Genomic DNA, 114,683 nt, shown 5'->3' with positions numbered 1-114,683 from the left:
ATCGAAATTATCCGCGGCACCCCTATCGTGGTGCAGGTGATGTTTATTTACTTTGCGCTGCCGATGGCATTCCCTGACCTGCGTATTGATCCTTTCACCGCCGCAGTGGTGACCATCATGATTAACTCCGGCGCGTATATTGCCGAGATCACCCGTGGTGCCGTGCTGTCGATCAACAAAGGATTCCGTGAAGCCGGACTGGCCCTTGGCCTGTCAAGCCGCGAAACGCTGCGCTACGTGATTATGCCGCTGGCACTGCGTCGTATGCTGCCGCCGCTGGGTAATCAGTGGATTGTCAGCATCAAAGATACCTCACTGTTTATCGTTATCGGCGTGGCCGAACTGACACGTCAGGGTCAGGAGATTATTGCCGGTAACTTCCGCGCTCTGGAAATCTGGAGCGCCGTCGCGATCATCTATCTGGTGATTACGCTGGTGTTGAGCTTTGTGCTGCGCCGCATTGAGAAAAGGGTGAAAATCCTGTGATTGAATTTAAAGATGTCTCCAAGCATTTTGGCCAGACCCAGGTGCTGCATAATATCGATCTGAAGATTAACCAGGGCGAAGTGGTGGTGATTATCGGCCCATCCGGTTCCGGTAAGTCGACGCTGCTGCGCTGCATTAACAAGCTGGAAGAGATCACCAGCGGCGAGCTGATTGTTGATGGCCTGCGCGTTAACGACCCGAAAGTCGATGATCGGCTGATCCGTCAGGAAGCGGGCATGGTGTTTCAGCAGTTTCATCTTTTCCCACAGATGAGTGCGCTGGACAACGTCGCCTTTGGTCCCATCCGGGTGCGCGGTGCCAGCAAAGAGGCAGCACGCCAGCTGGCGCGGGAGCTGCTGGGCAAAGTAGGCCTGGCAGAGCGTGCACATCACTTCCCATCCGAGCTGTCCGGCGGCCAGCAGCAGCGTGTGGCGATTGCCCGTGCGCTGGCGGTGAAGCCGAAGATGATGCTGTTTGATGAGCCAACCTCAGCGCTGGACCCGGAGCTGCGTCACGAAGTATTAAAAGTGATGCAGGATCTGGCGGAAGAAGGCATGACGATGGTGATTGTGACGCACGAAGTGGGCTTCGCACAGAAGGTCGCCTCGCGTCTGATCTTTATCGACAAAGGCCGGATTGCGGAAGATGGCGATCCCGACAGTCTGATCAGCAATCCCCCCAGCGAACGTCTGCGCGAATTCCTGCAGCACGTCTCCTGATCAAAACGGGCCGCTTAGCGGCCCGTTAAGCCTGATGACAACCCAAACCAGGATAAATCTGGCAGCAACGAACAAACCCGAAGCAAAGGGAACACGGTCAGAAGAGGAAAGCGTCCCGCGCCAGGGACGGCGCGGGCCGAGTTTGTCATGGATGACAGCCTTTGCGTCTTTCCGATCCGACCGTGTTCCCTGTGCCAGCTCGGTCTTACCGCCACCGAGTTGGACGTTGTCAACAATCAAAACGGGCCGCTTAGCGGCCCGTTTTTTTATGCCCCGAGCCGCAGTAATACCGTGCCTGCACTGGGAACACCTCAGCTTCCCAGGCGACTCAGCAGCTTGCTGCGCTGGGCGGCAGGTATAAAACTCCACGCCAGGAAGCGGCTCTGCTTCTGACCCTGCGCCATATTCACCACCCGCACCTCTTCGACCTCGAGCGCCTTCAGCTGTTTTTCCAGCGCCGGTAAATTCTCTTTGCGTGACACCAGCGAGGTAAACCAGCCAATCTGGCGACCAAATGCCACGCTCTCGTCGATCATCTTGCCGATAAACGCCTTTTCGCCACCGGGATACCACAGCTCATTATGCTGTCCGCCAAAGTTAAGCGGCGCACTCTTATTCAGCCCGAGATTGCGCACTTTACGCTGCGCTCCCGAGAACGCCTCTTCCGCCGACGCGTGAAACGGCGGATTACACATCACCGCGCTGAAAAATTCATTTTTGCTGACCACACCCGCCAGCACCGCATCGCTGTTTTTCTGACGACGCAGACGGATCTGACGCGTCAGGCGCGGATTGGCTGCGACAATGCGGTTAGCGGCTTTGATGGCGGCTTCATCTATCTCGGTACCGGTGAAGCGCCAGCCATATTCCGCCGCACCAATCAGCGGATAGATACAGTTTGCGCCGCAGCCGATATCGAGCACGTCCGCTGCCGGGATCGTACCGTTGTTGTCCAGCGCCAGCAGATCGGCCAGGTAATGCAGATAATCGGCACGTCCCGGCACAGGCGGGCAGAGTGAGCCGGGCGCCAGCTGCCAGTCGATGTCATAAAACAGTTTGATGAGCGCCTGGTTCAGCAGCATCACCGCCTCCGGGTCCGCGAAATTCACGGACTGCACGCCATAACCGTTAGGCCGGACTTTCGCCGCCAGCGACGGATGGGCAGCGGTTAGCGCGGCAAAATCGTATTCGCCCTGATGGCGATTGCGGGCGTGAAAGGGCGACGTGCTGGCTGACTTTTTCATACATTCTCTCAATTATTCAGGCGCGCGTACAATACGCTGTAGGCGGCGGAAAATAAACCCGCACCATCCGCTTACCGCTTTCCGATTCCGTCGGGTGATGCTGTCGGGCTAAGATATATAAAATCATCTGCTGGAGACGTTATGACCCGGAAACGCTATTCCTGGCAACCCCGTGCTGGTCACGGACTGCCGCACGATCCGCTGAACGCTATCATCGGGCCGCGCCCGATTGGCTGGATTAGCTCTGTCAGCGCTAGCGGACAGCGCAATCTTGCCCCTTACAGCTTCTTTAACTGCTTCAACTATAATCCGCCGATTATCGGTTTCGCCAGCAGCGGCTGGAAAGACAGCGTACGAAATATCGCAGAGACCAAAGAGTTTGTCTGGAACCTGGCGACCCGTCCGCTGGCCGAAGCGATGAATGAAAGTTCAGCCTCGCTGCCTGCCGATCAGGATGAGTTCGCCTTTGCCGGGCTAACGCCGCTGGCCGCTTCACAGGTCAGCGCCAGTCTGGTGGCGGAAAGCCCGGTCAACTTCGAGTGCCGCCTGACACAACTAATTCAGCTGCAGGATGCCAGCGGTAACCTGCTCGACAGCTGGCTGGTGATGGGCGAAGCAGTGGCGATCCACATCGATGAATCGCTGCTTGAAGAGGGCATCTATCAGACCGCCAAAGCCGAGCCGATTCTGCGCGCGGGCGGACCCAGTGCCTATTACGGGATCAGTGAAGCGCAGCGCTTTGATTTAGTCCGCCCGGACGCACGCCGCAGGTAATCTTATTCCACAAGCGCATCGGCCCGGTGCGCTTTAATCTGCACCACCGCGCGGGCAATGTCGGGAGCCAGCCAGCGATCCTGCTGCCAGCGATCAACCACCTGCCGCAACAGCTGCCAGGCGCGCCGCGTGCCTGCTGCCAGCTGTGATTCACCGTGAAACTCCAGCGCCTGCGCCGCCAGCAGATACTCAATCGCGATAATGTGATCGACATTGCTGACCAGCTTCAGCAGCTTCAGCGCCGACCCGGTGCCGAGACTCAGATGATCCTCCTGTAATCCCGAGGTGACATAGTTGTCGAGTACCGCAGGCTGTGCCAGCTGACGGTTTTCCGCGCAAAGCGAGGCCGCCACATATTGCGCAATCATCATGCCGGAATTGACGCCCGGCTCAGCCACCAGAAACGGCGGCAGACCGCTGACCAGCGGATTGACCAGCCGATCCAGCCGTCGCTCGGCAATACTGCCCAGCTCCGCCAGCGCAATCGCCAGCAGGTCGCAGGCCATCGCCACCGACTCACCGTGCGGATGTGACTGCGACACCACGCGCCAGGCCTGTGGGGTGCCCAGAATCAGGGGATTGTCGGTACAGGCGTTGAGTTCGGTCTCCACCTGACGGGCGGCGTGCTCGAACTGATCGCGGCAGGCACCGTGTACCTGCGGCATCGACCGCAGACTCAGTGCATCCTGAGTCCGGATGCCGACGCTCGCATTCAGCAGCGGACTGTCACGTAACAACTGACGCAGGCGCTCGCCGCTGCGCTGAATCCCCGGACTGGCCTTGAGCGCCAGCACCTCAGGATCAAACGCCACCAGCTGTCCGCGCAATGCTTCAAAGCTCATCGCGCCGGTCACATCCGCCCAGTCCAGCAGACGTTCAGCATCGTCCAGTGCCAGACAGGCTAAGCCGGTCATGCAGGGCGTGCCGTTAACCAGACTCAGCCCCTCTTTTGCGCCAGGCCGGTATGGCACTAACCCCGCCTGTTCCAGCGCCTGCTGCGCGGGGATGATTTCGCCACGCCACTCCACCTCGCCAATACCAATCAGTGTCAGGCCGATATGCGCCATGTGGGTCAGATAGCCTACCGATCCCTGCGACGGCACCTGTGGCGTAATCTGCAGATTCAGCAGCGCCAGCAGCTGCTGCACCAGCGCCACTGACACACCCGATTTGCCGTGGCTGTAATTGGCAATGGCGGCGCAGATAATCGCGCGCACCTCTGCTTTTCCCAGCACTGGCCCGACGCCACAGGCATGGCTCATCAGGGTATTGCGCGACAGCTGGCCCAGCTCATCTTCAGACAGTGTGATGTTGCAGAGCGCTCCCAGCCCGGTATTGATGCCGTACGCCACCTGCCCCGCCGCCACGATGTTGCCGACAATTTCACGGCTCTGCGCGATGCACTGCCAGGCGCAGTCGCTCAGCGTCAGGGTGGCATCGTGCCGGGCCACCTCCACCAGTTCCTGCCATTTGAGCGGACCGTCGCCCCAGACCCGCGTCTGCTTTGTCACGTCACTCATACCACCGGCTCCACCTGATGATGACTGGAGATAAACTGCTTAAAGCGCGTCGATCCCGCCTTGCCGAACATCGCCTCTGGCGTGCCCTGGCAGTCAATCGTGCCCTGATGCATAAACACCACCCGGTTTGAGACGTTGCGGGCAAAGCCCATCTCGTGAGTGACTACCAGCATGGTGCGCCCCTCTTCCGCCAGGCTGCGCATGACCTTCAGTACCTCGCCCACCAGTTCCGGGTCCAGTGCTGACGTCGGCTCATCAAACAGCATCACCTCCGGGTCCATTGCCAGCGCGCGGGCAATCGCCACCCGCTGCTGCTGACCGCCTGAAAGCTGGGCGGGATAGAAGTCTTTGCGATTCAGCAGGCCGACCCGATCCAGCAACTGTTCCGCCTGGGCGATACAGGCTTTTTTATCGCGCTTCAGCACGTAGTGCGGCCCTTCAATGACATTCTGCAGCACGGTGAGATGTGACCAGAGGTTAAAGCTCTGAAACACCATCCCCAGCCGTGATCGCAGCCGTTCAATCTGACGCGGATTAGCCGCCAGCTGATGCCCGCGTGCATGGCGCTTCATCTCGATGGTTTCGCCGCCGACGCTGACCACGCCGGAGTCGGGCGTCTCCAGCAGGTTAATGCAGCGCAGCAGCGTACTTTTGCCCGAGCCGCTGGCACCGAGAATAGAGATGACATCGCCCTTGTGCGCCTGCAGCGAGATACCTTTCAGCACCTCCATGGCACCAAAAGATTTATGGATATCGCTGGCCGACAGCGTGACGGGTTGCAGTTCAGACATTTTTCTCTCCTCCGGTAATCGGCTTAGCGGTCAGTAACGGCTTTTTTTCCGGTTTATGTACCGGCGTCAGACGCCGCTCCAGCAGGGCATAGAGTTGAACAATAATGAAGTTCAGGATCAGGTAGATCGCCGCCGCACAGAGAAACACCTCCATGGTGCGGTAGGTGCGCTGAATGATCTGCTGCGCCACGCCGGTAACATCCCAGACCGTCACCAGGCTGGCCAGCGCGGTCGATTTCACCAGCAGGATCGCTTCGGTGGAGTACGCGGGCAGCGCGTAACGCAGCATCACCGGCGCGATAATCCGTCGCAGCAGCAGCCCGCGCGACATACCGCAGGCCATTCCCGCTTCCACCTGACCGGGCGGCACCGCCAGCAGCGCGCCACGCAGAATCTCCGCGGTGTAGGCAGCGGTACAGAGCGACAGTGCCAGCACCGCACAGGTAAAGGGCTCTCGCAGGAACGGCCAGAAGAGACTGTGACGGATCACGCCAAACTGCCCCAGGCCGTAGTAGATCAGGAACAGCTGAATCATCAGCGGCGAGCCGCGAAATACCAGAATGTAACCACGGGCAAATGCGCTCAGCACTCGCCAGCGGCTCATGCGCAGCGCCAGAATACCCACCGCCAGCACGCCTCCGCAGAGAAACGCACTGATAAACAGGCCCAGCGTGACCGGCAGTGCGGCGCTGAGTTTAAGGAAGGTGTCAGTGAGGAACGCAAAATCGATCATAAGTCTCCTTAATGCTGCGCAGCAGTGCGGCTTTGCCAGGCGCGACCAAGCCGGGATTCGGCGCGCAGAAAGGCGCGGTTCGACAGCAGCGTCAGCAGCAGGTAACAGGCTCCGCCTACCAGGTAAAAGAAGAAGTAGTCACGGGTCGAACCGGCCGCAATCTGGCTGGCCCGCATCAGCTCGACAATACCGGTCACCGACACCAGCGCCGAATCTTTCAGGCTCATCTGCCAGACGTTTGACAGGCCGGGCAGCGCATAGCGCGCCACCTGCGGCAGCAGAATGCGTTGCCGGATGCGCCAGCGCGGCATGCCAATCGCGACAGCGGCTTCAATCTCCCCTTTCGCCAGTGCCAGCCGTGCGGCGCGGTAGGCTTCCGCCTGGTAAGAGCCGGAGATCAGCCCGATAGCCAGCGCACCGATCAGAAACGGTGGTGCTTCGATAAAGCCGTCCGCGCCAAACAGCTGTCCGATCTGCGTGATCAACCCCGATCCGCCGAAGTAGAACAGGTAGATCACCAGCAGTTCAGGAATGCCACGGAAGATCACCGAGTAACCTTCCCCCAGCCAGCGCACCGCCCGGTGCGGCGATAACTTTGCGGCAGCAACGCCCGACCCCACCAGCGCGCCAACCAGCAGCGCGGCAAACGACAGCAGCAGCGTGGTCAGCGTGGCACTCAGAATCAACCGTCCCCAGCCGTCCGGGCCAAAACTCAGCAGGCTTATCATCCGTTACCTCTCTCAGGGTGTGACGTCAGTTTTGAACCACTTCTCGCTCAGCTTTTTCACTGTGCCGTCGGCCAGCGCGGCTTTGATCGCCTGATCCAGTCGGCCTTTCAGATCGTTGTCTGCCATGCGCACGCCCAACGCCTCGCCCTCACCCCAGATCGGGCCGCCCAGCTGCGGACCGCTGAAGCTGAGGTTACGGTTATCCGGTCGCGCCAGCATCGACTGGGCAAAGGTCACATCATCAAACACCGCATCAATACGTCCGGCCTGCAAATCGAGGATCGCATCAGCTGAGCTGGTGTATTCACGCACATCCGCCACATCTTTAAAGTATTTGTCGATAAACGGCGTATAGACCGTGCCGGAGGCGATACCGATCGTTTTGCCCTTCAGCCCGGCTTTCAGGGGTGCAATGGCAGGCTCTATAGTTTTTTCATCGTCGGTAAGTTTGATGATCTTGCTGTCGGCGGGCAGCAGTGAACCTTTCACGGTGATAAAGGTGGCGGGCGTGGAGGCATAGGGCACGGTGAAATTCACCACTTTCCTGCGATCGGGCGTAATCACAATCGCATCCATGATCACGTCATATTTCCCGGCATTCAGTCCGGCGATCATGCCATCCCAGTTCTGCACCACCAGCTTGCACTGAATTGCCATGCGCTGACAGAGATCCGCCATCAGCTCCGGCTCAAAACCGCCCAGCTTGCCGCCCGGCAGGGTGAGGTTCCAGGGTTCATAACTGCCTTCAGTGGCAATGGTGATCGACTTCCACTCTTTAGCCTGGGCGCTGACGCCACAGAGCAGCAGACTGGAAACCAGCGTAGTGAGACATAAACGACGAAGGGTCAGAGGGTGCGTCATACGGTTCTCCTGAAAGTAGCGGCCTGGTGATCGCCCTGCGAGATTTAACATAAATTTCACAGGATGATATGTCATGTATATACAAGTTAACGTTGTGCAGTTCATTGCTGGCTTTATCAATTTGTGAGCCAGACGGGATTTATTCAGATTGAGCACGCGCTGCAGCACTTGTACATACAACTAAGCAAAGGTTATGCCAGCTCTGCAAAAGTGACGAATGGAGGCGGAAGTAAGGGAGCAGCCAGACAGGCTGCTCTCACCTGCCCCCGATTAGCGCAGCGCTGCACCAGGGCGGCGCATCGTAGATTTATTGCGGTCTGGCCTGCGCCAGCATGGCGTGGATCATCGCCTTTAACACTTTTTGTAACTCTGCGGCACGCGCCTGTTGCCAGGCATAAGGCGGGGTTTCATCCATGTAGTTCAGCTGCGCCAGCTCCAGCTGAACTGCCTCAATCTGCTGCTGTGGCTGGCCATAGGCGCGGGTGATATAACCGCCTTTAAAGCGGCCGTTGAGCACCCAGCTGTAGTCGTGCTGTGCGGCGCACACCGCCTCTATGGCTGCGCTCATCTCAGGCGTGCAGCTCGCGCCGTCGTTGGTGCCGACGTTGATATCGGGCAGACGGCCCTCAAACAAACGGGGAATTTCACTGGCAATGGAATGCGCGTCAAACAGCAGCGCATAGCCGTGCTGCGCTTTGAGCCGCGCCAGCTCCTGCTGAATCTGCTGATGGTAAGGTTGCCAGATTTGATCGACGTAGCCCTGACGCGCCGTGGCATCGGGCGTTTTGCCTGGTGCAAAGGTCGGCGTGCCGTCGAACAGGGTTTCCGGGAACAGGCCGGTGGTGGCGGTGGTGTAGAGCGGCTGATTATCGGGTGGACGATTAAGATCGACCACAAAACGGGAATAGCGGCCAATTAACACACTGGCCCCGAGGTCACGCACAAAATCATACAGCAGTGGGATGTGCCAGTCGGTGTCAGGCAGGCCGCGCGCGGCCTCGCTCAATCCGGCATCCACCTCAGGCGTCAGTTCAGTACCGGCGTGGGGAATGCTGACCAGCAGCGGCAGGCTGCCCTGGGAAAAATAGAAAGGGTTCATTGCGGTTCTCCACGATAGATAACGGTACAGGGCAGTTCACCACCCAGCCAGTAAACCAGTTCTGCCGGTCGTGCCAGCGGCCAGTGGACAAAGTTTGCCACTTTACCCGCCTCCAGCGAGCCGTGACTCTCCGCCAGCCCCAGCGCTTTTGCCCCCCACAGGGTGACGCCCGCCAGCGCCTCTTCCGGCGTCATGCCAAACAGCGTACAGCCCATATTCAGCATCAGACGCAGCGACAGCGCGGGCGAGGTGCCGGGATTGGCATCGCTGGCCAGCGCCATCGGCACGCCGTGGCGGCGGAAGAGATCCACTGGCGGACGCTGGGTTTCGCGCAGCAGATAAAACGCACCGGGCAGCAGCACCGCCACGGTGCCATGCTGCGCCATCGCCCTGGCATCCTCTTCGGTGGCATATTCAAGATGATCAGCAGAAAGCGCACCATAGCGGGCCGCCAGTGTGGCACCGCCCAGCGCTGAAAGCTGTTCCGCATGCAGCTTTACCGGCATACCCAGCGCTACCGCCCGGTCAAACACCCGCGCCACCTGCTCCGGGGAAAAGGCGAGATGCTCGCAGAAAGCATCCACCGCATCCGCCAGCCCCAGCGCCTGCACCTGCGGCAGCAGACGGTCGCAGATGATGTCGACCCAGCCATTCGGGTCGTGCTTAAACTCCGGCGGAAAGGCGTGCGCGGCCAGGCATGTGGCATGGACATCAGCGGCAACGCGCTCTCCCAGCTGACGAATCGCCCGTAGCATTCGCAGTTCGCTCTCTTCATCCAGACCATAGCCGGACTTGATCTCCACGGTGGTCACACCCTCAGCCAGCAGGTGGTCGAGTCGCCAGCGGGCCGAGGCCACCAGCTCCTCTTCAGTCGCCGCGCGGGTGGCGCGCACGGTGGAGAGAATGCCTCCGCCCTGCGCGGCAATCTCTGCGTAGCTGACGCCATTCAGACGCTGTTCAAACTCCTGGCTGCGGTCGCCGCCAAACACCAGATGAGTATGACAATCCACCAGCCCCGGCGTCACGATACCGCCTGGCAGACGATGATGCCGATCGGCGACGAAGGCGGGCATCTCCGCTTCAGGCCCGACCCACACCAGCCTGCCCGCCCGCACCACCAGTGCGCCCTGTGGGATCAGATGGTACTTTCCGTCACGCATGGTGACCAGGTCGGCCCCCGTCCACACCGCCTCTACGCGCATCTCTTCTGTCATCGCCGCCTCAAGCCTCCGCCGTTTACACTGTGCCTCAAAGTATGTATATGTATATACAACCACATCCGGTGAGGATCAACCATGGCGACTTTTTTTGCCCCGCGCGCACTGCTGGCGGAGGGCTGGCAGCAGCAGGTACGTATTACGGTCAATCAGACCGGTTTTATCGACTCCCTTACCCCGGACAGCCACGCAGATCAGGCTATCCGCCTCAACGGCGAGGTGATCCCGGCGATCGCTAACCTGCACTCGCACGCTTTCCAGCGGGCGATGGCGGGTCTGGCGGAAGTGGCGGGCGATCCACAGGACAGCTTCTGGACCTGGCGGGACCTCATGTACCGCATGGTGCAGCGCCTGACGCCAGAGCAGGTGGGTGATATTGCCGCCCTGCTCTATATCGAAATGCTGAAAGGCGGCTACACCCAGGTGGCAGAGTTTCACTATCTCCATCACGATCCCAGCGGCGCGCCCTACAGCGATGACGCGATGCTGCAACAGCTGATTGAAGCAGCAGAGATTGCCGGTATCGGTCAGACAATGTTGCCGGTGCTCTACAGCTACAGCGGCTTTGGCAGTCAGCCTGCGGCGGCCGGTCAGAAACGTTTTATCCAGCAGAGCGAACACTACCTGCAACAGCAGGCGCGGCTGGATACGTGGCAGCAGCAGCGGCCCCTGCTGAACCGTGGCCTCTGTTTCCATTCGCTGCGGGCAGTAAGCGAAAGCCAGATGCACGAGGTGCTGGCGGCCAGCGATCCGGCGCTGCCGGTGCATATTCATGTGGCTGAACAGCAGAAAGAGGTCAATGACTCGCTGGCGTGGAGCGGCGAGCGTCCGGTGGCCTGGCTGCTGAACCGCTTTGGGGTGGATGCACGCTGGTGCCTGATCCACGCCACCCATCTGGATGAAGATGAACTGTCGCGTCTCGCGCATAGTGGCGCGGTAGCAGGTCTCTGTCCGACCACCGAAGCCAACCTCGGTGACGGCATCTTTCCGGCGGTGGAGTATATCGCGCAGGGCGGACGCTGGGGCATTGGCTCCGACAGTCACGTCTCGCTGAGCGCCCAGGAGGAGCTGCGCTGGCTGGAGTATGCGCAGCGGCTGCGCGACCAGCGTCGCAACCGGATTACCCTGCCCGGCCAGCCGTCGGTGGGCGATTTGCTGTGGCAGCAGGCCGCGGCGGGCGGAGCCCAGGCGTGCGGCATTCAGCAGGGCGCGCTGGCGGTGGGACAACGTGCCGACTGGCTGGTGCTGCGCGATGATGCATGGCTCGGCAGCGTGGATTCACATACGGTGCTGAACCGCTGGCTGTTTGCCGGACAGCGCGATCAGATTCGGGACGTTTATGTGGCGGGTAAGGCCGTGGTTGAAGATGGGGTGCATCCGCAGCAGGCGGCGTGTGCTGCACGCTTTGCTCAGGCGATGGCGGCGCTGCGATGATCGCCCGGTTCAGGTACGAAGATCTGCCGGTCAGCCGCTGGCGCAACGGCGGCGGCGAAACCCGCGAGATCATCAGCTTCCCGCCCGGCGCAGATCGCTTCGGCTGGCGCGCCAGTATTGCTACGCTGGCGCAGGATGGTCCCTTCTCCGCCTTTCCGGACATCGATCGGGTGATTACCCTGCTGCATGGCGATGCGGTGTTGTTAACCGCGCCCGGCGTTCAGCATCTGCTGACACCGCAAAAGCCGTGGGCGTTTGCCGGTGAGCTCGCCTTAACGGCGCAGCTGCAGGGTAGCGTCAGCGAAGATTTTAATATCATGGCCCGGCGCGGTGAATGGCAGGCCACAGCTGAGATAGTTACCGCGCAGGTCAGTAGTCTGCACGGCGTCGCCTGGGTGCTGGCGGGTGCGTGGCAGACCGCTGACGGGGAAAGGCTGACCGCGCAACAGGGCGCGTGGTGGGTCGATGAAGAAACACAACTCAGCCCGTGCGAGCCGGATGCCCGGCTGCTGTTTACCCGACTTAGAGCCTATCCCACCAGGCGTAATTGTTGCAGGTAGTCTGGACACGGACAGCGCGGAACAAGCAGGCGTACACGTAGTACGTGAGGATTACTCGCTGTGCTCGCCCCTTCAGGGCCGCACTTCAGGGCGTTCAGGTTGCTAAAGCAGCCTGTGTGAGCACTGCCCAGGTCCACACTGACAAATAAAATAACCTGATGGGCTCGGCTCTTAACCGTGTCCCCTGAAGCGCCCCAGTAGTTTGTAACGTGAGCCGGGATAAAGCAGTCGCGCATAGGTGACGATTTTCGTGTCGCTCCAGGTCTGACGGCGAATCAGCAGGCAGGGTTCGTGTTCATCCAGCGACAGATGTTTACGCTGACGCGCATCGGGCAGTACCGCTTCAACAATATGCTCACCTGCCGTCAGCGGCGCGACCCGCATCAGATAGGTATAGGGCGTCATCTGCTGATAATCCTGCGTCAGGTAGTCTGGCGCGACCAGCGGATTGACCAGACGGTCCTCAAGCTGCACCGGCAGATCATTTTCGTAATGCACAATCAGCGAATGGTAGAGCGTTTGTCCAGTGGTGAGCCCCAGCACGGCGGCCTGCTCAGGATCGGCTTTGTTCTGGCCGATGGCGAGAATTTTACAGCTGTGCTGATGACCGCGCTGAGCGATCTCATCGGCGATGTTATGCACCTCCAGCATAGCGGTATAGCCTTTCATCTCCGCCACAAAGGTGCCGACGCCCTGCATCCGCACCAGAAAACCTTCGCTGGTCAGTTCGCGCAGCGCCCGGTTAATAGTCATGCGGCTGACGCCCAGCTCATTCACCAGTTCACTTTCTGATGGCACACGCTGATTCGCTTTCCACAACCCTTCACGGATCTGGCTGACGATGGCCTGCTTCACCCGCTGATAAATCGGGGCGGGTTCATCGCTCATTGCCGCCGCCAGTTGTGCCAGTGCCGTATGCTCGACCATTTGCTGTTCCTTATGCTGAAAGTCCCTTAAGTTTACTGTCTCACTGCGTGAATGTATATACATCCAGTAACGCGCGCCGTGCCCCACTGGTGCAGTCTGCGCATCCTGATGGTGCACTCTCTCCGTCGCGTATAACCCGCGACCCGCGCCGGTTAGACATTCATTTTTTGTGATCGGTCTGGCACGGCACTTGCTTAGTCTGTTTGATTGTATAGACAAGCATAGACAAGAATTAACGCTTATGTTTCACTCACATTATTCCGCTGGTTCAGGGCATGGAAAGCAGCTTAGCCTTGCCAGCACACTTGTATAGACAGGAGTAGACTATGTCAGGTTCGTTTCAGGCATTGCGCCTGGTGCCCGGCGAGGTGGACCTCGCCACATTACGCGCTATCTATCAGGGTAACGTCACGCTGAGTCTTGACGACAGTGCGCGTCAGGCGATTGCGGCGGCGCAGCAGACCGTGGAGATGATTGTCGCCTCCGGCAACGTGGTGTATGGCATTAATACCGGCTTTGGCAAGCTGGCACAGACGCAAATCCCGGCCAGCCGGCTGGCGGATTTGCAGCGCAATCTGGTGCTGTCACACAGCGTGGGTCTGGGCGATCTGCTGCCCGACAATGTCACCCGTCTGGTGGTCGCCACCAAAATCATCAGCCTGGCGCGCGGTCACTCTGGCGTGCGTATCGAACTGGTTGAGGCGCTGCTGGCGCTGTTCAACGCGGGCGTAATGCCCTGCATTCCGGAAAAAGGCTCGGTCGGTGCCTCCGGCGATCTGGCACCGCTGGCGCACATGTCGCTGATGCTGCTGGGCGAAGGTCAGGTGCAGGTCAATGGCACGCTGATCCCGGCAACAGAGGGACTGGCAAGCGTGGGCCTGTCACCGTTTGTGCTCGGTCCGAAAGAGGGCCTGGCGCTGCTCAACGGCACCCAGGTTTCGACCGCGCTGGCGCTACGCGGCCTGTTCGAAGGTGAGAACCTGTTTGCCGCCGGTCTGATGGCCGGTGCACTGTCGCTGGAGGCGATCAAAGGCTCGCTGAAACCGTTCGATGCCCGCATCCACAAGGCGCGCGGCCAGCAGGGCCAGATTGCGGTCGCGGCAGCCGTCAGCACCCTGATTGAAGGCAGCGAAATTCTGCAGTCGCATACGAATTGCGGCCGCGTTCAGGATCCCTACTCCATCCGCTGCGTGCCCCAGGTGATGGGTGCCTGCCTGGACAATGTCAGCCACGCGGCGCGGATTCTGGAAATCGAAGCGAACGCCGCCTCGGACAATCCACTGGTGTTCAGCGACAGCGGCGATGTGATCTCCGGCGGCAACTTCCACGCTGAGCCGGTGGCTTTTGCTGCTGACATCCTGGCGCTGGCGATTGCCGAAGTCGGCGCCATCTCTGAACGGCGACTGGCGCTGCTGCTGGACAGCGGCTTATCCGGTCTGCCGCCCTTCCTGGTACGTGACGGCGGCGTGAACTCCGGCTTTATGATCGCCCAGGTCACCGCCGCCGCGCTGGCTTCTGAGAACAAATCGCTGGCCCATCCGGGCAGCGTCGACAGTCTGCCAACCTCTGCGAATCAGGAAGATCACGTCTCCATGGCGACTTACGCCGCCCGGCGTCTCGGCAGCATGTGCTTCAACAGCGCCGCCGTAGTGGGCATTGAGGCGATGGCTGCTGCGCAGGGCATTGAATTTAACCGGCCACTCAAAAGCTCCACGCTGATTGAGCAGGCCATCGACACCATTCGCGAGCAGGTCGCCTTCCTTGAGGAAGATCGTCTGCTGGCGCCCGATATCGAGGCAATGCGTCAGTGGGCAAGTCGCGCTGACTGGCCTCAGGCATTGACCGCGCTGCTGCCGAGCATGCGCCCAACTTCTTGAATTAAGGATTCCTTCATGAGCGAAACTCTTTCTCAGGCTCTGGCACGTGAGATTCGTGCACCACAGGGTACTACGCTGCACTGCGCCAACTGGCTGATTGAAGCGGCTTACCGCATGATTCAGAACAACCTCGATCCCGATGTCGCTGAACGTCCGGAAGATCTGGTGGTGTACGGCGGCATCGGTAAGGCGGCACGCAACTGGAAATGCTTCGAACAGATCCTGCGTTCGCTGCGGGCGCTGCAGCCGGATGAGACGCTGCTGATCCAGAGCGGCAAGCCGGTCGGCATCTTCCGCACCCACGCAGATGCACCGCGCGTGCTGCTGGCGAACTCCAACCTGGTGCCGCACTGGGCGACCTGGGATCACTTCCATGAGCTGGATAAAGCGGGTCTGATGATGTACGGCCAGATGACCGCCGGTTCCTGGATTTATATTGGTGCGCAGGGCATCGTGCAGGGCACTTATGAAACCTTCGTGGAAGCGGGTCGTCAGCACTACAACAACGACCTCAGCGGACGCTGGATCCTCACCGCCGGGCTGGGCGGTATGGGCGGCGCACAACCGCTGGCGGGTGTACTGGCCGGGGCCTGTGTACTGGCGATTGAGTGCCAGGAGTCGCGCATCGATTTCCGTCTGCGTACCCGTTACGTGGACTACAAAGCCACCACGCTGGATGAAGCGCTGGCGTTAATCAGCGAAGCCACCGCCGCCAGGAAAGCGATTTCGGTCGGCCTGCTGGGCAATGCCGCTGAGCTCCTGCCGGAGCTGGTGAAACGCGCCCAGGCGGGCGGGCCGAAGCCGGACATCGTGACCGATCAGACATCGGCGCACGACCCGATTAATGGCTATCTGCCGATTGGCTGGGATCTGACGCGCTGGCAGCAGGAGCGCGTCTCACAGCCGAAAGCCGTAGAGAAAGCAGCCCGTGCTTCTATGGCGGTTCATGTCCAGGCGATGCTCGACTTCTGCCATATGGGCATCCCAACCGTCGATTACGGCAACAACATTCGTCAGGTGGCGCTGGATGAGGGTGTCAGCAACGCGTTCGATTTCCCTGGCTTTGTGCCAGCCTATATTCGTCCGCTGTTCTGCGAAGGCAAAGGCCCGTTCCGCTGGGTCGCGCTCTCGGGCGATCCGGAAGATATCTACAAGACCGACGCGAAACTCAAAGAGCTGTTCCCGCACCAGCAAACGCTGCATCGCTGGCTGGATATGGCGCAGGAGCGCATCGCCTTCCAGGGCCTGCCTGCCCGTATCTGCTGGCTGGGACTGGGTGAACGGCATCTTGCCGGTCTGGCGTTTAACGAAATGGTCCGCAACGGCGAGCTGAAAGCGCCGGTCGTAATTGGCCGCGACCATCTCGACTGCGGCTCAGTCGCCTCTCCTAACCGTGAGACCGAAGCGATGAAAGATGGCTCGGATGCGGTCTCTGACTGGCCGCTGCTCAACGCCCTGCTGAATACCGCAGGCGGCGCAACCTGGGTCAGTCTGCATCATGGCGGCGGTGTCGGCATGGGCTTCTCACAGCACTCCGGTGTGGTGATTGTCTGTGACGGCAGCAAAGAAGCTGATGCGCGTCTGGGTCGCGTATTGTGGAACGACCCGGCCACCGGTGTGATGCGTCATGCCGACGCAGGCTATGAGCTGGCGCAGCAGTGCGCGGCTGAACATGGCCTGAATCTGCCTATGCAGAAGTAATCCTTTGACTGGGGCGAGCAGCAGCTTGCCCCGTTTTCCCCCGCTATTCCATTCTTACCCCCTGGCGTAAACATCACTTCCTTATTACTTATTCCATTTTGATTTAGCCTATAGCCAGATTTAGTCCTGACGGCGATAGACGCCGCATCACCCGACCACTAAAGTGAAATCTTCTCATTCTGTATGGAGCGCGACTCTGCATGACCCTTTCCCCTGCCCTGCTTGAAGATGCCCTGCGCTGGCGCCGTGAGTTTCATCGCCATCCCGAATTAGGTTACCAGGAACAGCAAACCAGCCAGTTTATTGCGGAAGAGTTAGCGCAGGCGGAATTGCAGGTGTTCCGTGGCCTGGCGGGCACCGGCGTCATCGGCACACTGGAAAACGGTCCCGGCCCGGTTATCGGGCTGCGTGCAGATATGGATGCGCTGCCGATTACTGAAAAAGGGGACGCTGAGTGGCGTTCTGCGACGCCCGGCGTGATGCACGCCTGTGGACACGACGGTCACAGCGCTATCCTGCTGGCTGCCGCCCGCCAGCTGGCTGCCACACGTCAGTTCAGCGGCACGGTGCATTTCATCTTTCAGCCTGCCGAAGAGAATCTGGGCGGGGCACGCAAAATGGTGGAAGAGGGGCTGTTCCAGCGCTTTCCGATGGATGCAATCTACGCCATGCACAACTGGCCGGGATTGCCGCTGGGCTCCCTGGCGGTCAACCCTGGCGCGATGATGGCGTCGCTGGATTCGTTTGAAATTACGCTGCACGGCAAAAGCTGCCACGCGGCGATGCCGGAAAGCGGTGCCGACCCGATGGTGGTGGCGGCCGAGCTGATTCTGGCACTGCAGACCATTCCGTCACGCCGGCTCTCGCCGCTGGCGTCAGCCGTGGTCAGCGTGACGCAGATTCACGGTGGTGAAGCGATTAACGTCATCCCGGAGCAGATTGTCTTACGCGGCACGGTGCGCTGCCTGCAGACCAGCGTGCGCGAAAAAGTGCGCGGGCTGATTGATGAGTTTGTCGCGACGCTGCCGCGTCCGTTTGGCGTGAGCGGTGAGATTGACTGGCTGCCGGGCTATCCGGTCACCGCCAATCATTTGGCACCGGCTGAGCAGGTGCGCGAGGTTGCACGCTCAACACTGGGAGCTGAACAGGTTCACTGGCAGGTTAATCCGTCGATGGCGTCAGAAGATTTTGCCTGCATGATGGAAGCCTGTCCCGGCGCTTACTTCTGGCTGGGCGCGGACGGCGAAACGCCTTCCGCGCCGCTGCACAACGCCCGCTATGACTTCAACGACGCGCTGCTGCCGATTGGCATCCGTTTCTGGCAGAACCTGGTTGAACAGGCGCTGCCGGTAGCCTGAATCAGTAACCGGCGGCGAGAATCTGCTGCTCTGCCGCCGCCAGCGATTCGCACTGGCCGCTGGCGCGCAGGCAGCAGGCGAGCTGCAGTCGCAGTGACGCAGGCACCGGGCGCTGCTGATTCAGTACCTCTTCGATCCAGCGCGCAGTGACTTCTGCCGTTTTGTCTGCCGGCAGTTCAACGGCCACTTCCGGCTGACGCTCCACCCACACTTCCGCTTCCGCGCCTGCGCCCTGAATCATACTGATCGCCGGACAGCGCTGGGGATTCGCATAGACTTCCCCTTCGGTGCCATTGAGCAATATCGCAGGCGCATCGATGTCGCTGAAGAATTTCGCTACACGCGGTACATACTCAGGATGCGAGACGCTCGACAGCCGCAGCGCTGCCCGCTCCGCAAACGGCGTAGCCAGTTTTGCCAGCGTGTGGGCGCTGTTACGCACCCCCATCCGCCAGCGCAGCGACAGCTGTTTCGCCATTGGCGGGCAGAGATGATCGATGGTGATAAACGCCAGGCCCTGATCGAGTTTTGCCTGCGCCGCCTCAGCGGTAATCACAGGCGTAATGCCCAGCGCGGCAAACACCGCTTCACTGGTGATGCGTGTTGCGTCGTCGCTGACGCCGTGTACCAGCACCGGGAAGCCAAGTTTCACCAGCAGCAGCGCCAGCAACGGTGTCAGATTTCCCTGGCGGCGTGCGCCGTTGTAGCTGGGGATCACTACCGGCATCGGGCGGTTTTCCGGCGCATGCAGCTGCATCATCTGCGCCTGCATCGCCTGATAAAAGCCGCGCATTTCCGCTTCGCCTTCGCCTTTAATGCGCAGCGCAATCAGAATAGCGCCCAGCTCAAGATCCGGCACGTCGCCCGCCAGCATCGCGCCATAGAGCGCCACGGCAGTATCAAAGTCGATATCGCGGGCATGATTTTTACCGCGACCCACCTCTTTAATGATTTTATTCAGTTCCATCGCTCGCTTCCGGTTAAGTGCGCTTAGCGCCGCGTGGGGCGGCGTTTACGCACGGTGTGCTTTGGCACCACGGTGGCCGGTATCGCTGCCGGCTCTGGCGTTTCCGGCTGCTCAATCGGGAAGATTGGCAGCGCCGCTAACAACCGGCTGCCATAGGCTTTGCTCAGCAGACGGCGGTCGTAAATCACGATTTCGCCATAGCATTGATGGCTGCGAATCAGGCGTCCGACCTGTTGAATCAGGGTAAATGAGGCGCTGGGTAAACTTTGCACCTCAAACGGATAGCGCTTCAGGCTTTTCAGCCATTCGCCTTCGGTCAAAATTACCGGACTGTCCACCGGGGGAAAAGCGATTTTATGGATATGCACCTGACTCAGCAGATCGCCTTTGAGATCCAGCCCCTCAGCAAACGACTGCAGGCCAATCAGAATGCTGGTGTCACCTTGGGTAACGCGCTGACGGTGCAGATCCACCAGGCGGCTGCGCGGCTGATCGCCCTGCACCAGCATCGAGAGCCGCAGATCGGGCAGACAGGCGACAAACTGCTGCATCGCCCGGTTGCTGGCAAACAGCACCAGCACGCCCTTATGCTTCTTCTCCACCATCTGCTGACGGAAGAAACCGGCCATCTCAGCGATGTGCTCCGCTTCGTGCGTCATTAGCGGCTCAAGGCGCATCAGCGGGATCACCAGCTTGCCCTGCTCCACATGGTTAAACGGTGAGTCGAGCGCCACAAAGCGGTCGCCCGCTTTTACGCTGAGCCCCGACATCTCCTGCAGGCGATTGAAGCTGTTGAGCGATCGCAGCGTGGCGGAGGTGACCACCACATGCGGAATTTTGCGCCACAGCATCTTCTCCAGCTGATCGCTGACGCGGATGCCGGCGCAATGAAACAGCAAATGCGCCTGACCTTCGCGCAGCTCGCGGGTAATCCACTTCGATACCGGCGCGCCAGAGGCTTTTTCCATCGCCGCCAGCCGCCAGAGCTTGCTCACCGATTCGAACCAGCCAAACTGCCGGTTGAGCTGGAGCAGGTTGCGATGCAGCCGCACCATATCGACCTTGCCGGTCTGCTCGCTGAGCGCATTAATCAGGCCTTCGCTCAGTCCCCGCAGGGCATCGCTGAGTCTGAACAGCCGGGCGCAGAGATCCAGTAGCTCCTGCGGCAGCGCACCCAGCACAAAGCGGAATTCGCCCGGCTGGTTATTAGGCGGCAGCAGCGGATTCAGCGCCTGCGCGGTGATCGTCAGCAGCTCACGCAGTTCATCGCAGTGCGCTTTCAGCCGCTCAGGATTAGCCAGCGGCGGCGGCGATTTTGGCCGCATCTGCGTCATGATGCTCTCGACCAGCTTGATAAAAAGGTCGAGCTGCAGGCTGCTCCAGCCCGGTGTGATATCGGCGCTCATCTCCAGCGCATCGCGGGCCACTTCCGGCAGATGATGTCCTTCATCCAGTACCAGCATCAGGTTTTTAGCGGGCGGCAGTACCGACTCATTCTCCATCGCCGCCATCACCAGCGCATGGTTCGCCACCACCACATCGACCTGCTCGATTTCGCGCCGCGCCACAAAGAACGGACATTCACGATACCAGTGGCAGTGCGAACCCAGACAACTCGCTTTATCAGTAGAGAGGCGCTGCCACAGGCTGTCGCTGACGTTCTCCTCGCTGTGATCGCGCAGACCATCCCACTGGTAGCGATCCAGGGATTTCTGCAAGCGGCCACACTGCGTCTGTTCTTCTTTGGTGCTGCTGACGGCGTCATCATCCAGATAAAGCAGCAGATCGCCCTGCTGGTCGTCATCGGCCGCCATCGCCGCCAGATTGCGCGGACAGACATAGCGCCCGCGACCAAAGGCGGCGGTGAACGTGAGGTCGGGAATAATTTTCTTCAGCAGCGGCAGATCTTTGGTGAAGATTTGATCCTGCAGCGCCACGTTGGCGGTGCTGATCACCAGCTGCTTTTCCTGAGCGCGGCTGGCTGCGATGCCCGGAATCAGATAAGAGAGGGTTTTGCCCACGCCGGTCGGCGCTTCGACCGCCAGATGACGCGCATCGTCGCCCGCCAGGCATTTCGCCACTTCGGCGATCATCTGGCGCTGCGGTGCTCGCGGAATGAAATCAGGCACCTGCTGCTGAAGCGCTTTATACCACTGCGCTATCTGGCTTTTTACTGCGGCTGTCAGGGCCATGATTTGCGTTACCACACCGAAAAAATGGCCTGTATTTTTACACAGTATCCCGGCGGCGTCAGCTTTCGCGCCGAATTTTTCGTGCGCCGTCGTAAAATTCAGCGGTTGTCCGACGACGGTGTTTTACGCCAGCACTTTGTACATATAGGTGGTGGCATCCAGCACGCCTGCGGTAGATTCGGCATAACAGGGAATCGATCCCGCCACCTGCCAGCCCAGCGAACGGTAGAGATCGCTCGCGACATCGCCGCTGCGCGTATCCAGCACCAGCAGGGTTTTACCCTGCGCGCGTGCTCGCTGCTCCGCACGCTGCATCAGTTCACGGGCGATACCCTGACGGCGCGCCTGCGGATGCACCAGCAGTTTGCTGATCTCTGCGCGGTGGCGGCCATTAGGCATGCCGCTGCGGCTAAGGATGACCGTGGCCACGATGCGACCATGCTGACGCGCAACCAGTAATTCGCTGTCGCCACTGGTGATGCTGGCGATCCGCTGCTGCCAGAATCGCACCATCACCTCATCATCTTCAGCATCAATAAAGCCGACGCTGGCACCGTCTGCCACGCAGCCCTGCAAAACGTCGGTCAGTTCACCCAGCAGCTGTTGCGCCTGGGTCGCGCTGAGAGTTGCATAGTCCGTCATGGTTTCGCCACCACCAGTAAATATCGCGCACCGTCGGTCAGGTGCGCCTCAAAAGCCGATTTTCCGATCAGATGAAACCGCAGGCAGTCGCCGGGCTGTAGCGTCCACGCCTGAGACCCCATCGTGACGGTGAGACCGCCCTCGCGCAGCCAGATATGCTGCTCCAGCCCCTGAATGGGTGGCGCATCATAATCAATACGCGCACCAGGCCGTAACTTGCCCTCAACGAGTTCGCATCTAAAATGAAGTGCAGGTGGTGAAATATTCTGGCGGATAAAGCCGCTGGCGTCATCCTGCCACACCGGCTGCTGCTCATTTCTGACCAGCAGACGGGACTCATCTTCCACTTCACTGAGCAGGCGCGACATTGTTAACCCGTATGCGACACACAGACGATTAAGCAGTGCAGCCGTGGGACTGGTCTCGCTTCGCTCAATGCGCGATAATGTCGCGCGGCTGATGCCGGTAGCGACAGAAAGTTCATCAAGAGACCAGCCGCGTTGCAGGCGTAATTCTGCCAGCCGCACCGCCAGTCGTTGCTCCGTATTCAGCTCCGGCATGGTTTTTTCTCATTTGTGGGAATAATTCTCTTATTTGAGATATAGCCTGGAAAAGCCGTATCAGTCAAGTTGTACATTGAGAAATGTATTGTACAACTTAATTTGCTTCGTTATGGTAATCGCACTCAGACCAATCGAAAGAGGAATTTATGACCTTATACAGTATCGGTGACGTCGCCGAGCGCTGTGGCATAAACCCAGTCACCCTGCGCGCCTGGCAGCGTCGTTATGGCTTACTGAAGCCGCAACGTACCGAAGGCGGACATCGTCAGTTTGACGAAGAAGATGTACAACGCATTGAAGAAATCATGCGCTGGATTGAAAGTGGCGTGCCGGTCGGTAAAGTGAAGGCACTGCTGGAAGGTGGCGATGTCGATGCACACGATGGCTGGACCACACTGCAGGATGAGCTGATTAGCGTACTGCGCCACGTCAGACCTGCTAAGCTTCGTAATAAAATTGCCGCGATTGGTCGCGAACATCCGATTGATGCGCTGATTGATCACGTTTTCATGCCGGTGCGCCAGAAGCTGAGTCTGGATCAGAACACGGCCCGCACCATGTGCAGTCTGCTTGATGGCCTGCTGATCGACTATGTTGCATTCTGTCTGACCGCCAGTCGCAAAAAATCGGGTAAAGATGCGCTGATTATTGGCTGGGGCATCGACGATCGGACCCGTATCTGGCTGGAAGGCTGGCGTCTGTCGCAGCATGGCTGGCGGATTGATGTCCTGGCAGAACCGCTGGATGTTCCACGCCCTGAACTCTTTCCCGGCATGAATATGTTTGTCTTTACCGGTAAAAAACTGACCCGTCGTCAGCAGGAGCAGCTGTCACACTGGCAGGAACAGGGCTATGGCGTGCGGTTACACGAACCGGCCTGATAACAAAAACGCACGCCGGGCACTTTGCCTCCTGCCTTGCGCGCGCTATTATCCCCGCCTCATTATTAACAAGTTCAGGTTTCACCCATGAATGTCAAAAAAGCCTTTTTCGCCACGCTGTTCTTTATTATGGCTCTCGGTGGCACCAGCGGTCTGATGCTGGTGGGATACTCTCTTATTGTTCACTCACGCTAAGCCAGCGCTGCAGGCGTTCAAACAGGCGATCGCTCACTATTGCCAGCAGCGCCACCAGTAGTGCTCCCTGAATCACATAAGCTGTATTAAATCCGCTCAGGCCAATAATCACCGGCGATCCCAGACTTTTAGCGCCCACCGTCGAGGCGATAGCCGCGGTGCCAATGTTAATGATGACCGACGTGCGTATCCCGGCGATGATCACCGGTGCAGCGAGCGCCAGTTCAATCTCCCACAACCGCTGCCAGCTACTCATGCCGACCCCAATGGCAATCTCCCGGCTGCTAGCGGGTACGCTATCAATGCCCGCCAGCGTACCCTGCAAAATCGGCAGTAATCCATACAGCAGCAGCGCCACTACCGCCGGCCACGCGCCAAAGCCCATTACCGGTACCGCAATCGCCAATACCGCCACTGGCGGAATAGTCTGCCCCGCCGCCACAATAGTCTCCATCAGCGGCCGGAAAGCGCGCCCCGCTCGCCGGGTCACCAGCACACCGCTGCCAATGCCGATAACGATCGCCAGCAGGCTGGCGGTGATCACCAGAAAAAGATGCGCCAGCGTCAGCTGCCAGAAGCTCTCCTGCCGATAAAGTGGCCGCGCCAGTTCGGGAAACCAGCGGTGAAACAGCGGCCCGCTGTAAGGCATCAGGGTCAGCAGCGCGCCATAGATCAGCACCAGCCACAGCAGCGGATCCTTTAGCCTGCGCATGTTACCCCCTCGCGCAGTTGCAGCAGGTCGCCAAAGTGGAGCACGCCCAGCGGCTGCTGCTGATCGTCAACGACCGGCAGTTTATCAGTGCGCCGGGCGATAAACTGCGACAGCGCATCACGCAGCGTCAGTGCGGCAGCGATCGGTTCGCCCGCCAGCCACTCGCCGCGCCGGACGGCGTTACCGACCTGTTCCAGCGACAGCAGCCGGACGCCCATTTCGCTGCGGCCAAAGAAGTCGCGCACAAAGTCATTTTCTGGCTGGGTCAGCAGCTCTGCCGGCCTGCCCTGCTGAACAATTTTACCGTTATCCATTAATACGATGCGGTCCGCCAGCGTCAGCGCTTCGTCGATGTCATGCGTCACCAGCACGATTGTGCGGCCCGACAGCCGATGAATACGCAGCATCTCCTGCTGCAGGACGCCACGCGTCACCGGATCGAGTGCGCCAAACGGCTCATCCATCAACAGCACTTCCGGGTCAGCCGCCAGCGCCCGCGCCACGCCTACCCGCTGCTGCTGCCCGCCGGAGAGCTGATGCGGATAGCGATTCAGCAGCTGCGCGTCAAGGTTCAGCAGCGCCAGCAGCGCCGCGATGCGTTCATCGATCTGCGCTCTGGACCAGCCCAGCAGGACCGGCACCGTGGCGATATTCTTCCGCACCGTCCAGTGCGGAAACAGGCCAATCGACTGAATGGCATAGCCCATGCGTCGGCGTAATGTGCGGGCATCGAGCTGGCGAATCGACTCACCCGCAAAGCGGATCTCACCGCTATCAAACTCCACCAGTCGGTTGATCATTTTCAACGTGGTCGATTTGCCGGAGCCGGAGGTGCCGAGCAGTACGCAGAATTCCCCTTTTGCCACCTGCAGCGACAGATCTTTTACCGCCGCTTTACCGTTAAAGGCACGGGAAACGCCATCAAACTCAATCATCTTTTCTCTCCAGCAGTGAGATCAGCAGGCGGAACAGCGCATCAATGACGACCGCCAGTGCAATCACCGGGATAACGCCCAGCAACACCAAATCCAGCGCACTGCTTAACAGCCCCTGAAAAATAATCGCGCCAAAACCGCCCGCGCCAATCAGCGCCGCCACCACCGCCATGCCCAGCGTCTGCACCACGACGACTCGCAGACCTGCGAGCCAGACCGGCAGCGCCAGCGGCACATCCACCGCGATAAACTGCTGCCAGCCGCTCATGCCCGTGCCGCGCGCGCTTTCGCGCACCTCATGCGGCACCTGTTGCAGCCCCACCACCACGCTACGCACCAGCGGTAACAGTGCATAAAGCACCAGGGCGATCAGCGCCGGGGCCATACCAATGCCGCTGATACCCCAGTCACCTAGCGACGGAAAATGCTGAGCCAGACCGGCCAGCGGCGCAATCAGCAGACCAAACAGCGCCACTGACGGCACCGTCTGAATCACATTCAGTACACCGAAGACACTTCCCTGCCAGCCGGGCCGCCGGAACAGCGTGACGCCCAGCGGCAGCGCAATCATCAACGCAGGCAAGACCGTACCGGCCAGCAGCGTGAGATGACGGCTCAGCGCCGCATCAAACACCGCATGACGGTTGGCATACTCTTTCAGCAGGGAGAGATCGGCGAGCTGGCCACTGAACAGCAGCAACAGTGGCAGGAGCCAGACCTGCAGATTAAGCAGCAGCTGTGCCAGCCGATGCGGGGTCAGCTGCCGCACCTGATCGGTGATCAGCAGCAGGATCAGTGCACCGCTGCACCACAGGCCGCTGGCAAAGCTGGTGCGCGCCAGACGGCTGCCCTGCTGACTGAGCAACGTCGCCTGATGACCGCTGAGCCAGATGATCGCCGCCAGCATCAGCTCAGCCGCCAGCAGCGCCATCATCAGCGTGACGCGCCCGGGCTGACGCCACAGCAGCAGCCACAGCATCACCAGCGGCAGCAGCAACAGCCCGAAGCGGTTTATCTGCCAGCCCATCAGTGGTTCACCCGCCACCAGACGATTGGGGGCGAAGTTAAGAAACGGCAAGGTCACCAGCGCCAGGCTCAGCAGCGTCAGCAGCAGCAATGCCACCGGCTGCTGAACCGGACGGCATATCGCGTCCCGCGATATCTGCATCGGTTACAACAGCTTTTTCTGCTGCAGCCACTCGGTCGCTACGCTGCTGGCGTCCTGGCCATCGACCGCAATTTTGGCGTTAAGCTGTTGCAGCGTTTTCTCATCAAGCGCGCTGAACACGGGCTTCAGCCAGTCAGCAATCTGCGGCCAGGCTTTAAGTACTGATTCGCGGATCACCGGCGTTGGCGCGTAAATCGGCTGAACGCCTTTAGGGTCGCTGAGCGTCTGCAGACCCAGTGCCGCCACCGGACCGTCGGTACCGTAGGCCATCGCCGCGTTAACGCCAGAGGTCTGCTGCGCCGCCGCGCTGATGGTCACAGCGGTATCGCCGCCCGCCAGCGACAGCAGCTGATCCTGCTTAAGGTCAAAGCCGTAGGCTTTTTCAAAGGCCGGTAAAGCATCGCTGCGTTCGATAAATTCGGCTGAGGCGGCCAGCTTGAAGATGCCGCCCTTTTTCAGAAAGGCGCTGAGATCGGCCAGCGAGGTGAGCTGGTTCTTCTCCGCCAGATCTTTACGCACGGCGATGGTCCAGGTGTTGTTGGCCGGAGCCGGTGTCAGCCACACCAGATGGTTTTTCTCTGCGTCGAGCTTCTTCACCTTTTCGTAGCCTGTGGCGGCATTCTTCCAGGCGCTGTCTTTCTCATCGTTGAAGAAGAATGCGCCGTTGCCGGTATATTCGGGGTAGATATCGAGCTCGCCCGCCGTGATGGCACCGCGCACCACCTGCGTTGTGCCAAGCTGGATTTTATTGACGGTTTTTACACCGTGCTTTTCCAGCACCTGAAGGATTACGTTGCCCAGCAGTGATCCTTCAGTATCAATTTTGGAGCCGACCCGCACCGGATCCGCCGCCTGTGCCATTCCCACACTGAGCAGCAACGCGCTGACTCCCACCCAACCCCGAATTCTGACCATGGTTTTTTCCTTATCGCAGTACGTTGTTTTTACATGATGTTTTCGCGTGATGACTCGCAAGGCATGGGACGCCTTAGCGTTGAGGCTGCTCGCCTGCCGCTGAGAGAAAGACTGACAAAGCGTGCAGCGGAAATAATCTGCCTTAAAAGCGTAGCCTGGCGCGGCGGCGATGCAGCTGACTTTATCGCGAAGAGATAACGATTTGGGATTAAAAAATTATTATCTATAACCGAAATGAATTTACGTCTGGGCGTCTAAACGGCTATTCTCGAAAATCTGTTTTTATAATAAAAGACGTACAACATCATGTCCGACCTGACCTCTTCCGCCCATGTGGCAACAGCAGGGAGTTCGCCCGGTGGCGAAACACAATGGATTCGCAGCGCAGCTGACGTTTCCCGTTTAGTGAACAGCGGCGACAGCGCCCGTAACAATGCCCGTATTGTGGTGGCGATTGCGCTGGGAGGCGTGTTTCTTGACGCCTACGACCTGGGTGCGCTGGCGTTTGGGATTAAAGACATCACGCGCGAGTTTAGTCTCACTCCGACTGGCACCGGCATGGTCGCCTCGGCCATCACCTTCGGCGCGATCATCGGCGCGCTGATTGGCGGCTATCTCACCGACAAAATCGGCCGTTATCGGGTCTTTATGGCCGACATGTTCTTTTTTGTGGTGGCGGCTATCGCCTGTGCGTTTGCCCCGAATGAGTATGTGCTGGCTGGCGCGCGTTTTGTGATGGGACTGGGCGTCGGGATCGATCTGCCGGTGGCGATGGCATTTCTGGCGGAGTTTTCTAAGCTGCGCGGCAAGGGTAATAAAGCCGCCAGCGTGGCGATGTGGTGTCCGACATGGTACGCGGCGATCAGTATCTCCTATCTGCTGGTGCTGCTGCTTTATGCGGTGCTGCCTGAAAGCCACACCGACTGGCTCTGGCGGCTGATCCTCGGTTTTGGGGCCGTTCCGGCGATTGTTATCATCGCCATCCGCAGCCGTTACATGAGTGAATCGCCGGTATGGGCGGCTAATCAGGGCGATCTGAAAGGGGCCGCCGCGATTTTACGCAATGCCTGGAGCATCAACGCGCAGGTGGCACCCGACGCCGGGCTGACCGCTGCCACACCGGTGCGCAGGGCGAGCTGGCGCAACTATGGCGCGCTGCTGCAGGGTGTTTATCGCCGCCGCACGCTGCTGGCGACCATCACCTCTATCGCCTCGTCATTTGCTTATAACGCGGTGGCGTTTGGTCTGCCGGTGATTATCTCCAGCTTCTTTGCTCAGTCGATGCTCACCACCATTCTGGTGTCGCTGGCGCTGAATCTGCTGTTCGCCTTTGTCGGCGGGATTCTGGCGGTGCGACTGGTGCCGCGTCTGGGTGCGTGGAAAATGTCGGTGGCGGGTTATGGCTGTCAGTGCGTGGCACTGCTCGGGCTGGCGCTGATTGGTCGACCGGAAGGCGGTCAGGAAGCCGCGCTGGCGATCGGCATGCTGGCGCTGTTCCTGTTTGGTCAGGGCTTCGGGCCGGGTTCTCACACTATGACTTTTGCGTCGCTGAGCTACCCAACTTCGCTGCGCGGCGTGGGCGTCGGCTTCAACCAGACGCTGATGCGCGGCAGTTCGACCGTTTCGCTGTTTCTGTTCCCGGTACTGGTCGCGGCACTGGGCACCGGCGTCTTCTGGGTGATCTTGCTGGCCCCGCTGGCCGGACTGCTGGCGTTGCTGGCGATCCGCTGGGAACCATCGGGCTATGATGTGGATGCAGAGGATTTTGAGCTGCCGCGTTAAACAGCGGTCAGGGCGTAAATAGAGCGCAGGAAAACCGCAACTCAGTGCGGTCAGACTGCTGACAAACCCAAATCAGGGTGAGTCTGGCAGCAATGAATAAGCTCAATGCTCAGGGAACACGGTCAGAGGAGGAAAGCGTCCCGCGCCACGGACAAAAACGCCGGGAGCGTTTTGAACAACGCAACGCGTTGGCCCGGTTACGGGCGCACCTCAGGGATGAGGTGCGTAATCGCGCGGGCCGAGCATGCCATGGATGGCGGTTTTGCGTCTTTCCGATCTGACCGTGTTCCCATCGATGGCTCGGACTTACCGCTACCGGGCCGGACTTTGTCAACAATCTCACCGCACCTCGGTGCGGTTTTTTTATGCCGTTACGGCCGGGAAAGGAAACTGCTCCAGATAGTCCGGGATACGCGGGAAGGTATGCAAAAACCACGGCGTGAACTGCTGTGGCTGCTGCTGCATCTGCTGCTCAATCAGCGCCATCGGACGATAATCGAAGGCATCGGCTTCCTGGGGATTCAGCTGCGGCAGGCTGTCGCAGACGGCAAAGAAGACGTGACCATATTCATGCTCGGTCAGGCCATTGCTCAGCTTCAGGTTGTAGCTCAGTTCAAATACCGGCGTCAGCGTCACGATCATCCCCATCTCTTCACGCAGACGGCGCCCGGCGGCGTCGCGGGTCGATTCATGTGGATAAGGATGGCCACAGCAGGTATTACTCCACAAGCCACCACAGTGATATTTATCGCTGGCACGCCGCTGCAGTAACAGCTCCTGCCGGGAATTGAAGACGTAAACCGTCACCGCACGGTGCAGTAATCCTTTTTCATGCACTTCCAGCTTTTCCATTTTGCCGGTGGGACGATCGAGGTGGTCAACGAGGATAACTTCAATAGCAGACATGGCGTTTCCTTGAGATTATTCCCAACTATTCTGGCACAGAATAAGCAGTCCGGGTGGAACCTCGCGGAATTTTTGCGCGTCTCAGGCTAAGAGAAGCAGATGAAGCAGAGAGGAAATCAGGCCAGCAACGCTGGCCTGGAGAGGAATTACAGTCTGAAGCTCTGAACCACCCGCTCAAGCTGGGTGCTCTGCGATTCCATCGCCTGCGCGGCAGCGGAAACCTGCTCTACCAGCACGGCGTTCTGCTGGGTAGTGCCATCAAGCTGGGTAATCGCCACATTAACCTGTTCAATACCCATGCTCTGCTCGCGGCTGGCGGACATGATTTCGCTCATCAGGGTGGTCACACTGCTCACGCCCTGCATCAGCTCATCCATGGTCTGACCCGCCTGCTCAACCAGCGCGCTGCCGGTATCGATGTTTGCCACTGACTCTTCGATTAACTTTTTAATCTCACGCGCCGAGTTAGCTGAACGCTGTGCCAGATTACGTACTTCCGATGCGACTACCGCAAAACCACGGCCCTGTTCACCGGCCCTGGCAGCTTCTACCGCGGCGTTGAGTGCCAGGATGTTGGTCTGGAAAGCGATGCTGTCGATCACGCTGATGATGTCGACCACTTTACGGGACGAGTGATGAATCTCACCCATCGTGGTGACCACCTGACGAACCACTTCCGTACCACGTGCGGCCACCTGCGAGGCATCGCCCGCCAGCTGGTTAGCGTGAGTGGCGTTGTCGGCGTTCTGACGCACGGTGCCTGTCAGCTGCTCCATCGACGCGGCCGTTTCAACAATCGAGCTGGCCTGATCTTCGGTACGGGAGGAGAGATTGGCGTTGCCGCTGGCAATTTCGCGCGAGGCAGCGGTAATCGCCAGTGCGCTGTCGCCCACCTGCTGCAACAGTCCCTGCAGATAGCTGATGAACTGGTTAAAGCTCTGCGCGACGGCGTTGAACTCCGGGCTGTTGCTGGCTGGCAGACGCTGCGTCAGATCTGCACCGCCGGTCGACAGCGCTTCGATGTTGCTGTTCAGCACGTTCAGGCGTTTCATCATGGCGCGGACAAAGCCCAGCGACACCAGCAGCAGGATCACCGCCAGTGGGATCTGCACCAGGCCCAGGCGGGTCAGCATGTTGTGCGACTGCGCTTTCAGCAGGCTGGTCGGCAGGCTGCTGGCGAGATACCACGGGCTGCCAGGAATGGCCTGCACGAACAGCGTCTGCTCGCCTTCGCTGCTGTCATAGGTCGTTTCCAGCGGCTGATTGCCCACGCCATTCAGCAACGTTTTCAGCGGTGCGGCCATCGGCATCTGCACGTCAGCCAGGTTCTCCAGCTTCGGCGCGGCATTCACCAGCGCGCCATTGCCCACGACTTTGCCGTCGGCTTCGACGATCAGCACGTTGCCGTGAATAGTTTCACCCATCTGCTTCGCCAGCTGGTTAAAGAACCCCAGGGTCACGTCGATAGTAGCGACACCCCAGGCCGAGCCATTGCGGTAGATAGCCATGGCGCAGTTGGTACGTGGCTGCGGGCTGGCGGCATCCTGATAGGCTTTTGCCCAGGCACACTGCCCTTTCGCGGCAGCCAGACCATCTTTATACCAGGGTTGCTCCCAGTATTTGTCGGCGGCGTCGGAGTTCCAGTAGGTGTTGGCCTGCAGTTCATTGCTGGCATTACGGGCAAAGAAGCTGCTGTCTTTCTCTTTGGCCGGATCGCGACGGTTTGGCAGTGGCCAGATACCGCCACCAAACACGTTGCTGTCCTGATACTGGTTCACCAGCGTCGGTAACAGGGTGTCGATAGTGGCGCTGTCCATGACAGAGGCGGCTTCGGTAATCGCACGCTGCTGTGCCTGCACGCGGTTCATCTGTTCAACGATGCCGGAGGCGAGTGAATCGACCTGATAGCGGACCAGACGACTTTCGCTGTCGACCAGCTGTGGCGCGACGAACTGATTGATGACCCAAACTGTAACGAGTAAAAGCGCAACAAAGAACGCGATCATTGTTGCGGTGAAGCGGGATTGTGTTGTTTTAAACATCTTTGGTCCCCTGAACCTGGTGCGGCGCGATTGCCTGATCCGGATTAACGGCTCGCTAAACAGGAACTTGAGATGAGCGGGATCACATATTTGAGAAATGTTTGATTTTTGTAAAAATTTAATTTCAGGGAGGGACTATCACGTCCCCGACTGTTGTCGGGGATAGCGTGAACAGGCGCGTTATTGCTGGTCTACTCTTCGGAGTTAATCACCTGCTGGCGCGGACGGAAGACGTGATCGTTGCCCTCCGCTGTTAACAACTCCCGTAACTTCTGGCCGCCATGTTCATCGGCCTGCGCGAACTGACGCTCCGCTTCGGTGACAGGCGTCGTCCAGAGCAAAGCAGGTCGATCGCCATCGCGCTTGGGTAGCTTAAACTGCGCCTGTTCGGTTGCCAGTTCATTCGCCAGCAGGAAGCTTTCAAAGCCGACCGGTGCCACTTCCGATGCCAGCGTATGGCCCTCACCCAGCCAGGTGAGCCGCGCCCACGGCAGATGCACAAACTCCGCCAGTGCACTCGCCATCTGCACCGCGTTGCCTTCTGTCATGATTTCACCGTCAACCGCCATGCCCAGTTCGATACGGCGATACTGCGGTGCCAGCTCATCGAACAGGTAATCGACCTGCGGCATGGGCCGGATGCTCATGCCAAGCGTCAGAAAATACCAGACGCCCTGATGCCAGTGCTGCGAGATCGCCATCGGCGGCCAGCTGCCCTGATCGATCGCGTAATATTTCACTGACTCGCCAAAGCGCGCCTGATAGCAGGCCATAAGATCCTGCTGGACCCTGTCCCACTCGCTGCCGTCGTGCCATTCGCGCCAGAACTGACGCTGATGCTCCGCACGGGCGTAGTAGTCGTTGGTCGATGCCGACCCGAGCGGGGCCGTTAGCCGGTTCTTTTTGATGCAGCCCGCAGAGAAGCTCACCTGCTTCTCCTGATAAAGACTCCAGCCGGGGATTACCGCCAGCAGCTGGCCGTAATACCACAGCGCTGCGCCATCATCAGAAGGCTCCCACAGCACCTGCAGACCCGCCGGGTCCAGCGCGGGTTCCGCTTCCAGATTACGGCAATACCCGGCGCTGAGCAGCGGCGCGATGCCCTGCTCCATCGCCTCGCGATCTTCCTGCATTGGCGCGGGCAGCAGGTTTCGCAGCCAGCAGCCGCGCACCGCATACTGACTGCGGAACAGGTCGGTAGGCCAGATGTAAAAATAGGCGGTGCGCTCATCCTGTTCGACAATGGCGGTCAGGGTGCGCTGCTGATTGTGGACTTCAGCAATCAGGGATTTGTACGTCATAGTGCCTCGACAAAGCCTGGAGGAATCCATTTTCCCCCGAGAATAGAGCAGGATCCTGGCTGCCGCCATTTGAGACAAGGGTAAAAATCTCAAAGTGTGGGAGTTGGAGGTGTGGTGAGATTTTTGGTGAAGTGCTGAGCTTTGGAAGTGTGGCCATTGTTAGCCTTAAAGCCCGGTATAAGCGAGGAGCGGACGTTGCAGAACCATGATATAGCTGTCGGTTAAATCGCTGACAGAACCGAAAAGACTGCGTTCAAAACCAGTCCATCATTAATGGTTGAAGCTGCTTCATAAATTGCTTCGGTTGCTGACTCAATTGAATCTTCTCTCCCGGCACAAGCGATAGCTGATACTGCACGTGCCTGGCTAAACAAATGCAAAGCTTGAGGATTTAATTACATCTCTTCGTTCTGACTATCATGCAGGTTGAAATATTCTTCATCTGACTGCGCGGCCAGCCATTCCAGTTTTGAAACCTGCTCGAACGATAGCTTATATACTGATAGACGTTGCCTCAGTGATTCGTTCACTACAGGCAGGTCTACCGGAAAGATTTGAACAGCAAGTTCGCACGCTACTCTGACTGCACTTCTTCGTTTTTCTGCACTCACTGCCTTCATTTTTCTGCCAGATGTTTCTCTGACATTTCTAAACGCATTGTTCTTATCCTAATCTGCCAGTCTCTGGAACACTTTGAAGATAAATGAAAGTGTATGGTCACAAACAAGTCACTTTACTCCCAGGATATCTTGATAACAGAGTCAATTTTCTGACCAATGATACTCATACAGCCACGCTCAATGTTTTCTGAACAAACCTTTCAGCACCCATACCAGTACAAAAGACATCATGACAGAAAGAATGATATTGGCTGTAAGTACAAAATCGATGGTTGCTTCATCGCCACTGATATTGAACATACCGGCGATGGCATAGAAGAATGTAACCGGCACTATGACAGCAATAGCCTTTGAGATTGCTATCGCACCAAGAACAAACAGTAAACCCAGTAAAATAATGCGCATCGTTAGTATACCTTTATCGTTCCATAGGCTTTGAGCTGGCTACCTGGAATGTTCAACGTCGGGCCGGATTTCAGGAACATGTCGCGCATGTAATTGAACTGAATTGGGTGTTGAAGAGTAATGCAGCCTTCACTCAGCCCTAATGGCCCAATAGGGTGCAGACGGAAATTGCCACGCTTAACTCCCTGAACAAACGTGTAGTCATCAATTTTCCCATCGTCACGAAAGAGTCCAAACCATGTTGAACAATCCGTACCGTATATGTCTTTCAACAATCGTTCTCTAAACGGTCCCAATCTTCCGCCTGAAGGTCTTTCTACAATAAATTAACGGCCACGAAATATTGGGCCTATATCAGGTACGTTTTTTTTCTGGATTATTGCGGCCTTCTTTCTGACCAGAGAAAGCAGGAAATGTACCAATACCAGGGCAGTTGAGGCTCGCCATTTCACGGCGATTGAGAAGAAAATAGCAGCTATATGACATGAGAACTCCATTCTTTATGTACGAATATAGTAGGACCAATGAATGCTAAAATTAAATGTTGTCTTTTGATAGTGCAATGTCAATTGTGCCCGGCATCTGCCTTTGAGTGGCTGACAGAAAGGACGTTATACCTGTGCCCGCAGAAGGGCAAAAAAACTGCCTGGCAGCGGCTCGTCTGAATTTACCAATTTTATTGGGACTCTTTGTAAAAGAGCCGCCATAGACAGCGGCATCAATGGCATTGCGGCAGTCTTCGGCACCGCGTGGATCAGAGGCATTTGTGCATTCCTCATATTTAGCTTTGCGCACCGCGTCATGCGCTTTATACCAATCAATACCCTTCGCGCCAGCATCGAAACCGGTAAGCAGCGTGGTGACCAGCAAAACCAGTGAAAGCAGTCCTTTTTTCATCAGTTCTCCCTTTAGAGAATTAATTGCGGCCGGAGTTACAGACCAGTAGTGCGCTCGAACGAATGAAGCAGGGACTGTCAAAAACAATGTCCGCTATGAGCGAGGAGCGGAAGTTCGCAGCTCCAACAACTACATGACTAACATTGAGGTGTCTTATTCAACGGGGAGCAGGTCACCAGGGCCAAAACCTACGCCAATGACTAATCCAGTTTCTTTCTTAACACGGCTACGCATCTGACGATCAAACTCTTCTAATGGCATGTAACTGGTAATACCGGTGCAGTCTAAAAAGCTTTCATCGATCGAATAAATTTCCTGACCAGATGCCATCTCCCCAGGAATCGACATCATACGATTACTCATATCGCCGTTTATGTGGAATGGAAAATCTACAGAAATTATTGTTAATTTGCGGGTCTGTGAAAGAGAAAAGTAAAAGGTTGTATTTTCACATTCAGAATGGACTTACCCGAATGATGGCCTGTAAGTTAATACAGAAAAAGTTACCGCTGCGCGTACTGCGTGAATAGATGGTTTCAACGGGAAAATCATACTCATGAAATATTTTCCTCTCCAGTATCATGATAAAGAAGATTTTCATCAGGCAGCTGAGGTATGTGGCTTGATAGCCATGTCAGCAGAATTTCTACATTTTTCTTTATCACCGAGTTTTCCGGCCACACAAGGTAATACCCGTCTCCTGTAGCTACAGCCTCCGGAAAAGGAAGCGAAAGCAGCCCACTCCTGATCGCCTCGGTGCTCAGAAGCAGATCTCCTACGGAAACACCATGACCGCTCAGGGCAGCAAGATTACCCTGCTCCAGGGTATCAAAAACTTTCCCTCCACTGATACTGAGTCCCGTGAAGTGCCCCGTCCTTTTCAGCCATCTCCGCCAGTCACGGCGGTCAGGGGATGGATGGATAAGATCACAGTCATGAAGGGAGATTTGTGCGCTGGAAAGCATTGCGGGAGAACATACCGGGATAAGCCACTCTCTGAAGAGCAGCCTGCTCTCCGTACCCTCACCAAAATGACCATTCCCGAGAAGAATGGCGCAGTCATAAGGCTCGCGGCTGAAGTCCACCTCGTCAGTGTCCATCCAGACGCTGGTGATTTCGATCCCCGGGGTTGTATGGTGATGACGGAAACCATTAAGTACGTCAAGGAGCCACCGCATGGTTAGCGTTGAGGGAGCTTTCAGGCGCAGAGACTGGCTGTGGCTTCTGAAAGCGTTGCAGGCCCGCTCTATGCTTATAAACCCTTCTGTAAGTTGTGCTGCCAGAGTGCGCCCCGCCTCACTCACTCTTACACGCGGCCCGTTTCGCCTGAACAGTTCGCAGTCAAACCATGCCTCAAGAGTGCGGATATGCCTGCTGACCGCGCCTGGCGTAATATTGAGTAATTCTGCGGCCTTACTGAAGGAGTTGAATCTTGCTGCAGCTTCAAAAGCCCGTAGTGCATAGAGCGGTGGCAGAGACATATCAATTCCTTCTGTGAGTTTTACTCACATTAAGCGCGAGTTTTATCCGTTTTTCAACCGCTCGGGCCGGGTGAATAATCCTGCCCGAAAAAATAAACGGAGGGATTATCGTGGAAGATACGCTTCTCAGGAATGGAGCCATTATCAGGCAGTCTGACATGGCCATGATCAGCAGGGATACCGAGCATGTCTGTCCTGACAGAAACGGGCAGATCGACGGATTTCGCGATGTCGTCGCACGGCTCAGCGACCGGGATTTTCCCTGTCTCTTTGCGCGCCATGCCTGGAAATCGGAAACGCTGCTGTTTGGCCTGATCGGTGAGGAAAACACTACTGCAGATCTTGTGGCCGTCATGAAGAGCCTGACAATTCGTACCAGGCAAGTGCCAGAAGCAGAAAGGCTTTATAGTACGCTGTTGATGATTTTTGAGCGGCGCGGCCTGAACTCTTTTGAGGCAGCCCAGAAGTTTGGCTGGCAGCAGCTACAGGCACTCCACGATCATGATACACACGACTGGCCATCCCATATTCCTCTGAATCCTGATGACAGCGCCTGGTCTTTCTGTTTCGGTGGTACTGAATTCTTTTTTAACATCAGTTGTCCCGGACATAACCAGCTCAGGAGCCGGAATCTGGGTAAACGCGCCGTTTTCGTCGTTAATCCCAGAGCCCATTTTGATATTCTGGCCAGCCAGAACGATCCCAAAGGAATCAAAATCAGGGAAAATATCCGGACGCGTGTCTGCAATTACAACAACGGTTACGTTCCATCCGAACTCGGTTTCTATGGCGATGAGGGCAGTCTTGAGTGGAAGCAATATCAGCTCAGTGAACCCGGCTCGCTGAATCCGTCACGGTGCCCGCTGCATATTCATAAGGATAAAAAACCGCAATGAACATGACCCTCCTGAGTGCATATATATTGTCAGTAATGATGCTGCTGCTGACGCCCGGACCGGTTGTCGCGCTGATTACAGGCACGGCGGCCAGATATGGATACCGCAGCGCATTTGCTACCGCTGCGGGAACTAACGGCGCATCACTCATACTTATTGCTGTGGCGACGCTGATGCTCAGGGGGGTGATTTCTCTCTCCCCGGTATGGCTCAGCCTTCTCGGCATAGCCGGTTCCGTTTACCTGGGTTACACCGCTTTACAGAGTATATTCAGCGTGCTGCCGGGCGGTTCAGAAACACCGGCACCGTCCGGAGAAATCCGGGGTGGCTTTCTCCGTGGGCTGGTTACAGGATTATCTAATCCCAAAGACATTCTCTTTTTCGTCTCTTTTTTCCCGCAGTTTATTGCGGTAACGCGTGATTTTACGACCGGTGTCTTCACGCTGTGCGTAGTATGGATAATCTTCGATTTTGCCATTCTCTCGCTTTATATACTGACGGTTAAAAGATGGATACCTGAGAAACACGGCAGAAAAATAGAGATGATTTCATCACTTTTTCTTCTTGTCGTGGCGGGAGCTGGCATCATCTACAACATCACTGAACTGGCTGATAATCACTTTCTTTAAGCGTGATTGAAAAAAGGAAACAGGTCAGTGCGTTCCGGTAAAGATCCCAGTGATTGCCGTAGATGTCCTCAAACACAACCACCATCCCATACTCCTCCTCCCGCGGCTCCTGGCAGAAGTGGACGCCCTTTTCCTTCATGGCGTTGTAGCCATGCCAGAAGTCGTCGGTCTGCAGAAACAGGAATACCCGCCCGCCGCACTGGTTCCCGATAAAACTCTCCTGCCGCTCGTTTGAGGCGCGAGCAAGAAGGAGATTACAGTCGCTTTCCGGATTCGGTGTCACCACAAACCAGCGTTTGCCAGGCTGCGGCGTGTCCTCAACCAGGGTAAAGACCAGCTTGTCGGTGTAGTACTCGATCGCGCGGTTGTAGTCGTCGAACATGATCGCCACGTATCCTATGCATCGCTTTTGCGTTCTCATTTCTGCTCCGTCAGGTTTCAGGCACAACAGCCCGGACACCCTCTTTAAACATAAAAGTGCTGTTACGAAGCGCTTCGGCTGGCAACATAGCGAAGCGTCACTTACTATCAGAACCCTATGGATATAAACCTTCCTGGATTTATGCTGGCGCTTCTCCCTGTCGCACTTTCACCAGGAGCAAGCTTCACTCTTGTTATGAGCAGTGCTCTTGCCGGCGGCCGCAAAGGATTAATCAGAACTCTTGCCGGGACAGCTTTGGGCATATACACCCATGCGCTCCTCATCGGGCTTGGTATAACCGCAGTGATCATCTCTTCTCCGGCGACGTTTGCTGTGTTGAAGATTTCAGGAACCGCCTACCTTCTCTGGTTAGGAATAATGCTCATCCGCAGCGGTATAAGGGCAAATTCCGTAAGTGTCACTGAGACAAAGCATTCGGTAACGCTGAGAGAAGCGTGGATAGCTAACGTATTAAATCCCAAGGCCATCATTTTTTACCTGACCGTTGTTTCACAGTTTGCAGGAAAACAGGGGGGCATTAGCAACTATCTGACGCTGGCCTCAGTACATATAGTGGTCATGAGCGTCTGGCTTTTAGCCGTCAGCCGAACGCTGGTCTTTTCAGTAAATTCAGTAAAAAAAACAAATCACCTGATGCTTAAAAAATACGTCAACATTGCCGGTGGGATGCTGCTTATTGCCTTTTCTGTACACGCTGTTATCCGTTTATAGAAAGCTCTCTGCATCGCCTTGTTTTAACATAAGACTATTTTCCGGCACCCCCGCAGAGGCCTTCAGCGCGTTCCTGCCGCTAACGAAGCGTTTCCGGCACCTTTTTCCGGCCAGAATCCTGAAAAACGGCCATGAAGATTACGGAGCATCTGAATTATTATGCGGTGAGATTTACTCTCCACCGATTAGTGCTCGCAGATGCTGGAAACGTCCGCTTTTGGCTGTGAGTTCAATGGCTCGATGCAATGCTATCCTTAATCAAGGAGGGGATGGTCCGCTATGAGCGAGAAGCGGAAGTTGGTACTTTTGCGCTCAAATCCGACATTGATAAACGCGACCCGATAAATGTACAGCAAGTACGTTGAAAGCTGCTGATGACGATCTCGACGGCCGGACCGGCGTGTTGTCCCTCCTGCCGACAGAGTTAACGGATCTCGCAATCGCATTTGTCATGGTTGGCAAGTCTTCGGCGCCAGCCGGATACTCCAGAGTTCAGGCTGCTGGCTGTCATTGAATTCCTGACGAGTGAGTGACTGGTCGTTTGTGAGGTTCAGAACCTTCGGCTTACAGATGCGACTGAAATGCCGGGCAGCACCACGCTGAGGCGCGCCTGTCATTATTTTAGTGCCAAAGCGCATAGAGATTAAAACCTGCCAGTGTGGCAGGTTTGAGGCCGGAAAATAGCAGCTACGACTTGAGGATTTCAATAAATTCTTTCACTGATGTGCTGACAGACAGACGCTCTACACGACGCTCATCGTCCATCAGTGACGCCAGGCCGGCCAGTATATCAATGTGCTCATTGTCTTTTGAGGCAACGACCACCACGACAAACGCGACGTGACCTTTATCCCATTTTACACCGTCAGGGAACTGAAGTATGTGAAAGCAGCTCCGTAGCACCAGCGCGCTGTTACGGCGATTCACATGCGGCATAGCCACACCCGCCCCAATCCATGTTGATAATTCCTTTTCCCTCTGAACAAGCGCATCGTAAAAACCGGCGGCAACGGATCTTTTCCTGGCCAGTTCATAATCTGCCAGCCTGAGCGCGTCATCTCTGTTTTTGGCTGAGCAGTTAAGCGTGATGTCTGATTCGGTAACTATCATTTTTTTAAATCTCCTGTGGCGTAGTCAATTCGGGTCCAGGCAATATGCCCCTTACTGCCTGAACTTGCGCTCAATTTCTTCAAGCGAAAGCCCACGCGTTTCAGGCAGGAATTTAAATAATAACGCCAGCATGACCACGTTGCATACGGCGAAGATGCCGAACGTCGCCCCACCCCCCCAGGCGTTCAGCATGATCGGGAAGAGAGACTGAATGATAAAATCAAAACCAAACAGGCCGAATACGGCGATACCCATGCCCAGACCGCGAATGCGCAGGGGATAGATTTCGGAAAGCATTAGCCAGAATACCGGTGCGATCCAGCCCTGCATGAAGACCAGAAACAGCGACATAAGACCCAGTATGATATAGCTGGCACCTTCAAAATTACCCTGTAACACACTGACGCCATTATGCTCTTCAGTATGAAAGCAGAGCCTGAAGGCCAGTCCAATCAGTATCAGCACGATTGTCACGCCAATCTGTCCACTCAGGAACATTTTACGCCGTGGCAGTTTGCCGATGATAGCCATACCCAGAATAGTGGCAACGATTGAGATAAGGCCGTTTGCTACGGCAGCAGTGACCGCAGCCGCATCTCCAAGCCCAGTCGACTTGAGAACGGTTGGCGCGTAATACATGATGGTATTAACCCCCGTTACGCGGGTAGCCAGAACAATCATGAGCCCTATGAAGATCAGCTGGATAACCCACTTCTTGCTGAGTTCTTTACGAATGGAGAGGTGATTTTTATCCAGAGCAATGATGTTGCGGATGTCGCTGATCTCTTTGTCTATCTCTTCAGGTTTGCGCACGCCTGCTAAAACACGCCGTGCTTCTGCTTCTTTGCCTCGTTGCAAAAAGAATCGCGGGGATTCCGGCATCATCATCATGCCAAACCACAGCAATACGCCAGGGATGGCCGGAATGGCCAGCATGAGACGCCAGTTATTACTCAGTTCAGGATAGGCATTAACAATGCCGGCGTTTACTGAATATGCGAGGAACTGACCTGTTACAATCATGAGTTCATTGACCGTGACGAGCCTCTCCCGCTGATTTGCGGGGGCAAGTTCGGCAATGTACACCGGCACCGTGACCGAAGCGCACCCGACAGCAAGACCCAGTATGAATCTCGCTACGAGCATTGAGGTAACGTCCCAGGCCAGGGATGTGGCAATCGCGCCGAAGACGAAAATGACGGCTACCCACAGCAAATTTTTTCTGCGCCCCTGGCGGTCTGACAGCATTCCCCCGAACAAAGAGCCGAAAGCGGCCCCGAATAAAAGAGAAGACGTAATGATGCCTTCTGCGGTCGGGCTGAGGCCTAAATCACGCGTCATAAAGAGCAACGCGCCGGAAATGACACCCGTGTCATAGCCAAAGCAAAGGCCCCCGATAGTTGAGACCAGCGTAATGCGTTTTATGTTGGGGCTGGATGTATTGTTCGGAACGGCCGTTGACTGTCTGGGCAATTTCTCTTCCATCATGATCATCTCATCCTGGCTGTAAAAAATTTCAGGCAGCCCTGTATAAGTATCAATCAGCGGGCTGCTCGTTCGCGGTCAGCAGGCAGTGTTTAAAAAAATGCCTGTGCATTGTTCGTTTTATAATTAACTTACAATGAAACTATTATTCCAATGACGGAAATTGCTTTTACAGGCACTCTGATTGATAGGTGTGAAGCCATTCACATTTCATTGTCATGATGATAACAAATTTATTCGCGATACTGGTTGTTAACTTCATGTATTTTATTAGAAAATAAATTTATTCACGAAATAATACGTCAGAAGAAAATATCATTGCACGGCTGTTTGTGAGGCGAAATAAACACATAAAGCCTTCTTTTATTCAGGGTTGTCGTATGATATTTTTGCTTATAAATAAAAAAATAATATATTTATCAGTAATTTATTAATGAGCAACTTTTGATGGTCAAAAAGTGTTATGCACTCCGCAAAATAAAAATTTCACAATGATGATTATTGAAACGCGATTGCTATCTATATATTTTCACTTCAGTCGTGAAAGCAGTAGGCAGTTTTAAAAATGACTTACCACACTATTCAGGGATGCCGTGAATAGCGCTGTCTGCACTTATTCAAACTCGTTGAGGTTAAAAATGTTAAAAGTTGCGTTACTTGGTGCCGGTCGCATTGCTCACGTGCACGCACGTCATATTCACGATCATCCAGACACGATTCTTTACTCCGTTTCTGACATTTATCCAGATGCGGCTAAAACGCTGGCTGAAAAGTATGCGGCACGCGTATTAACCACAGATGAGGCTATCGCCGATCCTGAAGTGGATGTGGTGTTGGTAGCAACGTCTACAGACACCCATGCAGGCTTCTCTCTGCAGGCCGCGCGTGCAGGCAAAGCCATTTTTTGCGAGAAGCCCATCGATTTGAACATTGAGCGCGTGAAGTCCTGTGTCGAGGAAATCAAGAAGCTGGGCGTGCCCTTTATGATCGGCTTCAACCGTCGCTTTGACCCTAATCATGCCCATCTGAACCGCGCGCTGCGTGCTGGCGAGATCGGAGAACTGGAACATCTGCAAATCTCCTCGCGTGACCCCTCTCCTTTACCGGATGACTATCTGCTTGTGTCAGGAGGCATGTTCCGTGACATGACCATCCACGACTTTGATATGGCGCGCTTCCAGCTGGGAGAGGAGCCGGTCTCGGTCTCCGTCACTGCGGCGGCGCTGGTCAGTCCGACCGTTAAAGAAGCCGGCGACGTTGATACTGCCGTGATCACGTTGCAAACCGCTTCAGGAAAAATCGCCGTCATCAACAACAGCCGTCGTTCCGGCTATGGCTATGACCAGCGCATTGAGGCGCATGGTCAGAAAGGTTGCCTCTCGGTGCACAATGTCCCGACTACTACGCTGGTTAAAATTACCGAAGAGTTTGGTGCACAGGCACAAAAGCCGCTGCACTTCTTCCTTGAACGCTATCAGGAAGCCTTCAGTGAGCAGTGGAAAGCCTTTGTGGCGGCGCTGAAAGACAACCGTCCCGTACCGACAAACGCTGACGACGGCCTGAAAGCATTGCTGCTGGCTGAAGCCGCGGTAGAGTCGTTCAAAACCCGTCAGACCGTCTCAGTCAGCCTGTAAGGAGCACATGATGAAAATTGGATTAGTCTCTGACAGTCTTGCTCATCTGCCGGTTGATGAGGTGCTGAGAACCGCATCAGATTTAGAACTGAATTGTATTGAATTCGCGACCGGGAACTGGTCTACCGCACCGCATCTTGACCTCGACAAACTGCTGTCAAACCCCGGCGCACGCGCTGAGTTTAAAAGCAAACTGCGCGATAATGGGCTCACTTTGTCAGCGCTGAATGCCAACGGAAATCCACTGCATCCGGGCCCGACGGGCAAAGTCCACTCCGACTGCCTTTACAAGACGATGGAGCTGGCGAACCTGTTTGAAGTAGAAAACGTGATCACCATGTCCGGCCTGCCGGGCGCACCGGGCGACAGCTTCCCCAACTGGATTGTGACCTCGTGGCCTCCGGAAACCCAGGTGATCCTGGAACATCAGTGGGAAGTGGCACAGGCTTACTGGACGAAGACTGCTCAGGCTGCACGTGAGAAAGGGGTACGTATCTGTATTGAATTACATGGCCAGCAGCTGGCCTATAACCTGCCTACCTTTATGCAGTTACGTGAAATCACTGGTGAGGTGGTAGGCCTCAACTTTGACCCAAGCCACATCATGTGGATGGGCGGTGACCCTCTTGCTTTTATCCGGCAGGCGGGCAGCATGATTTACCATGTGCATGCTAAAGACACTTTCATCGACACGGTGAACCGCACTACCGCCACGGCACTGGATAATCGTCCAATGACGCAGAGCCGTGAACGAAGCTGGTCATATGTTACGCTGGGGTATGGTCAGACAGAGTCCTGGTGGAATGCCTTTTGCTACACGCTGGCACATTTCGCCAGCCCGGACCTGACACTGAGTATTGAACACGAAGACATGAACCTGTCACGCATGGAAGGCGTCATTAAGTCAGTAAATATGCTTAAGCGCACGGCGACCTTCGAAAAGTCAGATTACGTACTGCCTGCAATATGATGCTCTCACCCTGGCCTCAGTGGCCAGGGTTTCTGTAAAGCAGTTCACCCGTGTCAGGTCGATGTCCGGATACCTTCCAGCCAGCGATTTTTATACTGTGTGGGGGGAATACCTACCACATTTTTGAAGACACGGTGGAAGTTATTGACACTCTCATAGCCCACCTTACCCGCAACAGAAGTGACATCCATATCGGTGTTCAGCAACAGTGATTGTGCTTCGCCAACGCGACAGCGGATAATGTACTGCTTTGGCGAATATCCAGAAAACCGTTTAAATACGTGTATCAGGTAGAACCGTGTTATGCCAAGTTCCTGTGTCATGGAGTCCAGCTTTATGGGCTCTTTGTAGTGCGCATCAATAAATTCTTTAATCGACAGGCCCAGTGAAGATTCGGTTTTGGTAAGCTCATCCTGACGCGCCAGCGAAATGTTGCGACACAGGATAATAATAACGTTCACCAGATGATGAGTTACGACGCCGTGATGAGCCGCTTTACTGAATATCTGTGCACACAGGGCATCAAACAGACCCTGCAGTGTGGACTGGTGTTCACCGCTGGCCATCACAGCGCTTCTGTCACGGCCAGTCAGATGATTCTCATCCAAACCCTCAATATGCAGGCCATTGATCCCGCAGCTGTATATCAAAGAATCTGCGCTCAGGTGTGGGCGTTCATCATGAATAACTCCCTGGTTAAACACCAGAATATCCCCCTCCTGAGCATGATACTGACGTCCCCCAATCAAATATTGCCCCGTACCGCGCGCAATAAACATTACCTCAAGACGGTCATCGTGCTTGTGCATGACGCGCGGTATGGCAGACTCCTCTCCTTCGGTGCGGCAGACAAACAGCAACTTTGGACAGGCGTTTTTCACGTACCCTGGATAGATGGCCACATTGTCCTGGCATTGATGGAGCATAAAAACCTCAGAGGGATAATTTAACATTAATGTAAAGCATTAACCCGCCGCGGGGCGGGCTGAAGATCTTATTTTTTCTGTTCGGCACTCACAAAATCCTGCACGTTATCAGGAGTGATGGTTTTGTAAGGCACCCAGGTATAGGCATCAACTTTTTGTTTATCGAGCAAGGCGCGCGCTACCTTCACGGAGCCGGTTGCCTGTCCACGCGCATCCTGAAAAATGGTCAGCGCCATGCCGCCATTTTGCACAAACTTCACCCCGTCAGGCGTGCCATCAATGCCCGCCACCATAACCTTTTTGTTTTTGGCCTGACTGAGCGCCATTACTGCACCGATGGCCATTTCATCATTATTTGCCGCGATGCCGTCTACAGGAGTGCCATTCAGCAACCAGCTGGAGACAACGTCCACCGCCTCATTGCGTTGCCACTTCGCCGATTGCTTCTCGACCACCTTCATATCTTTATATTTCGCAATGACCTGTTCGGTTGCACGGGTCCGCTCACGCGCCTCTTCATTGGAAAGCGCGCCCATCAGAATGGCGATATTGCCTTTATAGTTCATTCGTTTGGCCAGGGCTTCCATCTCCAGCGTGCCTCCGAGCGCCGAGTCTGAACCGACATAAGCGACATTCTCTGGCAGTTTGACTTCCGGTTTGCGGTTGACAAAAATCAGCGGGATCCCGGCATTTTTTGCCGCAGTCATCATTGGTAACACTCCCTGCGTATCCACCGGATTGAGAATAATGGCGTCCACGCCCTGATTGATAAAATCATCCACCTGCTGAACCTGAAGGGCAACGTCACCTTTGGCATCCACAAACTGGCCTTTCAACTGCTCGTTCCGGAGTTCTGTTTCCATCTGACCTTTTAAAATAGAGATAAAATTCAGGTCAAAATTGGCCAGTGCCACGCCGACTTTCATCTCTCTGGCTTGTGCTGAAAATATTGCTGCTGCTGTTAATACTGCAACGACGGGTTTGCTGATCTTCATATTGTCACCTGTAGGTTGAGGTATCTTTTTTTTATATTAAAAACAGCATGTGCAGGATGAAATTTCACTCACATGTATCACGTGCTGCACCTTCATTTTTGCAAATAACCTGAAAGTAACAAGGATCTAAATTGCTTATAACTACAACTTAACCAACTGAAAATTAAATAATCGTTAAATCCGTAATTCAGCTAAGCTATCAAAAATTGCTATTAAGTGATTGCAGTCACAAAAATAAACAGACTTATTTATCACAAAACCATTTGGCCTTCTGACAATGTGCAGCAATCGGTTGTATCCCCTGTGAGTGCATGCTGGTTTTTTTGCCGGAGGGTTTCTCATGACGATGATTTCAATATTTTGTACGGGGACTCCCGCTCCGTAATTCGTTTGCGTTACCCAGCCGGCATTCGTCAGCATGCTGTTTACCGTCAGGCTGACACCTGGTCTCACGAGAAACAGACTCATTCTGATCGGGCGCAGAACGGACAGGAGACCGTAGGACAGGTAATGGCATAAAGCGGATGGAGTCAGATAAACGTTTGCTTAGAGCGAAAAGCAGAAGTTCGCATTTGTCACAAACTCCGGTGACCCTGATCCCGAATATCATCAGGTATAATTACGAATAACTGGCTGCAGGCTGGTTACGAGGTATGATAACCGGCAAACTTTTCAGCCAATTCGGGTGGCGTCCATCAGCCCCCCCCAGAATGGAAACGGTACTGGTTATCGTGTGTCAGCCAGGCTCCAATTTTGCCCCGACAGCCCCCAGCGACATGAATCAATTCTCGTTCAAGCATTCCTGACGTAGCACGGCACTGCTGTAGAATTATCCTCAGAACTACCCGTCCCCGAATGTAGTGAATTTATAAGTTTACTACTACATTCATTTCATTCATGTTTGAATGATTATCACTCGCATAAGAGATTAATTCTCATCTTCGGTTAGATTTGAGCACTACGAAATACGCATCTTTTCTTAACAGCTGTAAGTAGATTGGGAATGCATAAACTCACCCCACATTAGCACAACTTGTGTAATTTTTGGAAAGACAGGGAAATGAAAAAATATACAAAATCTTACAGCCATAAACGCCATTTTTGTAAGCTTTGGTTGGTAGTTTACAGTGGTGCATTAATATCTTCAGCATCCAGTTATGCCACAGACGAAAATAATACCCTCATCGTCAGTGCAGCTGAGCCAACAGACAGCGGATATTCCAGCGCCTCCACTTCAGTCGCCAGCAAAACCCCCACCACCAAACTCAATGAAGCACAATCAGTTAGTGTAGTGACAAAAAAACAACTTGATGATTACCAGGCAAGTAGTTTGTTCGATGCTATGAGATTTGTTAGTGGTACTGCTCAATCCAATACCTTAGGAGGCACCGAAGACAGTATTACTCGTCGTGGTTTTGGTAATAATTCGGATGGTTCAGTATTTCGCGATGGAATTCGCAGTAGTCAGGGACTGAATTTTGATGCCACTACGGATCACGTTGAAGTATTAAAGGGATCATCTTCCTTATTGTATGGTATTTTAAACCCTGGCGGGATGATCAATGTGGTCAGTAAAAAACCACAATACGAATGGCACACTATTATTGGAGGACATTACAACAGTACGGGTGGCGGTGCAGGAAATATTGATATCACAGGACCGCTGGGTAATGGTTTTGCTTTCCGCCTGATTGCTGAGAAACAAGAACAGAATTATTGGCGTGGTTATGGTAATGATAAGCATAACCTGGTCGCACCATCTTTACAGTGGTACGGTGATAAAGCCAGCTTCAATATAAATTACGAAAGTTATGAATATGATATTCCCTACGACCGTGGCACGGCCTTTATAGATGGCAAACCTATTAATATTGATTATAAAACCCGTCTGGATGATTATTCAAATCATGCATGGGGACGTAATCAGACATTCAGCACCCACTGGGATTATCAGTTCAACGATATTTGGTCTACTCGTGTTACCTTAGGTATGAACCAGAGAAAGTATAATAGTAACATTGTCACAGTGACAGCTGTCAATACAAAAACAGGCGTAGTAACTCGCCGCCCAGATGCTTTTCGAGGTTTTAACCATAAAACAAAATATGTTTCCTGGGATGTTGTTGGTAACCCAGAAATCTTAGGAATGACTCATAATTTGGTTTTTGGCACTGATTATGAAATGAATCAAACCTACCGTGCTAACGGTTATAATGGTACTAAAAACACCGATTTCACCTTAAGCAATCCAGTCTATGGAATTGAAACTGTAACCGACAGCAGTACGGTTAAAACCTCTGAAAGTAATCTGTTAAACCGTATTCATAATCGTTCTTTATATTTTAAAGATAATATTGAACTGACGCAGAATTGGATTGCGGTAATAGGTTCTCGTTATCAGCATTATGAACAGCGAGAGTCAAGTGGCAGTTCTTCCACTTTGGACTATAGCAATGAAGGTAATAAGTTTTTGCCGCAAACTGGCGTTGTTTACAAACTTACACCTGACGTGTCATTTTACGCAACCATGAGTAAGTCATTTACTCCATCGACGAATCCTGACGACAATGGCAATGTTGGTGCTCCTCAGCAAGGCACAACTTATGAAATTGGAAGTAAATGGCAGATGGCGCCAAACCTCTTAGCTACAGCGGCTCTTTATCGTATTGATGCAAACAATCTTGCTTTATTCATAAATGGTGCAACGTATGCTGTTGATAAAGTCCGTTCTAACGGATTGGAATTGGAATTAAATGGGGAGATTTATCCTGACTGGGATTTGAACGTCAATTATAGCTATAATCAGGCAGAGATTGTTGAGGATAATAATAACTCTGATAACAATGGCAATCGTCTTCAAAATGCCCCAAGAAATTCTGGTGCGGTATATTTAAGTCATAACATCAATTTTAACGCTGTACCAGGTGATTTCCGTATTGGCGGAGGCGTCAGATATGTCGGCGCGCGCGCGGGGGATCCTGATAATAGTTTCACACTTCCAGCGTATACCGTCGCAGACAGTTTTATTGGATGGGATAATAAACTGATTGGTAAAAAAACGCACTTGCAGTTAAACATTAATAATTTATTTAACAAACATTACTACCCATCTAGTGGCGGTAATTTGCGCGTTGCCGAGGGGCAAACGCGTAATTTGGTGCTCAGTGCAAGTGTAGAGTTCTGAAGCCTGGCTCTTCATCTCTGAAAACATAAGAAATTTTATCAAAACCCTGGCCAGAAAATCATCTGCCAGGGGAGTATTATGTCAAAGAGATCCAATTGTCAGTGCTTGATGATGTTAATTAACAGAACTCCCTGAAATGAAGAGTCGATAGTTAACATCTATTTTTCCGTGCTATGCATTTTATGGCGGGGCTCAATATGAGTAACAAGATGAAGCGAGCGATAATGACATTGCTTTTGCTATAGCCACTGGCATCTCAGAGCAAAACCCTCACTGATAGTCTGCATCGACTGGTCAATATTCCGACAGCCCGCAGCGGATAGTGATTGGTGAAAAACGGATGATTTATACCCTTGCGTTTGTGGAAGACGGTAACCCGGCTAAAAGAATAGTTGGCTGGCCTGCAGATCTGCGTAATACCGATAGACAAACATGGGATCGTTACGTCAAAGCTTTTCCCGACATTGGCAAAATTCCTCAGATTGGCAACTCCAACTTCTCGCAACGTAATGTTGAAAAGATTATCGCTCTGCGGCCTGAATTGATGATCCTGCCAGTCTATGCCCGTACCCCACCCAATGATTCTCAATTTATGCAGCAGTTACAAGCGGTGAATATTCCGGTGTTGTTTCTCGATTTTCGTGTGAATCCCCTCGCCAATACCGTTTCCAGTTTGCGTAGACCAGGTACGGCGCTCGGCGATGAGGACAAAGCTGAACGTTTCATTGCCTTTGACCTGCCTCAGGATTAGATACAAGGCTTAGTTAGTAATGTCGGAACCTTGACCCGCTCCCCGTAAACCAACATACCATGATGCAAGTAACGTCCGCTTCTGGCTGTGAGTTCAACTGATAGATGCAACACATTGGTTAAAACGCTCTGCGGGTGATTCATAGTCCAGCGTTTTTCTTAGCCTCTCGTTGAGCTGCCTGGCAACACTGTCTGGTCTTTGCTGGCTGTGAACCGATAAGTCAGTTCCTTTTGGAAAATACTGCCTGAGCAATCTGTTTGTATTTTCATTGGAGCCGCGTTGCCAGGGGGATTGAGGATCGCAGAAGTAAACCTGGATATCTGTGGCTACAGTAAACCGGGTGTGGCTGGTCATTTCAGCGCCCCGGTCCCATGTTAATGTTTTATAAAGCTCAGCAGGTAATTCCCGGGCTTGTCTGATGAGTGCAGATTTAACCGTTATGGCCTTGTTGTCCCTGATTTTGGCCAGCATAACAAAACGGGAATGACGTTCTGCGAGGGTGACGATATAGGAGTTTTTCGAGCCCTGGATCAGGTCACCTTCCCAGTGACCCGGTATGGCTCTGTCTGCGGCTTCCGGTGGCCTTTCGCTGACAGGTATCGCATTCGGGATTTTCCCTGACCCTTTCCCTTTAAGCGATCATGTTCTGGACCTACGAATCGCTCTTCCGCTTCTGAGGCATTGCTGCAGTTCTTTTTTTAATGCACCCCGGGTTTGTATAAAAAGCGTTTTATATATCGTTTCGTGTGACACATGCATTTCCTGATTATCCGGATAACAGCGTTTCAGCCAACCGGCGATTTGTTCCGGCGACCAGTCCTGATGCATTTTCTCTGCGATGATTTTACACAATGCGGGGCTTTCAATTAGTTTGCAGGGTTTTGGTCTCAGCGCATTTCCCCACGCAGCAGTGTCGGCTTTTGCTGCACGGTATTGCCTGGCACCTCCGTGCCTCCTGACCTCGCGGCTAGTCGTTGAGGGGGCTCTCGATAAGTTGGCAGCAATGTCCCTGATGCTGATTTTTGCTACCAGCGCTCTGGATATTTCCTCTCTTTCATCAAGTGAAAGCGCTAAAGGATGCCGCTTTCGGACAGGGGGCGGTAGCCACCAGTCTGGTGGATAGTGGGCATAATAGAAGAATAATATCTGTCGAACATTCTGGCGATATCATGCAGGGAATCACCTTGCTTATATCTGTCCCGGATAATCGCCTTCTGCTCTGGCGTGTAGCTAATCCGGGTTCTTCGTTTCATGGCAACGTCCCCCTTGATTAAGGATAGCGTTGCATCGAGCCATTGAACTCACAGCACAAAGCGGACATTCATAGCCCCTTTACCCGAACCTACCCATCCTCACCATCGCCCGATACCACGCCCCGCGCTGAATCGACCAGCGCAACCCCACCGCAATGGCATTAATCTTCTGGTCAATCATCGCCTGCTGAAATCGGCCAATTTCCGTACCAGACATCGCCTGCGCCCATGAGGGCATTAGCCCGAATCCCGACTTCAGCATCACCTTCATCACCGGTTTCGCCTGCCAGCTGGGTGCAGGGGCATTAATCAGCAATCGCGTCACTTCGGCAGTGCGTTCGTCAAAGCGCAGCTCCGGACGCATCTGTTGCAGGTAATCCGCCACATCGACAACGCTTTTTGGCACATTCTCTGCACCCAGCGCTTCGGCAATCAGCGCCGCTTCCTGATAGTACTGATCCTGTTCCGCCCGGGTAAGCTGAGGATTTTTGTAGCGCAGATGAGCCGCCAGAAAACGGCTGGTCTCCGCTACATGCACCCAGGTGAGCAGATGCGGATCGCTGGCGGCATAAGGTTTGCCCGCGCTGTCGGCGCCGCTGACTTTCAGGTGAATGCGTTTCACCCGGTCGAGCAGCGTCTGCGCATCCTGTGAATTCCCGTAGGTGGTGACGGCGATAAACTGACTGGTGCGCCGCAGGCGGCCCATCATATCTTCACGGAAATTGGAGTGATCCCAGACGCCCGCCAGCGCCGCCGGATGCAGCATCTGCAACAGCAGCGCACCGATCCCGCCGCACATCATGGAGGTGAAGTCTCCGTGGACGCGCCAGATCACGCTGTCCGGGCCAAACAGGCCGGGATCGCCAGGCGGTTGAGAGAGGTCAAATTCATTCATCGACAGGCCGTTAAGGCGGAAGACCTGCTGCTGAATGCGGTCACGCAGATTAATCATGGCGGCTCTGATAATAGATATGATGCGGCGCGCGGTAGCAGGACGCTCACGACGCGCCGCATCACCTTCCCCTGCGTTCAGGGAAAAGGCTGACGGTTATTGGTAGCTGAACTGCGCATTCTCAGTACGGACGGAATCGAGTCCAATCATCACGTTGAATTTGCCGGGCTCTGCAACATGCTGCATCTGCTGGTTCCAGAACTTCAGCGCATCGACATCGATCTTAAAAGTCACGGTTTGCGACTCGCCCGCTTTCAGCATGATGCGCTTAAAGCCACGCAGCTCCTGCACCGGACGGCTGACAGACGCGACCGGATCGTTGAGGTACATCTGCACCACCGTCGCACCCTCGCGCTTACCGCTGTTGGTTACCGTCACGCTGGCCTCAACGCTGCCGTCGCGCGGCATGGTCGGTGAGGACATTTTTACCGGCGACACGGTGAAGCTGGTGTAGCTCAGGCCGTAACCAAACGGATAGAGCGGGCCGTTAACCGCATCATAGTAGTGCGAGGTATACTTGTTCGGCTTCGCAAAGTTGTAAGGACGACCGGTTGGCAGATGGTTGTAGTAGATCGGAATCTGACCCACTGAACGCGGGAAGGAGACCGGCAGTTTGCCCGACGGGTTGTAGTCGCCGAACAGCACATCGGCGATAGCATTACCACCTTCAGTGCCGCTGAACCAGGTCTCCAGCACGGCATCAGCCATGCGATCTTCATTTACTATCGACAGCGGGCGCCCGTTCATCAGGACAATCACCAGCGGCTTACCAGTGGCTTTCAGTGCCGCTAACAGCTTCTGCTGGCTCGGCGGGATCACCAGGTCGCTGCGGCTGGAGGCTTCGTGCGCCATCCCCTGCGCTTCGCCCACGGCAGCAATCACCACATCGGCCTGCTTCGCTTTGGCAACCGCGTCATCGATCATCTGCTCAGCTGAACGCGTATCCACGGAAACCGCCTGCTCATAGAGGTTCAGGAAGTCCTGAATCCCTTTGTTGTCGCTGACGTTAGCGCCCTTCTCATAAAGCAGCGTCGCTTTGCCTTCGGTGGCATTGCGCATGCCCTGCAGCAGCGAAACGGATTGCTTCGCCACGCCTGCGGCGGACCAGCTGCCCATGATGTCGCGCTGACTGTCTGCCAGCGGACCAATCAGTGCAATAGTGCCCGATTTTTTCAGCGGCAGGGTTTCCAGTCGGTTTTTCAGCAGTACGATGCTTTTACGCGCCACATCGCGTGCTTCAGCGCGATGCAGACGGCTTTCCGCATTGGTGTCCTGCGGGTCGCCTTCTTTCGGACCTAAATGGCTGTAGGGATCGTTAAACAGGCCCATGTCATATTTGACGTTGAGCACATGGCGCGCCGCATCATCAATTTCGGCCATCGTGACATCGCCGCTCTTCACCAGGTCCGGCAGATACTTACTGTAATATTCGTCGCTCATGCTCATATCAACGCCCGACTTCAGGGCGATGCGTACCGCTTCCTGCGGATCACTGGCGACGCCATGTTTGATCAGTTCTTTAATCGCACCGTGATCGCTGATAGTGATGCCTTTGAATTTCCACTTATCGCGCAGCAGATCTTTCAGCAGCCAGCTGTCTGCCGTGGCGGGAACGCCATTGATGGAGTTCAGCGCCACCATCACGCCGCCGCTGCCTGCATCCAGTGAGGCTTTGTACGGTGGCAGATAGTCCTGGAACATGCGCTGCGGGCTCATGTCCACTGTGTTGTAATCGCGTCCACCCTCAACGGCACCATAGAGCGCGAAATGTTTCACACTGGTCATCACACTGTAGCGATCGGCGGCACTTTTGCCCTGCATCGCCTGCACCATGCTGCGACCCATTTCGCTGGTGAGCCAGGTATCTTCACCGAAGCCCTCAGAACCACGACCCCAGCGCGGTTCACGGCTGACATCCACCATTGGCGCCCAGGTCATATTCAGACCGTCGTCGGCCGCTTCATAGGCGGAGACGCGTCCCACCTCTTTCACCGCATCCAGATCCCAGCTGGCCGCCAGAGCCAGAGGAATCGGGAAAATAGTGCGCTGACCGTGAATCACGTCGAAGGCGAAAAACAGGGGGATCTTAAGGCGGCTGAGCTGCATCGCCTGATCCTGCATCGCGCGGATATCCTGACGCGTTACCGTGTTAAAAATCGCACCAACCTGACTCTTCTGAATCATGTCGCGAATGGCTTCTTTCGGATTATCAGGTCCGACGCTGATTAAACGCAGCTGACCAATCTTCTCGTCCAGCGTCATTTTTTTAAGCAGCTGGTTAACGAAGGCATCACGCGCCTGTTCGGTCATCGGGTGGTTACCTGGCACTGTCTCAGCCAGTGCGGGTTGCATCGCGAGGGAAACAGCGAGACTAACAGAGTAAATCCATTTCATCAGGTTGGGTTCTCTTAAGTAACTGCGCAATATCGAATAAACAGGCGGCAGTGTGCCACAAGATGAGAATAGCAGGTAGCTGCCGCTGTCACACTGCGTTGAGGTCAGTTGACGTGCTACAGTTAGGACGCACTGATAAGACAAGGGAATTGCTCATGATACAAACCTCTGCCCTGCTTTCTGACCTGCGCCGCCTGGTCGGCCCTGCCCATCTGCTGACAGAACCTGAACAGACTGCCCGCTATCGCAAAGGCTTTCGCTCCGGCGAAGGTGAGGCGCTCGCCGTGGCGTTTCCCGGTACGCTGCTGGAGCTCTGGCGGGTACTGCAGACGCTGGTGAAGGCGGATGTCATCATCCTGATGCAGGCGGCGAATACCGGTCTGACCGAAGGATCAACGCCGCACGGCAATGATTACGACCGTCCGCTGGTGATTGTCAGTACCCTGCGACTGGATAAGCTTCAGCTGATCGACGAAGGCCAGCAGGTGCTGGCGTTCCCCGGCAGCACACTCTATCAGCTGGAAAAAGCGCTGAAGCCGCTGGGACGTGAACCCCACTCGGTGATTGGCTCCTCATGCATTGGGGCTTCGGTGCTGGGTGGCATCTGTAATAACTCCGGTGGATCGCTGATTAAGCGCGGTCCGGCATACAGCGAGATGGCCCTGTATGCGCAGATTGATGCACAGGGAAGACTGAAGCTGGTGAACCATCTGGGTATCGATCTGGGGACCTCGCCGGAAGAGATTCTGGGACGGCTGGATGACGACCGCTGGCAGCCCGGCGACGTGCAGCACGATGGCCGTCACGCCTCCGATCATGAATATGCCGACCGGGTCCGTGAAGTCGATGCGGATACACCCGCCCGTTATAACGCCGATGCGCGTCGCCTGTTTGAAGCGTCCGGCTGTGCCGGGAAGCTGGCGGTTTTCGCGGTGCGACTCGATACGTTCCCCAGCGAACCGCAGCAGCAGGTGTTTTACATCGGGACTAACGAACCCGGTGTGCTCAACGATATCCGCCGTCACATCCTTGCGCATTTCACCCATCTGCCGGTGGCGGGCGAATATATGCACCGCGACATTTATGACATTGCGGAAGTCTACGGCAAAGACACCTTCCTGATGATCGACAAGCTGGGCACCGATAAGATGCCGCTGTTTTTCACGCTGAAGGGTCGGGTTGATGCCTGGCTGAGCAAGCTCGCCTTCGTTAAGCCGCATTTCAGCGACCGGCTGTTGCAGCGCCTGAGCAAACTGTTCCCGGCCCATCTGCCCAAACGTACGAAGCAATATCGCGACAAATATGAACATCATCTGATGCTGAAGATGTCGGGCGACGGCGTGGCAGAAGCGCGTAACTATCTGCGCGATTACTTCCGTGAAGGCGGTGGCGAGTTCTTCGAATGTGAAGGCAAAGAAGGTGCGCACGCGTTTCTGCATCGCTTTGCGGCAGCGGGTGCGGCCGTGCGCTACCATGCGGTACATGCGGATGAGGTCGAGGATATTCTGGCGCTGGACATCGCCCTGCGTCGCAACGATGCGGACTGGTTCGAAACCCTGCCCGATTCGATCCGCGCATCATTAAGCCACCGCCTCTACTATGGTCATTTCTTCTGTCATGTTTTCCATCAGGATTACATCGTCAGGAAAGGGGTTGATGTGCATGCACTGAAAGCGCACATGCTGGCGATCCTGCAGGCGCGCGGCGCGGAATATCCCGCTGAACATAACGTCGGTCATCTCTATCAGGCAAGACCGCAGCTGGCGGCGTTCTATCGCCAGCTCGATCCGACCAACAGCTTCAACCCTGGCATTGGCAAAACCAGCAAGCAAAAAGGCTGGGCGGTGAAGCAGGTGTAATCGCGGTTAGTGGTCAGCCTGTCTGAGCAGGCTGACCTTGATACGACGCAGCCATCCACTCACTCCTGTCAACTTCCTGCCGTATTCTCCCTGCTGATGACTAACATCTTCATCAAAAAATTAATTCTCCTTCCCGGATTGCACCTGCTTTATTTACCGTCATCGGTTTCTGCACAACACCTCACAAAACATCCCGCAGCCAATTGATAATTCGCGTCGCGAAAAATAGATTGTTGCCACTAAAACTAAAAACCGTGAAATTGCCTTTATTTCATAAAGGGAGGAATGATCTTGCGGAAAAATAATTTCGCGTTAGCGTTAACAGAAATAGCCACTGTGGTAATAGCCCTGTCAGCAATAATTTCATCACCCACTCATGCGGCCGGATGTATTGACGACGCATCGCTAAAGGCAATGTTTTTAATGGCAACGCCAGCGGGATCGCAGAGACATCGATCCCGCCAGTGAATATCAGGGACAGTATCGGGCTAATTTACATCATGCCTCGCTCAACAATAATCCCGACGTCCAGTCAGGCTATGCCGGGGTGTGGGTGCGTCTGGACCTCGCCGTTTTTGGCGCTGCCGAACTTGCCAGCAGTGGTCCCGCTGCCCCTAACGAAATTGACTTCAGTAAGGCACGCACCCGCCGGGACGAAAAGTGGACTGGCGACAGCGGCGGTGCGTCGGTTTATAAAGCCGCGCTAAAGTTTAAATATAATGTCGCCTTGCCTGGGGTAACGCTGGAGTACAGTCTGGACAAGGGGGCGAACTGGCAGCGATACGATGCTAACAGACCACCGCAGGTCAGTGATGCCGTGGCAATCCGATCCGTGAGCCGCGACGGGCAGCGCACCAGCCGCGTCGAAACGTTGTAGTAAGCGAGAGTGAGAGAACAGGCAGGGAAACCAGCGTTGTGAACATAAAAAAGGCCGACAGACGTCAGCCCCTTTCACACCTAAACCAGCTTCTCTTCTGGTACCGGCTCCATACCCGGCATCTGACGGCGCTCGATAATCATCGTTTGCGGTGTGGAGAGCAGAATGCCCTCTTTACGCAGACGCGTCAGAATATCGAACAGCAGATCGCTCTTCGCCCCCGAGATCTGGCGCTGACCCGCTACGTTACCCGTGACGCTCAGAATAATGCCCTGCTGAGTCAGATCTTTAAACGAAACAGACGGCTCCGGCGTTTCCAGAATACGTTCGTTCTCATTGTAAACATCCAGCAGAATATCGCGCACCTTCACCGGATCGATATCGAGCGGGAAAGTCAGCGTAATCGTCACTACCCCCTGCGCATTGCCCATGGTCGCATTGCGCACGTTCTGCGAGATAAACTGCGAATTAGGCACAATCACCGTGGACTTGTCGCCCAGCTGGATCTCGGTGGCGCGCACATTAATACGACGGATATCCCCTTCAATCCCGCTGATGCTCACCAGATCGCCGACTTTAACCGGACGCTCGGTTAACAGTATCAGCCCCGAGATAAAGTTCTTCACGATCTCCTGTAAGCCAAAACCGATACCAACCGACAGCGCACTGACGATCCACGCCAGTTTGTTCCATTGCAGACCCATGATCGACAGGGTCAGCAGGATAATCAGCACGTAACCGATGTTACTGAACAGCGTCACCAGCGACACGCGCATCCCCACATCCATGGTGGTTTTTGGCAGGAAATCGGTGTCGAGCCAGCGGCGCACTGAGCGCAGCACATAGATTCCGACAATCAGGCAGATTATCGCATTCACCATGTGAGCCGGTACGATATTCAGGGATTCCAGCCCTTTACCGCCCCAGAACTCAATCACTTTTTGCAGCAGCTCAATCGGTGTTGAGGAGGCAAAGGTGCCGTTGACCAGCGCCAGTGCAACAACCAGCACCAGGAAGGTTTTACCGATGGCCGTCAGCAGCGTAGCCGTCTGCTGCAGGTGACGCTCATTAATGTTAAGCGAACTCTGAATGCGACGACCCGTAGCGTTACTGGTCGAGAAGAGACTCTCACAGCCATCTTTCAGCAGGTGACTGAGGAAGTAGAACGAGCCAAACAGCAGGCCGCACCAGATCACCTCATAACTCAGGAAGCGCGCCAGCGTAACGTAACCGATCAGCAGCGACACCAGGATGGCAATTGCGGTCAGCGTCAGGCCCATCTGGATTAGCCCGACCAGTGTCGAGCGGGCTTCCGGCGGCGTACCCGTCTGGCTCATGCGACGACGCACGCGGTTGGTGCGCATGCTAATCGCCAGCGCAGTGCAGCCAATCAGCAGCGCCGTCAGCCCGTTGGCAAAAATGGTGGTATTCAGGCTGGTGCCGACGCTGTAGTTGAACGCCTCAACCGTCTGGAAGATAAAGACCAGCACCGCGGTAATGGGCGGAAACGGCTTTAACGCCATCGCCACTTCATTAGAGATGGTCGGTAACCGCCAGCTGGGACGACGGGTAGAAAGGAATGCACGTCCCAGTCCGGCAATCAGGCCACAAAAGACGCTGAGCTGTACCAGACGATCGACAAAGTCCTGAACGTTTTCAGAGACCTCATCACGGCGGGTGAAAGCCAGGGCGATAAAGTTAAAGGTAAGGACAACTGCCACCAGCGTGGTGAGCGCTATCGCTGCCGCCAGGAAACTGCGACGCAGCTTCCCTTCCGGCAGTTTATTAATGCTGACCCAGGCCAGAAACTCTTCACTGTAACGACGGCCCACCGTCATCACCAGCAGCGCTGCCAGCAGCCAGAAGACACTGCCCACGCGCCAGCCCGGCTCCCAGGAGAGCGCAGCTGTGTCCTGCAACTCCTGCAGGAACTCACCAATTTTCTCGCCATCCAGATCCTGTGAGCTGAGCAACGGTGACCAGAAGCGCGCCCCGAGGATGCTGCCGGAGTTCAGCGCCAGCTGGCTTTTCAGCCGATCGCGACGCAGGTTAACAATCTGCGAGGAAAGCATCAGTGCGCCATTTTTAATGCCTTCAGCCTGCTTAATCTGGTCGTCGAGTTTGCTTTTCTGACTCTCCAGCGTGTTACGCTTGCGCGTCACTTCCGGCGTCTCTTTGACGCCGCTGTCCGCTTTCGGGGCCGGACCCAGCACCTGCAACTGGGCTTCCAGTTGCTGACGATCGGGAACCAGCGCCTGGCCCAGCGTATCGGCATTGCCGGAAAGCTCCAGCGCCATTTCATTCAGCTGCGTCAGCTTGTTTTCGCCAGCATCGACAGAAACCTGACTTTTAATTTTGTCGAGGATCTTCTGCATTTTCGGCAGTTCAACCGCGGCATTCAGCTTCGGCGGAGCATCCTGTTCCTGAGTAGCACCGGCCGTATCATCCGCGGCCAGCGCCAGCGCCGGGGCAAACCCTGCCAGCGCCAGCATTAACAATGCAAAAAGGGATCGTATAAACATATGTGTAAGATTCCGGCAGCTTAAATCAGGCGATCTTCCCTCGCCAGTCGCGCGTAAGTTTAGGGCTTTGCAAGGGATGGCAATATAGGAATAACGGGCATTTTTCGGGCTGATTCGGGACAGGCAGCGGCATGAACATCGCTTTACGCCTCTGCCTGTTTCTTCCCGGCTACCTGCTCAGCCTGCAGGTAACGCTGGTGCGCGCCGTACGCGACACCGGTTATTCTCTACTCAACGTCGGCACTGCCGGCACCATTGCTGGCAACCTGGCCCGACTTCTGCTTTTTATATGCCAGCGCAGCGGCAGGCACTGGCGCGGCTTTGCCGGTCTCAATCCAGCTGCGCAGACGGTTAGCGTCGGCGAAGTGGGTATATTTGCCAAAGGCATCCAGCACCACCAGCGCTACCGGACGATTGTTAATCATCGTGCGCATCACCAGGCAGTGGCCCGCCTCGTCGGTATAACCGGTTTTGGTCAGCTGAATATGCCAGTCATTTTTATAGACCAGATGGTTGGTATTGCGGAACGGCAGCGCGTAGCTCGGATGGGCAAACACGGCCGTCTCTTCTTTTGTGGTGCTGAGCGCGCCAAGCATCGGATATTCCCGCGTCGCTTTGAGTAACTTCACCAGGTCCTGCGCGCTGGAGACGTTCTGCGTTGAGAGGCCGGTTGGCTCCACATAGCGCGTCTGTTTCATGCCGAGTGACCGCGCTTTGGCATTCATTGCCTGGATAAAGGCGTGATAACCGCCCGGATAGGCGTGAGCCAGGCTGGCGGCGGCACGGTTTTCTGAAGACATCAGCGCCAGTAACATCATATTGCGGCGGCTGATCTGGCTGTTGAGCTTAACGCGTGAGAAAACGCCACGCATTTCCGGCGTCTGGCTGATATCGACGTTAATCATCTCATTCATCGGCAGATGCGCATCCAGCACCACCATCGCGGTCATCAGCTTGGTGATGGACGCAATGGGCCTGACCCGATCAGGGTGACTGGAGAAGAGCACTTTATTGGTGGTGAGGTCAACAATAATCGCACTGCCAGAAGCGATCTGCGGCTGAGCAATAGGCGCAAGTTGCGACAATGAAGTCGTCGCCTGCGCCGGAAGTGAAACAATCTGCCCGGAAACGAGCAGCGCCAGCGAAAGCAGGGTGGAGCGAATTTTTGCAGGCATCGTAGAAAAAAACCCGGTTATGATTATGTACTGTATCAGACCGACACAGGCCGCCCGCTTCAGTCACGTCGGCGCACGGGCTGGCAGCAGCATCATACGCTTAAGGTTAAGAAATTTCCTGGTGAGATTGTTTCCGGGCGTAAAAAGAGAACTGCCGCCAGAGCGGCGGCAGCGGTCAGTCAGAACAGATGCGGTCCATATCCCCACAGCACCACGGTCAATGCCAGTAACACTTCAAAAACCAGCACGCCGATGGCAAGCGTTGAGCCGGAAAAACGCAGGCTTTCTTCGCGGTCGATATTCAGAAACAGAGGAATGCCAATATAGAGCAGATAGCCGGTGTAGAGCAGCGCCAGCGCACCTGCCAGTACGCAGAGCCAGACCAGCGGATAAAGTGCCACCAGTCCGCTGAGAAACAGTGGCGTCGCCACGTATCCCGCAAACACGGTGCAGCGCTGGACGCCGGGACGCTGCGGATAATCACGTGCCATCCAGTGGATCACGCGCCCCATAACTGCGACACCGCCCAGAATAATCAGGTAGAACAGAATGCCCAGCCCGATGCCGGTTGCCAGGTTAAGTTGCACATATCGCCCCTCGCCCAGATTCCAGCCCAGCTGAGTTGTACCGATAAAGGCGCAGATCACCGGGATCGCCGCCATCAGCAGAACATGGTGGGTGTAGTGGTGCGAGACACTCTCATTTTCTTGCTTGATATGACGCATTTCCTGGTTCGGATGCGCCAGAAGTCCCCAGACATGGTTCATACAGTCACTCCTCTGATGCGATGGGCCGCCCGGTGATGCATGCGTCTTTAGGGGCAGCGTCTCCTCAAGTATAAACGGCAGTGAAATTTTCGTGGTGACCGGATAAAAAACAGCATAAATAAACGAACCCGTGGTGGCCGGGCGGAAGCGAAGCCAAATCGCGTATAGACTGAAAGAAATCATCACCGAACAGGGAGAGTCATTTTGCATCTGGATATCAACGCATTAATTACGCAATACGGTTATCTGGCACTTTTTATTGGCTGTATTGCCGAGGGGGAGACATTTACGCTGCTGGGCGGCGTCGCCGCGCATGAGGGGCTGCTGCATTATGTGGGGGTCGTGCTGGCGGCAATGGGTGGCGGCATTGTTGGCGATCAGCTGCTCTACTGGGTCGGTCGCCGCTGGGGCACGCGGATCCTGCGCCGCTTTAAAAAGCATCAGGACAAAGTGGTGAAGGCAAACCGCCTGATCAAACGCCGTCCCAGCCTGTTCGTGATTGGCGTGCGCTTTATGTATGGCTTCCGGCTGATTGGACCCATCATCATCGGTGCCAGCCGCCTTAACCCGATGAAGTTTTTTATTCTTAACGTTATCGGGGCGGCTATCTGGTCGCTGATCTTCGTGACGCTGGGCTATTTCGCAGGCGGCATCATCGCGCCGTGGCTGCATAAACTCGACCAACATCTGAAACATCTGCTGTGGCTGGTCGGGGCGATCGTCTTCGCCTTTGTGCTGCGCTGGGTGATCCGTCGCTGGCACAACCGCCGGGCCGATCAGCAATAAATGAACGGCGTATTCGCCAGATGACACACCGGTCGCCAGACGCTGAACAGAGTCTGGCGACCTGCTGACGATGATGTGAGTCTCACCCGTCCACCTTCTCCTCTCCTTCCCTATTCAACCGCGCGTTAACCATCTGTGCCCAAACGAAGCCGCATCGGATGGCTCAGCTATAGTTAGGATGGACACTGACAGGGGGAGAAGAATGAGTAAGTTAAAACGTAAGATTGAAGACCACGGCGTCATCGGTGATTTGCGCACCTGTGCGCTGGTCGCTAATGACGGCACCATTGATTATCTCTGCTGGCCTGAACTCGACAGTCCGTCGGTGTTTGCCGCCCTGCTCGACAGCGATGATGCCGGCCTTTTCTCCCTTGCACCTGACTGGCCCAATGCGCGGCGTCAGCAGCTTTACCTGCCTGACACCAACATCCTGCAGACCCGCTGGCTGGATGATGAAGGCGTAGCGGAAATTACCGACTACATGCCGATTTGTGATGATAAGAACAAACTGCCGCGCCTGATCCGCCGGGTCAGGATGGTTCGCGGCAGCGCAACCTTTCAGCTGCGCTGTTCACCGCGTCATGACTACGCCCGGGCACAAACCCGGGCAGAAGCGCACAACGGCTGCATCGACTTTCATGCCGAAGGTCAGCCGTCGCTGCGCCTGGCAGCCTCCGTTGTCATGACGCTGGAAGATGACAGCGCCACCGCCCACTTCACGTTACAGCCTGGCGAACATGCGCAGTTCGAATTTGGCAGCGTGGATGATGCACATATCGAAGCGCTGTCCACCGAACACTGCTTTGAAGAGACGCTGAACTACTGGCGACGCTGGAGTGCCCGGAGCACCTATCAGGGACGCTGGCGCGAGATGGTGCAGCGCTCGGCGCTGGTCCTGAAGCTGCTGACTTCACATCAGCACGGCTCGATTGCGGCGGCAGCAACTTTTGGCCTGCCTGAAGAGCTGGGCGGCGAACGCAACTGGGACTACCGCGCCTCCTGGATCCGCGACGCCTCGTTCAGCATGTATGCACTGATGCGGCTGGGCTACGTTGATGAAGCTAAACACTTTACCCATTGGGTCGGGCGATGTGTTGAAAACAGCCATCACGATGAGATGCGCCTGCAGGTGATGTACCGGCTGGACAGCGGCACCGAGCTGCATGAGATGGAGTTACTCAATCTCTCCGGCTATGCCGACTCCCGCCCGGTTCGCATCGGCAATGACGCCTGGCAGCAGACCCAGCTCGATATCTATGGCGAGCTGATGGATGCGGTCTATCTGGCCAATAAATATGGTGAGGCGATCTCTCAGCGCGGCTGGGAGCATGTGGTCAAAATGATCGACTGGCTGTGTGAGAACTGGGATCAGCCCGATGCCGGTATCTGGGAGATGCGCGGCGAGCCCGAGCATTTCCTTCATTCGCGTCTGATGTGCTGGGTGGCGCTGGATCGCGCATTGCGACTGGGCATGAAGCGATCCCTGCCGATGCCTTACGAACGCTGGGATCGCGCGCGTCGTGAGATCCGCGAAGATATCTGGGCAAACTTCTGGAACAGTGAACGCGGCCATTTCTCTGCCACCCGTCATGGCGAACATCTCGACGCTTCCATGCTGCTGATGCCGCTGGTGCGCTTCGTCGGTGCCACCGACCCGGACTGGATTGCCACGCTGGATGCGATCAAAACCAATCTGGTCAGCGACGGTATGGTGCGGCGTTATAATACCCATGAAACACCGGCCGATGGCCTCAAGGGATCGGAAGGCTCCTTTGGTGCCTGCTCATTCTGGTATGTCGAGTGTCTGGCGCGCGCGGACCGGATCCAGGAAGCGCATTTTGAATTTGAGAAGCTGCTGAGTTACGCCAATCCGCTGGGCCTGTACGCCGAGGAGTTTGACAGCCACGGTCATGCGCTGGGCAATACGCCGCAGGCGCTGACGCATCTGGCGTTAATCAGTGCCGCCTTTTTCCTGAATCGCAAACTCAGCGGTGAACAGACGCAGTGGCAACCTTAATCAGGACTCCCTCCGGAAAGCCGCATTTTACACGCCCTGCTTTCCGGAAATGCGCTAACATCCGCGATGAATTTACGTAAAGTATTGCAGGCAGGTTAAATTCCCGATTCACAACGTCAGATTAATGAACATATAATGCGCAGCAGGTCACATTGGCCAGCATGAATTCGACACATAGACCAGCCTGAAATATGGCGATAAAGAATTGTAAAATATGAAAATTATTCGCGCTTTCGCTTCAATCGCTCTGGCCCTGGCGGCATTCAGCCAGTCAGCCTTTGCTGTGGTTTACCCGTTACCGCCGGCCAACAGCCGTCTGATCGGGGAAAATATTGAAATTACTGTTCCTGAAGACAGCAAGCTGCCGCTGGAAGCTTTTGCGGCGCAGTATCAGATGGGCCTCAGCAATATGCTGGAAGCTAATCCGGGTGTTGACGTTTATCTGCCTAAAGCTGGCAGCAAAATGATCATCCCACAGCAACTGATCCTGCCTGACGCACCGCGTGAAGGTATTGTGATTAACAGCGCAGAGATGCGTCTTTACTACTACCCGAAAGGCAGCAAAACCGTGGTGGTGCTGCCAATTGGTATCGGTGAGCTGGGTAAAGATACCCCGATTAACTGGACCACAGCGGTAGAACGTAAGAAAGATGGCCCGACCTGGACGCCAACTAAAGGTATGCATGCGGATTACGCGGCACGCGGTGAAACGCTGCCAGCCGTGTTCCCGGCAGGCCCGGATAACCCGATGGGTCTTTACGCGCTCTATATCGGTCGTCTGTATGCGATTCACGGCACCAACGCCAACTTCGGTATCGGCCTGCGCGTGAGCCATGGCTGTGTGCGTCTGCGCGCTGACGATATTAAGTGGCTGTATCAGAACGTGCCGGTCGGTACGCGCGTACAGTTCGTCGATCAGCCGGTAAAAGCGACCGTAGAGCCAGACGGTTCACGTTATGTTGAAGTGCATAACCCGCTGTCGACCACTGAAGAGCAGTTTAACTCACGTGAGCTGGTGCCGATTACGCTGACGCAGGCGGTAAGCAAAGTGCTGGTTGATGCCAGCGTCAATCAGGATCAGGTTAACGGCGCTATTCAGGGCCGTACCGGTATGCCGGTAAAAGTGAACGGTGTGGAAAACAACATCCAGACCGCACCTGTACCGATGCCGGAAAACCCGCAGGCTGTACCACAGGAACAGCCGATGACGCCGGTGACCCCACAGGGTGCAAGCAGCGATGCTGCACAGCCACAGCAGCCGGCCACTGAGCAGACCGCACCGGTCACACCAGCGGCACCTGCAGCAGCGGCGAATACCAACTCGTAATCGCCGCCCTGCTCTAAAAAGCCAGCGCCTGTCGCTGGCTTTTTTATTGCCTGCTTAATGACGTTGTAGCCAGCATTCCCGGCTCTTCATCCCCGCCCGACCATCATTAATCTGTCATATAAAGCGCGTATCACACTCCGTTAACCCGATGCAAATCAGCATCCGGCATCAGCCACGTGAGGTACACCATGAGCGAAAACGGTCTCTCCTCCTCATCAGCCCAGGGACGCCCCGATTTCAACGGCAAGGGCAGCCGCTTCAGCAAACCGCTGTTTTTCATTCTGCTGGTGGCGGGACTGGCGTTCGCCGGACTCAACCTGGTTAATGATGTTGAAGAAACCAACACGCCGGTCACCAGCTATCTGCCGTTCTTTCTGCTGGGACTGGCGCTGCTGATTGCGCTCGGCTTTGAGTTCGTCAATGGTTTCCACGATACCGCTAACGCCGTCGCTACCGTGATCTACACCCATTCGCTGACGCCCGGCGTGGCCGTGGTCTGGTCCGGTTTCTGTAACTTTATGGGCGTGCTGCTCTCCAGCGGCGTGGTGGCGTTTGGCATTATCTCACTGCTGCCGGTCGAGCTGATCCTGCAGGCCAGCAGCGGCAACGGCTTCGCCATGGTCTATGCGCTGCTCTTCTCCGCCATTATCTGGAATCTCGGCACCTGGTATTTCGGCCTGCCCTCGTCGTCGTCGCATACCCTGATTGGTTCGATTATCGGCGTCGGGGTGGCTAACGCGATGCTGCACGGGCGCAGCGGACTGAGCGGCGTAGACTGGGATCAGGCGCTGAAGGTCGGCTATGCCCTGCTGCTGTCGCCGGTGGTCGGTTTTGTCTGCGCCGGGCTGCTGCTATGGGTGATGAAAATGTTTATCCGTCATCGCCAGCTTTATCAGGCACCGAAAAGTGACCAGCCGCCGCCGGTCTGGATCCGTGGTCTGCTGATCCTGACCTGTACCGGCGTCTCCTTTGCGCACGGCTCCAACGATGGCCAGAAAGGGATGGGGCTGATTATGCTGATCCTGGTGGGCACCATGCCGATCGCCTATGCCCTGAACCGATCGCTGCCGGCAGATCAGATCCCACGCGTGGCCGCACTGACTGAAGTGACCGCGCATCAGCTGCTGCAACTTCAACCCAATTCGGCGCATCCTCCGGCGGCCCGCGACGTGCTGACCGGCTTTGTCGGCAGCAACCAGATGAATGCCGGGGTGCTACCGGCGCTGGCCAGGACACTTAACGAGGTGGGCGATCAGATTCGCCGCTACGGCTCGATGGATAACATCCCTGTCCAGGCGGTGACCAATACCCGCAACCAGATGTATCTGGCCTCGGAGTCGATCAAGCATTTGCAGACTGCGAAAGTCGCCCTGCCGCAGGAGACCGAACGCAATCTTAAGGCGGTGAAAACAGAACTCGACAGCGCCACCCGCTTTATTCCGATGTGGGTGAAAGTGGTGGTGGCGATTGCGCTGGGGCTTGGCACCATGGTCGGCTGGCGCAGGATTGTGGTGACAGTGGGAGAACGGATCGGCAAAACCCATCTGAGCTATGCCCAGGGTGCCAGCGCCGAGCTGGTGGCGATGATGACCATTGGCGCAGCCGATGGCTTTGGCCTGCCGGTGTCGACCACCCATGTGCTGTCGTCCGGCGTGGCGGGCACCATGGCGGCCAACCGTTCAGGCCTGCAGTTTTCGACTCTGCGTAATCTGGCTGTCGCCTGGGTATTAACGCTGCCGGTCTCCATTCTGCTTTCTGCCCTGCTCTACTGGGTGTTTATCCATTTCTGATAGTCAGTGCTCACCACCGGTCAGGTGGTGAGCCGTTGCTGCGTATAGAGCCGCAGTGTAATCAGCAGCGCGCCCAGCACCATCACGGCGGCAGCCAGATAGACCGACTGCATCCCCCAGTGTCCGATAAATAAGCCTGCCACCGGGCCGGTTAAGCCGAGTCCCAGATCGAGAAAGGCGGAATAGGTACCCAGCGCCGAGCCCTGGTCCTGACGATCAACCCGTTTAACTGCCTCAACGCCCAGCGCCGGGAAGACCAGCGAGAAGCCGCTGCCGGTGAGGAACGCCCCCGCGCCCACCAGCCAGGCGCTGTCCGCCTGCCAGATAATCAGCAGTCCCAGACACTCCAGCAGGAAAGAGAACAGTGACACGCGCAGTCCGCCAAAGCGGGTTATGAAGCGACCAAAACCCAGCCGCACCAGTACAAACCCCAGGCTGAACAGCGTCAGTGCATAGGCCGCGCCCTGCCAGTCACGGCTGGCAAAATAGAGAGTGATAAAGGTGGCGATGACGCCAAAGCCGATGGTGCCGAAGCCCAGCGCCAGACCATAAAGCCAGACGCGGGAGAAGACGCGATGAAACGGAATGCGCTCGCCCACGCTGACAATGACTGCCGGTTTGCGGCTGGCCATCAGATACCCAACGACGCCCATCAGCGCAATCAGTCCGGCAAATCCGCTCATGCCGAACTCACTGTTCAGCAACACGCCCAGCGGCGCACCAACAGCCATCGCCAGATAAGTGGCAACACCGTTCCAGGAGATGACGCGCGCGGTCTGTAATGGCCCGACGATATTCATACCCCACAGCGTGGAGCCGGTGCTGCTGAAGCTCTCCCCCACCCCGAGAAACAGTCGCCCGATAGCCAGCAGCGCCAGACTCAGCCACGGCCAGTTGCTCAGCAGTGCCGCCACAATAGTCAGCACCCCGCTCATGCCACAGCAGAGCAGCCCCAGCATCACCACCCGTTTTGGACCCAGGCGATCGGCGAGACGGCCCGACTGCGGACGGCTGAGCAGCGTCGCAAAATACTGGATGCTGATAATCAGACCGGCAATAAAGGAGCTGAAGCCGAGATGATTTTTGACGAAGCCCGGCAGCACGGCCAGCGGCAGTCCGACGGAGAGATAGCAGAAGAAAGTGAAAATGATAACTGAGAGGATTCGTTTATTGAGCTGACTGTTGCTCAACACAGCGGTGTCAGACATAGCAGGCTTGTGATGTGGGAAATTTTGCCCACTATACCGTCAGGCTGCTAAAGGGTCGCCTGATTTTTTATCACAAACCATGAACATGTGCATGACGGTCAATCGCCTGTGCGATGTCGCCCGAGTTTTTTAACGCACGGATTTCACTAAATAAGCCATCGGCTTCGCCATACGCTTTGCGCAGATAACCGAGCCACTGTTTGATCCGCGCCACGTGATAGAGGCCGGTATCGCCCTGCTTTTCCAGCCGGCTGTATTTCTGCAATAACCGCACCACATCGGGCCAGGCCATCGGCGGTTCGTTGTATTTCACCACCCGGCTCAGGTTGGGGATGTTCAGTGCACCACGGCCAATCATCACCGCATCGCAGCCGGTGATAGCCGTACAGTTTTGCGCGCTTTGCCAGTCCCATATTTCGCCATTCGCAATTACCGGAATGCGCAGCCGCTGACGAATGTCGCCAATCGCGTGCCAGTTGATCGCTTCTGCGCGATAGCCCTCTTCTTTAGTCCGACCATGCACCGTCAGCTCGCTGGCACCGGCCTGCTGGACCGCGTCGGCAATCTCCAGACTACGGGCACTGGAGTCCCAGCCGAGCCGCACTTTCACCGTCACCGGCAAATCGGCAGGCACCGCTTCACGCATCGCTTTCGCGCCACGATAGATGAGATCGGGATCTTTCAGAAGAGTTGCGCCGCCTCCGCTGCCGTTGACCAGTTTAGAGGGACAACCACAGTTGAGATCAACACCCCAGGAGCCCAGCTCCACCGCGCGCGCGGCGTTCTCGGCTAACCATTCGGGATGCTGCCCCAGCAGCTGCATCCGCACCCGCGTGCCGGATGGCGTACGGCTGGCGTGATGCAGTTCGGGGCAGAGACGGGTGAAGGATTTTACCGGCAGCAGTTGATCGACCACGCGCAAAAACTCAGTGATGCAGAGATCGTAGTCGTTCACTTCCGATAGCAGCTGGCGCACCAGTGAATCCAGCACGCCCTCCATCGGAGCCAGTAAAACCCTCATACTCAGACGTTTCCGGTGCGCTTCGGAGCCGGACGACGTGGACGGGCTGCGGGCTTATCGCCCTGAGGCGCAGCCTGGCTCTGACGACGCGCCTGAGGACGTTTGTCGCCGGATGAAGAGGAACGCGATGCGCCCGCACCCTGTCCGCCCTGACCACGACCACGACCGCCGCCACCTGCACCGCCGCGAGACTGCTGCTGACGACCGTTGATGATCGGCTCCGCCTTGATGCTCGGATCCGGCTCATAGCCTTCAATCGCCAGACGCGGGATTTCACGCTTCAGCAGACGTTCGATATCACGCAGCAGTTTGTGCTCATCGACGCAAACCAGCGACAGTGCGACACCGGTTGCAGCCGCACGGCCGGTACGGCCAATACGGTGAACGTAATCTTCGGCGACGTTAGGCAGCTCGTAGTTCACGACGTGTGGCAGCTCTTCGATATCCAGGCCACGGGCCGCGATATCAGTCGCAACCAGCACGCGAATGCCGCCTGACTTAAAGTCGGCCAGCGCACGGGTACGGGCACCCTGGCTCTTGTTGCCGTGGATTGCGGCAGCGGTGATACCATCTTTGCCCAGCTGCTCGGCAAGGTGGTTAGCGCCGTGTTTGGTTCGGGTAAAGACCAGCACCTGCTGCCAGTTACCTTCGCCGATCAGCTGCGACAGCAGTTCCCGCTTACGCTTCTTATCAACGAAATGCACCTGCTGCGCCACCTGCTCAGAAGCGGTGTTGCGGCGAGCCACTTCAATCATTTCCGGGTTGGTCAGCAGTTTTTCCGCCAGGCCTTTGATCTCATCCGAGAAGGTGGCTGAGAACAGCAGGTTCTGACGTTTAGCCGGCAGACGCGCCAGCACGCGACGGATGTCGTGAATAAAGCCCATATCCAGCATACGGTCCGCTTCATCCAGCACCAGAATTTCGACCTGAGACAGGTCAACGGCATTCTGCTGCGCCAGATCCAGCAGGCGACCTGGCGTGGCCACCAGCACATCGACACCGCCACGCAGCTTAACCATTTGTGGATTAATGCTGACGCCACCAAACACGACCAGCGAACGCAGCGAGAGATATTTGCTGTAGTCGCTGACGTTTTCGCCGACCTGCGCCGCGAGTTCACGGGTTGGGGTCAGGATCAGGGCGCGCACCGGGCGACGACCGCGCACGGGCGTTGCGGTGGCAGAGAGTTTCTGTAACAACGGTAAGGTAAAGCCGGCCGTTTTGCCGGTGCCGGTCTGGGCACTCGCCAGCAGATCGCGGCCTGCCAGCACCACCGGTATCGCCTGGCGCTGGATAGGTGTAGGTTCGCTGTAGCCTTGTTCGGCAACCGCGCGCAAAATATCGGCACTCAGGCCGAGAGAGTCAAATGACATTACGTGGTTTACTCCGGTCCGCTCTGGCCGTGATTCACGGTGTAGTTTTCAGAGGGATAGTGACGGCAGCTGGGGCTGTCGCGTGAAAAGGGCACAAACTACGATGCGTAAGCGGGCGAGTGTAGCAGCTTTAAATGAAGTGTGCGAGATAGCTCACATTTACTGACATAACTTAGCTGTGCAGAAACAGGAAGGCCACCTTACGGTGGCCTTCAACTTAACTACGTTTATTTTCGATACGCCGCGGTGGCTCTTTCGCCAGCAGCGAGACCAGCGCCGGACCCAGCAACATTACTACGCCGAGACAGGCCAGCAGCAGGTTATTGTGGTAAATCCGCGACACCAGGAACAGTGTCATCATGGCGGCGCCAAAGTAGTAAGTGGTGGTCGCTTCTTCAAGATAATCGCCGAGCGTGCGTAAACGGGCGATGCGCTGTGTCACCAGCATGGCAACAAAAACCAGTGCGTACATCGCCACCAGCGTGCTGCAGACATCAACCAGCGCCTTGTGTTTCCAGCCCCAGATCAGCGCAGCGATCACCAGCAGATGCATAGCGATATGCAACAACGTCTGACCCGTGATGATTTGAATACGATTAGACCATTTCATTCAATTCTCCTGGCAGACCCAACAGGTCGCCCAAGTGCTACCGGCACAAGCCGGAAACGGTTTCCTCAATGTAAAACAATTTTCGGATAACGCCCTAAATATCGCGCTCTCTCACCACCCATTTGTGACAAAGACTACACTTTGATTCTATTGATGATGAAAAGGAGTGCGTCGCGAGTATGCCACAAAATGCGCAAGGATTTTCAATAAAAGTCCTGACGATCAATACACATAAGGGGTTTGCCCCGTTTAATCGCCGTTTCATCCTGCCGGAATTACGCGAAGCCGTTCGCGCAACCTCGGCAGATGTGGTTTTTCTTCAGGAGGTAATGGGCACACATGCCATCCACTCCCTTAATCATGAAGAGTGGCCTGAATCACCTCATTATGAGTTCCTGGCTGACACCATGTGGAACGATTTCGCCTACGGACGCAATGCGGTCTATCCGGAGGGACATCACGGCAATGCGGTGCTGTCACGCTTCCCGATAACCGACTATGAGAACCGGGATATCTCGGTGGCAGGCAGTGAAAATCGCGGCATGCTGCACTGTCAGATCGCCCTGCCCGAGCCGCACGGCACGCTGCATGTCATCTGTGTTCACCTGGGTCTGAAAGAGGCGCATCGCCACGCGCAGATGAAGAAGATCTGTGAAATGGTCAACTCGCTGCCGCCCGACGCGCCGGTCGTCGTGGCAGGCGATTTCAATGACTGGCAGCGACGCGCTAATGCCATTTTAAAACAGGGCGCAGGCCTGAAAGAGGTATTCAGTATGAAGACCGGACGCCCGGCGCGCACCTTCCCGGCGCGCTTCCCGCTATTGCGGCTTGACCGCATCTATGTGCGCAACGCCACCGTGAGTCATCCGTGGGCGCTGCCGCGTAAGCCCTGGTCTCATCTTTCCGATCACGCGCCGCTGGCGGTGGAGATTCATCTATGAATTTTAACTGGCAGGAAGGCAACCGGCTGCTGTTGCTGGAAAATGGTGAAGCGTTTTTCCCGCGCGTCTTTGGCGCGATCCAGCGGGCAGAACGCTCAGTTCTGATCGAAACCTTTATTCTGTTTGAGGATGACGTTGGTAACGCCCTGCACCGCGAATTGCTGGCAGCGGCCCAGCGCGGCGTGCGGGTCGAAGTGATGGTCGATGGCTACGGCTCCGCTGAACTCTCCGATAAATTTGTGAACAGCCTGACCAGCGCGGGTGTGCGTTTCATCTACTACGATCCGCGACCGCTGGTGATGGGGATGCGCACCAACGTGTTCCGCCGTCTGCACCGTAAAACGGTGGTGGTGGATGACGTGGTCGCCTTTGTCGGCGGCATCAACTTCTCGGCTGAACACAACACCGATTATGGCCCGGAGGCGAAGCAGGATTACGCGGTACAGGTCAAAGGCCCGGTCGTGGCTGACATCGCCCGCTATCTGCAACAGGCGATTGGCAGCGAACAGCATACCCGCCGCTGGTGGGGATCGCGTTCTCATCGTCCGGCGGTGAATGCTAAACCCGGCGATGCCCAAGTGCTTTATGTCTATCGCGATAATGACGAGCACCGCGACGACATCGAAGTGCATTATCTGGAGATGCTGCGCGAGGCGAAGCGGGATGTAATTATTGCCAACGCCTACTTCTTCCCGGGCTACCGGCTGCTGCGTGAGATGCGCAATGCTGCCCAGCGTGGCGTCCGGGTGCGGCTGATCGTGCAGGGCGAGCCGGATATGCCGATTGTGAAAGTGGGCGCAGAGCTGCTCTACAACTATCTGGTCGATGGCGGCGTTGAAGTCTACGAATATATCCGTCGTCCGCTGCACGGCAAGATCGCTGTGAAAGATGATTACTGGGCGACCGTGGGCTCCAGCAATCTCGATCCGCTGAGCCTCTCTCTGAACCTGGAAGCTAACCTGATCATCCACGACAGACCGTTCAACCAGACGCTGCGTGACAACCTCGAAGCGCTGCTGGCCAACGACTGCCAGCGCGTACAGGAGGACCGTCTGCCGCCGCGCAACTGGTGGCAACTGAGCAAAAGCGTGGTGGTATTCCATTTCCTGCGTCATTTCCCGGCCATCGCGGGCTGGCTTCCGGCACACACACCGCAACTGGCTCAGGTCAGTGCGCCGGTACAGCCAGAAATGGAAACGCAGGATCGTGTAGAAGCCGACAACCCGGGAGCAAAATCCTGATGGCAAAAAAACATCCACGCTGGCAACTGGCAAAGAAAATCCTCACCGTGCTGTTTTTCGTCGCAGTGGTGGTTCTGCTGGTGGTTTATGCCCGCAAAGTGAACTGGGAAGATGTTTATGAGGTCATCGTTAACTACAACCGCTTTGTGGTACTGACCGCCGCCGGACTGGTGGTGCTGAGTTACCTGGTGTATGGCTGCTATGACCTGATTGGCCGCGCCTACTGCGGCCATAAGCTGGCGAAGCGGCAGGTCATGCTGGTGTCGTTTATCTGTTACGCCTTTAACCTGACACTGAGTACGTGGGTGGGTGGCGTCGCGATGCGCTACCGGCTCTATTCCCGGCTGGGCCTCGACAGCGGCACCATCACCCGCATCTTCTCCCTGAGCATCGCGACTAACTGGCTGGGCTATATTCTGCTGGCGGGCGTGGTGTTCAGTGCGGGCATGGTCTCGATCCCCGGCGGCTGGTTTATTGGTGAGACTACGCTGCGACTGATTGGCGTGGTGCTGCTGGTGCTGGTGGCGATTTACCTCTGGGCCTGCGCCTTCTCAAAACAGCGTCGCTGGACGATTAAAGGCCAGACGCTGCAGCTGCCTTCACTGCGCATGGCGCTGCTGCAGTTTGCGGTTTCCTGTGCCAACTGGATGGTGATGGGCGCGATTATCTGGCTGCTGCTGGGACGCGACGTGGGCTATCCGATGGTGCTGGGCGTCCTGCTGATCAGCAGTATTGCCGGGGTAATCATTCACATTCCGGCGGGCATTGGCGTTCTGGAAGCGGTGTTCCTGGCGCTGCTCAGCGGCCAGCACGCTTCGCATGGCACCATCATTGCGGCGCTGCTGGCCTATCGCGTGCTCTACTTTATCCTGCCGCTGCTGTTAGCGCTGGTGCTCTATCTGGGGCTGGAGAGTCGGGCGAAGCATCTGCGTCAGAAGAACGAGCAGAAGTTACAGAAGTCGTCATAAAAAAGGGGAGGCGCAACCTGTGCGCCTCCCCTTTTACACTGAAAATCAGCGGCGGTTACCGAGGATCCGCAGCAGCATCAGGAACAGGTTAATGAAGTCGAGATAGAGCGTCAGCGCACCCATGATCGAGTAGCGACGCAGGTTTTCCGTGTCGCGGGCATCAATCTGCTCACCGATGTTTTTCAGCTTCTGCGTGTCATAAGCGGTTAATCCCACAAACACCACCACACCGATGTAGGTAATCGCCCACATCAGCGCCGGGCTTTTCAGCCAGAAATTCACCAGCGACGCCAGCACAATGCCTATCAGCGCCATAAACAGCAGGCTGCCAAAACGGCTCAGATCGCGTTTGGTGGTATAGCCGTAAAAACTCATCGCACCAAACATCCCTGCCGAGACAAAAAAGGTGCTGGCGATGGAGGAGTAGGTGTAGACCAGGAAGATACTCGCCATGGTAATGCCGGTCAGCGCCGAATAGAGCATAAACAGCCCGGTGGCTAGGGCCCCGCTCAGACGATGCACCATGCCTGACAGGAAAAACACCAGCGCCAGCTGCGCGATAATCAGCCCGAAGAAGGTAATGCGATTGGCAAACACCAGCTCCATCACGGCGGGCGTACGCGCCGCAAACCAGGAGACAAATGCGGTCAGTAACAGACCACAGGTCATCCAGCCATAGACCTGCGCCATATAGGCTTGTAAACCGCGAGATGCGGGTTGAACGATGGAATCATTGCGTGGATATCGGTCCATGATGCACCTCTTGTTAAACGGATGAACAGCTCCCTGCCGGGAGCCATGCCAGAGTTAAGTGTGGCACAGCTCAGCTCAACTGTGCCACAACATGCCGGTTAACGCCGCGACAGACACTGCTGATAACGGCTGTCGACGCGCTGCGCAAACCACGCCGTCGTCAGATTACGGGTAATTTTCGGACTTTCCAGCTTAATGCCCGGCAGCATTTCACGCGGCAGCTTACGGCCCGCCATTTTATCCGCCAGGGCAAAAACCTGTTTCCAGAGTTCGCTGTCGCTGAACGATTCTTTCTCCCCTTTCTCCAGATCGCGGCGAATGGCGCTGTTGCTCATGTCGATCTGCTTCGAAAGCGTGCGCACCGCCAGTTCGGTGCCGCCCGCCGCGTCAGAGCCATAGAGGATCAGATCGCCATCCAGCGCCAGCTTCATGCCGGTGGCTTTTGACACTGCCGCCTGGAACGCCGCATTGCGGCTGGCGTACCAGCCTGCATTGTAGTCGGCAAAGCGATAGAGCGGCTGGCTGTAGTCAGCCGGATAGCCGAGCAGGTGCATCGTCCCGAAGTAAATCCCGCCGTGACGGGTAAAGACTTCGCGCCGGATGGTGCCATCGATCGGCCACGGATAGCCTTTGGCGTGCGCTTCGGCAAACGCAATGCTGACCTGCATCGGCCCGCCGGTATGGATCGGGTTGAGATTGCCGAACAGCGTCTGGCCCATCGGCACCATGTCGATCAGGTCATCGAAAATGGCGCTGAGATCTTTTTCACTGCGCACTTTGTCCAGTCGTGCCGCATAGCTTTCCCCGGTCGGGGATTTGATCAGCAGCGCGGTGCGCACCAGGAAGGCCGGGACGTGCACTTTTGCCGCCCGGCGATCGATCTCGCCCCAGGCGATTTTCGGCAGGCCCGGCACCGCGGCCTCGGCGCTGAAGTTGCTCTCCTGATCCGCCACGGCGATCACCGCGCACAGGTTACTGGCGCTGGGGTCGATCTGCTGCGTGCGGAAGGTGGTGTAGATATCGTCGCTCCAGGCCGCTTTATTGCTGACGTGCGACGGCAGCAGCCGCTGGATTTGCGCTTTAACATCTTCAGGCTGCCGTACCGGCGCCTCCGGAGTTTTCTTGCTGCTACAACCCGCCAGCACCAGGGCGGCGACCAGTGTCAGACGTTGCAGAATCGGGGTGGATGACATGCCTGTCCTCAGAATGAACCAAAGCCCTACTCTACCATTGCCAGCGTTTCCCAGGCAGGAGAGAACTGAACTAAGGTTACCTTTTTTAACGTTAAAGGACCTTACGATGTGTAAACTCTGGCCTGTTGCGGCGTTCAGCCTGTTATTAACCGGCTGCGGCGCCAGTAATACCCCTGCTCAGGTGCAGTCGCCGGGCGCGCCGACCTCCTCCTCACTGAAAGTGCTGGAAACCGGTGCCAGCGTGATGCAATCACGTCCGCCTGTCGATGCCATCAATACCTATCTCGATGGCTTCCATTTTTATAACGGCGATAAAAACGGTCAGATGGAGGCGCACCACTATGTCACCGTGTTGAACGACGATGTGATGCAGGCGGTGATTTACGACGGCAACACGCGCGACGCGCGGCTGATGGGCGTGGAGTACATCATCAGCGAACGGCTGTTTAAGACCCTGCCGCCCGAAGAGAAGAAGCTGTGGCACAGCCATCAGTATGAGGTGAAGTCCGGCACGCTGATTGCGCCAGGCTTACCGAAAGTTGCCGACCATGCGCTGATGTCGCGCATCGTGAATACCTATGGCAAAACCTGGCATACCTGGCATACCGATCGCGACAAAACGCTGCCGATCGGCATTCCGGCGCTGATGATGGGCTTTACCCAGGATGGTCAGATGGATTCGCGATTGCTGGCGGATCGCGATCGCCGTTTTGAGGTGGACAGCAAACAGATCCGGGCCGATCGGGCGGATATCGTAGCCAATCCGGCGGCGCCGGGTGCTAACGCCTGGGAAAAGGGCCAGGTGATTCAGCTTAAGCGCACCAGCGGTGGTGGTGAGCACAGCCACGGTCAGACCAGCTTTGGTCCGGCGGAGCAGCTGAAGTAGCCGTAGGCGTTGTGTATGCGTGTTAGCGGGCTGTGACGCGGATGAGATCAGCGGTAACGCAGCGGGCGGAAAACCTCTGCCCGCTTGCGCCATTCATGCCTTAGTCCCAGCGCTGGGCCGCCTGATGATCGCTGTCGCGGGCATCCACCCAGCGATCGCCCTGCTCTGTCGCTTCGCGCTTCCAGAACGGCGCGCGTGTTTTCAGATAATCCATAATGAACTCCGCGGCAGAAAAGGCGCTGCCGCGATGGGCGCTGGTCACGCCCACCAGCACGATCTCATCACCGGGAAACAGCTCGCCGACGCGGTGGATCACCGTGACGCGCTGCAGCGGCCAGCGTTCGCGTGCCGCATCAACAATCTCCTGCAGCGCTTTTTCGGTCATGCCGGGATAGTGCTCCAGCGTCAGCGCCGCCACGTTATCACCCAGATTGTGGTTGCGGACTTTGCCGGTAAAGGTCACTACCGCACCATCTTCATCACAGGCCGCCAGCCAGCGATATGCTTCCGCCATATCAAAGGGCGCGGGGCCGACGCGAATCTGCGTTTCCATCTCAGCCTCCGGTTACGGGCGGGAAAAAGGCTACTTCATCACCGGCGTGCAGCGGGTGACTCATCGGCACCAGCGTCTGATTCACCGCCGCCAGCAGTTTGCCCGACTCCAGCGCCAGCGCCCAGCGATCGTTGCGTTCGGCCAGCGCAGCGCGCAGCGCCGCCACATCCGCATAATCAGCGTTCACCTCAAAGGATGCGGTGCCGGTCAGCTCACGCACCTGAGCGAAAAACAGCACCTTAATCATGCGCGGCCGCCTGAAAATCGCCGCTTTTGCCGCCACTCTTGCTGATCAACCGCAGCTGATCGATGACGATATCCTTCTGCACCGCTTTGCACATGTCGTAGATGGTTAGCGCGGCTACCGAGGCTGCCGTCAGCGCTTCCATCTCGACGCCGGTTTTGCCGGTCAGTCGGCAGAGCGAGGTGATCCGAACCCGATTATGATCCGGTTCTGCTTCGAGGTTCACTTCCACTTTACTCAGCATCAGCGGATGACAGAGCGGAATCAGCTCCCAGGTGCGTTTTGCTGCCTGGATCCCGGCGATGCGCGCGGTGGCGAAGACATCCCCTTTATGGTGGCTGCCTTCCATAATCATCTGCAGCGTTTCCGGCTGCATCAGCACCAGCACGTCGGCGCGCGCTTCGCGCACGGTTTCAGCCTTGGCGGAAACATCCACCATGTGCGCTTCGCCCGCGGCGTTAATGTGTGTGAGTTGAGACATACTTACCGTTTCTTCAGATGTGAGACAAAATTACAGGGCGCAGTGCGCGCATCAAGCTGGTCAGCGATAATCCGCTCCCAGGCGGTGCGGCAGGCGCTGGTCGAACCCGGCACGGCCAGGATCAGCGTCCCGTTAGCCAGACCGGCAATGGCGCGCGACTGCAGCGTCGAGCTGCCAATCTCTTCATAGGAGATCATCCGGAACAGTTCGCCAAACCCGTCGATCTCGCGGTCAAACAACGGCAGCAGCGCTTCCGGCGTGCTGTTTTTCAGGTTAAAGCCGGTGCCGCCATTGATGATCACCACCTGCACATCGTCACTGGCGATCCAGCGCGATACGGTGGCGCGAATGCGATAAAGGTTATCCGGCACGATGGCGTGATCGACCACCTCATGGCCCGCTTCCGCCGCCGCCTCGCGCAGATAGTCGCCGGAGGTATCGTTGCTGGCATCGCGACGGTCTGACACCGTCATCACCGCAATCTGTACGGCCTGAAATTCGCTGGCTGGTTTACCCATACTTACTCCTGAAATTAGCCGCCAATGTAAGAGAGATTTTGTGTGATGCCGGTGTTGCCCTGATGCAGGAAGTGCGTCTGCTTCTTCTGTCCCAGGCTGCTGGCGATGCGCGCCTGCAGTTCGGCCTGCTGCTCATCGGACGCCAGCAGGTCACGCAGCGGTATGCCGCCGTCACCAAACAGGCACAGGTGAAGGTTACCCTGCGCCGAGACGCGCAGACGGTTGCAGCTGGCACAGAAATCTTTGGCGTAAGGCATGATCAGGCCAATCTCGCCGACATAGTCGGGATGATAAAAGACCTGTGCCGGGCCGTCGCTGCGCCCGCTTTCGCGACGCTGCCAGCCCTGGGCAATCAGCTGATCGCGGATCACCATGCCGGACACGTGCTGATCGCGGAACAGCGTGCCGCCGTCGCCAGTCTCCATCAGTTCGATAAAGCGCAGCTGAATCGGACGGATGCGGATCCAGTCGAGGAACGTAGCCAGATTACGGCTGTTGAGATCGCGCATCAGCACGCTGTTGACTTTGACCTGGCGAAACCCGGCGTCCAGCGCCGCATCAATGCCGCTCATCACCTGATGGAATTTATCCTGACCGGTGATGGCGTGAAACTGACGGGCATCCAGGCTGTCGACGCTGACGTTGAGTGCGTTCAGACCCGCATCGCGCCACTGCTTCACGTCGCGCGCCAGCCGGTAGCCATTGGTGGTCACCGCGATCTGGCGGATAGCGGCGTTTTCACGCACTGCCGCAATGATGTCGGTGAAATCGCGGCGCAGCGACGGCTCACCGCCGGTCAGCCGCACTTTTTCGGTTCCGGCTGCGGCAAAAGCCCGCGTGACACGGCGGATTTCATCCAGAGAGAGAAAGCTTTTGTTACGAATTCCCTGCGGTTTGTAACCGTCAGGAAGACAGTAGGTACAGCGGAAATTACAGACATCTGTGACCGACAGGCGCAGGTAATAGAACTTACGCGCGTATGCATCAGTAAATTGTGACACCAGAACACCTTTCCAGATTGGGAGATGCAGTCATTTCTTCCTGCACCCTGGCAGCTCGATGGCTACGGCCTGAACCCCCTATCCGCAGACTTAGGCATTCAGGCTTGAGTGTACGCTGACCCGTTGATCAGCGCGGTAAACATGATGGTAGCGTGAATTTACTCACTCTTCCATTTGCTCTTTTCGCTATATATTCTTATACATATCGAATTTTCACCGCATTTTCGCGACAGGATACGTTAAAATGCGCTCCAGATTTTGACGCAAGTCATCCGCGCGAGCTTAGCGTTCAGAGCTACGCTACGAGATGTTAAGGAGAAGTATGAATCGCACACTGGCCGATCTTGATCGCGTTGTGGCACTGGGCGGCGGACACGGTTTAGGCCGCGTGATGTCGGCCCTTTCCCCGCTGGGCTCACGTCTTACCGGCATCGTCACCACCACCGACAACGGCGGATCGACCGGCCGCATTCGTCGATCCGAAGGCGGTATCGCCTGGGGCGACATGCGCAACTGTCTTAACCAGCTGATTGCAGAACCCAGCGTCGCCTCCGCGATGTTCGAGTATCGCTTTGCCGGTAACGGCGAACTGGCCGGTCACAACCTCGGTAATCTGATGCTGCGGGCGCTGGATCATTTGAGCGTTCGCCCGCTGGAAGCGATCAATATCATCCGTAACCTGTTGAAGGTCGACGCCTTTTTAATCCCGATGTCGGAGCAGCCGGTGGATCTGGTGGCGATGGATGCCGAAAGCAATATGGTTTACGGCGAAACCGCGATCGATGAGATGAAGCAGCCGCCGCAGGAACTGATGCTGCATCCCAACGTCCAGCCGACGCGGGAAGCGCTGCAGGCCATTGCAGAAGCGGATCTGATCCTGATCGGTCCAGGCAGTTTCTACACCAGCCTGATGCCGATTCTGCTGATGGAAGAGATGGCGCAGGCACTGCGTCGCACGCCTGCCACCATGGTGTTTATCGGCAATCTGGGGCGCGAGCTCAGCCCCGCTGCAGCCAGTCTTTCGGTGGCTGATAAGCTTCAGATGATGGAACGATACATCGGCAAGCGGGTAATTGATGCGGTAGTGGTCGGACCGTCGGTCGCCACAGAGGGCATTGAAAACCGTCTGATTGTCCGTGAACCGCTGGAGGCCGCCGATATCCGATATCGTCATGACCGCCAGCTGTTACGGCTGGCGCTGGAACACGCCATTCAGGGCTTTGACGGCGCTACGAGGCCGCAATAAACAGCGTTCGCAGCTCATGCAGTTGATCGCGCACGCTGGCCGCCTGTTCGAACTCCAGGTTCTGCGCGTGCTGCTGCATCTGCCCTTCCAGCTCGTGGATTTTCTTCTGCAGCGCCTGCGGCGTTAACAGCTGGAAATCGGCCAGTGCCTGAGCCTCGCCAGGACGTGCCGGTTTTGCTTTGCCGCGGGTTTTCACCACGTTGTTGCCCAGCTCCAGGATATCGGTGATCTTCTTGTTCAGGCCCTGCGGCACAATGCCGTTCTTTTCGTTGTGCAGTTGCTGTTTCTCGCGGCGGCGCTCCGTCTCTTCAATAGCACGCGCCATCGACGGCGTGATTTTATCGCCATAGAGAATCGCTTTGCCGTTGATGTTACGCGCCGCACGACCAATAGTCTGAATCAGCGATCGTTCGGAACGCAGGAAGCCCTCTTTATCCGCATCCAGAATCGCCACCAGCGACACTTCCGGCATATCCAGCCCCTCACGCAGTAAGTTGATGCCCACCAGCACATCAAACTCACCCAGACGTAAGTCGCGGATAATCTCCATACGCTCTACGGTGTCGATGTCGGAGTGCAGATAGCGCACCTTCTCGCCATGCTCCGTCAGATACTCAGTGAGATCTTCCGCCATGCGCTTGGTCAGCACTGTTACCAGCACACGTTCGTTAATCGCCACGCGCTGACGGATTTCCGACAGCAGATCGTCAACCTGGGTGCCGACCGGACGGACTTCGATGATCGGATCCAGCAGGCCGGTGGGACGTACCACCTGATCGACGACTTCGTCACCCGATTTTTCCAGCTCATATTTGCCCGGCGTTGCCGAAACATAGATGGTCTGCGGGGCCAGCGCCTCAAACTCTTCAAACTTCATCGGACGGTTGTCCAGCGCCGACGGCAGGCGGAAGCCATACTCCACCAGCGTCTCTTTGCGCGCCCGGTCGCCTTTGTACATGCCGCCAATCTGCGGGATGGTGACGTGGGACTCATCCACCACCAGCAGGCCATCGGCAGGGAGATAGTCAAACAGCGTCGGTGGCGCTTCGCCCTGTCCGCGTGCGGAGAGATAGCGTGAGTAGTTCTCGATGCCGGAGCAGTAACCCAGCTCACTCATCATCTCCAGGTCGAACTGGGTACGCTGGGTAATACGCTGCTCTTCCAGCAGTTTATTGTTCTCCAGCAGTACCCGGCGGCGATCCGCCAGCTCGACTTTGATGTCTTCCATCGCCTGCAGAATGCGCTCACGCGGCGTGACGTAGTGCGTCTTAGGATAGATAGTAAAGCGCGGCACCACTGAATCGATCTGTCCGGTCAGCGGGTCAAACAGCGACAGACGCTCGACCTCTTCGTCAAACAGTTCGACGCGCAGCGCAATATCGTCTGACTCCGCGGGGAAGATATCAATCACTTCGCCACGCACGCGGAAGGTGCCGCGCTGAAACGCCTGATCGTTACGGGTGTATTGCAGCTCTGAGAGGCGGCGCAGGATGCTGCGCTGATCGATAATCATGCCGCGGGTCAGGTGCAGCATCATTTTCAGATAGAGATCGGGATCGCCCAGACCGTAGATCGCTGAAACCGACGCCACCACGATAACATCGCGCCGCTCCAGAAGCGCCTTGGTCGCCGACAGACGCATCTGTTCAATGTGTTCATTCACCGACGCATCTTTTTCAATAAAGGTGTCGGAGCTCGGCACATAGGCTTCAGGCTGATAGTAGTCGTAGTAAGAGACGAAAAACTCGACGGCGTTATCCGGGAAAAACTCTTTCATCTCACCATAGAGCTGCGCCGCCAGCGTCTTGTTCGGCGCCAGCACCATCGTCGGGCGATTGAGGTCAGCAATGACGTTGGCGACGGTAAAGGTTTTACCGGAGCCGGTCACGCCTAATAGGGTCTGATGGGCCAGTCCATCCTCCAGCCCCTCTTCCAGACGACGGATCGCCTCAGGCTGGTCGCCCGAAGGTTTAAAGGCAGAATTGAGTTTAAAAACTTTGGTCATGAATGCAGTTCCTGCTGGAGAAGTCGGCGGGCAGGCACTTATTTTACTCTGCTATGGTGATTTTGCCAGAAAATAATACTGGATATAAAAACAGTAATCGTGCAAGATTAATGCAATCAGGGCAAGACTCAGGCCGCCTGCTTCGGATACGTGATATCGCAAAGCGTGTTGCGCAATGTTATCCCCAGAACGGGATCAGATTTAACATTTGTCAATAGAACGTCACAAAATTACAGTTCGGTTACCTGACAGAGAATTCGCAGGCTTGTTTTTTGATAACCAGCTGATTTAATTGATTTAAGCTAATAAGGCCAGAATCTCATCATTATGTTACCAGGCCGCGTATTTCCTCGCTTCTAACCGGTTTTCATTACCTAATGCACAAGGTTATCCACAGGAATGGTGGATAAGTGATGGCAGCCCCGCCGCCATCAGCTGTGTATAATTTTTCCCTGCCCTCCCGCCTCGTTGAAAATAATTTTTTTTGCGTTAAATTTCTCGTCGGCTGCTGACGGATTATTCTGCATTTTTAATCTCTCGCCTGGCGTGGTACGCAAATTTTCATCGTTTCACTAAGATTCTTAATCAGACATTCTGCGTGACCGCAGCACGTCTGCACCACAAACAGCGCCCGCAGGCACTGTAAAAGTGCAGGCGCGTGATGACTATGGGCAATTGATAAGTTTTTCTCACCTTTTATTCCTGATACAGCGCACTGCAGCAGGAAACAGGGCCGTTTTAAGATCTGGCCTGGGAATTGCAGGAGTCAGTAACGTCACCGCGCTTTACGCGCACTGTGTTGCAATGGTGAGGCTGCCGTTGCTGATGACTTGTTTGCCAGACGACAGAGAGCGGAAGCAATCAGGCTAATGATCGGGAAGGAGAGTGTCAGATGCTGAGTCTACGTTCGGTAAATCAATTTTACGGTCAAAACCATATTCTGTGGGATGTGGACCTGGATCTGTCGCCTGGCACCTGCACCGGTATTCTGGGCAGTCCTGGCATGGGTAAAACCACGCTGGTCAACTGCATCATGGGCAGACTGCCGATTAACAGCGGCACCATTTCCTGGAAAGAGGATGGTTCGCCGCCGGAAGATTTGCTGCTGCAGCCCGCCGAACAGCGGGCGCAGATGGGCATCGGCTATGTGCCGCAGGGCCGCCATATTTTTACCCAGATGAGCGTGGAAGATAACCTGCTGATAGCCTTACTGGCGGGTGCCGGCCAGCGCGACCGCCATCGCGCGATTCCCGAAATGGTCTTTGATTTGTTCCCGGCGCTCTACTCCCTGCGCCAGCAACGCAGCGGCGATCTGCCTATCGATCAGCAGCAACAGCTGGCCCTGGCACGCGCGCTGGTGCTTCAGCCCAAACTGCTGATTCTCGATGAGCCGACTGATGGGATGTCGCCGTGGCTGGAAGAGGAAATGGGCAACCTGATCAGCCGGCTTAACCTCGACTACGGGCTGACCATCCTGCTGCTGGAGCAGCGCCTGTCGTTGATCCGGCGGGTGGCGGACTATTTCCTGCTGCTGCACCGTGGCCGTAATGTGGCGCAGGGCAGCATGGAGCAGCTGGATGACTACACCGTGGATAAATGGCTAACCGTCGCCTGAATCTCACTGCGGCAGCGTCAGATACTGTCCACAGGACGCCTGCTGGGCTGCATCGGTAAGATACGGAATGGTACCCAGACAGGGCGCAGGCAGTCTGTTTTTCAGACTGGTGAGATATTCCTGATAGCGTTTGCCCGGCTTTACGACCGTGTTGGCGATCCAACCCACCAGTGGCAGGCCGCACGCACGCACCGCCTCGGCGGTGAGCATGGCGTGGTTGATACAGCCGAGCTTTATTCCCACCACCAGAATCACGGGCAGCTGTTCGCTGACCACCCAGTCCGCATAAGTATGCGTCTCTGACAGCGGGGTGTACCAGCCGCCCGCACCCTCAACCAGAATCCAGTCCGCCAGCGGCTCCAGCGCCGCCAGACCCGCTGACAGCGCCAGATGAGTAATCGGTCTGCCCTCTTCAGCGCTGACGATGTGCGGCGAGGTCGGCTCCATAAATGCCAGCGGATTGACATGCTGATAGCTCAACGGCACGCTGCTGAAGCGCTGCAGTGCCAGCGCATCGCTGTTGCGAATGCCTTCTGGCGTCATCTCACAGCCTGACGCAACCGGCTTGTAGCCCGCACAGCGGTAGCCTGCGGCAGCCGCAGTCTGCAACAGTGCGCCGCTGGCGACCGTTTTACCGACTTCAGTGTCGGTGCCGGTAATAAAAAACCGTTTCATGAAAGCGTGACTCCATAAATTAAATGGTAACTCAGGCGATAGCCGTGCCGATCGCGCGGCCAGTGCGCCTCTAACTGGTTAAGCCGTTGCCGGGTGAATATCTGCCCGTCGCGCCCCTGATGCAGATGGGTCGCCCCAATCCCTTTCAGCGACCGCATGGCACTGAGCGCATCGGGGAAATGCAGGGTGACTACCTCTGAGCTGCAGCGCAGTTGCTCTGCGTGGCAGGCCGCGGCAATCTTCGCCTCGCTGAGAAAGCGATTAGCATGGGGTAATGCATCCAGATGGGACCAGGCTTCATGCACTTCCTGCAACGAACCGTCGCCCAGTGTAGAAAACAGCAGCGTGCCCTCAGGCCGCAGCACGCGCCGGAACTGACGCAGCGCGCCGGGCAGATTTTCACTCCACTGCACCGCCAGGTTGCTCCACACCAGGTCGATGCTGTTATCCGCCAGCGGCAGCGCGTCAATGTCGCCCGCCAGATAGTGCTGCGCCGCGCCGTTGTCCCGCGCCTGTTGCAGCATCTGCAGTGAGAGATCCAGCGCCGTCACCTGTTTGCCGCGTTCGCGCCACAGCCTGCTGTACCAGCCGGTGCCACACCCGGCATCCAGCAGCTGCAGCCCACTGTGAGCCGGTGCGCGAGCCAGCAGCGCATCGCCGCTGAGGCGCTGCAGTGCCGCATGGGCATCGTAATGGCTGGCCGCCCGGCCAAAGGCACGCGCAACCGCCTGCTTATCAACCCGCAGCGTCATGCAGCGCCTCCAGTAACCGGTCAATATCTTCACGGCGATGTGACGCAGTCAGGGTAATGCGCAGCCGGGCCGTTCCCGGCGGCACGGTAGGTGGCCTAATCGCACTAACCCAGCAGCCCGCTTCCGCCAGCCGCGTCGAGAGCGCCATCGCATCGCCATTTTCACCGATTAGCAGCGGCTGTATCGCACTGCCGGAGTTCATCAGTTGCCACGGCAGTGAGGCTGCGCCACGCCGGAAATGCGCAATGTTCTGCTGCAGCTGCAGGCGCAGCGCATCACCCTGCTGAATTTCACGCAGCGCCGCCTGCAGCGCCACGGCCTGCGCGGCGGGCATGGCGGTGGAATAGATCAGATGACGGCTGAACTGCAGGAAATAGTCGGCGGTATCAGCATCGCACAGCAGCGCGGCACCGCTGACGCCAAAGGCTTTGCCAAAAGTGACCACCAGCAGTTCCGGCTTAACGCCCTGCTGCCAGCAGCTGCCGCGCCCTTGCTCACCCATCACGCCGATGCCGTGCGCATCATCCACCAGCAGCCAGCCCTTTGCCTGACGCGTCTGTTGCGCCAGCGTAGCCAGCGGTGCGCTGTCGCCATCCATACTGAAAATGCCTTCCGTCACCACCAGCGTTTCCCCCTCGCAGGGTGACGCGAGCCGTGTCGTCAGGCTCTCCGGGTCGTTATGACTGAAACGCCGCAACTGCGCCGGGCTGTGGCTGGCGGCGTCGAGCAGCGAGGCATGGCTGAGTTTATCGGCCAGGATGCGATCGTTTTTCTCGCCCAGCAGATGAATCACCGCCTGATTGGCGGCAAAGCCGGAGATAAACAGCAGCGCACGGTCATAGCCGAGCCAGTCGGCCAGCTGCGCTTCAAGTTCGGCGTGCTGACGGTGATAACCAGTGACGTGTCCCGAGGCCCCCGCCCCCGCGCCCGCCAGCGCCGCACCCTGTTGCCAGCCCGCAATCACCGCCGGATGGCGGGTTAAACCGAGATAGTCATTGCTGGAGAAGTGCAGATAGCGGCGGCCACCGCTCTCTAACGTGCGGGTAGCTTGCTGATCGATGATTCGACGCTGTCGCCAGCCATTGGCCGCACGGCGCTGCGCCAGCCCCTGCTGAAGTCGTTGCTGCCAGCTCATTACAGTGCCGCGTTGTAGAACTGTTCAGTATCGGCATGGAACAGCTGCTCACTGAGGTGTTCTTCCTGCTGCTGATCGCCATGCCGGGTGTGGGTATGCTCCGGGTTCAGCCCCAGTTTGCGGAACAGCACGCGGTCTTTATCCTCTTCCGGATTTGGCGTGGTCAGCAATTTGCAGCCGTAGAAAATCGAGTTCGCTCCGGCCATAAAGCACATCGCCTGAGTCTGCTCGCTCATCTGCTCGCGGCCCGCTGAGAGGCGCACATGCGAGGTCGGCATCATGATGCGCGCCACCGCGATGGTGCGGATAAAATCGAAAGGCTCTACGTCATCGTTGTCCGCCAGCGGCGTGCCTTTGACCTTCACCAGCATGTTGATCGGCACGCTCTCCGGCGGCGTCGGCAGATTGGCTAACTGCACCAGCAGACCGGCACGGTCGTTCACGGTTTCACCCAGGCCGACGATGCCGCCCGAACAGACTTTAATTCCGGCGTCACGCACTTTGCCGAGCGTGTCCAGACGTTCCTGATAGCTGCGGGTGGTGATGATGGAGCCATAGAATTCCGGCGAGGTGTCGAGGTTATGGTTGTAGTAATCGAGGCCCGCGCCCGCCAGCCGCTGCGCCTGTTGATCGCTAAGCGTGCCGAGCGTCATGCAGGTTTCCATTCCCATCGCCTTCACGCCTTCAACCATTTTTTCCAGGTACGGCATATCGCGCTCGTGTGGGTTTTTCCATGCAGCACCCATGCAGAAACGGGTTGAACCGGCGGCTTTAGCCTGACGCGCAGAGGTCAGTACCTCCTCCACTTCCATCAGACGTTCCGACTCCAGGCCGGTCTTATAGCGCGCACTCTGCGGGCAGTATTTGCAATCTTCCGGGCAGGCCCCGGTTTTGATCGACAGCAGGGTACTGACCTGCACCTGGCGCGGGTCGAAGTGCTGACGATGCACCTGCTGCGCTTTAAACATCAGTTCAAGAAAAGGTTGATCAAACAGTGCTTGCGCCTGTGCAATTGTCCAGCGTTGAGCCATTACGTACTCCAGAAAAGGGTGTCATCCCGACAGAAAGCAGGGGTATACTTGTAAACTATATTTTTTTATTTTGGTTTACAACTCCGATGACTACCCCCGTTTTCTCCTCCGATGATGCCCGTTTTGACCGCCAGCATATCTGGCATCCCTACACCTCGATGAAGGATCCGCTGCCCTGCTACCCCGTGGTGGCCGCGCAGGGTTTTCAGCTGCAACTGGCCGATGGCCGTGAGCTGGTGGATGGAATGTCATCGTGGTGGGCGGCGATTCATGGTTACAACCATCCGCGACTGAACCGGGCGCTGACGGAGCAGGTCACGCAGATGTCGCACGTGATGTTTGGCGGCATTACCCATCCGGCAGCGGTCGCGCTTTGCCGAAAACTGGTGGCGATGACGCCTGAGGCGCTGGAGTGCGTTTTTCTGGCCGACTCCGGCTCGGTGGCGGTAGAAGTGTCGATGAAAATGGCACTGCAGTACTGGCTCGGCCGGGGTGAGACGCGCCAGCAGTTTCTGACGCTGAAGCGCGGCTATCATGGCGATACCTTTGCCGCGATGTCGGTCTGTGATCCCGAGAACTCAATGCACAGTCTGTGGCGCGGTTATCTGCCTGAGCACCACTTTGCGGCGGCTCCGGCCTGTGGCTTTGATGATGAATGGGACGAACGCGATTTCGATGATTTCGCCCGGCTGATTGAACAGCATCACCGGCAGCTGGCGGCGGTGATTCTGGAGCCGATTGTGCAGGGTGCGGGCGGGATGCGTTTCTATCATCCACGCTATCTGCAGCAGGCGCGGGATGCGTGCGACCGCTATGGCGTGCTGCTGATTGCGGATGAGATCGCCACCGGATTTGGCCGCACCGGCAAGCTCTTTGCCTGTGAACATGCGGTTATTACCCCGGATATTCTCTGCGTCGGCAAGGCACTGACCGGCGGCATGATGACGCTGGCGGCGACCCTGACCACCCGCGAGGTGGCTGACACTATCAGCCGCAGCGCGGCAGGCTGTTTTATGCATGGCCCGACCTTTATGGGGAATCCGCTGGCCTGCGCGGTGGCGGCGGAGAGCCTGAGCATGCTGGCGGACGGTCACTGGCAGCGCCAGGTGGCCGCAATCGAACAGCAGCTGCGGGCTGAGCTGCTGCCGCTGCGCCGTTTACCGCAGGTGGCTGATGTGCGCGTGCTGGGGGCGATTGGCGTAGTTGAAACCCATCAGGCAGTTAACATGGCGTCACTGCAGCAGTTCTTTGTCGAACAGGGCGTCTGGATCCGGCCGTTTGGCCGACTGATCTACCTGATGCCGCCCTACATCATCACGCCACAGGCTCTGAGTCAGCTGGTGCAGGCGATTGGCAACGCGCTGGAACATTCGCAACATTTTGCCGCCTGAAGCGGGCTGGCCACTGGCACTGGTGGCGCTTTTGGTTATGATGAAAGGCTATTCATCGACAGTTAAGGAGATGTGATGCGCGTTTTTAGTCAGGATTTTAATGACGGCGAGAAGATGCCAGAAAAGCATGTTTTCAACGGCATGGGTTATCAGGGCGAGAATATTTCTCCCCATCTTGCCTGGGAAGCGGCACCGGAAGGCACCAAAAGTTTTGTGGTGACCTGCTACGATCCTGATGCGCCGACGGGTTCCGGCTGGTGGCATTGGGTCGTGGCGAATATTCCGTCCAGCACCACGTCACTGCCGCAGGGTGCCGGTTCCGGCAAAGCGTCACTGCCAGCAGGCGCAATCCAGACCCGCACCGATTTCGGTCAGGCGGGCTATGGTGGCGCGGCACCGCCACAGGGCGAAACTCATCGCTACATTTTCACCGTTCATGCGCTGGAAGTGGAGACGATTGAGGTGGACGAAGGCGCCAGTGGCGCAATGGTCGGCTTTAATGTGCATTTCCACGCACTGGCGAGCGCCTCGCTGACCGTGAATTATCAGTAATGCAATTCGCCTCTCCCGCTCAGGAGAGGCGTCTTTCAGGGTACGTTACGCCTGCAACGGGTGAATAACTACCCACATCGGGCCCTGCCCTACCGCATAACGTCCCAGCGGCTGTAACAGCCCCTTCGGTTCGCTGATCGCATACACTTCGATGTGATGCGATTTCTGTCCCGCCACCACCAGATAACGTCCGCTGTGATCGATATTGAACCCGCGCGGCTGCGTTTCTGTCGGCTGGAACCCTTCCAGCGTCAGTTCATCGCCCAGTTCGCTGACGCTGAAGATCGCCAGCGTGCTGCTGGTGCGATCGCAGGCATAGAGGAAACGGCCATCCGGCGTCAGATGAATATCGGCGGCCCAGCGCGTACCGCTGAAGTCAGGCGGCATCATATCCAGCGTCTGCACGCTTTCTGCTTCGCCTTCACCGGTATTTAATGCCCAGACATCAACCGTGCTGTCGAGCTCGTTGACGCAGTAAGCAAACTGCCCGCCCGGATGGAACTGCATATGACGCGGACCTGCGCCCTCTACCGTCGTGACCTGCGCCTGTTTGCGCGGCGTCAGCTGACCGTCTGCACCCAGCGCAAACAGACAGATGCGGTCCTGCTTCAGTGCCGGTACATAGAGTATCTTGTTATCGGTATCGATATTGGCAGAGTGGCAGCCATCCAGGCCGTTGATCACCTGCAGCGGTGCCTGCGGAATGCCGTCATCGCCAATCGGGCTGACGCTGACGCAGGCATCATTGTAAGAACCGCAGAACAGGAACCGGCCCACACGATCGGTGGAAATGTGGGTCGGACTGCCCGGCAGCGGTGCCTGACCAGCTTCGGTCAGCGTGCCATCGGCGGCAATCTGAAACGCCAGCACGCGAAAATTAGGACGTACACCGACATAGAGAAAATCGCGTTTCGGACTCACCACCATTGGCTGAACCTGGCCGGCGACATCAATCACCTGAAGCAACGTCAGCGCACCCTCATCATTCATCTGCCAGACGTGAATCTGCTGGCTCTCGGGACTGGCGGTGTAGACAACCTGTTTCATGCATTCTCCTTTTTTGCTGCCTGATCATGATCTGTGAATCACTGTAGCGTGTTTTATTGGCCTGCGCTGGAATCATTTGTGTCCTGTTTTTTGTCTCCGGACCGTGGACAGGTGTAGACTTCAGCCTCTGCAAACTGAAAAAAACGAGAGGATGAATGAGCTACCGGGTAATTGCCCTCGACCTCGACGGCACGCTGCTGACCCCAGCCAAAACGATTCTGCCGCAGTCAATTGACGCGCTGAACCAGGCCCGCCAGGCGGGTGTTCATGTCGCTATCGTGACCGGACGCCATCACTGCGCTATCCACCCTTTTTATCAGGCACTACAACTGGATACACCCGCAATCTGCTGTAATGGCACCTATTTGTATGATTACCAGGCGAAAAAGGTGCTGGCGTCCGATCCCCTCGACCCGCTGCTGGCGTTACAGGTCATTGAGAGGCTGAATCAGCAGCAGATTCACGGCTTGCTCTACGTGGATGATGCGATGCTCTATCAGACGCCGACCGGTCATGTGGTGCGCACCCTGAAATGGGCCGAATCGCTGCCTCAGCATCAGCGTCCGCTATTCCGCCAGGTGCCTGATTTAGCCCAGGCAGTGCGTGACGCCGGGTCGATCTGGAAGTTTGCCCTGTCGCACAACAACACACCTGAACTGCAACAGTTCGCCACTACGGTGGAAGCGGAGCTGGGGCTGGCCTGCGAATGGTCATGGCACGATCAGGTGGATATCGCCAGAGGCGGCAACAGCAAAGGCAAACGACTGGCGCAGTGGGTTGAATCGCTGGGGCTGAGCATGTCCGATGTGATCGCGTTTGGTGATAACTACAACGACCTCAGCATGCTGGAAACGGCCGGACTGGGTGTGGCGATGGGCAATGCCGACGAGGCGATCAAAGCGCGGGCGAAAAAGGTGATCGGCACTAACCTTGAAACCGGTATTGCCGATACTCTCCGTCAGTTCGTCCTGTAATCAGGGCGTCACGGAGACGCTTTTAATCTGGGCATAAAGCCACTGTTCGGGCCGGATGCCCAGTTCATCGCGCGCCCACGGCGTGATGCGCGCCCAGAGTTCGCTGATGCCGATACGCAGCTTCACCTCCACCTGGTCTCCGACCTCCAGCAGCTCAACTACCTGTGCCGGTAAAATGTTGCGGATGGAGGTGTGCTGCGGCGGTTGCAGCGCCAGCGAGACATCTGATGAGGCGATGCGAATACGCAGCGGCGTTTTCACAGGCTGATTTACCCGGCTGACCCAGATGTGCTGATCGCCCAGCGACAGCGCGGTCATCGGATAGTCGGGATGCTGCTCCAGCACCTGTACCCGCAGCACGCTGGTCAGTTCGCTCACCGGCAGCCAGGGCCGCATCGCGCTGCTGCCCCATACCCGCTCCAGCGGACCAAAAGCTTTAACCTTGCCCGCATCCAGCACCAGCACGTTATCGGCCAGATGCAGGATTTCATCCAGACTGTGCGAAACGTAGAGCATCGGAATATCGACCTGCTTCGTCAGCTTTTGCAGATACGGCATCAGTTCACGTTTGCGCGGCAGATCCAGTGACGCCAGCGGCTCATCCAGCAGCAGCATATCCGGTGCGGTCAGCAGCGCCCGGCCAATCGCGACCCGCTGCTTTTCACCGCCCGAGAGCGACAGCGGAAAGCGTGACAGCAGCGCCTCCAGCCCCAGCAGCGAGACCAGACTGTCGAACTGCGCTTTCATTGACGGCGCCATACCATATTGCAGGTTGCCCCGGACCCGATAGTGCGGGAACAGCCGCGCATCCTGAAACACATAACCGATGCGTCGTTTTTCCGGCGGCAGCGCAATCTTCTGCTCTGCATCAAACAGCAGACGCTCGTTAAGCTCAATTCGCCCGCGCTGCGGCTGAGTCAGTCCGCTGATGGCATTGATGAGTGAGGTTTTACCGGCACCGGAGACACCGAAAATGGCGGTGATCCCTTTGGCCGGAATCTGCAGGTCGATCTCCAGCTGGTGTTCGCCCTGCTGCTGCATAAAGTTGAGTGATAGCATCAGCTTCCCATCCGCTTGCGGCCTGCCCGTGCCAGCCATTCTGACGCCAGCAGGGAACCCAGTGCCAGCACGATAGCGATCACGCAGAGCCGCGCCGCCGCACCCTCTGCACCGGGCGTTTCGATCAGGGTAAACATCGCCAGCGGAAGCGTGCGCGTTTCACCGGGAATATTGGACACAAAGGTAATGGTGGCGCCAAATTCGCCCAGCGATCGGGCAAACGCCAGTACCGTTCCGGCGATCACGCCCGGCAATGTCAGCGGCAGTGTGATGGTGAAAAAGACCCGCCAGCGTCCGGCACCCAGTGTACGCGCCGCCTGCTCCAGCCGGCTATCCACCGCTTCCAGCGCCAGCCGGATAGCGCGTACCATCAGTGGAAAGGCGATCACGGCAGACGCCAGTGCCGCCCCGCGCCAGCTGAACGCAAAGCTGAAACTGAACCAGTCAAACAGCTTTTCACCAATGATCCCGCGTCGCCCCAGGCTAACCAGCAGCAGATAACCCACCACTACCGGCGGCAGCACCAGCGGCAGGTGAATCAGGCTGTCGAGCAGCGCTTTGCCGGGGAAACGGCAGCGCACCAGAATCCAGGCCATCAGGATGCCAAACGGCAGACTGCCCAGCACGGCTATGCCAGAGACTTTAAGGCTAAGCAGTACTGCCTGCCATTCGGGATCGCTGAGTATCATTTCGTCGGTGTGAATCCGTAATGTTTGAAAATCGCCGCAGCCTGCGGCCCTTTCAGGTAATCATAAAAGGCTTTAACGGTAGCCGTATCGTGATCGTTTACGATCGCCATCGGGTATTCCACCGGTTTATGGCTCTCTGCCGGAAAACGCCCCACCACCTGCACTTTGGCGCTGGCGACGGCGTCCGAACCATAGACAATGCCATAAGGCGTTTCGTTACGCTCGACCAGCGCCAGCGCTGCCCGCACATTATTAGCGGGCGCTAACGCGGGCGCAACGCTGTCCCAGGCTCCCAGTTTTTGCAACGCCTCTTTAGCATAGATACCCGCCGGAACATGGTCCGGATCGCCAACCGCCAGACGTTCACCGTGCAGCAATGTTTTCCAGTCGGTCTGCGGATTCAGCGTCACTGCTTTAGCTGCGGCACTCCGTGGCGCAATCAGTACCAGGTCGTTGCCCAGCAGGGTGTAGCGGGTGCGGGTTATCACGCTTTTCTTCGCTACCGCATCATCCATCCACTGCTGATCGGCAGAGATAAACAGGTCGGCAGGCGCGCCCTGTTCAAGCTGACGCGCCAGCGTGGAGGATGAGGCGAAGGAAGAGACGACCGTTACGCCTTTTTCCTTCTGATACTGACTGGCAATATCCTGCATCGCATTGGTCAGCGAAGCCGCGGCAAACACGGTAATGTTATCGGCGGCCACGGCCTGTCCTGCCAGCGACACGGTGACCAGCGCCGCGACGCCCCAGCGGGTATAATTTGATGACATGATTCTCTCCGGCTATTCGTTGTGTAGCAGATAATATAACGCAATATCAGGGAGGTTCAGTAAATTATCGGCAGGCGTCAGAGAAGGTTGAATCGGTGCGGGACAAATATGACGACGCCCGCCTGGATCGCGGGCGTGGCAGAAATTAATTATGCGAACGGGCTGAAGATTTTTCGCGATGGCCCACTTTAGAGAAGATATTAAACACTTCACCCAGGCCATAAATCATACCCAGCATCAGCGCCATTACCACAGGGACCATCAGTATGGCCACGGCGAGGCTTTTCAGTAATTCCAGCATGGAGAGTCTCACTCTGCTAACAAAAAAGTGATTGTAACGGGTCAGTAAAATTTTGCGCAGCCCTTTTCGTGCTTTTACTTTGGTCATAAAACGCCGCTATCATCGGCCTTCGCCTTAACCCTTTGCCGGAGCTGTCATGGAAGCTGAACTATCCCTTCATATCCGTTTACAACAGAAACTGTTTGCCGATCCGCGGCGTATTGAGCTGCTGAAACGCGTCCAGCAGACCGGATCGATCAGTCAGGGGGCGAAGCTGGCTGGCATCAGTTACAAAAGTGCCTGGGATGCGATTAATGAGATGAACCAGATGGCGGATGAAACGCTGGTGGCGCGGGCAACCGGCGGCAAAGGCGGCGGCGGAGCCACGCTGACCCGCTACGGTGAACGCCTGATTCAGCTGTTTCATCTGATGGAGCAGATCCAGCAGAAAGCTTTTGATGCACTGCAGCAGGATACGCTGCCGCTCGACAGCCTGCTGGCGGCCATCGCTCGCTTCTCACTGCAGACCAGCGCCCGCAACCAGCTGTTCGGCACCGTGGTCAGCAACGATGCGCAGCAGGTGGTTCAGCATCTGCTGATTGAGCTGGCTGATGGCGTCACCCAGCTCAATGTGGCGCTGACCCAGCGCAGCGCCGATCGTCTGCAGCTGGCAGCGGGTAAAGAGGTACTGGTGCTGATCAAAGCACCGTGGATCCGTATCAATCTTGACACCGCAGAGGAAGACAATCAGCTGGCCGCCACCGTCACTGCCATCGAACCGGGTGAGCAGATGAGTGAGGTGCTGATGCAGCTCGCCAGCGGCGAAATCCTGTGTGCCACTCTGAGTAATGAACAGCTACAGCAGCTGAAGCTGCAGCCCGGCAACGCGGTGATCGCCAGTTTCAACGCGGAGAACGCCATCGTCGCCACCCTGCTCTAGCGGTTGAGTTGACATCATTACAGCCAATGGTTACAACTCAGTGACACGATGCAGAAAATGGAACAGATAATGGCTTCATTGCATATTTTGCAAGGCACGTTTCATCTTAGCGATACGCGGATACTGACGCTGAATCAGGTGGAACTGCAGCGAGGCGAAAGCTGGGCCTTTGTCGGTGCCAACGGCAGCGGTAAATCCTCACTGGCGCGCGCACTTTCAGGTGAACTGCCGCCGCTGGCGGGCTCCGTCAGCAGCGATTTCACAAGGCCAGTCCGTCTGTCGCTGGAGCAGTTACAGACGCTGGTGGCGCAGGAGTGGCAGCGCAACAACACCGACATGCTCAGCGAAGGTGAAGAGGATACCGGACTGACCGTGGCAGAGGTGATTCAGGCGGAAGTGCAGCAGCCGGAACGTTGCGAACAACTGGCACAGCAGTTCGGCATTGAATCGCTGTTGTCACGCCGCTTCAAATATCTCTCAACCGGCGAAACCCGCAAAACCCTGCTTTGCCAGGCCCTGATGAACCAGCCAGATTTGCTGATTTTAGATGAGCCGTTTGACGGACTGGATGTGGCGTCGCGTACCAGCCTGACCGACACGCTGCGCAATCTGCAGCATCCGGCATTTACGCTGGTGCTGGTGCTTAATCGCTTTGACGATATTCCTGATTTCGTTCAGCAGGTGGGTGTGCTGGCGGAGTGCACGCTCACTCACAGTGGCCCGCGCCAGACGATTTTAACGGAAGCGCTGGTGGCACAGCTGGCACACAGTGAACAGCTGATGGGTATGGCGCTGCCTGAGGCGGATGTGCCGGATCAGCTGCCTTCACTGGCGGATGATGCGCCGCGCGTTATCCTGCGCAACGGCACCGTCTCCTACAACGATAAGCCGGTGATTCAGGGGCTGAACTGGCAGGTTAACGCAGGCGAGCACTGGCAGATTATCGGTCCGAATGGCGCCGGGAAATCGACGCTGCTGAGTCTGGTAACCGGCGATCATCCGCAGGGCTACAGCAATGATCTCACCCTGTTTGGCCGTCGTCGCGGCAGTGGCGAAACCATCTGGGATATCAAACAGCATATTGGCTATGTCAGCAGCAGCCTGCACCTTGATTATCGGGTGAGCACCAATGTGCGGACGGTCATCCTGTCGGGCTTTTTCGACTCCATCGGTCTCTATCAGGCGGCGTCCGATCGGCAGAAAGCACTGTCACAACAGTGGCTGACACTGCTGGGAATGGATAACCGGCTGGGCGATGCACCGTTCCACTCGCTCTCATGGGGGCAACAGCGGCTGGTGCTGATTGCCCGCGCGCTGGTTAAGCATCCGACGCTGCTGATTCTGGATGAGCCACTCCAGGGACTCGACCCGATTAACCGTCAGCTGGTACGGCGCTTCGTCGATGTGCTGATTGGCGAAGGTCGCACGCAGCTGCTGTTTGTTTCGCATCATGCCGAAGATGCGCCCGCCTGCATCACGCATCGTCTGAGCTTTGTTCCCGATGATAGCGGCTACGCTTTTCAGCAGGGAACGCTGCGCTAAAGCGTTAACAACGCCCCCTCCACGAGATTGCTGACAAAGTCTGCCATACCCATTTGTGAGACCGAGTCTGCGAAGGCAACACGGTCAGATCGGAAAGTCGCTTAAACCATCCATGGCCGCTCGGCCCGCGCCCTCCATGGCGCGGGACGCTTTCCTCCTCTGCCCGTGTTCCCTGCGCTTTTAGCTAACGCGTTGCTGTCAGAGCAACCCTGATTGGGTTTGTCAGCAATCTGCAACGCCGCTATCGCGGCGTTTTAATGCACCTTTGTGTAAGCGCTACCATTCCTCCCCACCTTTCATCTTCTGAATACGCACACAACGCCACGAAATAAGAATATTCAGCTTGTGTAAACGATACCATTTATCCAAACTTGATCACGCTTTCGGGCGCGCTGATGTGCTACTTTTTACCGATACCTCTCTGGCTTTAGACGCTTACCAGGATCTCACATGGAAAAATTCAACCCGGTCGATCACCCGCATCGCCGTTACAATCCACTGATTGATCAATGGATTTTAGTTTCACCTCATCGGGCCAAGCGTCCGTGGCAGGGTGCGCAGGAAACGCCGGCGGTCAATACCTTACCGTCGCACGATCCGGACTGCTTCCTGTGTGCCGGAAATACCCGCATTACCGGTGACAAAAACCCGGATTATGCTGGCACGTACGTCTTTACCAATGACTTTGCTGCACTGATGACCGACACGCCTGACGCGCCCGAGAGCGACGATATCCTGATGCGCTGTGAAAGCGCACGCGGCACCAGTCGGGTCATCTGCTTCTCGCCCGATCACAGCAAAACGCTGCCGGAGATGTCACTGAGCGCGCTGGAAGAAGTGGTGCGCACCTGGCAGGCGCAGACCGCCGATCTGGGTCAGCACTATCCGTGGGTGCAGGTGTTTGAGAACAAAGGCGCGGCGATGGGCTGCTCTAACCCGCATCCGCACGGTCAGATCTGGGCTAACAGTTTCCTGCCGAATGAAGCACAGCGCGAAGATGATCATCAGCGCGACTATTTCGCTAAACATGGCTCGCCGATGCTGGTCGATTATCTGGCACGCGAGCAGCAGGATGGCAGCCGCACCGTGGTGGAAACCGAACACTGGCTGGCCGTCGTGCCGTGGTGGGCCGCCTGGCCGTTTGAAACCCTGCTGCTGCCGAAAGCGCACGTTAAACAGCTGACCGACCTTAGTGAAGCGCAGAGTGCCGATCTGGCGAAAGCCATCAAGCAGCTGACCAGCCGCTACGACAACCTGTTCCAGTGCTCCTTCCCCTACTCCATGGGCTGGCACGGCGCGCCGTTTAACGGCGAAGCCAACAATCACTGGCAACTGCATGCGCACTTTTATCCGCCGCTGCTGCGCTCAGCAACGGTACGTAAATTTATGGTTGGCTATGAAATGCTGGCCGAAACCCAACGCGATTTAACGGCGGAACAGGCGGCGGAACGTCTGCGTTCTGTCAGCGACGTTCACTTCCGTGAGGCACAACAATGCGCTTAAAAACCATCACGCAGCAGCTTTTCTCTGACACCTTCGGTTACGCCGCCACACATACCATTCAGGCGCCAGGCCGCGTTAACCTGATTGGCGAGCACACCGATTATAACGACGGCTTTGTGCTGCCGTGCGCCATCGATTATCAGACGGTTATCGCCTGCGCTCGCAGGGAAGATCGCCAGATTCGTGTGGTCGCTGCCGATTATGAAAACGCGCAGGACACCTTCTCGCTGGACGAAGAGATCGTCAGCGTACAGGAACCGATGTGGGCTAACTATGTGCGCGGCGTGGTGAAACATCTGCAGCAGCGTCATGCCGATTTCGGTGGCATCGATATGGTGATCAGCGGCAACGTGCCACAGGGCGCGGGCCTGAGCTCATCGGCGTCGCTGGAAGTGGCGGTCGGCACCGTGGTGCAGCAGCTTTATAACCTGCCACTGGATGGCGCGGCCATCGCGGTGAATGGTCAGGAAGCGGAAAACCAGTTCGTTGGCTGTAACTGCGGCATCATGGACCAGCTGATCTCCGCGCTGGGCCAGAAAGATCACGCCATGCTGCTCGACTGCCGCACGCTGGGCACGCGTCCGGTGTCGATGCCGGAAGATATCGCGGTGGTGATCATCAACTCCAACTTCCGTCGCACCCTGGTCGGCAGCGAATACAACACCCGCCGCGAACAGTGTGAAGCGGGCGCGCGTTTCTTCAACAGGAAGGCGCTGCGTGACGTTGAACTGGTTGAGTTTGAAGCGGCGCAGGCGCAGCTCGACCCGCAGGTGGCAAAACGCGTGCGTCACGTTCTGACCGAGAACGCCCGTACGCTGGAAGCAGCCGATGCGCTGACTCAGGGCGACCTGACGCGTATGGGCCAGCTGATGGCTGAATCGCACGCCTCGATGCGTGACGATTTCGAGATCACCGTGCCGCCGATCGATACGCTGGTTGAGATCGTGAAAGCGCAGATCGGTGAACGCGGCGGCGTGCGCATGACCGGCGGCGGCTTTGGTGGCTGCATCGTGGCACTGATGCCACGGGATCTCGTCGATCAGGTGAAAGCCGCCGTTGCTGAGCAGTATGAAGCCGCGACTGGCATCAAAGAAACCTTCTACGTCTGTAAAGCCTCTGAAGGAGCCGGCCAATGCTGAACGACGTCAATTCCCATGCACCTGACGGTCAGCCGTGGCGCATAACGGTGCTGCGCAATGCCAGTGGCATGCTGGCGACCTTTATGGACTGGGGCGCAACCTGGCTTTCTGCCCGCGTCCCGATGCAGGATGGCACCGTGCGTGAAGCGCTGCTTGGCTGCGCCACGCCCTCTGACTATCTGCATCAGGATGCCTATCTGGGTGCCACGGTGGGCCGTTACGCCAACCGCATCGCCGGAGCAAAGCTCAATAAGCTGAACCGACAGCTGGTTCCAAACCAGGGTGCCCATCAGCTGCATGGCGGACCGGAAGGCTTTGATAAACGCCGCTGGCAGATTGTCAGCCAGTCCGACAGCGAGGTGCATTACCGCATCGACTCGCCGGATGGCGATCAGGGCTATCCGGGCAATCTGATTGCCGACCTGCGCTATCAGCTGGATGATCAGAACTGCCTGAGCATCCGCTATGATGCACGCTGCGACCAGCCCTGCCCGGTCAATCTGACTAACCATGCCTACTTTAACCTTGATACGCATCATGGCGACGCACGCCAGCATCGCTTACAACTGCACGCCGACCAGTATCTGCCGGTCGACAGCGAGGGTATTCCGAATGCGCCGCTGAAAGCCGTCGCCGATACCAGTTTCGATTTCCGCAACGCCAAAGTCGTGGCGCAGGATTTTCTGACAGACGACGATCAGCGGGCGGTGAAGGGCTATGACCATGCGTTTCTGCTCAACAGCGCAGGTGACGATAGTCAGCCTGCAGCGGAACTCTGGTCGGAAGATGGCAGATTGCAGCTCAGCGTGACCACCTCGGCACCGGCACTGCAGTTCTACACCGGCAACTACCTGGCCGGCACGCGTGCCCGTGAGCAGGCGAGCTATACTGCATTCCAGGGCATTGCGCTGGAGAGCGAATTTTTACCGGATTCGCCTAATCATGCTGAGTGGCCTCAGCCGGATTGCTGGCTGCAGCCGGGAGATCGCTGGGAATCCGTGACGCGGTATCGCTTCACGCCACGCTGAGCCTCCGGCTGAAAAACGCGCAGTGCGTCACACACAGGCTTACGCGCTGCCCGCTTTTCCGTTATGGTATGGCGCAATCAGCTCGTGTTTCAGGCGGGCAGCAGCAGGTTTCCAATCTCACAGAAACATCACAGTATTAAGGAGTTAAGCTATGGCTGTAACTAAGCTGGTTCTGGTGCGACACGGCGAAAGCCAGTGGAACAACGAAAACCGCTTTACCGGTTGGTATGATGTTGACCTTTCTGAGAAAGGTCGTGGCGAAGCCAAATCAGCAGGCCAGCTGCTGAAGAAAGAGGGCTTTGTTTTTGATTTCGCTTACACCTCCGTACTGAAGCGTGCGATTCATACGCTGTGGAATGTGCTGGATGAGCTGGATCAGGCCTGGCTGCCGGTTGAGAAAACCTGGCGTCTGAACGAGCGTCACTACGGTGCGCTGCAGGGTCTGGACAAAGCGGAAACTGCGGCTAAATATGGCGACGAGCAGGTTAAGCAGTGGCGTCGCGGCTTTGCCGTTACCCCACCAGAGCTGGATCGTTCAGATGAGCGCTTCCCGGGCCATGACCCGCGTTACGCGAAACTGACCCCGGAGCAGTTGCCAACGACCGAAAGCCTGGCGCTGACCATCGACCGCGTTATCCCTTACTGGAACGACACCATTCTGCCGCGCATCAAAAGCGGTGAGAAAGTGATCATTGCCGCACACGGCAACTCACTGCGTGCGCTGGTGAAATATCTGGATAACCTGAGCGAAGATGAAATTCTCGAGCTGAACATTCCTACCGGCGTTCCACTGGTCTATGAGTTTGATGAAAACTTCAAACCGCTGAAACGCTACTACCTGGGCGACCAGGACGAGATTGCTGCGAAGGCAGCCGCCGTTGCGAATCAGGGTAAAGCGAAGTAATTTCTCGCTGAAAGGCAAAAAGGCCAGACAAAAGTCTGGCCTTTTTTATTGGGCTGCGCCGCCTGAAAAACAGCGCTTAGTGCTTAGCAGCACAGAGAATCAGGGCAGCCTTTGTCACTCGTCTCAATCAATCGCGGCGCTGTTTAACTGCTGCCGCCAGCTGACGCAGCACCTTGTCGGTATCTTCCCAGCCGATACAGGCGTCGGTGACGCTTTTGCCATAGACCAGCGGCTCGCCGCTCTCCAGGCTCTGATTGCCTTCCACCAGATGACTTTCAATCATTACACCGACAATTGCCTGCTCACCGTTGATCAGCTGCTGTGAAACATCATCTGCCACAACCATCTGACGCTGGAACTGCTTGCTGCTGTTGGCATGGCTGAAATCGATCATCACCTGCTGTGGCAGACCCGCTTTCGCCAGACCCGCTTTAACCTCAGCGACATGCTGTGCGCTATAGTTCGGCTCTTTGCCGCCGCGCAGGATGATGTGGCAGTCACCGTTGCCGCTGGTTTCCACAATCGCGGAGTGACCATACTTGGTTACTGACAGGAAACAGTGCGGTGAGCCCGCTGCGTTGATTGCATCAATCGCCACCCTGATGGTGCCATCGGTGCCGTTTTTAAAGCCAACCGGGCAGGAAAGACCGGATGCCAGCTCGCGGTGAACCTGAGATTCCGTAGTACGCGCACCAATCGCGCCCCAGCTCATCAGGTCTGCCACATACTGCGGGGTAATCATATCCAGAAACTCGCCCGCTGCCGGTAAGCCGCTGTCGTTGATCTCCAGCAACAGTTTACGCGCCAGACGCAGACCGTCGTTAAGCTGGTAACTGTTATCCATATACGGGTCATTAATCAGACCTTTCCAGCCCACTGTCGTGCGCGGCTTTTCAAAATAGACCCGCATGACCACTTCCAGCTCGCCTTTCAGCTCATCACGCAGTGCCAGCAGGCGGCTTGCATACTCTTTCGCCGCGTCAGTGTCATGAATTGAACAGGGTCCAATCACTACCAGCAGACGATCGTCCTTGCCCTGCAGGATCTGATGAATCGCCTGACGGGCCTGTGAAACGGTCTGTGCAGCACGATCGGTTGCCGGGAATTTTTCGAGCAGCGCAACAGGAGGTAGCAGCTCTTTAATCTCTTTGATGCGTAAATCATCGTTCTGGTAATTCATACTGATTCCATATTATTTCTTGCCCGGCGCCCGCCGGACACATCCTGCCCAATGTAGCCCGAAGCGCCAGGGGTGTAAATTCCTGCTGCGGCTTAAATGTGCGGGTCACATTTGCATTAATCAGGTTAGCGACTAAACTTTTTAATGGTAAGCACTGAGGAACGTCCCGCTTACCTTATTTAATTACCCTGTTTAAGCCAACTGGCGAATTTTATTTCGTCAGGGATTTCTTTACCCGAAATTGCACCTCTGGGCTTAAAGCCTCTTCATTTATTAACGGGAGCATAATGATGAAAAAGTTTGCCTTAATTTTTTTGACAGCAGCAATGACACTGAGCAGCGGTGCGGTACTGGCTGATGGCAACGCAAACCAGGCCGCGAATGCTGGTGCGGTTGCACCCGGCGCAAAACAAAATCTGCCACCGAATAATGTCGATAACAGCAAAATTAATAACACTGGTACCAATACTAATCCTGCAACGTCTGGCAGCACCACCAGCAATGGCAATATGTCTGCTAACGAAATTGACCAGAACAGCCAGTGTAAAGATGGCAAATGTCCGAACGTGAATAAAAAAGTTCAGACCAAAGTGGGCGGCGGTGACGTAAACACGAAAACCGACGGCACTTCACAGTAATTCTGTTTAGCCTGGAGAGCTGCGGCTCTCCGGGATTCTCTCCCTTCAGCCCCACTCTTACGCTATGCTAATCCTGTGAAATTAACAGGAAATCCTTCATGGCCGTTTTGCTTTTGATTGACGATCATCCACTGGTTGAAGTGGCACTTGAAGCTGCCCTGAGCCAGTCGCCCATACCCGTTAAGCTCCTCTCTGCCAGCAGTGAAAAAGCCGCCCGCGCCTTACTTCAGGAGCAACCGGACATTATTGTGCTGGATATCGGCCTGCCGGACAGCGACGGCCTGGAGTTCCTGCGTCGCCTGAAGATCCATCGTCCTGATTGCCCGGTCCTGATCTACTCCGCGCAGCAGACCCGCCACTATGTGCGTCGCGCTCAGGCGCTGGGGGCGGCCGGTTATGTGGTGAAAAGTCAGCGTATGGCGCAGCTGCTCAGCGCCATACTGGCGATCCTGGGTGGGCAGACCGCCTTTCCCGTGATGGACGACGAGCCTGAGCTGCCGCTGACCCGGAAGGAGCGTCAGATTCTGGCGCTGCTGGCCAGTGGGTTGTCCAATCTGCAAATCGCGGCTCAGCTGCACATCAGTAACAAAACGGTCAGTACCCATAAAAAGAGCATTCTGGAAAAAACCGGTGCCCGCTCAGTGGTGGAACTGGCTGATCTGTGGAAAGCCCAGCAGTGAGAATAATTCTGCTGATCCTGCTGTTTTGGTGCGGCACCGGTCTGGCTGAGGTACGTCCGGTGAGCAGCGTCAACCTGCCGATGATGCTGCCCGTGACCCATGCGGAAACCATGCAGGGCAGGATCCTGCGCGTCGGCCTGCTGGAAGAAAACCACGCGCCCTGGGCGATGCGTATCGGCAATGACCTCTATGGTATCAACGCCGACTATCTTTCCGCGCTGCGACAGCTGACCGGCGCGCAGTTCACCCTCAACCTTTACAGCGATCAGCCGCATCTGATGCAGGCGCTGGCCAGCGGCCAGATCGATTTTGCGCTGGGCATGTGGAGTGCCCCGCTGCCACCCGGCACCCTGAGCAGCGAAAACTGGTTCAGCAGTCCGCTGCGGGTTTATCGCAATCAGCAAAACCAGCGTGCCGTGATGTTTAACAGCCATAATGCCTCGCTTGCAATCAGCGACAGCACTCTGGCGCAGCTGCCATCTGCGCTGGCGGCCCGTCACAGCTGGCGACGCTACAGTAGCGATCTGCAGGCGCTCTATACCCTGCTTAATCAGCAGAATGACTATGTGGTGGCGGATGAAACCAGCGCCGGCTTTCTGCTGAGCCAGCTGCAACAGGGTCAGATTTATCAGATCGCCTCCCACATTGAGGCCGGCCAGCTTAACCTGCGCGCGGTGGCGCGCGATCCCCAGCTTATCAACTGGATAAATCAGAGCCTGCGTCAGCTGCCTGCAGAACTGATGAACACGCTACAGGCGCGCTGGAGCAGCAGTCTGCCACGCTATCAGGATACCCAGACTCTGATGCTCAGCCCCGCTGAGCGCGCCTGGATTGCCGATCATCCGCGTATAACCTACACCGCCGAACCGGACAACTATCCCTGGAGTTATCGCGATGCCAGCGGAACCGCCCGGGGCTATGGCGTGGATTTGCTGAAAGCGATTGCGCAGAGCACCGGAGTAGAGTTTGAGCCGGTGTGGGTCAGTAATCCCCGTCAGGCCAGCACGCTGATTCAGCAAAAGCAGGCAATGCTGCAGCTGATGCAGCCGCTGAATGGCGATGCGATGCAGAGCACGTCGCTGCCGGTGTGGCGCGCGCTGTGGGGCATCTACAGCGTCCAGTCTGATACGCTGGCGCACTGGCGCGACCTGCGCGGTAAGCGGATCGGCGTGTTGCAGGATGACCTGGCGCTGCGTCTGCTGCCTGCGGATCTGCAGCCACAGCCGTTTGCCGACCGTAATAGCCTCTATGACGCGCTGGCAAAGGGGCAGATCGACGCGCTGGTCGATAACGTGCTCTCCGCCCGCTGGCGTATCGCCAGCCGCGATGATGCCCGCATTCACCTCGCCTTTGCTGCCAGCGACATCGCCTGGCCGATTGCGCTGGGCGTCACGCCGGACCAGACAGTACTGCGTACCCTGCTGGATCGCGCGCTGCAGCAGATTCCGGCCGATACCCAAAGCCAGATGCGTGATAGCTGGTCAACGCCGCCGCAGCCCGGTAGCGTAAGGGTGATGCGTTCACTGCCGATGGTGGTGCTGGCAGTAGCCGGTGCAGCGATTGTGCTGCTGCTGTTGCTGCTGGCGCGCCGCTACTGGCAACAGCGCCGGGAACGTCAGCAGCGTGAACAGGCGGAACATGCCAATGCGATGAAAAGCCAGTTCCTGGCGACCGTCAGTCATGAACTGCGCACGCCGATGCAGGCTATCCTGGGGCTGCTGGAGCTGGAGAAGCAACAGCACAGCAGCCAGAATCTTTCGCTGCTGCACAGCAGCGCACAATCGCTACTGACCCTGCTGAATGACCTGCAGGATCATGCGCGTATTGAAAGCAACAGTTTTACCCTGGCACCCCGTCCGCTGGCGCTGGCGCAGTGGCTCAATCAACAGCAGCATTTTTATCATCCGCTGATGCGCGCTGACGGCCCGCGTCTGATCGTCGAGGCGCTGACGCCGCTGCCTGACACCGTGCTGATCGATGCCGACCGCCTGCAGCAGGTGGTCAATAACCTGATGACCAATGCGCTGAAATTTACCCGTCACGGCGCGATTCGTCTGACCCTGGTCGCAGAGCAGCAGCTGGTTCTGACGGTGAGCGACAGCGGCAGCGGGATTCCGCCGGAGGAACAGCAGAAGCTGTTTGATCCGTGGTATCAGGCGCCGTCCGGAAAATCCGTCTCGGTACAGGGCAGCGGGCTGGGACTGTTTATCTGCCGCGAAATGGTGTTGCGGATGGGCGGGGACATCCGGCTCACCTCTGAACCCGGTCACGGCACTCAGGTCACCGTAACGCTGCCGCTTGAGATCTGCGCGCCGCTAAGCCACGCGGATGAGATGTCCCTGCCCGGCTTTCCTCAGCTTAAGGTGGCGATTGTCGATGACCATCCAGCCAATCTGCTGGTGATGCAGCAGCAGCTGGCGCGCTTTGCGATTCAGGCTGACACCTTCGAACAGGGACGCGCGCTGCTGCAGGCCGACGCAAAGCAGCCTTATGATCTATTGTTTATCGACCAGATGATGCCGCGCCCTGACGGTACGCTGCTGCTGCGGATATTGCGTCGGCGTGACCGCCAGCGTGGACGTCAGGCGATGCGGGTGCTCTGCTCGGCTGACGCGCAGCTGCTGTCGTATCTGCCTCAGGAGGGCGAGCAGGTGCTGATTAAACCGGTGCAGTTAGCCGATCTCAGCGCGCTGCTGGCTGAGTGGCAGGAAGACCCACTGGCGTCGCTGGATGACAACCTGTGGCAGCTGGCGCAGCAGAATGACAAATTCCTCAGCCGTCTGAGCCAGACGCTGCACACTACGGTGACACAGGACCTGGCAGTGATGCGAGAGGCACACGAACGCGCAGACTGGACGCAGTTCGCCGAATCAGCACACCGGATGAAAGGAAGCTGCCTGCTGGCAGGGCTGGAGCATGGCGCGCAGCTCAGCCAGCAGCTGACGGAGCAGGTTAAACAGCATCAGGACACGTCTGAGACGTGGCCATTACTGATATTATTCGTAAACAGGTTACTGAAAAAACTGGAAACTTATGGCACATACCCACACTCATAGCGGGCAGGATAGTAATCGCACGCGTCTGGCGGCCGCCTTCGGGGTGACCGTCGTCTTCATGGTTGCTGAAGTGATTGGCGGCTGGATCTCAGGTTCACTGGCGCTGCTGGCGGATGCCGGGCATATGCTGACCGACGCCGCCGCGCTGCTGATGGCCTTGCTGGCGGTGCAGTTCTCGCGCCGTAAACCTAATGCACGTCACACCTTTGGCCTGTTGCGCCTGACTACGCTGGCCGCGTTTGTTAACGCCATCGCACTGCTGGGCATTACCGCGCTCATCGTCTGGGAAGCGGTGCGCCGCTTTGCCGACCCGCAGCCGGTCACGGGTGGCCTGATGCTGGGGATCGCAGCTGGCGGCCTGCTGGCGAATATTCTGTCGTTCTGGCTGCTGCATCACGGCAGCGGAGAGAAGAACCTCAACGTGCGTGCCGCCGCGCTGCATGTCATGGGTGACCTGCTGGGTTCGGTGGGCGCAATTGTGGCGGCGGTGATTATTCTGCTGACCGGCTGGACGCCTGTCGACCCGATTCTGTCACTACTGGTCTCACTGCTGGTGCTGCGCAGCGCCTGGGCGCTGCTGCGTGAAAGTCTGCAGGAGTTACTGGAAGGGGCACCGCATTCGCTGGATGTGAACAGGCTGATACGGGATCTGACGCTGAATATCGCCGAAGTGCGCAATGTTCACCATGTGCATCTGTGGCAGGTCGGCGAAAAGCCGCTGCTGACACTGCATGCGCAGGTGATCCCGCCTTACGATCACGATGCGCTGCTGCATCGTATTCACGACTACCTGCGCCAGAACTACCAGATTGAGCATGCGACGGTGCAGATGGAGTATCAGCCCTGCACCGGAGCCGAGTGTGAACTCGGCTTAAGCAGCGCGGCTGCCTCCGGCCATGATCACAGTCATTCTCACGACCATGATCATGACCCTGCTCACGCTAAAGGCGAAGCGCACACTCACTGAGCCGACAGCGCGCGGGAACCCTGTTGCCGCGCGCTGCGGATCCACATACGCGATCCATTCAGGGCAATCAGCGTCAGAATCACATACTCCAGCGACATCGCATACACGCCCTGACGGGCGAAAATCATTACGCTAATCACGTTGATGATGACCCACAGCAGCCAGTTCTCCACATATTTGCGCGTCATCAGCACCATCGCCGCAATCGACAACACCATCATGCAGGAATCCCAGAACGGGAAGGCATCCGGCTGCAACGCGGGCATCGCCACTGACAGGCCAATACCGTTCATCAGCGTCACCGCTGCACGGGTTAACAGCGCAAACACCGGGTCGATATAAAGGGTCATCAGCGCAATGGCGATCACACAACCCGTCGCCCAGGCCAGCGCTTTGGGCAGTGGCAGCCAGCGGATTTTCAGCTCGGCCTGATGATCGGCGGTCTGACGGCTCCAGGCGTACCAGCCATAGATATTGGCGGCAAAGAAGAAGAGCTGCAGCAGGAGGCTGGCATAGAGCTGGATCTGAAAGAAGATCACCGCAAACAGCGTCACGTTGATCAGACCGAACGGATAGTTGATGATTTTTTCCAGGCTGGCAAACCAGATACAGAGTAAGCCCGCCAGCGTGCCGATGGCCTCAATCCATGAGAGATCGTAGCCCCCGGCACCCAGAGGAATGTGAACCAGAATATTATGTGTGCTGAAAAAGTCCATGCTAAGCACCTGTCCGGGAACGCTCAGGCGTTTCCCTTCACGTTGAGTTTAAGTTCTGCTGCAAAGGATAGCATGCGATTTAGCGGCAGTAACGCCGCCTCTCGCAGCGTCTCATCCACCTGAATCTCATGTTCCGCGCCGCCCGTCTCCAGCGCCTCTGCGATGGCTTTAAGGCCGTTCATCGCCATCCACGGACAGTGTGCACAGCTGCGGCAGGTTGCGCCCTCACCCGCAGTCGGCGCTTCCAGCAACTCTTTATCCGGCACCATTTGCTGCATTTTGTAGAAGATGCCGCGATCGGTCGCCACAATCATCTGCGGATGTGGCAGGGATTTCGCCGCCTGAATCAGCTGACTGGTCGATCCGACCGCATCCGCCAGATCGACAATCGCCTGTGGCGACTCCGGGTGCACCAGCACTGCCGCGTCGGGATAGAGCGCTTTCATACGCTGCAGCGCCTGGGTTTTAAACTCGTCATGCACAATGCAGGCACCCTGCCAGCACAGCACATCCGCGCCTGATTTCCGGGTGACATAGCGACCCAGGTGACGATCCGGTGCCCAGATGATCTTTTCGCCCAGACTGTCGAGATGCTCAATCAGCTCAACCGCAATGCTGGAGGTTACTACCCAGTCGGCCCGCGCTTTGACCGCCGCTGAGGTGTTGGCATAGACCACGACGGTGCGATCGGGATGGGCATCACAGAAGGCGTTAAACTCTTCAATCGGGCAGCCGAGATCCAGCGAGCACTCCGCCTGTAGCGTCGGCATCAGCACGGTTTTCTCCGGGCTGAGGATTTTGGCCGTTTCGCCCATAAAGCGCACGCCCGCTACCAGCAGCGTGTTGGCCGGGTGATGACTGCCGAAACGCGCCATCTCCAGCGAGTCGGAAACGCAGCCGCCGGTCTCTTCCGCCAGCGCCTGGATTTCCGGATCGGTGTAGTAGTGCGCCACCATCACCGCATTACGCGTCTTCAGCAGCGCTTTGATTTTCTCACGGTAAAACGCCTTCTCGTCGTCACTCAGACGAGCAGGTTTAGGCGGAAAAGGGTAAATGGTGCTTTCAGGATCGAACATCACACTCATGACACAGCTCTCGTTTTATCTAATTAACGAAAAATCGCCAGTAAAGGCGAATAATGGCGTTCAATCCGCCATCTTGTTTTATATGCTAAACAAGATAGCGGAAAAGCCAGACTGTGTCGTGGGATTTTTAGTCCGCCTGTATCACTAACTGAATCGGCTCTGGAGCCGCTTTATCGGGAAGCGACAGCGGCGCTTCCAGCGCCAGCAGGAAGGCTTTGATATCCAGCCCGCCTGCAAAGCCGGTCAGCTTGCCGTTAGCACCGATCACGCGGTGACATGGCGCAACAATGGAGAGTGGATTACGCCCATTGGCCGCGCCGACCGCCCTTACTGCCAGCGGATGACCGATCTCTCTGGCAATCTGGCTGTAGCTGCGCGTTTCACCAAACGGAATCGCCACCAGCGCCTGCCAGACTTTTTTCTGAAAGTCGGTGCCGACCATGTCGAGCGGCAATTCAAAACAGCGACGCTCACCAGTAAAGTATTCGCTGAGCTGACGCTCAGTTTCGATCAGAATGGGATGATCGTCATTGCGCGTCTGCGGCAAAAATCGGGTGCGCTTCGGATCGTCGTTTTCCCATAAAATGCCCGCCAGGCCACTGTCGCTGGCGACCAGTTTCAGTTCACCTACCGGGGTAGCTATCGGTTTGAAGTAGTACATGGTGATTCTCCCGTCACGGTTCCGTCATCCAGTATCGCACTTTTTTTCCCCCTGACTGGCTGTTTCCGGTCATGGCGTTAAACTGTTTTGCTGTCCGAAAACAGCCAGTCTGACGGATCCAGCCGGTATAGGCTGTACCTATTTGCCGGAGAAATGCCATGCTCGATCCCGAAATTGCCTATCAGGCGCTGACCTCTCGTGATACCCGCTTTGACGGCGTTTTCTTTGTGGGCGTGACGTCAACCGGTATCTATTGCCGCCCGGTCTGCCCGGTTAAAGCGCCTATGCAAAAGAACTGCCTTTTCTTCAGCAGCGCCGAAGCGGCGGAAAAAGCGCGCTTTCGCCCCTGCCTGCGCTGTCGGCCAGAACTGGCACCCGGCAATGCGCCGGTTGATCAGCCGCATCGCGTGGCGGAGCGGCTTATTCAGCGTATCGAGGAAGGCATGCTGGAGGAGCGCGAAGGCCTGGAAGCGATTGCTGCGGAATTCGGCCTCAGCCTGCGTCAGCTGCGCCGTATCGTGCAGCATGAACTCGGCGTTTCGCCGCTGGAGCTGAAGCAGACGCGGCGAATGCTGCTGGCAAAACAGCTGCTGACAGAAACACAGCTGCCGGTCACGGAGGTCGCCTACGCCAGCGGTTTCAGCAGCCTTCGTCGGTTTAATGATGTGTTCCAGGCGCGCTACCGCATGACGCCGAGCGCGCTGCGCCGGGATGATACCGGCACTAAGCGTGCGCAGCCCGGCGACCGCGTGACGCTGCGGCTGACCTATCGCCCCCCCTATGACTGGGCGGCGATGCTCTGGTTTTTGCAGACGCACCTGATGAAGGAGGTCGAAGCGGTGGAAGATGGCAGCTGGCGACGCACCGTGGCGCTGGGCCGCTGCCGGGGCTGGGTCAGCGTTTCCCATCTGCCGCAGAAGAACGCATTGCAGGTGACGCTCTCAACATCCCTGACGCCGGTACTGCCTCTGCTGCTGCGTCGTCTGCGTGACCTGTTCGATCTCGACGCCCAGCCGCAGCGTATCGCCGCCTGCCTGGCCCAGGATCCACTGCTGGCGCCCAGCCTGATCGCACATCCCGGTCTGCGCGTGCCTGGCGCATTCGACGCCTTTGAGCTGGGCGTACGCGCCATTATCGGCCAGCAGGTGACGGTCAAAGCGGCCACCACGGTCAGCAGCCGTTTTGCCGCCGCCTTCGGTGAACCCTGCGAGACGCCTTTTGCCGATCTTACCCGTTATACCGCCCTTCCTGAACGTATCGCCGGACTGACGGTGGACGATGTCGCACCGATGGGCATTGTCAGCGCCGCGCGCTCCCGCGCCATCATCGCCTTTGCCAGCGCCTGCGCCAGCGGCGATCTGCGTCTCAGCGCCGCTCAGCAGCCTGACGAGGTGATAAAAAAGCTGGTCGGCCTGCCGGGCATTGGTCCCTGGACGGCGCATTATATCGCGATGCGCGCCCTGCGCTGGCCGGATGCCTTTCCCAAGGAAGATATTGCCATCCGTAATAATCTGGGCGGCATGTCATCCAGAGAGGCGGAAGCGCGTTCGCAATCCTGGCGCCCCTGGCGCAGCTATGCGGTGATGCATATCTGGGAGAGCCTGGCAGTGGCGAAGGTGAACAAAAAGGCGTGACGGCGGGTGTGGGGATTCAGGTTGGCACCTTGCCCCGCATAGTGGATATCGCAGAAATGATGAAAGCGGCGTAAAACTCTTTCAAATCGCAGAGGAACCCAAATCACGTTAAATCTTCCAGTAACACAGAAGCAAAACGAGCAGTGAACAGGGTTATCGCCTGTAGCGCTTTTAGACGGCTGAGAAAGCCAAGTCAAGCTATCTCACAGCAACACAGAAGCTCAACGCACAGGGAACAGGGTCAGAGGAGGAAAGCGTCCCGCGCCAGGACGGCGCGGGCCGAGCGTGTCATGGACGACGGCTTTTGCGTCTTTCCGATCTGACCCTGTTACCTGGGCTGGCTCCATCTCACAGCGATCCCGGAAAGACTCAAAATTATGAGACGTTTTGTAGTTATTCAGTCGAACGCGCGCGGTAAAGTCCGCAACCCGGAAACGAAAAAAGCGCCTCAAAGGCGCTTCTTTCTTAATTGGTGGGTCGTGCAGGATTGCCTCGGCCCTTCCAGGGCCTCGCCCTCCGGGTGATGCTGACGCATCAGCCTGAATCATCTGGCGATTCAGTCGAACCTGCTGCAGGTTCTCACCCTGCGCGGTAAAGTCCGCAACCCGGAAACGAAAAAAGCGCCTCAAAGGCGCTTCTTTCTTAATTGGTGGGTCGTGCAGGATTGCCTCGGCCCTTCCAGGGCCTCGCCCTCCGGGTGATGCTGACGCATC

104 protein-coding genes, 1 other RNA gene, 1 pseudogene and 1 riboswitch (1 of these 107 running past the window's edge) are annotated in these 114,683 nt (G+C 56.7%); of the genes and pseudogenes, 44 read left to right on the top strand and 62 right to left on the bottom strand.

Going from position 1 to position 114,683, the window contains the following annotated elements; translation table 11 throughout:
* Both glnP and glnQ read left to right on the top strand, forming a co-directional pair.
* Positions 1-486: the 3' portion of a glutamine ABC transporter permease GlnP gene (gene glnP, locus QSK07_RS10290; protein ID WP_285720758.1), read on the top strand. The gene continues 174 nt to the left of window position 1, outside the view; only the last 486 of its 660 coding nucleotides appear in the window; its start codon lies beyond the left edge, outside the window; its stop codon occupies positions 484-486.
* On the top strand, positions 483-1,205 hold the full coding sequence (gene glnQ, locus QSK07_RS10285) for a glutamine ABC transporter ATP-binding protein GlnQ (protein ID WP_010254327.1): 723 nt from the start codon (positions 483-485) through the stop codon (positions 1,203-1,205). Before glnP ends, glnQ begins: the two co-directional genes overlap by 4 nt.
* A 311-nt stretch (positions 1,206-1,516) precedes the next feature.
* Here the strand turns inward: glnQ and rlmF are convergent, their stop codons facing one another.
* Positions 1,517-2,449, bottom strand: coding sequence for a 23S rRNA (adenine(1618)-N(6))-methyltransferase RlmF (gene rlmF / locus QSK07_RS10280; protein WP_285720759.1), 933 nt, complete (start codon positions 2,447-2,449; stop codon positions 1,517-1,519).
* A gap of 141 nt (positions 2,450-2,590) precedes the next feature.
* Between rlmF and QSK07_RS10275 the strand changes: the two genes are divergently transcribed.
* Positions 2,591-3,223: a flavin reductase family protein gene (locus QSK07_RS10275; RefSeq protein ID WP_098051111.1), complete on the top strand. Its 633-nt coding sequence runs from the start codon at positions 2,591-2,593 to the stop codon at positions 3,221-3,223.
* A gap of 2 nt (positions 3,224-3,225) precedes the next feature.
* On the opposite strand, the gene QSK07_RS10270 is transcribed toward QSK07_RS10275, so the two are convergent.
* The 7 genes from QSK07_RS10270 to hutI form a co-directional block, all read right to left on the bottom strand.
* Positions 3,226-4,743, bottom strand: coding sequence for an HAL/PAL/TAL family ammonia-lyase (locus QSK07_RS10270; protein WP_285720760.1), 1,518 nt, complete (start codon positions 4,741-4,743; stop codon positions 3,226-3,228).
* The gene (locus tag QSK07_RS10265) at positions 4,740-5,534 is read right to left on the bottom strand and encodes an ABC transporter ATP-binding protein (RefSeq protein WP_285720761.1); all 795 of its coding nucleotides are present in this window, start codon (positions 5,532-5,534) and stop codon (positions 4,740-4,742) included. The genes QSK07_RS10270 and QSK07_RS10265 overlap by 4 nt, the downstream gene beginning before the upstream one ends.
* On the bottom strand, positions 5,527-6,267 hold the full coding sequence (locus QSK07_RS10260; protein WP_033731964.1) for an ABC transporter permease: 741 nt from the start codon (positions 6,265-6,267) through the stop codon (positions 5,527-5,529). Before QSK07_RS10260 ends, QSK07_RS10265 begins: the two co-directional genes overlap by 8 nt.
* An 8-nt stretch (positions 6,268-6,275) precedes the next feature.
* Positions 6,276-6,995, bottom strand: a complete 720-nt coding sequence (locus tag QSK07_RS10255; protein ID WP_285720762.1) for an ABC transporter permease — start codon at positions 6,993-6,995, stop codon at positions 6,276-6,278.
* A gap of 12 nt (positions 6,996-7,007) precedes the next feature.
* Positions 7,008-7,856 (bottom strand): transporter substrate-binding domain-containing protein, encoded by an 849-nt coding sequence (locus QSK07_RS10250; RefSeq protein WP_098051115.1) that lies wholly within the window; start codon positions 7,854-7,856, stop codon positions 7,008-7,010.
* A 307-nt stretch (positions 7,857-8,163) separates the two neighbouring features.
* Positions 8,164-8,955 (bottom strand): N-formylglutamate deformylase, encoded by a 792-nt coding sequence (gene hutG / locus QSK07_RS10245; RefSeq protein WP_275219817.1) that lies wholly within the window; start codon positions 8,953-8,955, stop codon positions 8,164-8,166.
* The gene (hutI, locus tag QSK07_RS10240) at positions 8,952-10,169 is read right to left on the bottom strand and encodes an imidazolonepropionase (protein WP_098051117.1); all 1,218 of its coding nucleotides are present in this window, start codon (positions 10,167-10,169) and stop codon (positions 8,952-8,954) included. The genes hutG and hutI overlap by 4 nt, the downstream gene beginning before the upstream one ends.
* An 81-nt stretch (positions 10,170-10,250) precedes the next feature.
* Here hutI and QSK07_RS10235 point away from each other — a divergent pair, with 81 nt between their 5' ends.
* Positions 10,251-11,606 carry a formimidoylglutamate deiminase gene (locus tag QSK07_RS10235; protein ID WP_285720763.1) on the top strand — a complete coding sequence of 452 codons (1,356 nt, stop codon included), beginning with the start codon at positions 10,251-10,253 and terminating at the stop codon, positions 11,604-11,606.
* The gene (locus QSK07_RS10230) at positions 11,603-12,166 is read left to right on the top strand and encodes a HutD/Ves family protein (RefSeq protein ID WP_285720764.1); all 564 of its coding nucleotides are present in this window, start codon (positions 11,603-11,605) and stop codon (positions 12,164-12,166) included. Before QSK07_RS10235 ends, QSK07_RS10230 begins: the two co-directional genes overlap by 4 nt.
* Before the next feature lie 171 nt (positions 12,167-12,337).
* Here QSK07_RS10230 and hutC read toward each other — a convergent pair whose 3' ends face one another.
* Positions 12,338-13,093 (bottom strand): histidine utilization transcriptional repressor HutC, encoded by a 756-nt coding sequence (hutC, locus tag QSK07_RS10225; protein ID WP_275219820.1) that lies wholly within the window; start codon positions 13,091-13,093, stop codon positions 12,338-12,340.
* 326 nt (positions 13,094-13,419) lie between these two features.
* On the opposite strand from hutC, the gene hutH reads away from it, so the two are divergent.
* From hutH to QSK07_RS10210, 3 genes are all read left to right on the top strand, one after another.
* The gene (hutH, locus tag QSK07_RS10220) at positions 13,420-14,970 is read left to right on the top strand and encodes a histidine ammonia-lyase (protein ID WP_285720765.1); all 1,551 of its coding nucleotides are present in this window, start codon (positions 13,420-13,422) and stop codon (positions 14,968-14,970) included.
* A 15-nt stretch (positions 14,971-14,985) separates the two neighbouring features.
* Positions 14,986-16,671 (top strand): urocanate hydratase, encoded by a 1,686-nt coding sequence (gene hutU / locus QSK07_RS10215; protein ID WP_285720766.1) that lies wholly within the window; start codon positions 14,986-14,988, stop codon positions 16,669-16,671.
* Positions 16,672-16,871: 200 nt separating this feature from the next.
* Positions 16,872-18,029, top strand: a complete 1,158-nt coding sequence (locus QSK07_RS10210; protein ID WP_285720767.1) for a M20 aminoacylase family protein — start codon at positions 16,872-16,874, stop codon at positions 18,027-18,029.
* A 1-nt stretch (position 18,030) separates the two neighbouring features.
* Here QSK07_RS10210 and ybiB read toward each other — a convergent pair whose 3' ends face one another.
* The 4 genes from ybiB to QSK07_RS10190 form a co-directional block, all read right to left on the bottom strand.
* On the bottom strand, positions 18,031-18,996 hold the full coding sequence (gene ybiB / locus QSK07_RS10205) for a DNA-binding protein YbiB (protein ID WP_285720768.1): 966 nt from the start codon (positions 18,994-18,996) through the stop codon (positions 18,031-18,033).
* 23 nt (positions 18,997-19,019) lie between these two features.
* On the bottom strand, positions 19,020-21,188 hold the full coding sequence (gene dinG / locus QSK07_RS10200; RefSeq protein ID WP_285720769.1) for an ATP-dependent DNA helicase DinG: 2,169 nt from the start codon (positions 21,186-21,188) through the stop codon (positions 19,020-19,022).
* Between the two features lie 123 nt (positions 21,189-21,311).
* The gene (locus QSK07_RS10195) at positions 21,312-21,830 is read right to left on the bottom strand and encodes a GNAT family N-acetyltransferase (RefSeq protein WP_285720770.1); all 519 of its coding nucleotides are present in this window, start codon (positions 21,828-21,830) and stop codon (positions 21,312-21,314) included.
* Positions 21,827-22,390 carry an XRE family transcriptional regulator gene (locus QSK07_RS10190; protein ID WP_285720771.1) on the bottom strand — a complete coding sequence of 188 codons (564 nt, stop codon included), beginning with the start codon at positions 22,388-22,390 and terminating at the stop codon, positions 21,827-21,829. The genes QSK07_RS10195 and QSK07_RS10190 overlap by 4 nt, the downstream gene beginning before the upstream one ends.
* Positions 22,391-22,539: 149 nt before the next feature.
* Between QSK07_RS10190 and QSK07_RS10185 the strand changes: the two genes are divergently transcribed.
* Both QSK07_RS10185 and QSK07_RS10180 read left to right on the top strand, forming a co-directional pair.
* Positions 22,540-23,274, top strand: coding sequence for a MerR family transcriptional regulator (locus QSK07_RS10185; RefSeq protein ID WP_013357228.1), 735 nt, complete (start codon positions 22,540-22,542; stop codon positions 23,272-23,274).
* 87 nt (positions 23,275-23,361) lie between these two features.
* Positions 23,362-23,469, top strand: a complete 108-nt coding sequence (locus QSK07_RS10180) for a YohO family small membrane protein (RefSeq protein ID WP_013357227.1) — start codon at positions 23,362-23,364, stop codon at positions 23,467-23,469.
* Here QSK07_RS10180 and QSK07_RS10175 read toward each other — a convergent pair.
* From QSK07_RS10175 to osmF, 4 genes are read right to left on the bottom strand one after another with little or no spacing between them, the layout of a single operon-like run.
* Positions 23,450-24,181, bottom strand: coding sequence for an ABC transporter permease (locus QSK07_RS10175; RefSeq protein WP_285720772.1), 732 nt, complete (start codon positions 24,179-24,181; stop codon positions 23,450-23,452). The two genes, QSK07_RS10180 and QSK07_RS10175, sit on opposite strands and share 20 nt — an antisense overlap.
* Positions 24,169-25,116, bottom strand: a complete 948-nt coding sequence (locus tag QSK07_RS10170; protein ID WP_275219826.1) for an ABC transporter ATP-binding protein — start codon at positions 25,114-25,116, stop codon at positions 24,169-24,171. The genes QSK07_RS10175 and QSK07_RS10170 overlap by 13 nt, the downstream gene beginning before the upstream one ends.
* Positions 25,109-26,284 (bottom strand): ABC transporter permease, encoded by a 1,176-nt coding sequence (locus QSK07_RS10165; protein ID WP_285720773.1) that lies wholly within the window; start codon positions 26,282-26,284, stop codon positions 25,109-25,111. Before QSK07_RS10165 ends, QSK07_RS10170 begins: the two co-directional genes overlap by 8 nt.
* Before the next feature lie 3 nt (positions 26,285-26,287).
* Positions 26,288-27,199 carry a glycine betaine ABC transporter substrate-binding protein OsmF gene (gene osmF, locus QSK07_RS10160; RefSeq protein WP_285720774.1) on the bottom strand — a complete coding sequence of 304 codons (912 nt, stop codon included), beginning with the start codon at positions 27,197-27,199 and terminating at the stop codon, positions 26,288-26,290.
* A gap of 306 nt (positions 27,200-27,505) precedes the next feature.
* Between osmF and QSK07_RS10155 the strand changes: the two genes are divergently transcribed.
* Positions 27,506-28,981 carry an MFS transporter gene (locus tag QSK07_RS10155; RefSeq protein WP_285720775.1) on the top strand — a complete coding sequence of 492 codons (1,476 nt, stop codon included), beginning with the start codon at positions 27,506-27,508 and terminating at the stop codon, positions 28,979-28,981.
* A 363-nt stretch (positions 28,982-29,344) separates the two neighbouring features.
* Here QSK07_RS10155 and idi read toward each other — a convergent pair whose 3' ends face one another.
* The 8 genes from idi to QSK07_RS10115 form a co-directional block, all read right to left on the bottom strand.
* The gene (gene idi, locus QSK07_RS10150) at positions 29,345-29,887 is read right to left on the bottom strand and encodes an isopentenyl-diphosphate Delta-isomerase (RefSeq protein WP_275219829.1); all 543 of its coding nucleotides are present in this window, start codon (positions 29,885-29,887) and stop codon (positions 29,345-29,347) included.
* 146 nt (positions 29,888-30,033) lie between these two features.
* Positions 30,034-31,929 carry a methyl-accepting chemotaxis protein gene (locus tag QSK07_RS10145; RefSeq protein WP_285720776.1) on the bottom strand — a complete coding sequence of 632 codons (1,896 nt, stop codon included), beginning with the start codon at positions 31,927-31,929 and terminating at the stop codon, positions 30,034-30,036.
* A gap of 191 nt (positions 31,930-32,120) precedes the next feature.
* Positions 32,121-33,230, bottom strand: a complete 1,110-nt coding sequence (locus QSK07_RS10140) for a suppressor of fused domain protein (protein WP_275219831.1) — start codon at positions 33,228-33,230, stop codon at positions 32,121-32,123.
* A 797-nt stretch (positions 33,231-34,027) separates the two neighbouring features.
* Positions 34,028-34,255 (bottom strand): hypothetical protein, encoded by a 228-nt coding sequence (locus tag QSK07_RS10135; protein ID WP_285720778.1) that lies wholly within the window; start codon positions 34,253-34,255, stop codon positions 34,028-34,030.
* Positions 34,256-34,257: 2 nt separating this feature from the next.
* Entirely contained in the window at positions 34,258-34,527 is a 270-nt protein-coding gene (locus tag QSK07_RS10130) for a DUF2778 domain-containing protein (protein WP_285720779.1), read from the bottom strand.
* Between the two features lie 265 nt (positions 34,528-34,792).
* Positions 34,793-35,152 (bottom strand): EexN family lipoprotein, encoded by a 360-nt coding sequence (locus QSK07_RS10125; protein ID WP_285720780.1) that lies wholly within the window; start codon positions 35,150-35,152, stop codon positions 34,793-34,795.
* 153 nt (positions 35,153-35,305) lie between these two features.
* Positions 35,306-35,551, bottom strand: coding sequence for a Y-family DNA polymerase (locus QSK07_RS10120; protein WP_352230962.1), 246 nt, complete (start codon positions 35,549-35,551; stop codon positions 35,306-35,308).
* 155 nt (positions 35,552-35,706) lie between these two features.
* Positions 35,707-36,633, bottom strand: coding sequence for a LysR substrate-binding domain-containing protein (locus tag QSK07_RS10115; RefSeq protein ID WP_285720782.1), 927 nt, complete (start codon positions 36,631-36,633; stop codon positions 35,707-35,709).
* Between the two features lie 158 nt (positions 36,634-36,791).
* Between QSK07_RS10115 and QSK07_RS10110 the strand changes: the two genes are divergently transcribed.
* The gene (locus tag QSK07_RS10110) at positions 36,792-37,529 is read left to right on the top strand and encodes a YqcI/YcgG family protein (protein WP_285720783.1); all 738 of its coding nucleotides are present in this window, start codon (positions 36,792-36,794) and stop codon (positions 37,527-37,529) included.
* Positions 37,526-38,158, top strand: coding sequence for a LysE family translocator (locus QSK07_RS10105; protein ID WP_285720784.1), 633 nt, complete (start codon positions 37,526-37,528; stop codon positions 38,156-38,158). Before QSK07_RS10110 ends, QSK07_RS10105 begins: the two co-directional genes overlap by 4 nt.
* Here QSK07_RS10105 and QSK07_RS10100 read toward each other — a convergent pair.
* Positions 38,127-38,579 (bottom strand): VOC family protein, encoded by a 453-nt coding sequence (locus QSK07_RS10100; protein WP_285720785.1) that lies wholly within the window; start codon positions 38,577-38,579, stop codon positions 38,127-38,129. The genes QSK07_RS10105 and QSK07_RS10100 overlap by 32 nt on opposite strands.
* Before the next feature lie 117 nt (positions 38,580-38,696).
* Between QSK07_RS10100 and QSK07_RS10095 the strand changes: the two genes are divergently transcribed.
* A complete protein-coding gene (locus QSK07_RS10095) occupies positions 38,697-39,311 on the top strand; it encodes a LysE family translocator (RefSeq protein ID WP_285720786.1) in 615 nt (204 codons plus the stop codon).
* Positions 39,312-39,998: 687 nt separating this feature from the next.
* Here QSK07_RS10095 and QSK07_RS10090 read toward each other — a convergent pair.
* Both QSK07_RS10090 and QSK07_RS10085 read right to left on the bottom strand, forming a co-directional pair.
* The gene (locus QSK07_RS10090; protein WP_285720787.1) at positions 39,999-40,421 is read right to left on the bottom strand and encodes a PTS mannitol transporter subunit IIA; all 423 of its coding nucleotides are present in this window, start codon (positions 40,419-40,421) and stop codon (positions 39,999-40,001) included.
* Between the two features lie 51 nt (positions 40,422-40,472).
* Positions 40,473-41,909 carry a sugar porter family MFS transporter gene (locus tag QSK07_RS10085; RefSeq protein WP_285720788.1) on the bottom strand — a complete coding sequence of 479 codons (1,437 nt, stop codon included), beginning with the start codon at positions 41,907-41,909 and terminating at the stop codon, positions 40,473-40,475.
* 635 nt (positions 41,910-42,544) lie between these two features.
* On the opposite strand from QSK07_RS10085, the gene iolG reads away from it, so the two are divergent.
* Together iolG and QSK07_RS10075 are read left to right on the top strand one after the other, a co-directional pair.
* Positions 42,545-43,540, top strand: coding sequence for an inositol 2-dehydrogenase (iolG, locus tag QSK07_RS10080; protein ID WP_285720789.1), 996 nt, complete (start codon positions 42,545-42,547; stop codon positions 43,538-43,540).
* Between the two features lie 10 nt (positions 43,541-43,550).
* Complete coding sequence (locus QSK07_RS10075; protein WP_285720790.1) at positions 43,551-44,510, top strand: sugar phosphate isomerase/epimerase family protein; 960 nt, start codon at positions 43,551-43,553, stop codon at positions 44,508-44,510.
* Between the two features lie 53 nt (positions 44,511-44,563).
* Here the strand turns inward: QSK07_RS10075 and QSK07_RS10070 are convergent, their stop codons facing one another.
* Together QSK07_RS10070 and QSK07_RS10065 are read right to left on the bottom strand one after the other, a co-directional pair.
* On the bottom strand, positions 44,564-45,412 hold the full coding sequence (locus QSK07_RS10070) for a helix-turn-helix domain-containing protein (protein WP_275219843.1): 849 nt from the start codon (positions 45,410-45,412) through the stop codon (positions 44,564-44,566).
* A gap of 92 nt (positions 45,413-45,504) precedes the next feature.
* Positions 45,505-46,431, bottom strand: a complete 927-nt coding sequence (locus QSK07_RS10065; RefSeq protein ID WP_285720791.1) for a substrate-binding domain-containing protein — start codon at positions 46,429-46,431, stop codon at positions 45,505-45,507.
* A 1,060-nt stretch (positions 46,432-47,491) separates the two neighbouring features.
* On the opposite strand from QSK07_RS10065, the gene QSK07_RS10060 reads away from it, so the two are divergent.
* Positions 47,492-49,615: a TonB-dependent siderophore receptor gene (locus tag QSK07_RS10060; RefSeq protein WP_285720792.1), complete on the top strand. Its 2,124-nt coding sequence runs from the start codon at positions 47,492-47,494 to the stop codon at positions 49,613-49,615.
* A 322-nt stretch (positions 49,616-49,937) separates the two neighbouring features.
* The gene (locus tag QSK07_RS10055) at positions 49,938-50,366 is read left to right on the top strand and encodes a TroA family protein (protein WP_285720793.1); all 429 of its coding nucleotides are present in this window, start codon (positions 49,938-49,940) and stop codon (positions 50,364-50,366) included.
* Between the two features lie 93 nt (positions 50,367-50,459).
* Here QSK07_RS10055 and QSK07_RS10050 read toward each other — a convergent pair.
* The 3 genes and pseudogenes from QSK07_RS10050 to bglX form a co-directional block, all read right to left on the bottom strand.
* Positions 50,460-51,619: pseudogene (locus QSK07_RS10050) on the bottom strand (IS30 family transposase).
* Positions 51,620-51,698: 79 nt separating this feature from the next.
* The gene (locus QSK07_RS10045) at positions 51,699-52,571 is read right to left on the bottom strand and encodes an oxygenase MpaB family protein (protein WP_285720794.1); all 873 of its coding nucleotides are present in this window, start codon (positions 52,569-52,571) and stop codon (positions 51,699-51,701) included.
* A 96-nt stretch (positions 52,572-52,667) separates the two neighbouring features.
* Entirely contained in the window at positions 52,668-54,965 is a 2,298-nt protein-coding gene (gene bglX, locus QSK07_RS10040) for a beta-glucosidase BglX (RefSeq protein WP_285720795.1), read from the bottom strand.
* A gap of 155 nt (positions 54,966-55,120) precedes the next feature.
* On the opposite strand from bglX, the gene dld reads away from it, so the two are divergent.
* The gene (gene dld, locus QSK07_RS10035; RefSeq protein WP_285720796.1) at positions 55,121-56,824 is read left to right on the top strand and encodes a D-lactate dehydrogenase; all 1,704 of its coding nucleotides are present in this window, start codon (positions 55,121-55,123) and stop codon (positions 56,822-56,824) included.
* Positions 56,825-57,377: 553 nt separating this feature from the next.
* Positions 57,378-57,701: a chitobiase/beta-hexosaminidase C-terminal domain-containing protein gene (locus QSK07_RS22940; RefSeq protein ID WP_502921708.1), complete on the top strand. Its 324-nt coding sequence runs from the start codon at positions 57,378-57,380 to the stop codon at positions 57,699-57,701.
* Between the two features lie 80 nt (positions 57,702-57,781).
* Here QSK07_RS22940 and QSK07_RS10025 read toward each other — a convergent pair whose 3' ends face one another.
* The 3 genes from QSK07_RS10025 to QSK07_RS10015 all read right to left on the bottom strand — a co-directional run bounded on the left by QSK07_RS10025 (position 57,782) and on the right by QSK07_RS10015 (position 62,165).
* On the bottom strand, positions 57,782-60,223 hold the full coding sequence (locus tag QSK07_RS10025; protein WP_285720797.1) for a DUF3772 domain-containing protein: 2,442 nt from the start codon (positions 60,221-60,223) through the stop codon (positions 57,782-57,784).
* Between the two features lie 227 nt (positions 60,224-60,450).
* Positions 60,451-61,398, bottom strand: coding sequence for a D-alanyl-D-alanine endopeptidase (pbpG, locus tag QSK07_RS10020; RefSeq protein ID WP_285720798.1), 948 nt, complete (start codon positions 61,396-61,398; stop codon positions 60,451-60,453).
* 179 nt (positions 61,399-61,577) lie between these two features.
* Entirely contained in the window at positions 61,578-62,165 is a 588-nt protein-coding gene (locus QSK07_RS10015; protein ID WP_098051148.1) for a Yip1 family protein, read from the bottom strand.
* A 204-nt stretch (positions 62,166-62,369) separates the two neighbouring features.
* Between QSK07_RS10015 and QSK07_RS10010 the strand changes: the two genes are divergently transcribed.
* The 4 genes from QSK07_RS10010 (at position 62,370) to QSK07_RS09995 (ending at position 68,085) form a co-directional block, all read left to right on the top strand.
* Complete coding sequence (locus QSK07_RS10010) at positions 62,370-62,951, top strand: DedA family protein (RefSeq protein ID WP_285720799.1); 582 nt, start codon at positions 62,370-62,372, stop codon at positions 62,949-62,951.
* 202 nt (positions 62,952-63,153) lie between these two features.
* On the top strand, positions 63,154-64,968 hold the full coding sequence (locus tag QSK07_RS10005; RefSeq protein WP_285720800.1) for a glycoside hydrolase family 15 protein: 1,815 nt from the start codon (positions 63,154-63,156) through the stop codon (positions 64,966-64,968).
* Between the two features lie 214 nt (positions 64,969-65,182).
* Complete coding sequence (locus QSK07_RS10000) at positions 65,183-66,295, top strand: L,D-transpeptidase family protein (RefSeq protein WP_285720801.1); 1,113 nt, start codon at positions 65,183-65,185, stop codon at positions 66,293-66,295.
* Between the two features lie 188 nt (positions 66,296-66,483).
* On the top strand, positions 66,484-68,085 hold the full coding sequence (locus tag QSK07_RS09995) for an inorganic phosphate transporter (RefSeq protein ID WP_285720802.1): 1,602 nt from the start codon (positions 66,484-66,486) through the stop codon (positions 68,083-68,085).
* A gap of 20 nt (positions 68,086-68,105) precedes the next feature.
* Here QSK07_RS09995 and QSK07_RS09990 read toward each other — a convergent pair whose 3' ends face one another.
* The 4 genes from QSK07_RS09990 to QSK07_RS09975 all read right to left on the bottom strand — a co-directional run bounded on the left by QSK07_RS09990 (position 68,106) and on the right by QSK07_RS09975 (position 72,297).
* Positions 68,106-69,293 carry an MFS transporter gene (locus QSK07_RS09990; RefSeq protein WP_285720803.1) on the bottom strand — a complete coding sequence of 396 codons (1,188 nt, stop codon included), beginning with the start codon at positions 69,291-69,293 and terminating at the stop codon, positions 68,106-68,108.
* Positions 69,294-69,363: 70 nt separating this feature from the next.
* Complete coding sequence (gene dusC / locus QSK07_RS09985; protein WP_285720804.1) at positions 69,364-70,314, bottom strand: tRNA dihydrouridine(16) synthase DusC; 951 nt, start codon at positions 70,312-70,314, stop codon at positions 69,364-69,366.
* Positions 70,315-70,316: 2 nt separating this feature from the next.
* Positions 70,317-71,687 (bottom strand): ATP-dependent RNA helicase RhlE, encoded by a 1,371-nt coding sequence (gene rhlE / locus QSK07_RS09980; protein ID WP_110331543.1) that lies wholly within the window; start codon positions 71,685-71,687, stop codon positions 70,317-70,319.
* A 217-nt stretch (positions 71,688-71,904) separates the two neighbouring features.
* Positions 71,905-72,297, bottom strand: coding sequence for a YbhQ family protein (locus QSK07_RS09975; RefSeq protein ID WP_031594396.1), 393 nt, complete (start codon positions 72,295-72,297; stop codon positions 71,905-71,907).
* A gap of 179 nt (positions 72,298-72,476) precedes the next feature.
* On the opposite strand from QSK07_RS09975, the gene QSK07_RS09970 reads away from it, so the two are divergent.
* From QSK07_RS09970 to QSK07_RS09960, 3 genes are read left to right on the top strand one after another with little or no spacing between them, the layout of a single operon-like run.
* Positions 72,477-73,238, top strand: a complete 762-nt coding sequence (locus QSK07_RS09970) for an endonuclease/exonuclease/phosphatase family protein (protein ID WP_013357197.1) — start codon at positions 72,477-72,479, stop codon at positions 73,236-73,238.
* Positions 73,235-74,479 carry a cardiolipin synthase ClsB gene (gene clsB / locus QSK07_RS09965; protein ID WP_098051156.1) on the top strand — a complete coding sequence of 415 codons (1,245 nt, stop codon included), beginning with the start codon at positions 73,235-73,237 and terminating at the stop codon, positions 74,477-74,479. The genes QSK07_RS09970 and clsB overlap by 4 nt, the downstream gene beginning before the upstream one ends.
* On the top strand, positions 74,479-75,447 hold the full coding sequence (locus tag QSK07_RS09960; RefSeq protein WP_095707522.1) for a lysylphosphatidylglycerol synthase transmembrane domain-containing protein: 969 nt from the start codon (positions 74,479-74,481) through the stop codon (positions 75,445-75,447). The genes clsB and QSK07_RS09960 overlap by 1 nt, the downstream gene beginning before the upstream one ends.
* Positions 75,448-75,492: 45 nt before the next feature.
* On the opposite strand, the gene QSK07_RS09955 is transcribed toward QSK07_RS09960, so the two are convergent.
* Complete coding sequence (locus QSK07_RS09955; protein ID WP_098051158.1) at positions 75,493-76,200, bottom strand: Bax inhibitor-1/YccA family protein; 708 nt, start codon at positions 76,198-76,200, stop codon at positions 75,493-75,495.
* A gap of 98 nt (positions 76,201-76,298) precedes the next feature.
* Positions 76,299-77,393: a DUF1615 domain-containing protein gene (locus QSK07_RS09950; RefSeq protein WP_285720805.1), complete on the bottom strand. Its 1,095-nt coding sequence runs from the start codon at positions 77,391-77,393 to the stop codon at positions 76,299-76,301.
* Positions 77,394-77,499: 106 nt separating this feature from the next.
* On the opposite strand from QSK07_RS09950, the gene QSK07_RS09945 reads away from it, so the two are divergent.
* Entirely contained in the window at positions 77,500-78,279 is a 780-nt protein-coding gene (locus QSK07_RS09945; protein WP_285720806.1) for an OBAP family protein, read from the top strand.
* A gap of 100 nt (positions 78,280-78,379) precedes the next feature.
* On the opposite strand, the gene moaE is transcribed toward QSK07_RS09945, so the two are convergent.
* The 5 genes from moaE to moaA all read right to left on the bottom strand — a co-directional run bounded on the left by moaE (position 78,380) and on the right by moaA (position 81,076).
* Positions 78,380-78,832 carry a molybdopterin synthase catalytic subunit MoaE gene (gene moaE / locus QSK07_RS09940; protein WP_098051161.1) on the bottom strand — a complete coding sequence of 151 codons (453 nt, stop codon included), beginning with the start codon at positions 78,830-78,832 and terminating at the stop codon, positions 78,380-78,382.
* Between the two features lies 1 nt (position 78,833).
* Positions 78,834-79,079, bottom strand: a complete 246-nt coding sequence (gene moaD / locus QSK07_RS09935; protein ID WP_285720807.1) for a molybdopterin synthase sulfur carrier subunit — start codon at positions 79,077-79,079, stop codon at positions 78,834-78,836.
* On the bottom strand, positions 79,072-79,557 hold the full coding sequence (gene moaC, locus QSK07_RS09930; protein WP_285720808.1) for a cyclic pyranopterin monophosphate synthase MoaC: 486 nt from the start codon (positions 79,555-79,557) through the stop codon (positions 79,072-79,074). The genes moaD and moaC overlap by 8 nt, the downstream gene beginning before the upstream one ends.
* Before the next feature lie 2 nt (positions 79,558-79,559).
* Complete coding sequence (gene moaB, locus QSK07_RS09925) at positions 79,560-80,075, bottom strand: molybdenum cofactor biosynthesis protein B (RefSeq protein WP_285720809.1); 516 nt, start codon at positions 80,073-80,075, stop codon at positions 79,560-79,562.
* 14 nt (positions 80,076-80,089) lie between these two features.
* On the bottom strand, positions 80,090-81,076 hold the full coding sequence (gene moaA, locus QSK07_RS09920; protein WP_098051164.1) for a GTP 3',8-cyclase MoaA: 987 nt from the start codon (positions 81,074-81,076) through the stop codon (positions 80,090-80,092).
* A riboswitch (molybdenum cofactor riboswitch) is annotated at positions 81,066-81,199 on the bottom strand. Its footprint overlaps the gene before it by 11 nt.
* Positions 81,200-81,398: 199 nt before the next feature.
* Between moaA and QSK07_RS09915 the strand changes: the two genes are divergently transcribed.
* On the top strand, positions 81,399-82,322 hold the full coding sequence (locus QSK07_RS09915; protein WP_285720810.1) for a gluconeogenesis factor YvcK family protein: 924 nt from the start codon (positions 81,399-81,401) through the stop codon (positions 82,320-82,322).
* On the opposite strand, the gene uvrB is transcribed toward QSK07_RS09915, so the two are convergent.
* Positions 82,306-84,327, bottom strand: a complete 2,022-nt coding sequence (gene uvrB, locus QSK07_RS09910; protein WP_098051166.1) for an excinuclease ABC subunit UvrB — start codon at positions 84,325-84,327, stop codon at positions 82,306-82,308. The two genes, QSK07_RS09915 and uvrB, sit on opposite strands and share 17 nt — an antisense overlap.
* 892 nt (positions 84,328-85,219) lie before the next feature.
* Here uvrB and QSK07_RS09905 point away from each other — a divergent pair.
* Complete coding sequence (locus tag QSK07_RS09905; protein WP_285720811.1) at positions 85,220-85,942, top strand: ABC transporter ATP-binding protein; 723 nt, start codon at positions 85,220-85,222, stop codon at positions 85,940-85,942.
* 3 nt (positions 85,943-85,945) lie between these two features.
* On the opposite strand, the gene bioD is transcribed toward QSK07_RS09905, so the two are convergent.
* Genes bioD through bioB form a run of 4 tightly spaced genes read right to left on the bottom strand, consistent with a single transcriptional unit; the run spans position 85,946 to position 89,535 of the window.
* Positions 85,946-86,617 (bottom strand): dethiobiotin synthase, encoded by a 672-nt coding sequence (bioD, locus tag QSK07_RS09900; RefSeq protein ID WP_285720812.1) that lies wholly within the window; start codon positions 86,615-86,617, stop codon positions 85,946-85,948.
* The gene (gene bioC, locus QSK07_RS09895) at positions 86,614-87,369 is read right to left on the bottom strand and encodes a malonyl-ACP O-methyltransferase BioC (protein WP_285720813.1); all 756 of its coding nucleotides are present in this window, start codon (positions 87,367-87,369) and stop codon (positions 86,614-86,616) included. Before bioC ends, bioD begins: the two co-directional genes overlap by 4 nt.
* Positions 87,353-88,504: an 8-amino-7-oxononanoate synthase gene (gene bioF, locus QSK07_RS09890; protein ID WP_285720814.1), complete on the bottom strand. Its 1,152-nt coding sequence runs from the start codon at positions 88,502-88,504 to the stop codon at positions 87,353-87,355. Before bioF ends, bioC begins: the two co-directional genes overlap by 17 nt.
* A complete protein-coding gene (gene bioB / locus QSK07_RS09885) occupies positions 88,504-89,535 on the bottom strand; it encodes a biotin synthase BioB (RefSeq protein WP_095707533.1) in 1,032 nt (343 codons plus the stop codon). Before bioB ends, bioF begins: the two co-directional genes overlap by 1 nt.
* 86 nt (positions 89,536-89,621) lie before the next feature.
* Between bioB and bioA the strand changes: the two genes are divergently transcribed.
* Together bioA and QSK07_RS09875 are read left to right on the top strand one after the other, a co-directional pair.
* Complete coding sequence (bioA, locus tag QSK07_RS09880; protein WP_285720815.1) at positions 89,622-90,926, top strand: adenosylmethionine--8-amino-7-oxononanoate transaminase; 1,305 nt, start codon at positions 89,622-89,624, stop codon at positions 90,924-90,926.
* 75 nt (positions 90,927-91,001) lie between these two features.
* Entirely contained in the window at positions 91,002-91,478 is a 477-nt protein-coding gene (locus tag QSK07_RS09875) for a kinase inhibitor (protein ID WP_285720816.1), read from the top strand.
* Positions 91,479-91,523: 45 nt separating this feature from the next.
* Here QSK07_RS09875 and pgl read toward each other — a convergent pair whose 3' ends face one another.
* On the bottom strand, positions 91,524-92,525 hold the full coding sequence (gene pgl, locus QSK07_RS09870) for a 6-phosphogluconolactonase (protein WP_285720817.1): 1,002 nt from the start codon (positions 92,523-92,525) through the stop codon (positions 91,524-91,526).
* Between the two features lie 155 nt (positions 92,526-92,680).
* Here pgl and QSK07_RS09865 point away from each other — a divergent pair, with 155 nt between their 5' ends.
* Positions 92,681-93,499, top strand: coding sequence for a pyridoxal phosphatase (locus QSK07_RS09865; RefSeq protein WP_285720818.1), 819 nt, complete (start codon positions 92,681-92,683; stop codon positions 93,497-93,499).
* Here the strand turns inward: QSK07_RS09865 and modC are convergent, their stop codons facing one another.
* The 4 genes from modC to QSK07_RS09845 all read right to left on the bottom strand — a co-directional run bounded on the left by modC (position 93,500) and on the right by QSK07_RS09845 (position 96,318).
* Positions 93,500-94,558 carry a molybdenum ABC transporter ATP-binding protein ModC gene (gene modC, locus QSK07_RS09860; protein ID WP_098051175.1) on the bottom strand — a complete coding sequence of 353 codons (1,059 nt, stop codon included), beginning with the start codon at positions 94,556-94,558 and terminating at the stop codon, positions 93,500-93,502.
* Positions 94,558-95,247 (bottom strand): molybdate ABC transporter permease subunit, encoded by a 690-nt coding sequence (gene modB, locus QSK07_RS09855; RefSeq protein ID WP_285720819.1) that lies wholly within the window; start codon positions 95,245-95,247, stop codon positions 94,558-94,560. The genes modC and modB overlap by 1 nt, the downstream gene beginning before the upstream one ends.
* Positions 95,244-96,017 carry a molybdate ABC transporter substrate-binding protein gene (gene modA, locus QSK07_RS09850; protein WP_275219870.1) on the bottom strand — a complete coding sequence of 258 codons (774 nt, stop codon included), beginning with the start codon at positions 96,015-96,017 and terminating at the stop codon, positions 95,244-95,246. Before modA ends, modB begins: the two co-directional genes overlap by 4 nt.
* Positions 96,018-96,162: 145 nt before the next feature.
* Positions 96,163-96,318 (bottom strand): AcrZ family multidrug efflux pump-associated protein, encoded by a 156-nt coding sequence (locus tag QSK07_RS09845; protein WP_098051177.1) that lies wholly within the window; start codon positions 96,316-96,318, stop codon positions 96,163-96,165.
* A 136-nt stretch (positions 96,319-96,454) separates the two neighbouring features.
* On the opposite strand from QSK07_RS09845, the gene modE reads away from it, so the two are divergent.
* The 6 genes from modE (at position 96,455) to gpmA (ending at position 103,353) form a co-directional block, all read left to right on the top strand.
* Positions 96,455-97,237: a molybdenum-dependent transcriptional regulator gene (gene modE / locus QSK07_RS09840; RefSeq protein WP_285720820.1), complete on the top strand. Its 783-nt coding sequence runs from the start codon at positions 96,455-96,457 to the stop codon at positions 97,235-97,237.
* A 69-nt stretch (positions 97,238-97,306) separates the two neighbouring features.
* Entirely contained in the window at positions 97,307-98,779 is a 1,473-nt protein-coding gene (gene modF / locus QSK07_RS09835) for a molybdate ABC transporter ATP-binding protein ModF (RefSeq protein WP_285720821.1), read from the top strand.
* A gap of 450 nt (positions 98,780-99,229) precedes the next feature.
* A complete protein-coding gene (galT, locus tag QSK07_RS09830) occupies positions 99,230-100,282 on the top strand; it encodes a galactose-1-phosphate uridylyltransferase (protein WP_285720822.1) in 1,053 nt (350 codons plus the stop codon).
* The gene (gene galK, locus QSK07_RS09825; RefSeq protein ID WP_098051181.1) at positions 100,273-101,421 is read left to right on the top strand and encodes a galactokinase; all 1,149 of its coding nucleotides are present in this window, start codon (positions 100,273-100,275) and stop codon (positions 101,419-101,421) included. Before galT ends, galK begins: the two co-directional genes overlap by 10 nt.
* Positions 101,415-102,449, top strand: coding sequence for a galactose-1-epimerase (galM, locus tag QSK07_RS09820; RefSeq protein ID WP_285720823.1), 1,035 nt, complete (start codon positions 101,415-101,417; stop codon positions 102,447-102,449). Before galK ends, galM begins: the two co-directional genes overlap by 7 nt.
* Positions 102,450-102,600: 151 nt before the next feature.
* Positions 102,601-103,353 carry a 2,3-diphosphoglycerate-dependent phosphoglycerate mutase gene (gene gpmA, locus QSK07_RS09815; RefSeq protein ID WP_003851893.1) on the top strand — a complete coding sequence of 251 codons (753 nt, stop codon included), beginning with the start codon at positions 102,601-102,603 and terminating at the stop codon, positions 103,351-103,353.
* Positions 103,354-103,480: 127 nt separating this feature from the next.
* Here gpmA and aroG read toward each other — a convergent pair whose 3' ends face one another.
* Positions 103,481-104,533: a 3-deoxy-7-phosphoheptulonate synthase AroG gene (aroG, locus tag QSK07_RS09810; protein WP_285720824.1), complete on the bottom strand. Its 1,053-nt coding sequence runs from the start codon at positions 104,531-104,533 to the stop codon at positions 103,481-103,483.
* Between the two features lie 287 nt (positions 104,534-104,820).
* Here aroG and QSK07_RS09805 point away from each other — a divergent pair, with 287 nt between their 5' ends.
* The 4 genes from QSK07_RS09805 (at position 104,821) to zitB (ending at position 109,874) form a co-directional block, all read left to right on the top strand.
* Positions 104,821-105,171, top strand: a complete 351-nt coding sequence (locus QSK07_RS09805) for a YbgS-like family protein (protein WP_285720825.1) — start codon at positions 104,821-104,823, stop codon at positions 105,169-105,171.
* A gap of 98 nt (positions 105,172-105,269) precedes the next feature.
* Positions 105,270-105,851 carry a response regulator transcription factor gene (locus QSK07_RS09800; protein ID WP_098051186.1) on the top strand — a complete coding sequence of 194 codons (582 nt, stop codon included), beginning with the start codon at positions 105,270-105,272 and terminating at the stop codon, positions 105,849-105,851.
* Positions 105,833-108,907, top strand: a complete 3,075-nt coding sequence (locus QSK07_RS09795; RefSeq protein ID WP_285720826.1) for a hybrid sensor histidine kinase/response regulator — start codon at positions 105,833-105,835, stop codon at positions 108,905-108,907. The genes QSK07_RS09800 and QSK07_RS09795 overlap by 19 nt, the downstream gene beginning before the upstream one ends.
* The gene (zitB, locus tag QSK07_RS09790) at positions 108,885-109,874 is read left to right on the top strand and encodes a CDF family zinc transporter ZitB (protein WP_275219876.1); all 990 of its coding nucleotides are present in this window, start codon (positions 108,885-108,887) and stop codon (positions 109,872-109,874) included. The genes QSK07_RS09795 and zitB overlap by 23 nt, the downstream gene beginning before the upstream one ends.
* Here zitB and pnuC read toward each other — a convergent pair.
* From pnuC to QSK07_RS09775, 3 genes are all read right to left on the bottom strand, one after another.
* A complete protein-coding gene (pnuC, locus tag QSK07_RS09785) occupies positions 109,868-110,590 on the bottom strand; it encodes a nicotinamide riboside transporter PnuC (protein WP_285720827.1) in 723 nt (240 codons plus the stop codon). The genes zitB and pnuC overlap by 7 nt on opposite strands.
* 23 nt (positions 110,591-110,613) lie before the next feature.
* Positions 110,614-111,675 carry a quinolinate synthase NadA gene (gene nadA / locus QSK07_RS09780; protein ID WP_098051189.1) on the bottom strand — a complete coding sequence of 354 codons (1,062 nt, stop codon included), beginning with the start codon at positions 111,673-111,675 and terminating at the stop codon, positions 110,614-110,616.
* Positions 111,676-111,802: 127 nt separating this feature from the next.
* Positions 111,803-112,336: a methylated-DNA--[protein]-cysteine S-methyltransferase gene (locus QSK07_RS09775; RefSeq protein WP_098051190.1), complete on the bottom strand. Its 534-nt coding sequence runs from the start codon at positions 112,334-112,336 to the stop codon at positions 111,803-111,805.
* Positions 112,337-112,494: 158 nt separating this feature from the next.
* Here QSK07_RS09775 and QSK07_RS09770 point away from each other — a divergent pair, with 158 nt between their 5' ends.
* The gene (locus QSK07_RS09770) at positions 112,495-113,970 is read left to right on the top strand and encodes an AlkA N-terminal domain-containing protein (RefSeq protein ID WP_285720828.1); all 1,476 of its coding nucleotides are present in this window, start codon (positions 112,495-112,497) and stop codon (positions 113,968-113,970) included.
* Positions 113,971-114,440: 470 nt separating this feature from the next.
* Here the strand turns inward: QSK07_RS09770 and QSK07_RS09765 are convergent.
* A non-coding RNA gene (locus tag QSK07_RS09765) (RtT sRNA) lies at positions 114,441-114,574 on the bottom strand.
* Positions 114,575-114,683: the final 109 nt, after the last annotated feature.

Origin of the sequence: Pantoea sp. QMID4 (assembly GCF_030270445.1) — a bacterium.
GTDB lineage: Bacteria > Pseudomonadota > Gammaproteobacteria > Enterobacterales > Enterobacteriaceae > Pantoea > Pantoea vagans.
The sequence above is the reverse complement of the archived record's forward strand: the minus strand, read 5'-3'. Positions and strand labels throughout refer to the sequence as shown.

What these genes read in the sequence shown, in the direction of transcription:
- QSK07_RS09950 (WP_285720805.1), bottom strand. Translation starts at nt 77,393, where the DNA reads ATGTCATCCACCCCGATTCTGCAACGTCTGACACTGGTCGCCGCCCTG.
- QSK07_RS10265 (WP_285720761.1), bottom strand. Translation starts at nt 5,534, where the DNA reads ATGTCTGAACTGCAACCCGTCACGCTGTCGGCCAGCGATATCCATAAA.
- moaB (WP_285720809.1), bottom strand. Translation starts at nt 80,075, where the DNA reads ATGGGTAAACCAGCCAGCGAATTTCAGGCCGTACAGATTGCGGTGATG.
- QSK07_RS10235 (WP_285720763.1), top strand. Translation starts at nt 10,251, where the DNA reads ATGGCGACTTTTTTTGCCCCGCGCGCACTGCTGGCGGAGGGCTGGCAG.
- QSK07_RS09945 (WP_285720806.1), top strand. Translation starts at nt 77,500, where the DNA reads ATGTGTAAACTCTGGCCTGTTGCGGCGTTCAGCCTGTTATTAACCGGC.
- moaE (WP_098051161.1), bottom strand. Translation starts at nt 78,832, where the DNA reads ATGGAAACGCAGATTCGCGTCGGCCCCGCGCCCTTTGATATGGCGGAA.
- QSK07_RS10025 (WP_285720797.1), bottom strand. Translation starts at nt 60,223, where the DNA reads ATGTTTATACGATCCCTTTTTGCATTGTTAATGCTGGCGCTGGCAGGG.
- QSK07_RS10165 (WP_285720773.1), bottom strand. Translation starts at nt 26,284, where the DNA reads ATGCAGATATCGCGGGACGCGATATGCCGTCCGGTTCAGCAGCCGGTG.
- QSK07_RS09845 (WP_098051177.1), bottom strand. Translation starts at nt 96,318, where the DNA reads ATGCTGGAATTACTGAAAAGCCTCGCCGTGGCCATACTGATGGTCCCT.
- nadA (WP_098051189.1), bottom strand. Translation starts at nt 111,675, where the DNA reads ATGAGTGTGATGTTCGATCCTGAAAGCACCATTTACCCTTTTCCGCCT.
- dld (WP_285720796.1), top strand. Translation starts at nt 55,121, where the DNA reads ATGATACAAACCTCTGCCCTGCTTTCTGACCTGCGCCGCCTGGTCGGC.
- QSK07_RS10190 (WP_285720771.1), bottom strand. Translation starts at nt 22,390, where the DNA reads ATGCCGGAGCTGAATACGGAGCAACGACTGGCGGTGCGGCTGGCAGAA.
- QSK07_RS10140 (WP_275219831.1), bottom strand. Translation starts at nt 33,230, where the DNA reads ATGACGTACAAATCCCTGATTGCTGAAGTCCACAATCAGCAGCGCACC.
- hutH (WP_285720765.1), top strand. Translation starts at nt 13,420, where the DNA reads ATGTCAGGTTCGTTTCAGGCATTGCGCCTGGTGCCCGGCGAGGTGGAC.
- QSK07_RS09875 (WP_285720816.1), top strand. Translation starts at nt 91,002, where the DNA reads ATGCGCGTTTTTAGTCAGGATTTTAATGACGGCGAGAAGATGCCAGAA.
- bioA (WP_285720815.1), top strand. Translation starts at nt 89,622, where the DNA reads ATGACTACCCCCGTTTTCTCCTCCGATGATGCCCGTTTTGACCGCCAG.
- galT (WP_285720822.1), top strand. Translation starts at nt 99,230, where the DNA reads ATGGAAAAATTCAACCCGGTCGATCACCCGCATCGCCGTTACAATCCA.
- QSK07_RS10250 (WP_098051115.1), bottom strand. Translation starts at nt 7,856, where the DNA reads ATGACGCACCCTCTGACCCTTCGTCGTTTATGTCTCACTACGCTGGTT.
- hutG (WP_275219817.1), bottom strand. Translation starts at nt 8,955, where the DNA reads ATGAACCCTTTCTATTTTTCCCAGGGCAGCCTGCCGCTGCTGGTCAGC.
- osmF (WP_285720774.1), bottom strand. Translation starts at nt 27,199, where the DNA reads ATGGTCAGAATTCGGGGTTGGGTGGGAGTCAGCGCGTTGCTGCTCAGT.
- QSK07_RS09970 (WP_013357197.1), top strand. Translation starts at nt 72,477, where the DNA reads ATGCCACAAAATGCGCAAGGATTTTCAATAAAAGTCCTGACGATCAAT.
- bioF (WP_285720814.1), bottom strand. Translation starts at nt 88,504, where the DNA reads ATGAGCTGGCAGCAACGACTTCAGCAGGGGCTGGCGCAGCGCCGTGCG.
- iolG (WP_285720789.1), top strand. Translation starts at nt 42,545, where the DNA reads ATGTTAAAAGTTGCGTTACTTGGTGCCGGTCGCATTGCTCACGTGCAC.
- modF (WP_285720821.1), top strand. Translation starts at nt 97,307, where the DNA reads ATGGCTTCATTGCATATTTTGCAAGGCACGTTTCATCTTAGCGATACG.
- QSK07_RS10155 (WP_285720775.1), top strand. Translation starts at nt 27,506, where the DNA reads ATGTCCGACCTGACCTCTTCCGCCCATGTGGCAACAGCAGGGAGTTCG.
- QSK07_RS10195 (WP_285720770.1), bottom strand. Translation starts at nt 21,830, where the DNA reads ATGACGGACTATGCAACTCTCAGCGCGACCCAGGCGCAACAGCTGCTG.
- QSK07_RS09905 (WP_285720811.1), top strand. Translation starts at nt 85,220, where the DNA reads ATGCTGAGTCTACGTTCGGTAAATCAATTTTACGGTCAAAACCATATT.
- QSK07_RS10075 (WP_285720790.1), top strand. Translation starts at nt 43,551, where the DNA reads ATGAAAATTGGATTAGTCTCTGACAGTCTTGCTCATCTGCCGGTTGAT.
- hutC (WP_275219820.1), bottom strand. Translation starts at nt 13,093, where the DNA reads ATGGTCGAGCATACGGCACTGGCACAACTGGCGGCGGCAATGAGCGAT.
- bioC (WP_285720813.1), bottom strand. Translation starts at nt 87,369, where the DNA reads ATGACGCTGCGGGTTGATAAGCAGGCGGTTGCGCGTGCCTTTGGCCGG.
- QSK07_RS10000 (WP_285720801.1), top strand. Translation starts at nt 65,183, where the DNA reads ATGAAAATTATTCGCGCTTTCGCTTCAATCGCTCTGGCCCTGGCGGCA.
- QSK07_RS10230 (WP_285720764.1), top strand. Translation starts at nt 11,603, where the DNA reads ATGATCGCCCGGTTCAGGTACGAAGATCTGCCGGTCAGCCGCTGGCGC.
- modB (WP_285720819.1), bottom strand. Translation starts at nt 95,247, where the DNA reads ATGATACTCAGCGATCCCGAATGGCAGGCAGTACTGCTTAGCCTTAAA.
- QSK07_RS10275 (WP_098051111.1), top strand. Translation starts at nt 2,591, where the DNA reads ATGACCCGGAAACGCTATTCCTGGCAACCCCGTGCTGGTCACGGACTG.
- moaD (WP_285720807.1), bottom strand. Translation starts at nt 79,079, where the DNA reads ATGATTAAGGTGCTGTTTTTCGCTCAGGTGCGTGAGCTGACCGGCACC.
- QSK07_RS09770 (WP_285720828.1), top strand. Translation starts at nt 112,495, where the DNA reads ATGCTCGATCCCGAAATTGCCTATCAGGCGCTGACCTCTCGTGATACC.
- moaC (WP_285720808.1), bottom strand. Translation starts at nt 79,557, where the DNA reads ATGTCTCAACTCACACACATTAACGCCGCGGGCGAAGCGCACATGGTG.
- QSK07_RS09975 (WP_031594396.1), bottom strand. Translation starts at nt 72,297, where the DNA reads ATGAAATGGTCTAATCGTATTCAAATCATCACGGGTCAGACGTTGTTG.
- QSK07_RS10175 (WP_285720772.1), bottom strand. Translation starts at nt 24,181, where the DNA reads ATGCGCAGGCTAAAGGATCCGCTGCTGTGGCTGGTGCTGATCTATGGC.
- QSK07_RS10105 (WP_285720784.1), top strand. Translation starts at nt 37,526, where the DNA reads ATGAACATGACCCTCCTGAGTGCATATATATTGTCAGTAATGATGCTG.
- QSK07_RS09805 (WP_285720825.1), top strand. Translation starts at nt 104,821, where the DNA reads ATGATGAAAAAGTTTGCCTTAATTTTTTTGACAGCAGCAATGACACTG.
- QSK07_RS09865 (WP_285720818.1), top strand. Translation starts at nt 92,681, where the DNA reads ATGAGCTACCGGGTAATTGCCCTCGACCTCGACGGCACGCTGCTGACC.
- pgl (WP_285720817.1), bottom strand. Translation starts at nt 92,525, where the DNA reads ATGAAACAGGTTGTCTACACCGCCAGTCCCGAGAGCCAGCAGATTCAC.
- QSK07_RS10085 (WP_285720788.1), bottom strand. Translation starts at nt 41,909, where the DNA reads ATGATGGAAGAGAAATTGCCCAGACAGTCAACGGCCGTTCCGAACAAT.
- QSK07_RS10095 (WP_285720786.1), top strand. Translation starts at nt 38,697, where the DNA reads ATGGATATAAACCTTCCTGGATTTATGCTGGCGCTTCTCCCTGTCGCA.
- bioD (WP_285720812.1), bottom strand. Translation starts at nt 86,617, where the DNA reads ATGAAACGGTTTTTTATTACCGGCACCGACACTGAAGTCGGTAAAACG.
- QSK07_RS10185 (WP_013357228.1), top strand. Translation starts at nt 22,540, where the DNA reads ATGACCTTATACAGTATCGGTGACGTCGCCGAGCGCTGTGGCATAAAC.
- QSK07_RS10090 (WP_285720787.1), bottom strand. Translation starts at nt 40,421, where the DNA reads ATGATAGTTACCGAATCAGACATCACGCTTAACTGCTCAGCCAAAAAC.
- QSK07_RS09995 (WP_285720802.1), top strand. Translation starts at nt 66,484, where the DNA reads ATGAGCGAAAACGGTCTCTCCTCCTCATCAGCCCAGGGACGCCCCGAT.
- QSK07_RS10110 (WP_285720783.1), top strand. Translation starts at nt 36,792, where the DNA reads ATGGCCATGATCAGCAGGGATACCGAGCATGTCTGTCCTGACAGAAAC.
- QSK07_RS10255 (WP_285720762.1), bottom strand. Translation starts at nt 6,995, where the DNA reads ATGATAAGCCTGCTGAGTTTTGGCCCGGACGGCTGGGGACGGTTGATT.
- aroG (WP_285720824.1), bottom strand. Translation starts at nt 104,533, where the DNA reads ATGAATTACCAGAACGATGATTTACGCATCAAAGAGATTAAAGAGCTG.
- QSK07_RS09775 (WP_098051190.1), bottom strand. Translation starts at nt 112,336, where the DNA reads ATGTACTACTTCAAACCGATAGCTACCCCGGTAGGTGAACTGAAACTG.
- QSK07_RS10125 (WP_285720780.1), bottom strand. Translation starts at nt 35,152, where the DNA reads ATGAAAAAAGGACTGCTTTCACTGGTTTTGCTGGTCACCACGCTGCTT.
- rlmF (WP_285720759.1), bottom strand. Translation starts at nt 2,449, where the DNA reads ATGAAAAAGTCAGCCAGCACGTCGCCCTTTCACGCCCGCAATCGCCAT.
- pbpG (WP_285720798.1), bottom strand. Translation starts at nt 61,398, where the DNA reads ATGCCTGCAAAAATTCGCTCCACCCTGCTTTCGCTGGCGCTGCTCGTT.
- dusC (WP_285720804.1), bottom strand. Translation starts at nt 70,314, where the DNA reads ATGAGGGTTTTACTGGCTCCGATGGAGGGCGTGCTGGATTCACTGGTG.
- QSK07_RS10045 (WP_285720794.1), bottom strand. Translation starts at nt 52,571, where the DNA reads ATGATTAATCTGCGTGACCGCATTCAGCAGCAGGTCTTCCGCCTTAAC.
- galM (WP_285720823.1), top strand. Translation starts at nt 101,415, where the DNA reads ATGCTGAACGACGTCAATTCCCATGCACCTGACGGTCAGCCGTGGCGC.
- QSK07_RS10100 (WP_285720785.1), bottom strand. Translation starts at nt 38,579, where the DNA reads ATGAGAACGCAAAAGCGATGCATAGGATACGTGGCGATCATGTTCGAC.
- QSK07_RS10270 (WP_285720760.1), bottom strand. Translation starts at nt 4,743, where the DNA reads ATGAGTGACGTGACAAAGCAGACGCGGGTCTGGGGCGACGGTCCGCTC.
- modC (WP_098051175.1), bottom strand. Translation starts at nt 94,558, where the DNA reads ATGCTATCACTCAACTTTATGCAGCAGCAGGGCGAACACCAGCTGGAG.
- rhlE (WP_110331543.1), bottom strand. Translation starts at nt 71,687, where the DNA reads ATGTCATTTGACTCTCTCGGCCTGAGTGCCGATATTTTGCGCGCGGTT.
- modA (WP_275219870.1), bottom strand. Translation starts at nt 96,017, where the DNA reads ATGTCATCAAATTATACCCGCTGGGGCGTCGCGGCGCTGGTCACCGTG.
- QSK07_RS10115 (WP_285720782.1), bottom strand. Translation starts at nt 36,633, where the DNA reads ATGTCTCTGCCACCGCTCTATGCACTACGGGCTTTTGAAGCTGCAGCA.
- uvrB (WP_098051166.1), bottom strand. Translation starts at nt 84,327, where the DNA reads ATGACCAAAGTTTTTAAACTCAATTCTGCCTTTAAACCTTCGGGCGAC.
- QSK07_RS10005 (WP_285720800.1), top strand. Translation starts at nt 63,154, where the DNA reads ATGAGTAAGTTAAAACGTAAGATTGAAGACCACGGCGTCATCGGTGAT.
- QSK07_RS09915 (WP_285720810.1), top strand. Translation starts at nt 81,399, where the DNA reads ATGAATCGCACACTGGCCGATCTTGATCGCGTTGTGGCACTGGGCGGC.
- QSK07_RS10170 (WP_275219826.1), bottom strand. Translation starts at nt 25,116, where the DNA reads ATGATTGAGTTTGATGGCGTTTCCCGTGCCTTTAACGGTAAAGCGGCG.
- galK (WP_098051181.1), top strand. Translation starts at nt 100,273, where the DNA reads ATGCGCTTAAAAACCATCACGCAGCAGCTTTTCTCTGACACCTTCGGT.
- QSK07_RS10260 (WP_033731964.1), bottom strand. Translation starts at nt 6,267, where the DNA reads ATGATCGATTTTGCGTTCCTCACTGACACCTTCCTTAAACTCAGCGCC.
- zitB (WP_275219876.1), top strand. Translation starts at nt 108,885, where the DNA reads ATGGCACATACCCACACTCATAGCGGGCAGGATAGTAATCGCACGCGT.
- QSK07_RS10015 (WP_098051148.1), bottom strand. Translation starts at nt 62,165, where the DNA reads ATGAACCATGTCTGGGGACTTCTGGCGCATCCGAACCAGGAAATGCGT.
- QSK07_RS09800 (WP_098051186.1), top strand. Translation starts at nt 105,270, where the DNA reads ATGGCCGTTTTGCTTTTGATTGACGATCATCCACTGGTTGAAGTGGCA.
- hutU (WP_285720766.1), top strand. Translation starts at nt 14,986, where the DNA reads ATGAGCGAAACTCTTTCTCAGGCTCTGGCACGTGAGATTCGTGCACCA.
- clsB (WP_098051156.1), top strand. Translation starts at nt 73,235, where the DNA reads ATGAATTTTAACTGGCAGGAAGGCAACCGGCTGCTGTTGCTGGAAAAT.
- dinG (WP_285720769.1), bottom strand. Translation starts at nt 21,188, where the DNA reads ATGGCCCTGACAGCCGCAGTAAAAAGCCAGATAGCGCAGTGGTATAAA.
- QSK07_RS09990 (WP_285720803.1), bottom strand. Translation starts at nt 69,293, where the DNA reads ATGTCTGACACCGCTGTGTTGAGCAACAGTCAGCTCAATAAACGAATC.
- idi (WP_275219829.1), bottom strand. Translation starts at nt 29,887, where the DNA reads ATGTCTGCTATTGAAGTTATCCTCGTTGACCACCTCGATCGTCCCACC.
- pnuC (WP_285720827.1), bottom strand. Translation starts at nt 110,590, where the DNA reads ATGGACTTTTTCAGCACACATAATATTCTGGTTCACATTCCTCTGGGT.
- gpmA (WP_003851893.1), top strand. Translation starts at nt 102,601, where the DNA reads ATGGCTGTAACTAAGCTGGTTCTGGTGCGACACGGCGAAAGCCAGTGG.
- QSK07_RS10210 (WP_285720767.1), top strand. Translation starts at nt 16,872, where the DNA reads ATGACCCTTTCCCCTGCCCTGCTTGAAGATGCCCTGCGCTGGCGCCGT.
- QSK07_RS10135 (WP_285720778.1), bottom strand. Translation starts at nt 34,255, where the DNA reads ATGCGCATTATTTTACTGGGTTTACTGTTTGTTCTTGGTGCGATAGCA.
- ybiB (WP_285720768.1), bottom strand. Translation starts at nt 18,996, where the DNA reads ATGGAACTGAATAAAATCATTAAAGAGGTGGGTCGCGGTAAAAATCAT.
- bioB (WP_095707533.1), bottom strand. Translation starts at nt 89,535, where the DNA reads ATGGCTCAACGCTGGACAATTGCACAGGCGCAAGCACTGTTTGATCAA.
- QSK07_RS10180 (WP_013357227.1), top strand. Translation starts at nt 23,362, where the DNA reads ATGAATGTCAAAAAAGCCTTTTTCGCCACGCTGTTCTTTATTATGGCT.
- QSK07_RS09960 (WP_095707522.1), top strand. Translation starts at nt 74,479, where the DNA reads ATGGCAAAAAAACATCCACGCTGGCAACTGGCAAAGAAAATCCTCACC.
- bglX (WP_285720795.1), bottom strand. Translation starts at nt 54,965, where the DNA reads ATGAAATGGATTTACTCTGTTAGTCTCGCTGTTTCCCTCGCGATGCAA.
- QSK07_RS10145 (WP_285720776.1), bottom strand. Translation starts at nt 31,929, where the DNA reads ATGTTTAAAACAACACAATCCCGCTTCACCGCAACAATGATCGCGTTC.
- QSK07_RS10065 (WP_285720791.1), bottom strand. Translation starts at nt 46,431, where the DNA reads ATGAAGATCAGCAAACCCGTCGTTGCAGTATTAACAGCAGCAGCAATA.
- hutI (WP_098051117.1), bottom strand. Translation starts at nt 10,169, where the DNA reads ATGACAGAAGAGATGCGCGTAGAGGCGGTGTGGACGGGGGCCGACCTG.
- QSK07_RS09955 (WP_098051158.1), bottom strand. Translation starts at nt 76,200, where the DNA reads ATGGACCGATATCCACGCAATGATTCCATCGTTCAACCCGCATCTCGC.
- modE (WP_285720820.1), top strand. Translation starts at nt 96,455, where the DNA reads ATGGAAGCTGAACTATCCCTTCATATCCGTTTACAACAGAAACTGTTT.
- QSK07_RS10060 (WP_285720792.1), top strand. Translation starts at nt 47,492, where the DNA reads ATGAAAAAATATACAAAATCTTACAGCCATAAACGCCATTTTTGTAAG.